88 protein-coding genes and 3 pseudogenes are annotated in these 93,688 nt (G+C 66.7%); 40 read left to right on the plus strand and 51 right to left on the minus strand.

Going from position 1 to position 93,688, the window contains the following annotated elements; genetic code table 11:
- Positions 1–176: 176 nt before the first annotated feature.
- The 10 genes from ABD301_RS40045 to ABD301_RS40090 form a co-directional block, all read right to left on the minus strand.
- Positions 177–1,451 carry a methyltransferase domain-containing protein gene (locus tag ABD301_RS40045; protein WP_344315247.1) on the minus strand — a complete coding sequence of 425 codons (1,275 nt, stop codon included), beginning with the start codon at positions 1,449–1,451 and terminating at the stop codon, positions 177–179.
- Positions 1,448–2,500: an MvdC/MvdD family ATP grasp protein gene (locus tag ABD301_RS40050; RefSeq protein WP_344315248.1), complete on the minus strand. Its 1,053-nt coding sequence runs from the start codon at positions 2,498–2,500 to the stop codon at positions 1,448–1,450. The genes ABD301_RS40045 and ABD301_RS40050 overlap by 4 nt, the downstream gene beginning before the upstream one ends.
- A gap of 1 nt (position 2,501) precedes the next feature.
- Positions 2,502–2,723: a hypothetical protein gene (locus tag ABD301_RS40055; RefSeq protein WP_344315249.1), complete on the minus strand. Its 222-nt coding sequence runs from the start codon at positions 2,721–2,723 to the stop codon at positions 2,502–2,504.
- 263 nt (positions 2,724–2,986) lie between these two features.
- The gene (locus tag ABD301_RS40060) at positions 2,987–3,223 is read right to left on the minus strand and encodes a hypothetical protein (protein WP_163568719.1); all 237 of its coding nucleotides are present in this window, start codon (positions 3,221–3,223) and stop codon (positions 2,987–2,989) included.
- An 88-nt stretch (positions 3,224–3,311) separates the two neighbouring features.
- Positions 3,312–3,770: a hypothetical protein gene (locus ABD301_RS40065; RefSeq protein ID WP_344315251.1), complete on the minus strand. Its 459-nt coding sequence runs from the start codon at positions 3,768–3,770 to the stop codon at positions 3,312–3,314.
- A gap of 279 nt (positions 3,771–4,049) precedes the next feature.
- The gene (locus ABD301_RS40070) at positions 4,050–4,346 is read right to left on the minus strand and encodes a hypothetical protein (protein ID WP_163568721.1); all 297 of its coding nucleotides are present in this window, start codon (positions 4,344–4,346) and stop codon (positions 4,050–4,052) included.
- A complete protein-coding gene (locus ABD301_RS40075; protein ID WP_344315252.1) occupies positions 4,337–4,744 on the minus strand; it encodes a hypothetical protein in 408 nt (135 codons plus the stop codon). Before ABD301_RS40075 ends, ABD301_RS40070 begins: the two co-directional genes overlap by 10 nt.
- Positions 4,741–4,947 (minus strand): hypothetical protein, encoded by a 207-nt coding sequence (locus tag ABD301_RS40080; protein WP_344315253.1) that lies wholly within the window; start codon positions 4,945–4,947, stop codon positions 4,741–4,743. The genes ABD301_RS40075 and ABD301_RS40080 overlap by 4 nt, the downstream gene beginning before the upstream one ends.
- Entirely contained in the window at positions 4,944–5,426 is a 483-nt protein-coding gene (locus ABD301_RS40085; RefSeq protein WP_344315254.1) for a hypothetical protein, read from the minus strand. The genes ABD301_RS40080 and ABD301_RS40085 overlap by 4 nt, the downstream gene beginning before the upstream one ends.
- A gap of 146 nt (positions 5,427–5,572) precedes the next feature.
- Complete coding sequence (locus tag ABD301_RS40090) at positions 5,573–6,826, minus strand: hypothetical protein (RefSeq protein WP_344315255.1); 1,254 nt, start codon at positions 6,824–6,826, stop codon at positions 5,573–5,575.
- A 73-nt stretch (positions 6,827–6,899) separates the two neighbouring features.
- On the opposite strand from ABD301_RS40090, the gene ABD301_RS40095 reads away from it, so the two are divergent.
- Together ABD301_RS40095 and ABD301_RS40100 are read left to right on the plus strand one after the other, a co-directional pair.
- On the plus strand, positions 6,900–8,276 hold the full coding sequence (locus tag ABD301_RS40095) for a helix-turn-helix domain-containing protein (RefSeq protein WP_344315256.1): 1,377 nt from the start codon (positions 6,900–6,902) through the stop codon (positions 8,274–8,276).
- Positions 8,273–8,824: a GNAT family N-acetyltransferase gene (locus ABD301_RS40100; protein ID WP_344315257.1), complete on the plus strand. Its 552-nt coding sequence runs from the start codon at positions 8,273–8,275 to the stop codon at positions 8,822–8,824. The genes ABD301_RS40095 and ABD301_RS40100 overlap by 4 nt, the downstream gene beginning before the upstream one ends.
- Positions 8,825–9,195: 371 nt before the next feature.
- Here ABD301_RS40100 and ABD301_RS40105 read toward each other — a convergent pair whose 3' ends face one another.
- The 9 genes from ABD301_RS40105 to ABD301_RS40145 form a co-directional block, all read right to left on the minus strand.
- On the minus strand, positions 9,196–9,915 hold the full coding sequence (locus tag ABD301_RS40105) for a cation diffusion facilitator family transporter (RefSeq protein WP_344315258.1): 720 nt from the start codon (positions 9,913–9,915) through the stop codon (positions 9,196–9,198).
- A 1-nt stretch (position 9,916) separates the two neighbouring features.
- Positions 9,917–10,249: an ArsR/SmtB family transcription factor gene (locus tag ABD301_RS40110; protein WP_279580542.1), complete on the minus strand. Its 333-nt coding sequence runs from the start codon at positions 10,247–10,249 to the stop codon at positions 9,917–9,919.
- 44 nt (positions 10,250–10,293) lie between these two features.
- Positions 10,294–10,917 (minus strand): class I SAM-dependent methyltransferase, encoded by a 624-nt coding sequence (locus ABD301_RS40115; RefSeq protein ID WP_344315259.1) that lies wholly within the window; start codon positions 10,915–10,917, stop codon positions 10,294–10,296.
- Positions 10,918–10,961: 44 nt separating this feature from the next.
- Positions 10,962–11,480: a DUF2752 domain-containing protein gene (locus ABD301_RS40120; RefSeq protein ID WP_344315260.1), complete on the minus strand. Its 519-nt coding sequence runs from the start codon at positions 11,478–11,480 to the stop codon at positions 10,962–10,964.
- Positions 11,481–11,483: 3 nt separating this feature from the next.
- Positions 11,484–12,191 (minus strand): hypothetical protein, encoded by a 708-nt coding sequence (locus tag ABD301_RS40125; RefSeq protein ID WP_344315261.1) that lies wholly within the window; start codon positions 12,189–12,191, stop codon positions 11,484–11,486.
- A 40-nt stretch (positions 12,192–12,231) separates the two neighbouring features.
- Complete coding sequence (locus ABD301_RS40130) at positions 12,232–12,453, minus strand: heavy-metal-associated domain-containing protein (RefSeq protein ID WP_344315263.1); 222 nt, start codon at positions 12,451–12,453, stop codon at positions 12,232–12,234.
- Between the two features lie 35 nt (positions 12,454–12,488).
- Positions 12,489–13,529 carry a sulfite exporter TauE/SafE family protein gene (locus ABD301_RS40135; RefSeq protein ID WP_344315264.1) on the minus strand — a complete coding sequence of 347 codons (1,041 nt, stop codon included), beginning with the start codon at positions 13,527–13,529 and terminating at the stop codon, positions 12,489–12,491.
- Between the two features lie 65 nt (positions 13,530–13,594).
- Complete coding sequence (locus tag ABD301_RS40140) at positions 13,595–14,431, minus strand: cytochrome c biogenesis CcdA family protein (RefSeq protein WP_344315265.1); 837 nt, start codon at positions 14,429–14,431, stop codon at positions 13,595–13,597.
- A gap of 5 nt (positions 14,432–14,436) precedes the next feature.
- Positions 14,437–15,078, minus strand: a complete 642-nt coding sequence (locus ABD301_RS40145) for a TlpA family protein disulfide reductase (RefSeq protein WP_344315267.1) — start codon at positions 15,076–15,078, stop codon at positions 14,437–14,439.
- A 79-nt stretch (positions 15,079–15,157) separates the two neighbouring features.
- Between ABD301_RS40145 and ABD301_RS40150 the strand changes: the two are divergent.
- Positions 15,158–17,335 (plus strand): annotated as a pseudogene (locus tag ABD301_RS40150) (heavy metal translocating P-type ATPase); the annotation flags it as partial.
- A 93-nt stretch (positions 17,336–17,428) separates the two neighbouring features.
- Positions 17,429–18,040: pseudogene (locus ABD301_RS40155) on the plus strand (DivIVA domain-containing protein); the annotation flags it as partial.
- Position 18,041: 1 nt separating this feature from the next.
- Here ABD301_RS40155 and ABD301_RS40160 read toward each other — a convergent pair.
- Entirely contained in the window at positions 18,042–18,497 is a 456-nt protein-coding gene (locus ABD301_RS40160) for a TlpA family protein disulfide reductase (protein ID WP_344315268.1), read from the minus strand.
- 215 nt (positions 18,498–18,712) lie between these two features.
- Here ABD301_RS40160 and ABD301_RS40165 point away from each other — a divergent pair, with 215 nt between their 5' ends.
- The 4 genes from ABD301_RS40165 (at position 18,713) to ABD301_RS40180 (ending at position 20,842) form a co-directional block, all read left to right on the plus strand.
- Positions 18,713–19,660 (plus strand): cytochrome c biogenesis CcdA family protein, encoded by a 948-nt coding sequence (locus ABD301_RS40165; protein ID WP_344315269.1) that lies wholly within the window; start codon positions 18,713–18,715, stop codon positions 19,658–19,660.
- Positions 19,661–19,763: 103 nt separating this feature from the next.
- Positions 19,764–20,348: a peroxiredoxin family protein gene (locus ABD301_RS40170; protein ID WP_344315270.1), complete on the plus strand. Its 585-nt coding sequence runs from the start codon at positions 19,764–19,766 to the stop codon at positions 20,346–20,348.
- Positions 20,345–20,626: a glutaredoxin family protein gene (locus ABD301_RS40175; protein WP_163568734.1), complete on the plus strand. Its 282-nt coding sequence runs from the start codon at positions 20,345–20,347 to the stop codon at positions 20,624–20,626. Before ABD301_RS40170 ends, ABD301_RS40175 begins: the two co-directional genes overlap by 4 nt.
- 3 nt (positions 20,627–20,629) lie before the next feature.
- Entirely contained in the window at positions 20,630–20,842 is a 213-nt protein-coding gene (locus ABD301_RS40180; protein WP_344315271.1) for a hypothetical protein, read from the plus strand.
- Here the strand turns inward: ABD301_RS40180 and ABD301_RS40185 are convergent.
- The 8 genes and pseudogenes from ABD301_RS40185 to arsB all read right to left on the minus strand — a co-directional run bounded on the left by ABD301_RS40185 (position 20,832) and on the right by arsB (position 26,376).
- Complete coding sequence (locus tag ABD301_RS40185; protein WP_344315272.1) at positions 20,832–21,788, minus strand: M56 family metallopeptidase; 957 nt, start codon at positions 21,786–21,788, stop codon at positions 20,832–20,834. The two genes, ABD301_RS40180 and ABD301_RS40185, sit on opposite strands and share 11 nt — an antisense overlap.
- Positions 21,785–22,147: a BlaI/MecI/CopY family transcriptional regulator gene (locus ABD301_RS40190; RefSeq protein WP_344315273.1), complete on the minus strand. Its 363-nt coding sequence runs from the start codon at positions 22,145–22,147 to the stop codon at positions 21,785–21,787. Before ABD301_RS40190 ends, ABD301_RS40185 begins: the two co-directional genes overlap by 4 nt.
- A gap of 131 nt (positions 22,148–22,278) precedes the next feature.
- Positions 22,279–22,422, minus strand: coding sequence for a hypothetical protein (locus tag ABD301_RS40195; RefSeq protein ID WP_344315274.1), 144 nt, complete (start codon positions 22,420–22,422; stop codon positions 22,279–22,281).
- A 304-nt stretch (positions 22,423–22,726) separates the two neighbouring features.
- Positions 22,727–23,191 carry an RCC1 domain-containing protein gene (locus ABD301_RS40200; protein ID WP_344315276.1) on the minus strand — a complete coding sequence of 155 codons (465 nt, stop codon included), beginning with the start codon at positions 23,189–23,191 and terminating at the stop codon, positions 22,727–22,729.
- Positions 23,192–23,238: 47 nt separating this feature from the next.
- Positions 23,239–23,505, minus strand: a pseudogene (locus tag ABD301_RS42685) (hypothetical protein); the annotation flags it as partial.
- A 257-nt stretch (positions 23,506–23,762) separates the two neighbouring features.
- Positions 23,763–24,176, minus strand: coding sequence for an arsenate reductase ArsC (locus ABD301_RS40205; protein ID WP_344315278.1), 414 nt, complete (start codon positions 24,174–24,176; stop codon positions 23,763–23,765).
- Entirely contained in the window at positions 24,173–25,246 is a 1,074-nt protein-coding gene (locus tag ABD301_RS40210; protein ID WP_344315279.1) for a metalloregulator ArsR/SmtB family transcription factor, read from the minus strand. Before ABD301_RS40210 ends, ABD301_RS40205 begins: the two co-directional genes overlap by 4 nt.
- The gene (gene arsB, locus ABD301_RS40215; RefSeq protein WP_344315280.1) at positions 25,243–26,376 is read right to left on the minus strand and encodes an ACR3 family arsenite efflux transporter; all 1,134 of its coding nucleotides are present in this window, start codon (positions 26,374–26,376) and stop codon (positions 25,243–25,245) included. The genes ABD301_RS40210 and arsB overlap by 4 nt, the downstream gene beginning before the upstream one ends.
- Before the next feature lie 103 nt (positions 26,377–26,479).
- Here arsB and ABD301_RS40220 point away from each other — a divergent pair, with 103 nt between their 5' ends.
- Positions 26,480–26,839 (plus strand): ArsR/SmtB family transcription factor, encoded by a 360-nt coding sequence (locus ABD301_RS40220; RefSeq protein WP_163568741.1) that lies wholly within the window; start codon positions 26,480–26,482, stop codon positions 26,837–26,839.
- Here the strand turns inward: ABD301_RS40220 and ABD301_RS40225 are convergent.
- Entirely contained in the window at positions 26,819–27,310 is a 492-nt protein-coding gene (locus ABD301_RS40225; RefSeq protein ID WP_344315281.1) for a hypothetical protein, read from the minus strand. The two genes, ABD301_RS40220 and ABD301_RS40225, sit on opposite strands and share 21 nt — an antisense overlap.
- A gap of 400 nt (positions 27,311–27,710) precedes the next feature.
- Between ABD301_RS40225 and pstS the strand changes: the two genes are divergently transcribed.
- From pstS to ABD301_RS40255, 6 genes are all read left to right on the plus strand, one after another.
- Entirely contained in the window at positions 27,711–28,901 is a 1,191-nt protein-coding gene (gene pstS, locus ABD301_RS40230; protein ID WP_344315282.1) for a phosphate ABC transporter substrate-binding protein PstS, read from the plus strand.
- Between the two features lie 78 nt (positions 28,902–28,979).
- A complete protein-coding gene (gene pstC / locus ABD301_RS40235; RefSeq protein ID WP_344315283.1) occupies positions 28,980–29,993 on the plus strand; it encodes a phosphate ABC transporter permease subunit PstC in 1,014 nt (337 codons plus the stop codon).
- The gene (pstA, locus tag ABD301_RS40240; RefSeq protein WP_163568746.1) at positions 29,993–30,898 is read left to right on the plus strand and encodes a phosphate ABC transporter permease PstA; all 906 of its coding nucleotides are present in this window, start codon (positions 29,993–29,995) and stop codon (positions 30,896–30,898) included. The genes pstC and pstA overlap by 1 nt, the downstream gene beginning before the upstream one ends.
- A 1-nt stretch (position 30,899) precedes the next feature.
- Positions 30,900–31,799: a phosphate ABC transporter ATP-binding protein gene (locus ABD301_RS40245; protein ID WP_163568747.1), complete on the plus strand. Its 900-nt coding sequence runs from the start codon at positions 30,900–30,902 to the stop codon at positions 31,797–31,799.
- Positions 31,796–32,215 carry a winged helix-turn-helix domain-containing protein gene (locus tag ABD301_RS40250; protein ID WP_344315284.1) on the plus strand — a complete coding sequence of 140 codons (420 nt, stop codon included), beginning with the start codon at positions 31,796–31,798 and terminating at the stop codon, positions 32,213–32,215. Before ABD301_RS40245 ends, ABD301_RS40250 begins: the two co-directional genes overlap by 4 nt.
- A gap of 119 nt (positions 32,216–32,334) precedes the next feature.
- The gene (locus ABD301_RS40255) at positions 32,335–33,570 is read left to right on the plus strand and encodes an MFS transporter (protein ID WP_344315285.1); all 1,236 of its coding nucleotides are present in this window, start codon (positions 32,335–32,337) and stop codon (positions 33,568–33,570) included.
- A 29-nt stretch (positions 33,571–33,599) separates the two neighbouring features.
- Here the strand turns inward: ABD301_RS40255 and ABD301_RS40260 are convergent, their stop codons facing one another.
- Genes ABD301_RS40260 through ABD301_RS40270 form a run of 3 tightly spaced genes read right to left on the minus strand, consistent with a single transcriptional unit; the run spans position 33,600 to position 37,273 of the window.
- The gene (locus ABD301_RS40260; RefSeq protein ID WP_344315287.1) at positions 33,600–34,661 is read right to left on the minus strand and encodes a flavin-containing monooxygenase; all 1,062 of its coding nucleotides are present in this window, start codon (positions 34,659–34,661) and stop codon (positions 33,600–33,602) included.
- Between the two features lie 18 nt (positions 34,662–34,679).
- On the minus strand, positions 34,680–35,921 hold the full coding sequence (locus ABD301_RS40265) for an MFS transporter (protein ID WP_344315289.1): 1,242 nt from the start codon (positions 35,919–35,921) through the stop codon (positions 34,680–34,682).
- Positions 35,922–35,941: 20 nt separating this feature from the next.
- On the minus strand, positions 35,942–37,273 hold the full coding sequence (locus ABD301_RS40270) for an NAD(P)-binding domain-containing protein (RefSeq protein WP_344315290.1): 1,332 nt from the start codon (positions 37,271–37,273) through the stop codon (positions 35,942–35,944).
- A 107-nt stretch (positions 37,274–37,380) separates the two neighbouring features.
- Here ABD301_RS40270 and ABD301_RS40275 point away from each other — a divergent pair, with 107 nt between their 5' ends.
- Positions 37,381–38,208, plus strand: a complete 828-nt coding sequence (locus tag ABD301_RS40275; RefSeq protein WP_344315291.1) for a helix-turn-helix domain-containing GNAT family N-acetyltransferase — start codon at positions 37,381–37,383, stop codon at positions 38,206–38,208.
- On the opposite strand, the gene ABD301_RS40280 is transcribed toward ABD301_RS40275, so the two are convergent.
- The gene (locus ABD301_RS40280; RefSeq protein WP_344315292.1) at positions 38,186–39,301 is read right to left on the minus strand and encodes a M28 family metallopeptidase; all 1,116 of its coding nucleotides are present in this window, start codon (positions 39,299–39,301) and stop codon (positions 38,186–38,188) included. The genes ABD301_RS40275 and ABD301_RS40280 overlap by 23 nt on opposite strands.
- 350 nt (positions 39,302–39,651) lie before the next feature.
- On the opposite strand from ABD301_RS40280, the gene ABD301_RS40285 reads away from it, so the two are divergent.
- From ABD301_RS40285 to ABD301_RS40295, 3 genes are all read left to right on the plus strand, one after another.
- Positions 39,652–40,017 (plus strand): ArsR/SmtB family transcription factor, encoded by a 366-nt coding sequence (locus ABD301_RS40285; protein WP_344315293.1) that lies wholly within the window; start codon positions 39,652–39,654, stop codon positions 40,015–40,017.
- 2,679 nt (positions 40,018–42,696) lie between these two features.
- On the plus strand, positions 42,697–43,386 hold the full coding sequence (locus tag ABD301_RS40290) for a DUF2637 domain-containing protein (protein ID WP_344315294.1): 690 nt from the start codon (positions 42,697–42,699) through the stop codon (positions 43,384–43,386).
- Between the two features lie 611 nt (positions 43,387–43,997).
- Positions 43,998–44,921 carry a replication-relaxation family protein gene (locus tag ABD301_RS40295; protein WP_344315295.1) on the plus strand — a complete coding sequence of 308 codons (924 nt, stop codon included), beginning with the start codon at positions 43,998–44,000 and terminating at the stop codon, positions 44,919–44,921.
- Positions 44,922–45,466: 545 nt separating this feature from the next.
- Here ABD301_RS40295 and ABD301_RS40300 read toward each other — a convergent pair.
- The 3 genes from ABD301_RS40300 to ABD301_RS40310 form a co-directional block, all read right to left on the minus strand.
- Complete coding sequence (locus tag ABD301_RS40300; RefSeq protein WP_344315296.1) at positions 45,467–46,438, minus strand: hypothetical protein; 972 nt, start codon at positions 46,436–46,438, stop codon at positions 45,467–45,469.
- 979 nt (positions 46,439–47,417) lie between these two features.
- On the minus strand, positions 47,418–48,302 hold the full coding sequence (locus tag ABD301_RS40305) for a hypothetical protein (protein WP_344315297.1): 885 nt from the start codon (positions 48,300–48,302) through the stop codon (positions 47,418–47,420).
- A gap of 82 nt (positions 48,303–48,384) precedes the next feature.
- Positions 48,385–49,980: a recombinase family protein gene (locus ABD301_RS40310; RefSeq protein ID WP_344315298.1), complete on the minus strand. Its 1,596-nt coding sequence runs from the start codon at positions 49,978–49,980 to the stop codon at positions 48,385–48,387.
- A 159-nt stretch (positions 49,981–50,139) separates the two neighbouring features.
- On the opposite strand from ABD301_RS40310, the gene ilvA reads away from it, so the two are divergent.
- Entirely contained in the window at positions 50,140–51,360 is a 1,221-nt protein-coding gene (gene ilvA, locus ABD301_RS40315; protein WP_344315299.1) for a threonine ammonia-lyase, read from the plus strand.
- A 42-nt stretch (positions 51,361–51,402) separates the two neighbouring features.
- Here ilvA and ABD301_RS40320 read toward each other — a convergent pair whose 3' ends face one another.
- Complete coding sequence (locus tag ABD301_RS40320; RefSeq protein WP_344315300.1) at positions 51,403–51,582, minus strand: hypothetical protein; 180 nt, start codon at positions 51,580–51,582, stop codon at positions 51,403–51,405.
- Between the two features lie 113 nt (positions 51,583–51,695).
- Between ABD301_RS40320 and ABD301_RS40325 the strand changes: the two genes are divergently transcribed.
- On the plus strand, positions 51,696–52,856 hold the full coding sequence (locus tag ABD301_RS40325; protein WP_344315301.1) for a sensor histidine kinase: 1,161 nt from the start codon (positions 51,696–51,698) through the stop codon (positions 52,854–52,856).
- Positions 52,853–53,476 carry a response regulator gene (locus ABD301_RS40330; RefSeq protein WP_344315302.1) on the plus strand — a complete coding sequence of 208 codons (624 nt, stop codon included), beginning with the start codon at positions 52,853–52,855 and terminating at the stop codon, positions 53,474–53,476. The genes ABD301_RS40325 and ABD301_RS40330 overlap by 4 nt, the downstream gene beginning before the upstream one ends.
- Here ABD301_RS40330 and ABD301_RS40335 read toward each other — a convergent pair.
- The gene (locus ABD301_RS40335; RefSeq protein WP_344315303.1) at positions 53,473–57,633 is read right to left on the minus strand and encodes a beta-galactosidase; all 4,161 of its coding nucleotides are present in this window, start codon (positions 57,631–57,633) and stop codon (positions 53,473–53,475) included. The two genes, ABD301_RS40330 and ABD301_RS40335, sit on opposite strands and share 4 nt — an antisense overlap.
- A gap of 258 nt (positions 57,634–57,891) precedes the next feature.
- Here ABD301_RS40335 and ABD301_RS40340 point away from each other — a divergent pair, with 258 nt between their 5' ends.
- Positions 57,892–58,845, plus strand: coding sequence for an alpha/beta fold hydrolase (locus tag ABD301_RS40340; protein ID WP_163573089.1), 954 nt, complete (start codon positions 57,892–57,894; stop codon positions 58,843–58,845).
- On the opposite strand, the gene ABD301_RS40345 is transcribed toward ABD301_RS40340, so the two are convergent.
- Entirely contained in the window at positions 58,793–59,161 is a 369-nt protein-coding gene (locus tag ABD301_RS40345) for a DNA polymerase ligase N-terminal domain-containing protein (RefSeq protein WP_163573090.1), read from the minus strand. The genes ABD301_RS40340 and ABD301_RS40345 overlap by 53 nt on opposite strands.
- A gap of 340 nt (positions 59,162–59,501) precedes the next feature.
- Between ABD301_RS40345 and ABD301_RS40350 the strand changes: the two genes are divergently transcribed.
- Complete coding sequence (locus ABD301_RS40350) at positions 59,502–60,401, plus strand: alpha/beta hydrolase (protein ID WP_344315304.1); 900 nt, start codon at positions 59,502–59,504, stop codon at positions 60,399–60,401.
- 82 nt (positions 60,402–60,483) lie between these two features.
- Here the strand turns inward: ABD301_RS40350 and ABD301_RS40355 are convergent, their stop codons facing one another.
- The 3 genes from ABD301_RS40355 to greA form a co-directional block, all read right to left on the minus strand.
- Complete coding sequence (locus ABD301_RS40355; protein WP_344315305.1) at positions 60,484–62,352, minus strand: penicillin-binding transpeptidase domain-containing protein; 1,869 nt, start codon at positions 62,350–62,352, stop codon at positions 60,484–60,486.
- Positions 62,353–62,419: 67 nt separating this feature from the next.
- Positions 62,420–62,914, minus strand: coding sequence for a beta-class carbonic anhydrase (locus ABD301_RS40360; RefSeq protein ID WP_344315306.1), 495 nt, complete (start codon positions 62,912–62,914; stop codon positions 62,420–62,422).
- 73 nt (positions 62,915–62,987) lie between these two features.
- Complete coding sequence (gene greA / locus ABD301_RS40365; protein ID WP_279582896.1) at positions 62,988–63,491, minus strand: transcription elongation factor GreA; 504 nt, start codon at positions 63,489–63,491, stop codon at positions 62,988–62,990.
- Between the two features lie 321 nt (positions 63,492–63,812).
- Here greA and mca point away from each other — a divergent pair, with 321 nt between their 5' ends.
- The 3 genes from mca to ABD301_RS40380 all read left to right on the plus strand — a co-directional run bounded on the left by mca (position 63,813) and on the right by ABD301_RS40380 (position 67,821).
- Positions 63,813–64,679, plus strand: coding sequence for a mycothiol conjugate amidase Mca (gene mca / locus ABD301_RS40370; RefSeq protein WP_344315334.1), 867 nt, complete (start codon positions 63,813–63,815; stop codon positions 64,677–64,679).
- An 84-nt stretch (positions 64,680–64,763) separates the two neighbouring features.
- Entirely contained in the window at positions 64,764–65,066 is a 303-nt protein-coding gene (locus ABD301_RS40375) for a hypothetical protein (RefSeq protein ID WP_344315308.1), read from the plus strand.
- 292 nt (positions 65,067–65,358) lie between these two features.
- Positions 65,359–67,821, plus strand: coding sequence for a putative bifunctional diguanylate cyclase/phosphodiesterase (locus ABD301_RS40380; RefSeq protein WP_344315310.1), 2,463 nt, complete (start codon positions 65,359–65,361; stop codon positions 67,819–67,821).
- A 1,109-nt stretch (positions 67,822–68,930) separates the two neighbouring features.
- Here the strand turns inward: ABD301_RS40380 and ABD301_RS40385 are convergent.
- Positions 68,931–70,913 (minus strand): glycogen debranching N-terminal domain-containing protein, encoded by a 1,983-nt coding sequence (locus ABD301_RS40385; protein WP_344315312.1) that lies wholly within the window; start codon positions 70,911–70,913, stop codon positions 68,931–68,933.
- Positions 70,914–70,986: 73 nt separating this feature from the next.
- Between ABD301_RS40385 and ABD301_RS40390 the strand changes: the two genes are divergently transcribed.
- The gene (locus tag ABD301_RS40390) at positions 70,987–72,207 is read left to right on the plus strand and encodes an MFS transporter (RefSeq protein ID WP_344315313.1); all 1,221 of its coding nucleotides are present in this window, start codon (positions 70,987–70,989) and stop codon (positions 72,205–72,207) included.
- On the opposite strand, the gene ABD301_RS40395 is transcribed toward ABD301_RS40390, so the two are convergent.
- The 3 genes from ABD301_RS40395 to ABD301_RS40405 form a co-directional block, all read right to left on the minus strand.
- Positions 72,195–73,007: an alpha/beta fold hydrolase gene (locus ABD301_RS40395; RefSeq protein ID WP_344315314.1), complete on the minus strand. Its 813-nt coding sequence runs from the start codon at positions 73,005–73,007 to the stop codon at positions 72,195–72,197. The genes ABD301_RS40390 and ABD301_RS40395 overlap by 13 nt on opposite strands.
- A gap of 11 nt (positions 73,008–73,018) precedes the next feature.
- Positions 73,019–73,411 (minus strand): VOC family protein, encoded by a 393-nt coding sequence (locus tag ABD301_RS40400; RefSeq protein ID WP_344315315.1) that lies wholly within the window; start codon positions 73,409–73,411, stop codon positions 73,019–73,021.
- A gap of 79 nt (positions 73,412–73,490) precedes the next feature.
- Positions 73,491–74,474 (minus strand): AraC-like ligand-binding domain-containing protein, encoded by a 984-nt coding sequence (locus ABD301_RS40405; RefSeq protein WP_344315316.1) that lies wholly within the window; start codon positions 74,472–74,474, stop codon positions 73,491–73,493.
- A gap of 101 nt (positions 74,475–74,575) precedes the next feature.
- On the opposite strand from ABD301_RS40405, the gene ABD301_RS40410 reads away from it, so the two are divergent.
- Together ABD301_RS40410 and ABD301_RS40415 are read left to right on the plus strand one after the other, a co-directional pair.
- On the plus strand, positions 74,576–74,710 hold the full coding sequence (locus ABD301_RS40410) for a hypothetical protein (RefSeq protein ID WP_279582900.1): 135 nt from the start codon (positions 74,576–74,578) through the stop codon (positions 74,708–74,710).
- Positions 74,711–74,830: 120 nt separating this feature from the next.
- On the plus strand, positions 74,831–76,264 hold the full coding sequence (locus ABD301_RS40415) for a PI-PLC domain-containing protein (RefSeq protein WP_344315317.1): 1,434 nt from the start codon (positions 74,831–74,833) through the stop codon (positions 76,262–76,264).
- A gap of 30 nt (positions 76,265–76,294) precedes the next feature.
- Here the strand turns inward: ABD301_RS40415 and ABD301_RS40420 are convergent, their stop codons facing one another.
- Positions 76,295–76,810: a putative immunity protein gene (locus ABD301_RS40420; protein ID WP_344315319.1), complete on the minus strand. Its 516-nt coding sequence runs from the start codon at positions 76,808–76,810 to the stop codon at positions 76,295–76,297.
- A 128-nt stretch (positions 76,811–76,938) separates the two neighbouring features.
- Positions 76,939–78,180: an HNH endonuclease gene (locus ABD301_RS40425; protein WP_344315321.1), complete on the minus strand. Its 1,242-nt coding sequence runs from the start codon at positions 78,178–78,180 to the stop codon at positions 76,939–76,941.
- A 432-nt stretch (positions 78,181–78,612) separates the two neighbouring features.
- Here ABD301_RS40425 and ABD301_RS40430 point away from each other — a divergent pair, with 432 nt between their 5' ends.
- Entirely contained in the window at positions 78,613–80,664 is a 2,052-nt protein-coding gene (locus ABD301_RS40430) for a thioredoxin domain-containing protein (RefSeq protein WP_425552024.1), read from the plus strand.
- 69 nt (positions 80,665–80,733) lie between these two features.
- On the opposite strand, the gene ABD301_RS40435 is transcribed toward ABD301_RS40430, so the two are convergent.
- Positions 80,734–82,299: a solute symporter family protein gene (locus tag ABD301_RS40435; RefSeq protein ID WP_344315324.1), complete on the minus strand. Its 1,566-nt coding sequence runs from the start codon at positions 82,297–82,299 to the stop codon at positions 80,734–80,736.
- Positions 82,296–82,628, minus strand: coding sequence for a DUF485 domain-containing protein (locus ABD301_RS40440; protein ID WP_279582903.1), 333 nt, complete (start codon positions 82,626–82,628; stop codon positions 82,296–82,298). The genes ABD301_RS40435 and ABD301_RS40440 overlap by 4 nt, the downstream gene beginning before the upstream one ends.
- 608 nt (positions 82,629–83,236) lie before the next feature.
- On the opposite strand from ABD301_RS40440, the gene ABD301_RS40445 reads away from it, so the two are divergent.
- From ABD301_RS40445 to ABD301_RS40485, 9 genes are all read left to right on the plus strand, one after another.
- Entirely contained in the window at positions 83,237–85,855 is a 2,619-nt protein-coding gene (locus ABD301_RS40445) for a sensor histidine kinase (protein WP_344315325.1), read from the plus strand.
- The gene (locus ABD301_RS40450; RefSeq protein WP_163573104.1) at positions 85,852–86,304 is read left to right on the plus strand and encodes a roadblock/LC7 domain-containing protein; all 453 of its coding nucleotides are present in this window, start codon (positions 85,852–85,854) and stop codon (positions 86,302–86,304) included. Before ABD301_RS40445 ends, ABD301_RS40450 begins: the two co-directional genes overlap by 4 nt.
- Positions 86,305–86,307: 3 nt before the next feature.
- Positions 86,308–87,033, plus strand: a complete 726-nt coding sequence (locus tag ABD301_RS40455; RefSeq protein ID WP_344315327.1) for a DUF742 domain-containing protein — start codon at positions 86,308–86,310, stop codon at positions 87,031–87,033.
- Complete coding sequence (locus tag ABD301_RS40460) at positions 87,014–87,592, plus strand: GTP-binding protein (protein WP_279582902.1); 579 nt, start codon at positions 87,014–87,016, stop codon at positions 87,590–87,592. The genes ABD301_RS40455 and ABD301_RS40460 overlap by 20 nt, the downstream gene beginning before the upstream one ends.
- 768 nt (positions 87,593–88,360) lie before the next feature.
- Positions 88,361–88,900 carry a hypothetical protein gene (locus tag ABD301_RS40465; RefSeq protein ID WP_344315328.1) on the plus strand — a complete coding sequence of 180 codons (540 nt, stop codon included), beginning with the start codon at positions 88,361–88,363 and terminating at the stop codon, positions 88,898–88,900.
- A gap of 89 nt (positions 88,901–88,989) precedes the next feature.
- Positions 88,990–91,260, plus strand: coding sequence for a hypothetical protein (locus ABD301_RS40470; protein ID WP_344315329.1), 2,271 nt, complete (start codon positions 88,990–88,992; stop codon positions 91,258–91,260).
- Between the two features lie 222 nt (positions 91,261–91,482).
- Positions 91,483–92,175, plus strand: coding sequence for a hypothetical protein (locus tag ABD301_RS40475; protein WP_344315330.1), 693 nt, complete (start codon positions 91,483–91,485; stop codon positions 92,173–92,175).
- A gap of 172 nt (positions 92,176–92,347) precedes the next feature.
- A complete protein-coding gene (locus tag ABD301_RS40480) occupies positions 92,348–92,899 on the plus strand; it encodes a hypothetical protein (protein ID WP_344315332.1) in 552 nt (183 codons plus the stop codon).
- An 11-nt stretch (positions 92,900–92,910) separates the two neighbouring features.
- Positions 92,911–93,102, plus strand: coding sequence for a hypothetical protein (locus tag ABD301_RS40485; protein WP_163573884.1), 192 nt, complete (start codon positions 92,911–92,913; stop codon positions 93,100–93,102).
- Here ABD301_RS40485 and ABD301_RS40490 read toward each other — a convergent pair whose 3' ends face one another.
- A complete protein-coding gene (locus ABD301_RS40490) occupies positions 93,103–93,591 on the minus strand; it encodes a TMEM175 family protein (protein ID WP_279583401.1) in 489 nt (162 codons plus the stop codon).
- Positions 93,592–93,688 lie beyond the last annotated feature (97 nt).

Below are 93,688 nucleotides of genomic sequence, written 5' to 3' on the forward strand. Positions count from 1 at the left end.
CACCAACCCACCTGGGGAAAATGATCTAGCACCCGTGGGGATTTTCTTTTAGCGCGGACATCACCCATCATCGTCGCTATCTTCCCTTCTCAGACCATGCTTTTGCGCTGCGACTGGGAGGTGGCCGTTTCGTGCCCCCTCTTTCTGAGCTGTGAGAACCACGCCGCCCTAGGTGCTCACGAACCGTCACTGGTTCGGCCCGCCAGTAGGCCGAAGAGGTGTCGGCTGTTGGGGTCGTCCAGCCAGATTTCTTGTGTGTTGGGGTCGGTTCCGGCGGTCAGCCCGAACCGGGTACGCGCCGGGCGGCCGAGCCTGTCGTACGTCTCGGTGGCGTGCTCGATGGTGTCCCAGAGTCGCCGCGTGCCGCGTTGGACGACATCCCAGGTGCCATCAGTCTCGTGTGTCATTGCCGCCTCGGCCATCGCGTCGGCGGTGTACACGACCACGCTCCCGTGGTCGACACTGCCCACGATGCGCATCCCGGGAGCGTGCAGCCAGCAGAACCACGAATAGTCGCGGTCACCGGCCAGCACGGTACGGGGGTCAAGAGAAGTGGTGCCGTACTGTGCCGGAGCGCCGCCAGCAAAGCCCATGCTCTGGCCTGGTCCGAGTGGGCTATCCACGGCGCCGCGTAGCGGCATGAAGGTGGCCGGGTACTCGTCCACGCGTCCGAACAGGTCCCCGTCTTGGCCGTCGTTGTCGGTGTCGCTGTCGGGGTGTTCGGCGGGTTTGTCTGCTACGAGCAGCGGTCCGGCGTCCGCGTCCAGCGGTGCCACGATCCGTCCGCCGGGTGTCAGCTGCTCGATCCAGGCGGGCGGTATGTGCGTGATGGCGCAGGTGGCCAAAATGCGGTCGAACGGGCCGTGGTCCTGCCAGCCCAGCGCACCGTCTCCCGCCCTTAACGCCGGGTGCAGACCAAGACCGGCGAGCCGGGCGCGTGCGGCTTCGACCAGCGCCGGGTCGATGTCGACGGATACGACGTTCGCGTCGCCAAGGCGGTGCGCCAACAACGCGGTGTTGTATCCGGTGCCGGTACCGATCTCCAACACCCGGCACCCCTGGTGTCCGGTCGCGGTGTCGGGGGCGGCGGCGCTGATGTTGAGGCGGTCCAGCATGACCGCCATGACCGATGGCTGGCTGGACGAGGAGGTCGGCAGGTCCTGCCGCGCGGTCCCGGCACCGGTTGACGCGGTTTGGGTCAGCAGCGCGTTGTCGGAGTACACCTCCGCCCACCAGCTCGGGGTGCCGGTCGGCAACTCGATGAATCCCGAACTGTCTCCGGTCAACACGTGCGGGGTGAACAGGTGCCGGGGAATGCTGGCGAATGCGTGTTTCCAGCTGGGGTCTGGCACCACGCCCTCAGCCTCCAACACGGCCGCCAAGGCCGCAGCGTGCTTCTTCCACGCGCCATTGTCGCCGCCGGCTGTGGTGTCGTTTTCTGATGTGCTCATGTTTTGCTGTCACCATTCAGATTTGTTGCGGTGAGGCAGTCGGCGATCGCGTCTGCGATGGGGAGGTCGCATTCTTCGGCCAGCCAGCCCCAGACCCCGTTGGCGTTGGCTTCAAGGGTGATCCATTGCCCGTCCGGCCGGATAACGAAATCAAATGCCGAGTACGCCAATCCCGCGGACCGCAGGTACGCGGCGATACCGGCACGGACCTGCACAGGGACCTCGATCGGTTCGTACCGCAAATTGTCATAGTCGGACCGCCAGTCCACCAACGCCGCCGAGCTGTCGGCGTGGATTGCCACCGCGAACAGCTTGTCCCCGACCGCGGTTACCCGGCACTCGCACTTTTTGTCTTGCCAGACTTGGAAAAGGTGCGCCGTAGCGGCGACGCTGGCCAACTCCTCACCCGCACGCTCGATGTCGCCACGGGACAATCGGCGGGTATAGACGATGGACTCGCCACCGTCTTCCCACACGATCGGCTCAGCCAGCGGCTTGACCACCAGATCTCCGTACGCGGCAGCGAAATCGCGGACGTCGGCTGGATTGTTCGTGATAAGGGTCGGCGCGACAGCCAGGCCGGCGTGCTTGAGCTGGGCGAGTTGCCGGGGCTTGTATTCGGCGTCGGCGATAGCGCCCGGGTGCGACACCCACCGGGCCGCCAGGCTGGCCAATACGCCGCCCACGCCGGTCCGTGCCTGGGCGTTGCAGAACCGCCGCTCCGGCTCGGACAACCCCGCCGGTAGGTCGAACGCGCCCGGTTTGCGGTAGTACACCGCTGCCACATCGCGCAGCCGCAACACCTGACCAGCCACCTCCACCTCACCACCCCAGCCACCGGACCCGGCCCGCTCTCCGGCCTCGGGCTCAGCGGACAACTGGGCGGACAGGGCCATACGCTGCGGGAAATCGGCGGTGTCCAGCACCATCCACCGCACACCCCGCGCATCCAGGCTCGCGCCGACCTGCTCCACCGCCCAATCGTCGGCCTGACCCAGCACGAGCACCATCGGACCCTCACCGGCCGCCGCAGAACCCAGCGCGGTCATATCAGCTGTCCGGGACGGTGTAGGAGTCGTCAACCTCCCGGTTATCCAACCGGGTCCGCTGCGGAATCGTCCGCTGACTCGCGGGCGTGCGGTGCTTGGCCAGCAACAGCTCCGGCAGGCCATCCAGCCCACCGTTCCGGCGGACAGGCCGCACCGCGCGAAGGACAAACGGCCGCGCCGCGCTGGGCGGCTCATTATTGGCTGGCCGCGACCCCAGATCCACCGGAAAACGGTACGACGCCGGCATCACCGGATCGTGCCCCGCCGAGTCCCTGACCAACCTGCCTCGTGATTGGTCAATCCCTGCTTCCGCTGACCGCTCCATGACCGGTTCTCCTTCCGCTGCATTCATAGGATGGTGTTGGTCCTGCTGGAATCGCGCCGTCGATGCCGTCGTCCCCACGGCTTGGCTGGTAGGTTGCCCAGCGCCAACATCGCGCCGCGTGATCGTGCGTTCATAGATGCCGGAAGGTTCGCGCGCTGTGGTCAGGGCTCATCGTCGTCCTGCCTGAGGCACGCCATGGGGAACGTGACCAATTCAAGGATGTCGACCTTGTCCAGCAGCGAGGCGTAACTTTCCTCAAGGTTGTCCGTGCGCTTGAGCAGGTATTCGATGACTTCCTGCTGAGTCTCGATGGTGTTGATCAGAAGTTGCATGGCCTGCTGGTTTGGTCGCAGCCGTGCTGGGCGCGGGATATGCCTGGTCGTGGGTCGCGGAATCATTGACGAATGACCTTTCCTCTATATGGCAGCGAACTATTGGTTGTTCGAACAGATTTCTCTCTATTGGGTCCACGGACCGGCCCGGTGATTATGCGGCCCACCAATTCGGTCTCCCGCCGGCCGAGGATCCGCCGCCGGATGGGCCATCACCTGCCTCGCCACTGGCCTCTCTTGCTGTGCGGTGCTCACCCGCGCGGTGACCACCGTTGCCGTTTGTGTGGTGGGCGCTGGCGGGTTGGTGGATGCGTAGCCCTAATTCCCGGCTAATCACCGCGACCACCTGTCGAGCGCGCCAGCCGGTCACCTGCGCCCGTACCACGGGACTGCCGTCCTCAGTCAGCGCCGGCACGATTTCCACCTCGTCGACCAACCCAGCCAGCAGGGTGGCTGTGCGCAGCTCATTGGCCAGCACTTTGGCGCGCCGCCAGGCATCGAGCACGCCAGGAACACCAGCGGCAGCGGTCGCCTCGTAGATCGTTTCGGTCCAGTCCTGCTCACGCCGCCCACAGCCCGGCGGCCGTGTCGGTTCCTCCGCGTTGTCGTTCATCTCCTAGTCCCACCTTCCCCGCACGTCGGCCGAAGGTGCCCCCACTCACGCGCTCGCCACACTGCGGGCACGCCACGGAAACCTCCGGTACGGTCAATACCGGAGGTTTCCGGACCTCCAACCGGACCACCCTGCCCCGAGCAAGGATCGGGGTGGTCCGGCCTTCTGTTCCTGCATGTCCCGGCCAACCCCAGCCACATGGATTACGGCTGAGCTGAGCGGGGCTTCTTGCGCCGGTCGTTCGCTACGCGCCCTCGCAGCAACGAACGTCCGGAGTCACTATTTAGGCGCCCACCCGCCTTTGCGGTCGGCGAGGTCCTTCGCGTCCCGATCCGTTGCGCCCTTCACGCCTGCATCTGGTGGCGTGATTTCCAGTTCGATGATCTGAAGGATCATGCTGAACGCTTGAACTTTCCCTATATTGTGTGCAATACCGAGCTTGTTGCCGGCTTTTTGCTCCCGTTCAACGGCATCTCGCGCGTCCTTCATCGCCTGCGCCGCCTGCCGGCGAATCTCCAGCAAAGTCCGGGCGCCATCTATCGCGCCGCCTGGCGTGCGCTGCCCGCTCACAGCCATGACTGGCCCCGCATTCCCGGCAACCGGGTCGCCGATGACACCAGCAACGCGTTCACCAGCACCCCGTGCACGACCTCCGCGGTCGCCGGTTCCCACCGCACGACCTGCGGTTCCACCAGCCAATACGTAGGACCGGACGGCCACGACGTAGGCGGCAGCGCCACCCATTCACCCGGCCCGTGCCGCAACACCCCGGCGTCGGCAAGCCTCTCCGGCAACGGCACACCGGGCGCGACCACGAACAGCCACCTGTCCGCCGCCGTGGTCGCCGTCGCCGTTGACCGCAGCAGCACCCGGTGAGCCGCCGCGCCCAGCGCAGCCGGGGCGCTGATCACCTCCGCCATGTCGCCGCAGCCAAGGCCGATCCGGTACGGAATGCGGTCCCACCACCGACTCACCGTCGCGGTGTCGCTGGTCGGGTACCGACCGGCGCACACCACACTCCAGCGCCTGCGCCCGGCTCCAACTCGGTTGAGTCGTCGTCTTGCACGGGCAGCACCGGCCAGCCGTTTCCGGCGTATCGCAACGCCGCCGCGCGCAACCGCGCCGCCCGATGCCGGGTCCGCGCTCGCCGCAGCCCCGCGACCGACAGCACGCTCATCGGCCCTCACCACCCGGGCAGCGAAGCGCCGTCACTGGAGCGGTGGCCGCGGCGCAGTAGGTGCGGGCAGCGTCCACCACCGTGGCCACCCTCGCCGCACGGATACGGGCGTTCGGTGCCGCTGCGATCCACAGCACCGCGTGCCGGCGTTGACCCGCCATCGACACCGACCCAAGATCTGCCCCAGCCGCGGACAGCGCCGCCGCCAGATCGGCCGGAACCCGTGGGCTACGCGGGTCAAACGTGGTCAACACCGCCGGCCACCACAAAAAACTGCCCGGGTCAGCGTTGACCGGGACGGTGCCGGCAGCGGCTGTGTCGCTGTGCGGCAAGGTGTCGGCGGCCGTGTCTAGCGGTACGGCAAGGGTCAGGTCATCGAACCCGAACAGCCGAACCCGGCCCCGCGCACCGCCCGGGTAGGCCAGCACCGCCGGGCGCCGCATCGGCACGTCCACCAGCCGGTCCCGGAACACCAGCACCGGACGACCCCTCACACACCCGGTACCCACCTCCCGCGCGGCTCCCTCGGCTTGGTCACCGCGATACGTGGCTCGCAGCCACACAGCTTGTCCAACGCCGCCGGCCAACGCTGGTCCAGCGGTCTCAGCGGTGTCTGTCGCCGGGCTCATCGGGTCGGTCCCGCCAGGGAGCGGCCGGCGTACTCGGTAGCCCACAGGGACCGGTAACACCGCCACAACTCCGGCGTGAGCGAGCTGTCCAGGTCGGTCATGATGTTCTCCACGACCCGCCGCGCATTGAAGTAGTACCCCAAGCATTCCGCTTCGGGGGTAAGCAAGCGGTCCATGATTCGGTTGTGGGGCTGGAAAATCTGGATACTCGGGAACAAGGTGACCTGCGGCAGCATGACAGTCATGAACTTTTCCAGCTGTGCAGTGGTGTCCAACCCTGCGATGTAGGTAAACGAGGTGTCCAGACCAGCCGCGCGAGCGTCGGCCAGAAGGGCCGGCATCATCTCCGGCAACAGGTCCGCTTTGGTGTTCTTCAACAGAAAATCCCGCCGCGACACGCACTCAGCGGTCAGGAACAACCCAAACGGGGCGACATGTTCAGCCAGGAAACGGAACGCCTCCCGGGTCCGCAGCACCGATGACAACAACACGATGCGGGCGTTGATCCGCCGCGACCGCAACACCTTGCGCAGCATCACCATCGCCTCAAGCGCGGCATCCTCGGTCCGATAACACGCCGTGGACACCGCGACTTCGCGCAGGGACTGCAAGGTGCCGCCGGGCGGCAACTGCAACTCCAAACCGTCTAGCAGCGCGTGCAACTCGTGCTCCAACGTCAGCACCGGGTCAGCGGGCGGTTCCAGGGAGGTCGGGCAGAACGCGCAACCGGTGCACCGCGACCGGCCGGCCGGGTTGATCGTGGCGGCCCACCACGTGCCGTTCTCCCAGCAGCGCAGATACCCCGACACCGCGTCATCAGCATCAGTACGCACCGCCCGACCAATCGGGACACCGGCCGCATACAACCAACCGTCATCACTCAACGTGAACGGCGAATCCGACCGCCCCGCCGCCACCACCACCGTCCGCACATCCGGGCAGGCAATCAGAGACAGCTGCAACCGCACCCGCGGACCCAGCGGCGTGCACAGGCCGTACAGGTTCAACGCCAGCAACAACGCGTCAGTATCCGGAACGCCGTACTGCTGTGCGTCTGTCTGCCACAGCTTTGCCGGGTTGTCCGGGTGCAGGTCGAATGCTGTCCCTGCTGTGGACGTTGCTTGCGCCGGAACTCCTGAATGGATGGTCAGCACGTGCTGCTCGTGGGCTAGCACAGCGGCCGGCTCCTCTCGCTTGGTGTGGGTGCCAATGGAGAGGAACAGGATGGACTCGAGAACAGGCAAAGACATACGCACAGATGAGAGACTTATGGCGGGCATCTATGCATGCATGCATAGGCAGCGCGGGTGGAACGGATGCAAGATGGGCGACGTGCGACGTTGCAACGACTGCAAACAGCCGCTGAGCAGGTATAACCGCTCCGCGCGGTGTTACGCGTGCGCAAGCCTTGCGCAGAACCGGCTCAACGACTCTGTCGCGTTGCCAACAGACTTCATCTGGGATCCTGCTATCAGGACAGCGCTTGGCAGCGGTGACTGGGCAACAGTTCTCCAAGCAATCACAGACCCAGGCCGAGACGAGCCGAAGATCAGCCAGAACGCGATTGCCCGCGCGACGGGCCTCTCGCAGTCGTACGTTTCCCGTCTTGCAAAGGGAACGAGCGAACCGAGTCTTCACAGCATCCGCGCGTTATGCGATGGCTTGCGAATACCTCGCTCACTGGCGGGGATCTCCGCAGCCGTCCCTTCTCCCGAGGAGGCAGATACGGACCGCCGAGATTTCTTAACAGGCGTGTTTGGAGCGGCCTCACTCGCAATGCTTCCAACACGATCAAACCCGAAAATCGGCATCGAGCAGGCACAGGAAGCCAGAGGCTTGGTCGGCGAAATCATTCGGCTTGACAACGAACAAGGTGGTGACACGCTGTGCGAAGCAGCTGCCGCCACCGTCGACCGCGTTGACCAATGGTTGCAATTCGGAGAATATTCCGAGCGCGTGGGCCGAGAACTCCAGCTTGCTCTTGCCGAGCTACAAGAAGCCACTGGCTGGGTACACTACGACGCCGGCCGTCAACAGACCGCGCGCTATTGGTACCAACAGGCACTCTGCCAAGCTCAGATCACGGGCAACCTGCCGCTCGAGGTCGGTGTGTTGGGATGCTTGAGTATGCAGGCCGCTCATCTGGGACGTGCGCGAGAGGCCATCCAGCTCGCCGTACGCGCTCAAGAGCAGAGCGCCGGCTGGGCACCACCCCGGGTCAAAACCTACGCATTGCTTCGTGAAGCCCTGGGCTGGGCCGAGATGGGCGACCTCGGAGAAGCGCACCGCGTCATGGCCCGAGCGCACCACACGTACCGAGCCGCTCGCCACGATGACGACCCGCCATGGGTGTGGTTCCTGGACCCGGCGGAAATGACGGCGATCGACGGGTACGTCCTGGCTGCGGCGGGCAAGCATGACGCTGCCACAAAGAAGCTCGGCGATGCCATAGAAATAGGCGGTCCCTTTCCGCGGAACCAGACCTTCAGGCGGCTCCGTCAGGGAGAGGCCATCCTTCGCGCGGGAAACGTCGCCGAGGCCAGAGACCGCATCGGTGCCCTACTACCGGAAATCTCGTCAGTGTCATCTGGGCGAATTCGTCAGCGAACGCTGGCAATTTGCGAAAGGGCTAAGTTGTCCAACACATCGGCCGGTCGCGAACTTGTAGAGAAAGCCGCTTCTATGGGAGTCGTCGCGTGAGTGTCGAATTCGCGCGACTCAACGGCCCGTCCGCGCGTGACATATTCTCCGATATACGTCCGGTCTACGCAGAGGTATACGCGGAGCCCCCTTATCGGCAAACCGAAGCGGACGTTGAGGAATTCGGGAGCCGCTTCGACCAACAATCCCACAACGATGGATTCCGCTTCATCTCGGCACGCAAAGACGGCACGCTGATCGGATTCAGCTACACGATTGCGTTGCTACCTGGCCGCTGGTGGAGGGGCGCGCAGGTCGAACCCCCGGCAGAGGTCGTGAATGCGCCTAAGGTCGCTCTCGTTGAGCTGATCTTGCAAGCTCCACACCGTGGGCAGGGCATCGGCAAGCGACTCATGGTCGAGGCCCTGTCGGACCGCGAGGAACCTATAGCGACGCTGCTTGCGCACAGTGATGCGCCGGCAATTCACATGTACCGCCATTGGGGATGGCAACCGGCCGGGACGGTCCAATCCCAGCCGCACTGGCCAGCAAACGATGCCCTCGTGCTTGATCTGAGGGTGGGGCTCCCCGCTTTGATGGATTCCTAACCCTGGTGGGACGGACCTGAGCCGGTTTCCTCGTCTTTGCCAGACCTAGCACTTTGTTGCGGGCGGTTGATCGTGACGCCGTCGCCGAATTGCCCTGCGGAGCCGGAGCCGTTGGCCCTGCCTCGACCTGGCCGTCGATGCGTAGCGCTACCGCGGTTCCGATCCCCGCTGGCGACGGCGGTGGCCGCGGTGAGATCGGGTTCGGCGATGGGCACTGGGGTTGTCGGGTTTTGGTGCCGGCGTGCAGTCGGACGCGCGTGTCGCGGAGCCGCGGTCTGCAATGAGTGCAGCGATGACGGGGCGGCGAACAACTTGGTTCATCTGGCGATGATCATCGCCGTACCTTGAATGCGGTCAAGACCGAACGCCGGTTAGGTGCAGCAGTCGCAGCCGGGTGCGCAGGAGCGTTGGTCCGGGCCGGACGTGTTGGGGTTCGGTGCGATGAGGGCGGTGGTTGGTAGGGCGCAGCAGTTCTTGCCGCGCCAGGCGTCGCGGCCTTCTTTGACTGCGACCGCGGCGATGACTAATGCGGTGATCGGGTCCGCCCACGACCAGCCCAGGGTGGCGTTGAGGATCAATCCGCCGAGCAGGATCGCCGACAGGTAGGTACACAGGAGTGTCTGTTTGGAGTCGGCGATCGCTGACGCCGAACCCAGCGCCCGTCCGGCACGGCGCTGTGCTGTCGACAGCACCGGCATGATGAGCAGCGACAGCGCCGCCAGGACGATTCCGGGGATCGAGTGTCGGGCCGCCTCGGCGCCGAGCAGTGCGCGGACAGCGTCGACGGTGATGTAGGCGGCCAGGGCGAAGAACGACAGCGCAATGACGCGTAGCGCCGCGTTCTCTCGTCGTTGCCGGACGGCCGCGTCGCGGGCGGAGAACTGCCATGCGACGGCGGCGGCGGACGACACTTCGATCACCGAATCCAGGCCGAAGCCGATCAACGCGGTCGAGGATGCGATGGTGCCGGCGGTCAGGGCGACGGCCGCTTCGACGACGTTGTACGTGATGGTGGTCGCCACCAGCAGCCGGATGCGGCGAGTGAGAACGGCACGGCGGGCCGGCGACGGGCCGAGCGACAGGATCGCCATCTCAGCAGCAGTCCTTCTCGTCGGCGTCGGGACACGACCGGTCGGTGGCGACGGCGACGACGGCCAAGCGGAGGTCGTCCAGGGCATGGGCGAGGCGCCGATCGGCCAGCTCGTACCTGCTGCGCCGGCCGACCGGGGTGGCGACCACCAGCCCACAGTCGCGCAGGCAGGCCAGGTGGTTCGACAGTCGCGTACGGGAGATCCCGAGCCGGTCGGCCAGGTCCGCCGGATGGGCGGGCGCCTCCCGTAAGGCCAGCAGTATGCGGCAGCGGATCGGGTCGGCCAAGGCCCGGCCGAACCGGGCCAGCACGTCGATATCAGCGGCGAGTGTCAGCACGCACCGACAGTACAGGATCTCCTGAATTCAGGAAATGATGATCAATGGACCGGCTTGCGGGCGGCGAGGCGTTCGATGATGCCGAGGTTGAAGCGTTCGTGGTGTTCGATGACCAGGCCGCCGGCTTGGACGTGGCGGATGGGGCGGCGGCGAAAGTGTTCCTCGCCGAGCGGAATGGTGATCCGTTCGATCGACCACTGCGCGGCGCGGGTTGGCCAGTGGGCGCCGGCGACGTGGTCGGCGAGCAGGAGCAGGCCGCCGGGGCGCAGGACGCGGATCATTTCCCGTACGGCTCGGTGGTCGTCGGGAATCGCGCAGAGCGAGAACGTACACACCACGGTGTCGAGACTGGCGTCAGGGAAATTGAGGGCCTGCGCGTCACCGATTCTCAAGTCGACGGCCATACCCAGTTTTTCGGCTCGTTGCTGGCCGATCGCGAGCATCTCCGGGCTCTGTTCGACGGCGGCCAGCCGGACATCCTCGGCGTAATGGGGCAGGTTGAGACCGGTGCCGATGGCGACCTCCAGGATGTCGCCGGTGGCTTGCCGGCAGATCCATTCGCGGGTGTCGCGAAAGAGGTGCCGTTCCATGAATCCCATCGAGCGGTCGTACGACGGCGCCTGTTTGTTCCAGTACCGCCGCAGCTTCTCGTTCCGCTCAACCATCTGCCGCTCCCGTCCGGTACCAAAATGCCATCGTTGTGCCCGTCCTACCAGATCCGCGCGGTCGTACTGGGAATGTCGAACCAGGCCATCGGTCCGAGCGGAATATTACGCAGGACAGTGGTGAAAACAACCGAGCTGACGATGAAAACGGCCACGGTGAGGGCGGACGGTTTCAGGCGGGGCAGGCGGATGCCAAAGAATGTGTTGGTGAGCCAGGCGATCCACCAGTAGAGCAGGAACGGGGCGGCGATGGTGAATGGCAGGTGGTTGCGGGCGGCGTCGATCAGGTCGCCGTGAACGAGGTAGTAGAAGGCGCGGGTGCCGCCGCAACCGGGTCCGTTGATCCCGGTCAGGGCGTGCCACGGGCACGGCCCGGTCGGGTCGGCGACGTTGTCGGTGGGGTTGAACCGCAGCACCCACCAGACCGCGGCGGCCAGCGGTAGGGCGGGAGCGACCGCGAGTGTACGCATCCACCACGATCGCCGGCGCGCGATGACCCGGTCGGCCGAGACGGGCGACCGGCGCCAGCCCGGGCGGAGGTCGTGGATGTGTTGGGGAAACATGGCTTACTCGCCGGCGGTGAAGGCGTAGCTGGCTGGCGGTTTTTGTTGCTGGGCGGCGGTGCCGTAGACGAGGGCGATTTCGTCGTGGGCGTTCAGGATGATCGCGGCCGGGTTGCCGGACACTGGTTTTCCGTTCACGTACGCGTGGAACTGTTTGTCGCCACCGATTTTCAAGGCGCCGAGGTGGTCGGCGGCCATGGACACCTGCCATTCGCTGAACAGCTGCCCGAGGCTGAACGGCACCTTGGCCGGTGACTCGATGTGGATCACGCCGGTGGTGTCGTGTACGTGCAGCGGACTGATTCCGCCGGCACTGGAGATGCCGATGTTCGCCGGCACGGGCACTGATGTGCCGTCCACGATCACGTCCACATGGGCGTGGATGTGTTCGACGCTGCCTTCGCTGCCCAGCATCGGCAGCCCGGCCGCGGTGACGGCGGTGGCCGTGTCGGCGGGTGCGGGCCAGGGCGGGCTGGTGGTGGCGCCGACCGCGGTGAGCCGCGGCGTACGTGGCACCCCGTCCACCGTCGCCGACGGTTTGGGCAGGTTGACCGCGACGGCAACGCCGACCGCGGCGATGACGGCCACCACAGCGGCGGCGAGGGTGCCCGTGATCATCCACTGCTGGCGGCGCTGTTTGCGTCTGGCGGCCGCTTTCGCCGCGGCGATCCGTGCCTGCCGCGCGTCCGGCCTGCCGGTCTTCTTGGCCATCACAGGTTCCTGTCTGCCCGTTGGGTACGCCTTGTTGTGGTCATGCCGATGGGATCTGCCGGGCGGTGTACCCGGCCGTACCGATCGCGGCGATCACGTCGGACGGCTCGCATCGGGCAGCGTCGACCTCGACGGTGGCGCGGTTGGCGCGGAAAGTCGTGGTGGACCGTACGACCCCGTCGAGGTCCTCGAGAGTCTCGTCGATAAGCATTCCGCAACTGCCGCAGTGCATGCCCTCGACGGTGAACGTATATGTCGCCACGTGACACCTTCTTTCGTTGTGGTTGAAGGAAACCGTTAGATGATGGTGAGTTGGCCGGTGTACATGCCCATCCCGCACCGGTAGTCGAGCCGGCCCGGCGTGAGGGTGCCCAGGTCGATACGGGTGTCGCCGTTCTCCGGGAGAATGAACTGCCGGTCGCTGATGACGAACGCTCGTATGCAGCCGGCGGCGTTGTCGGACCGCACGATCAGCGTCGTCGGCACGCCGGCCTTGAGCTGGATGTTGCCCGGGGTGTACGCGTCTGCGGTGGCCGTCACGACGACGGTCTGCTGACCGGCGGTCGTGGTGACGGTTTCCGCGGTCGCCGCCGGCGGTGCCAGGCCGAGGGTCTGCGGCAGGTTGGCGGCGGCCAGCGGCGAGTCGAGCAGGGTGAGCCCGCCGTTGACGCTGTACAGCCCGACCGCGACCACCAACAGGCCGGTGGCGATCGCGAGCCGGCCACGCCAGACGGTGGCCGCCTTTCGCGCCAGGTAACCGAGGGCGGCGAACAGCGGGCTGGTGCCGATCACGAACACCGCCATCGTCACCGCACCCGCCCACCACGATCCGGAGGTCAGCGCCAGTGCCTCGACCGACAAGGTCACCCCGCACGGGATCAGTACGGTGGCGAGGCCGAGCAGCGCGGGTGCCAGCGCGGACCGCGAGCGGGCCCGGCCGCGTACGAACCGGGCCAGCGCCGCCGGCGGCTGCAGGGTCACCCGGCGAAAGCCTGGCACGCCAAGCTGCGCCAACCCGAACGTGATGATCAACGCCCCGGCCGCGAGCTGCAGCACCGCGCGGACGCTCGGGGCGACCTGGACGGCGGCGCCGACCGTACCCAGCAGCGCGCCGAGGATCGTGTGAGAGACGAGCTTGCCAGCCAGGAACCCGCCGATTGGAACCAGGTCGTCGGCCAGCCGCGCGGTCCACGGCAGCGGCACCGGACGCCGGGCGGAGCCGTCGGGGCCGTCACCGCGTTGACGAGTGACCAGGCCCGCCAGCAATCCGCCCTGGACGGCGGCACAGGACACGCCACCGGCCAGCAAGCCGGTCAACAGGACTGCGATCAGATTCACCGCTCGCCCTCCCCGTCGTTCTGCACGCTTCTCCTCTTTTCTGTTTGTCCGATACCTCGTACGGTTCAGATGCCGATCTGGCCTGGGCCGACGGTGGCGCGCAGCCAGTTGACGAACTCGGTCCAGCTTCCGGTGACCAGCGCGATACCGACGGCGACCAACAGCAGCCCGCCGAGCCGGGTGACCCAGCCGCCGTGCCGGCGGATCACGGCGATGGCGCGGGTCAGCCAGCCCAGGCCGGCGGCGAACGCGATGAACGGCAACCCCATCCCCAGCGCGTACGCCACCGCCAGCGTCACCCCGCGACCCGCCGAGCCCTGGACGGCCGCCAGGCCGAGTACGACGGTCAGTGTTGGCGACAGGCACGGCGTCCAGGACAACGCGAACGTGGCTCCCAGCAGTGGCGCCGCCGCCAGGCCCGCTCTGGGCAACCGGGTCACCCGCCAGGTGCGCCACAGGCCCGGAACCAGTCCGGCGAACGTCAGGCCCAGCACGATCGTCAGCAGTCCAGCGACGATCTCCACCGGCCGCGCGTACTCCAGCAGGCCTCGCCCCAGCTCTCCGGCCGCGTAGCTCAGGAGCGCGAACACTGCTGTGAACCCGGCCACGAACAACACCGACCCGGCAACAGCACGCATCCGTACCCGCCGGCGCGCAACCGTCTGCGCTGCGCCATCCGCCGTACGGGCAAGCGTGACCGGCCCGGCGACGGCGTCATGAACGACCGGCGTTTTGTTGAGACTGTCGAGATCGGCGCCGGTTAGGCCGGTGACGTAGGACAGGTAGCCGGGCAGCAGCGGCAGCATGCAGGGAGCGAAAAAGCTGACCAGCCCGGCCAGCGCCGCAACACCAAGAGCGGCGAGCAGCGGACCGTTGGCGGCCACCTCGGCGAAGGCACCCATCAGCGTCAGGCACCCGCCGCCACGGCCCGTACGGTGGCTTCCAGCTCCGCGCGCTGGATGACCCGCCGGTACACCGCGGCGATCCGGTACGACCGGTCGATCACCACTGTCGCCGGCACGACGCTGGGCGGCACGTCCCGGAACGCCAACGCGGTCCGGCCGGCCGGGTCGAACAGGCTTGGATAGCTGATCCGGTAGCTGCCTGCGAAAGCACGCGCCTTGTCCCGAGTGTCGCGCAGGTCCACCCCGAGAAACACCACGCCCAGCTGCTTGGTCGCCAGCCAGGCCGCTTCCAGGTCCGGGGCTTCCTTACGGCACGGCGCGCACCACGAGCCCCAGAAGTTGACCACTACAACCTCGCCCGTCAGAGCGGCTGGATCGAACCTGGACCCGTCCAGCAGGTCTCCGGACAGCGCACCGGCCAGCTTGCGTCGGCCGACCGCGAAGGTCTGCAGGGTGCCTGCTCCCAAGCTCCGTGCGCCCAGCCCGCCACGACTGGCTCCGTCACCCGAGGCGCCACCAGCGCACCCAGCCAGCCCAGCCGCCGCGACGGACACGGCGCCGGCGGCGATCAGTTGGCGGCGAGTGATCACCCGGTCCTCCCGGTGCTGTGGGGGTGGCTTGCTGAACGAACGCCACTGTATCAACTAAGCTCCTACGGATATTAGGAGGTGGCTGGTGGTGAGGGAAACTGTGATCTCGCCCGACGCTGCGGACGGGCGCGCCCTGGAGTTCGCCGTACGCGGCATGACCTGCGGGTCCTGCGCGGCGCGGGTGCAGCGGGTGCTCGGCAGGCAGCCCGGTGTCGAGGCCGCGGAGGTCAACTACGCGACCGGTACGGCGCACGTGGTGCTTGGCGCGCAGCCGGTGGAGCCAGCCGTGTTGTCCGCGGCGGTCCGCAAGATCGGGTACGAGCTGGCGCCGGTTCAGCCCGAGTCCTCAGCTGGAAGCGAAGACGACGCGGCTGAGGGTGACGAGACCTGCGCGCAGCGGGCGTGGCTGCGTCGGGTGCTGATCGCGTGGCCGCTGGGTCTGGCGACGATGGCGGTCGCCTTTGCGCCGGGCCTGATGCGCCAGTGGTGGGCGCCGTGGCTCGAGCTGGTGTTGGCCACTCCGGTGCAGTTCTACGTCGGGTGGCCGTTTCTGTGGGAGGCCGCGAGGCGTGCGCGGCGGTTGACGGCGAGCATGGACACCTTGATCGCGTTGGGAACGCTGGCCGCGTACGGGTTCTCGGTGACCCAGTTGCTGGGTGGCCGCCCGGAGCTGTATTTCGAGACGGCCGCGCTGCTTATCGCGTTCCTGGTGCTGGGCCGGTATTTCGAGGTACGCGCCCGGCGCCGCGCCGGCCGTGCGATCCGGGCCCTGCTGGAGTTGGGTGCCAAGCAGGCGCGGCTGATCCGCGACGGCGTCGAGGTGACGGTCCCGATGGACCAGGTGCGGGTCGGGGACCTGATGCGGGTGCGGCCCGGCGAGAAGATCCCGACCGACGGCGAGGTGGTCGACGGCCTGAGCGCGGTCGACGAGTCGATGCTGACGGGCGAATCGGTACCGGTGGACAAGGCGCCGGGCCAGCCGGTGGCGGGTGCGAGCGTGAACACCGACGGCGTGCTCACCGTACGGGCGACCGCGGTTGGCGCCGACACCGCGCTGTCGCAGATCGTCGCGTTGGTGCAGGCAGCGCAAGCCGGCAAGGGACAGGCGCAGCGACTCGCCGACCGGATTTCGGCGATTTTCGTACCAGCGGTGCTCGGCATCGCCGCGGTCACCTTCGCCGCCTGGTGGCTGCTCGCGCACGACCCGGCCGCCGGGTTGATCGCTGCCGTCGCGGTGCTGATCGTGGCCTGCCCATGTGCGCTGGGTCTGGCCACCCCGGTTGCGATTTTGGTCGGCACCGGCCGCGGCGCCGCCCTGGGCATCCTGATCAAAGGCGTCGACGTGCTCGAACGTACCCGCACGATCAGCACCGTCGTGTTCGACAAGACCGGCACCCTGACCACCGGGCAGATGGCAGTCACCCAGACCGCCGTCGACCAGACCAGCGAGAACGAACTGCTGCGGCTGGCCGGCGCGGTCGAGGCCGACAGCGAGCACCCGATCGGCCGCGCGATCGCCACCGCGGCGACCGAAAGGTTCGGTCGGCTGCCGGCTGTCACAGCTTTCGCATCGGTTGCCGGGCACGGCGTACGCGCCGAGGTCGACGGCCGCGCAGTGTGGGTGGGGCGGCGCAAGCTCATCGCCGACGCTGGCCTCACCCTGCCCGAGGATGTGTCCCAGGCGGCCCAAGGCATGGAGGCCGACGGTCGTACGGCCGTGTTCGCCGGCTGGGACGGCGCGGTACGCGGGGTCGTGGCGGTGGCGGACACACTCAAACCTGGCGCCGCCGACGTGGTCGCCGAGCTGCACCGGATGGGGTTGCGGGTCGCGATGATCACCGGCGACAACGCCCGTACCGCGCACGCGATCGCCGCCCAAGTGGGCATCGACACCGTCCTTGCCGAGGTGCTGCCCGCCGACAAACAGGCCGAGGTCACCCGCCTGCAAGCCGGCGGCGAGGTGGTCGCGATGGTCGGAGACGGTGTCAACGACGCGCCCGCGCTGGTCGCCGCCGACCTCGGCATCGCGATCGGTACCGGCACCGACGTGGCGATCCAGGCCAGCGACCTCACCCTGCTGCGCGGCGACCTGCCCGGCGTGCCCACCGCGATCCGGCTCTCGCGACGTACCTACCGCACCATCTGGCAGAACCTCGGGTGGGCATTCGTCTACAACACAGCGTTGATCCCGCTGGCCGCCCTTGGGCTGCTCAACCCGATCTTCGCGGGCGCCGCGATGGGATTCTCCTCGGTCAGCGTTGTCACCAACTCGCTGCGCCTGCTGCGCTTCCGGGACGATCGCCGAAGCGGGCCGGCCAAGGTCCGGCGACCAGCTCCTGGACAGGTCGTCGACTTACCGCGTCCGAACGCCACGCCTACGGTGGCGGGCCCGACGTTTCGCCGAGCCTGGCGCGGTTACCAGCGGCGCGAGGTCGACACCTTCGTACGGCAGATACTCGCCGCGTACAACGCGGCCACCGACCAGATCACCGCCCTCGCCGACAAAACGTCCCAGTCACTACGCGAATATGACCAGCGGTTGGCAAAGGTGGCCGCGATCACCGAACAAGCCGTGCGCGCCGCGCGGCTGCTGCGCCAAGAAGCCGAACAGGACGCCACCTCGATACGCGACCGCGCCGACCAGGCGGCCGACACCCTTCTCGCGCGGGCGGAGCACGCCGCCCAGGCGATCACCCGCCAGGCCGACCAGCTCCGAGCCGCCGCCGAACGCGACACCGACACCGCCCGCCGCCGCGTCACCGACGCCGAACGCCACGCAGAGGAGCTCCAAGCGGCCGCATGGCAGCGATGCGCGGCAAAGGAAGCGGCCGTGGCGGCCGGAACCGAGCGCGACCGGCAACACGTACGGGCCGCTCAACAGGCCCTCACCGAACACCTCGCCGCGACCGAACACGCCATCGCCGTCCTGCGCGTACGCGTCGACCCAGCCGGACAACAGGCCGCCACCAGCCGCGCCACCTCGGCGACAGATCCGATACCGGCCGGGACTGACTGATTCAGAAGCGTTCGGCCACGACCGCGCGTACGGCCGGGACCAGCTCGCCATCGCGCAGCGCCCGGCCGACCGCGATGGCGACGCGGTGCCGGCGATCCAGCACCACCGTCACCGGCACCGCACGCGGCGGGATCACCAAAAACCGCGGCGCGATGTCGCCGGCCGGATCGAACAGGCTCGGATAACTGATGCCGAAGTCGGCGACAAACGACCGGGCCGCGTCCCGGGTGTCGCTGACATCCACACCCAGAAACGCCACACCCAGCTCGCGAGTGGCCCTGTACCCAGCCTCCAGCAGTGGCGCCTCGGCCCGGCACGGCGCGCACCAGGAACCCCAGAAGTTGATCACCACTACCCGGCCTCGCCACCCGGCCACGTCGAACTCGGGCCCGTCGAGCAGCGGTCCACGTACTGCCGGCGCGGATCGCCGATCAGCGAGCCCGAACGTCCGTACCACCCCCGCTCCCGGCCCGGCTGACGCAGCGCTCGGAGCGGCAGTTGGGCGGCTCGGGCCGGTACCCCCGGCGCAACCGGTCAACCCGGCTGATGCCGCGAACAGCCCGCTCAGCAGCACCCGGCGTCGCATCATCTGGCCCTCACTTCACCTCGATCGAACAATCTCCTAATCTCCGTAGTAGATTAGGAGAGAGTCCAAGCGGGCGAGGAGGCAGGATGGGTGCGGTACTCACAGGCCCGGTGCTGGTGACGTCGCTGCTGGCCGGCATGGTGGCGTTGCTGGCGCCGTGCTGCGTGTCGGTGATGCTGCCGGCCTACCTGGCCACGGTGTTCCGCCGCCCGGCTCGGGTGCTGGCCGGCACGGTGGTCTTCGGGCTCGGGGTGGCGACGGTGATCGTGCCGATCGGGCTCGGCGCCTCGGCGCTGTCAGCGGCTTTCCAGCGCTGGCACCTGTACGTCTTCGGCGCCGGCGGTCTGGCGATGCTGGCCGGCGGGATCGCCGTACTCGCCGGCTGGTCACCCAAGCTCCCGATGCCCGGCATGCGAACCAGCTCCGGCGGCGGGTTCGGCGCCGTGTACGGACTGGGCCTGTTCTCCGGGATCGCCTCGGCATGCTGCGCACCGGTGCTGGTCGGCGTCACGGTGCTGGCCGGCGCGACCGGGTCGTTTCCGGCGGCACTGGCGGTGGCCGGCGCGTACGTGACCGGGATGGTCGCGCCGCTGCTGGTGATGGCCGTCGGATTCGACCGGTACGGGCGCCGCGCCGTGACCGCCCTGCAGGCCCGCCGGGTGCGGCTCTGGCCTGCCCACCGTCAGGTCGCCCTGGGCGGACTGCTGACCAGTGTCCTGCTCAGCGCCATGGGCGCGCTGACGATCGTACTGGCGTTGACCGGCCCGGACATGCCCACTTCCGGATGGCGGCTGAACTTCGCCGCCTGGCTCCAGCACACCGCCGCGGTCGCCAGCGGCTCGTTGGGCTGGCTGCCTGGCTGGGCGCTGGTGGTGCTGATCGCGGCGGTCATCGCGGTCATCGCGTACGCCCGGCGCCGGCCAGGCCGCGCTCAGGTTGACGAGCCGCGTACCCACCAGCTTGACGACTCAGTGAATACCGAACCTGCCGGTCGCGTACCGGCCGTGACTGAAGGGGACCCCGGTGACCAATAGAACCGCGCAGAAACGCGCTCAAGGCGGCCGAACGCCGTCGACCGGTGCGCGACCACGCAAGCGCCGACGGAGCCGGCGGCGGCCGCGAGCGTGGGTTGCGGCCGTGGTCGTACTCGCCCTGGTGACGGTCGTCGCCGGCCTTTACGGGGTGTACCGCGCGGCCAGTGGTGGCGGTGATCCAGTCGCGCAATTTCCGTACACGGTCGGCAAACCCGGCGTTGGTTCGCTAGCGCCGGCTTTCAGCCTGGCCTCCACCACCGGCGCCACCCAGACGCTGGCAGCACTGCGCGGCAAGACGGTGTTGCTCTATTTCCAGGAAGGCCTGTCCTGCCAGCCCTGCTTCGACCAGCTGACGGACCTGGAACGCAACATCACCCAAGTCCACGCCGCCGGCATCGACCAGGTCGTATCCATCACCACCGACCCAGTCGACCTGCTCACCCAGAAGACCCGCGACATGCACCTGACCACACCCGTACTGTCCGACTCGAACCTGACTGCTTCCCAGGCGTACCAAGCAAACCAGTACGGGATGATGGGCGCCTCGCGGTACGGGCACAGTTTCGTTCTGATCAGCCCGGACGGCACCATCCGATGGCGCGCGGACTACGGCGGCGCACCGAAATACACCATGTTCGTCCCCACCGCGAACCTGCTCGCCGACCTGCGCGCCGGAACCAGGAAATGACCCACAGCAAGGAAAACACGTACGCGTCGATCACGCTACTCACCCAGCCGGACTGCGGATGGTGTGAGCACGCCAAAAAAGTCCTCACCATCGTCAGCGCCGACCACCCGCTCACCATCACCGAAATCGACCTGCACAGCCAGGACGGGCAACGCCTCACCGCGAACAACCCCGTCCCGTACGCGCCCGGAATCCTGCTCGACGGTCACCTCATCGCCTTCGGCCGGCCTTCCGAACGCGCCCTGCGCCGCGCCCTCACCAACCGAAAGGAACACTAAGCAATGCCTCAGTACCTGCTCTTGCTGCCGATCCTGGCCTGCCCGATCGGCATGAGCCTCATGATGTGGTTCATGATGCGCGGCAACAAAAACACCGCACAGACTCAGAACAACGGCGCCGAAAAACAGGACGACCTCGCCGCACTGCGCGCCGAGGTGGCACTGCTCAAACAGGCTGTCGTCGACAACGGGCCGCGGCGGTCTATCAGCAGCTGATTCCCAGACACGCACGCAGCACCGGCAGCACCGCGCTGGACGCCACGATCAGCACCGGCATCGCCACCACCAGCAGCAGGCCCGCGCTCCCAGTCACCACCATCGGCCGGGAGAGCGGCCGCGGCGGCGTCAGCAGACGATTCAGCCGCTCCAGCGCATCTCCGCCGGTCGCCGCCAGGACGCCGACCAACCGTGGTTCGGGACGGCCGGCCTCGGCGCACGCCACCAGCGCCCGGGCCAGTTCCAGGCGCCCGTACTCGGCGGCGGCCACCTCATCCGCGCGGATCTCCACCAACCGGCTCACCTGCTTGCCAGCACGCGCCAACACCACCGCCGACGGCGCGAGAAGGGCCAGCAGCCGTACCGCGTCGACCAGCACCTGGTGCCGGCCAGCGGCATGGGCGCGCTCGTGCGCGATCACCGCGGCCAGCTGCGCGGGTGGCAACTGCTCGACGGCGGCACTGGTCACCACGACACGGTCCGCGCGACCGCCCACGACGTACGCGGCAGGGCGATCGTGCTCCACCACGAACACACCCAGCTCGGGACGGTAGCGGCAGGCGACCGCCAACAAAGCCCGGTGCCCGCGGCGTCGCGAAGCCGTCGCCCGGACGGTGCGTACGACCGACCAGCCGACACGGCCGAGCAGCACTGCCAGCAGGACAAGCAGGACCGCAGCGGCAACCCGGGCGGCCAGGCCGAAGTCACCCAGCAAGACCCGCGCGCCCCAGGTCCACCACGTACACGCCGCCGCCCAGGTCTGCGGCCACCGCACCACCATCACCAGCACGGCCGCCACGACCGCGCCAGCCATCGCCGACAACGCCGCGTACCAGGCGGCCAGTCCCAACCGCGGCGACCGATAGACCCATCCGGCCGACGGCAGGACCCGGGAGGAGACGACCGCGACCAGAGCAGCGAATCCCAGCAACAGCAACGATGTCACCGCTGAGTGCCCTTCTCGTACGCGGCCAGCGCGGCCCGCAGTGTGTCCGCCTCAGCCGCCGACATCTCGCCGACGAACCGCAGCATCGCCTGCGCGGGATCACCGGACTCCGCCAGCGCCTCCCGCATCAACCGCGCTCCGTACTCCCCGCGCGACGCGGTCGGGGTATACCGGTGCGCACGCCCGGCCGGCTCCCGCCGCAGCCAGCCCTTCTTGAACAGGTTGTCCACCACGGTCAGGACCGTCGTGTACGCCAGCTCCCGCTCCAGGTCCGTCAGGATCTCCCGCACCGTCGCCGGCTCGCCCCGCACCCACAACCGATCCATGATCGCCGCTTCCAGATCACCGAAGCCACGCACGTACCCACCTCCAAACTCCTAGCCATCATAGTAGTCCGATGGGCGACATACGCCGGCCAGGTCCAGCCCAGCAGATCAACGACTGCCAGGAAAGGCGGCAGGCGTGGTCAAGTATGTGAATGCCGCCGTTCCTAGCCGGCCGCCAACGCGAACATCTGGTGGGCGTACCCACCGGTGCTGAGCAGGGATAGCGCCGAGAGGCCGGACACTGCGGCCGGTGCAGTGACGCGCGGGTCGGTGCTGCCGAGTCCGAGTTGGCCCTGTTCGTTCCCCACGTTTTCACCGTGCCGTCTTGGACAACAGCGGCGCTGAATCGCTGAACGCGCGTACGGCGGTGATACCGGTCAGGCCGGGTATCGCCTTTGGGGCGTTGACGACGCTGCCAGAGGTACCGTCGTCGGGTTGGCCGTCGAGGTTGACGCATCATGACCAGACCGCTCCGTCACGGGTCAGCGTGTGGCTGAAGCCCTGAGAAATCTCGGCCATCGCTGGGATGCCGGTGATCTGGGTGGGGATCGTGTTCGAAGACGCCGCCGAACGTTTCGGGGCTGCCCCAGGCGTACACGGCGCCGGTCGCGGTCAGGGCACCGGTTTTGGATATAGGCCAGCTGTGATGTCGGTGGCATTCGTGAGGCCGGTCGCGGCGGCCGGTGTCGGGTTGCAGACGCAGCCGGACGGGTCGCCGGTCTTGCCGCGGCCGAGTTCGCCGTACACGTCAGATCCCCAGGTCCACACGGCGCCGTCGGTACGTAGGGCGGCCTGGTGCCGGCCGCCGGCGGCGATCGCCGTCACGCTCGACAATCCCGGGACCTGCTGCGGGCGGTTGACGGCAACGCCGTCACCGAACCGGCCGTCGCCGAGCTTCCCGGCGGAACCGTCGCCCCAAGCCCAGACAGTGCCGTCGGTGCGTAGTGCCATCGCGGTGCCGGCGCTGGCGGCGGCTGCGGTGACCGAGGTGAGACCGGGCACGGGGACCGGCACTGGGCTGTCGCTTTCGTTGCCGGTGCCCAATCGGCCGTAAGCGTTGGAGCCGGCGGCCTGCACCGTGCCGTCGCTACTGAGGAAGATCGAGTAGCTTCGCTGGCGGCGATGTCGCTGATGTTCGACAGGCGAGTGATGGCGACGGGTGAACGGTGGTCGGCGGTGGTGTTGTCGCCGAGTTCGCCATACGAGTTCTCGCCCCATCCCCACACCGTCAAGGCGTCCGCGGCGAAGGCCCGCAGCGCGATTCCCGGACAGACGAGCGCACCATGAGTGCGACGATAGTAGGACGGCGAACAAAGTGAATCATCTGGCGATGACCATTGCCGTACCTTGAGCCAGTCAAGGCAGAACGCAACTAACGGGGATTTCGACACCGATAAACCACGATGCCACCGTCAGCCGGACCGTGCCTGGGTAGCCCCGCGCGGGTCATTCGTGGCGTCGTAGGCCTTCTGACAGATGTGGCAGCGGATTCGCCGTGCGGCGGGTTCGACGGTGACCTGTCTGTTCAGAGGGACTGTGATGGTGAGGTGCTCGGTTGTCGCGACGAGGTGGTCGTGGCAGGCGGCTGCGCCGCAGTGGGTGCAGGTGGCCACTGCTGGCGCGCCGCAGTCGAGGCAGCTCATGGTGTTCAGTGTGCCGCTCGCTGTGGGGCGAGTTCGTTGATGAGGTCCTGGATGCGTTGGTGGATGTCGTCGCGTACGAGTCGTACGGTTTCGATGGGTTGCCCGGCGGGGTCGGTGAGGGTCCAGTCTTCGTAGCGTTTGCCGGGAAAGATGGGGCATGCGTCGCCGCAGCCCATGGTGATGACAACGTCGGAGGCTTGGACGGCGTCGGTGGTGAGGATTTTCGGTGTCTGGTGGGTGATGTCGATGCCGACCTCGTGCATGGCTTGTACGGCCATGGGGTTGATTTGGTCGCCGGGGATGGATCCGGCGGAGCGGACGTCGATGGTGTCGCTGGCCAGGTGGGTCAGCCAGCCGGCGGCCATTTGGGAGCGGCCGGCGTTGTGGACGCAGACGAAAAGGACGGCGGGCTTGCTCATGCGGGCTCCTTGACGGGCGTGATGTCGGTGATCAGTTGTTGGATGTGCTGGTTGATTTCGTCTCGGATGGTGCGTACAAGGTCGAGGGAGGCGTCGTCGGGGTCGGCGATGTCCCAGTCGTAGTACCGCTTGCCGGGCAGGATCGCGCAGGCGTCGCCGCAGCCCATGGTGACGATGATGTCGGCGTCCTGGACGACTTCGTCGGTGAGCGGTTTGGGGAACGCGGTGTCGACGCTGACGCCGATTTCGGCGAGCACGGTCAGGATTGCGGGGTCCATCGCCGCGGCGGGGTCAGAGCCGGCGGAATGGACGGTGACGCGGCCACCGGAGTGGTGTGTCAGCAGTGCCGCGGCGAGTTGGGAGCGGCCGGCGTTGTGGGTGCAGACGAAAAGTACGTCGGGTACGGCTTTGGCGGCGGCGTCGCGGGTGTGCGCGAGGGCGGTGAGTCGTTCGGCGGTGAAGTGTTCGGCGACGGTGAGGAGATGGGTGCGTACGGTCGCCGGCTGTTGGAGCAGTTCGTACGACTCGTGCAGATACCGCAGCACGGTGGTGCGGCTGAAGACGCCGTGGAAGCGCAGCGCGAGCCGGTCGGCGATGCGGTCGAGCATGCGGTCGGTGTTCGCGAGCGGTAGGTCGGCCAGGGAGCGTGCCATGGTGGCCTCCGGTGCGGGGTCGGCAGTTCGGTGGCGGCTGCCAGTGGTCGGATCTGCGGGTGGCGGGTCGGCGAACCAGTCCAGTACGGCGGACAACGCATTGAGGGTGTGCGGGGCGACGTGGTAGTGCACGAAGGATGCGTGCCGTTCGGCCGTGAGGAGTTCGCTGTCGCGCAGCATTTTCAAGTGATGGCTGATGGTGGGCTGCGAGACCGTCAGCGCAGCAGCGAGATCGGCGGGGCAGGCTTCGCCGCCGCCGTGCGCGGCGATGATGGACAGCAGCCGTACGCGCACTGGGTCGGCGAGCGCTTTGAAGCGGCGTGCGGCGGCGATGGCGTCCGCGTCGGTCAGAGCGTTGCGCAGTTGGGGCGGGCAGCACGGCTGGTGCTCGGATGGCGTGCTTTCCGGGCCGTTCATGAGACAGGCTTTCCAGTCGGTGCTGGTGGAGTGCGGCGGTGAGGGACTGTCGGGTCGCCGGGGAAGAACCGCCGTCCGGCCCACAAGGACACGTACACGAGAGCCACCAAGACCGGGACTTCGATGAGTGGTCCGACGACGCCGGCGAGTGCTTGTCCTGAGGTGACACCGAAAACGGCGATCGCGACGGCGATGGCGAGTTCGAAGTTGTTGCCGGCGGCGGTGAACGCGAGGGTCGCGGTGCGGTTGTACGGCAGGCCGATGGTTTTTCCGAGGAGGAAGGAAAGTCCCCACATCAGCGCGAAGTATGCCAGCAGCGGCAAGGCGATCCGGACCACGTTGAGCGGTTCGGAGGTGATGGTGTGCCCCTGCAGGGCGAACAGGATCACGATGGTGAACAGCAGGCCGTACAGAGCGACCGGCCCGATCTTGGGCAGGAATCGGTTTTCGTACCAGTCGGTGCCTTTGCGGCGCTCACCGATCAGCCGGGTGAGGAATCCGGCGACCAGGGGAATGCCGAGGAAAATCAGGACGCTGCCAGCGATAACGCCGATAGAGACGTGCAGGTCGGTCTGCGGCAGTCCGAGCCAGCCGGGTAGCAGGTTGAGGTAGAACCAGCCGAGCGCAGCGAACGCGACGATCTGGAACACCGAGTTGATGGCCACCAGGACGGCGGCGGCTTCTCGGTCGCCGCAGGACAGGTCGTTCCAGATGAGCACCATTGCGATGCACCGAGCCAGGCCGACGATGATCAACCCGGTCCGGTACGCCGGTTGGTCGGGCAGCAGCAGCCAGGCCAGCGCGAACATCACGGCCGGGCCGACGATCCAGTTCAACGCCAGCGACGAGAGCAGCATCCGGCGATCGCCCGTGACGGTGTTCAGGTGGCCGTACCGGACCTTGGCCAGCACCGGATACATCATCAGCAGCAGCCCGAGCGCGATCGGCAGGGACACCGACCCGATCTTCACCGCGTCCAGGACGCCGCTGAGGCTGGGAATGATCCGGCCGAGCAGCAGGCCCAGGCCCATGGCGGCGAGGATCCAGACCGGCAGGAACCGGTCGAGCACCGACAGTCGGCCGACCACGGCAGTGCCGGTGGTGGTCGCTGAACTGGTTTCCGTGGCCACGCGAACCCCGCTTCCGATTCATAGATGTTCGTCTATGATGAGTACGGTAGCAGGCTTCATAGATGTCCATCAATGAGCTGTTCGGTGTAGGGGGTACGGGCGAATGACCGCGAGCGGTACGACCACGCATGTGGTCGTCGAGCCAGCAGTCAGGTCGTGCGCGAGTTCGGCGCCGACCGAGGCGCCACTGGACCGCGCGGCCGCTGAGGACCTGGCGAAGACGCTAAAGGCGGTCGCCGATCCGACCCGGTTGCAGTTGTTGAGTCTGATCCGCGCCGCGCCCGCTGGCGAGGCGTGCGTGTGTGATTTGACCGAGCCGGTCGGGTTGAGTCAGCCAACGGTCAGCCACCACCTCAAGGTGCTGGTGAATGCGGGCCTGCTGCGACGGGAGCCACGTGGCACGTGGACCTGGTATTCGTTGGTGGCCGAGCAGTGGGAAGGACTACGGAATTTGCTCGCGTGAGTCAAGGATGGTGCCAGTTTTCCCGGCATATTTGCGGAGTGCGCGTACGAGCAACGGCACGGCGACAGCCGTGGGCAGGAACCAGAATGTCACGGCGGGGAGCAGATTCCAGACCGGCAGGCGTGGCCCGTTGTCGACATAAAAAGCGGTCAACATCGCCGTGTACGAGCCTGTCATCGCCGGAATATGCGTCCACAACCAACCTCGCCACTGGATGCGATGTGCGAGATAGCCGGTCGTCGCGCAGGCAACCGCCACCAGCCCGGTGGTCGCAAGATGCCACAGATGTGCCCAGTTCGTGGTGGCGATGGCTGTGCCGGTGACGAAAACCGCGCCGAGCGCCACAAGATAACGACGACCTCTCCGGGGGTGCCGTCCCGGTGCCTTGCGGGCGAACATCGTCATGGCGCCCAGAATGACCGCCGCCAGGCCGGCAAGAATATGGCAACCGATAAGGATTTGTAGGGCCATAACGTCACCTCTGGAACGTCCCGATAGGTGCAACGCTACGCGTCGAGGTGACCGCTGACTGTCGGCCAAACGGCTCGCTGGGTTCTCTCCGTGGATCATGTGCCGGCACCTGGATCACCGCATCCCGTAGGCCTGATACCCGCGGGTTCCCTGCGGAATTTTTGGTGCCAGGGATCGGTGCAGCAGTCGCCGCGGATGGCGGCGGATTCGACAGCCGTCGATATCGACGGTCGTCGAAGTCAAGTGTCGGTGTGTGCGTAACCGCGCGGGTTTGACTCTGATGTTGGCCGTTGTTAACCACGCGTTCACCCGGGTGTCCGGGGACTGATGCGAATGATTCCGATGGTGTGCCGCGGAGATGACGCGTCGGGCGTCGTCGGCAACGGTAGTGAGGGGTTTGATGTCTGGACGGATGCTTGCGGCGGTCACTGCAGTGGTGGGTGCCGGGACGTGCTTCGTCGTGGTGCTGGCCGGGTGCGGAAGCACCAGCAACGTTGGTTCGACTACCTCTAGCGGGGACGCGACGGGATTCGGCAAACAGATCTGCTCCAGTGCGGGCGCGGACAAACCCGGCTACACCAACGGTGTCGCGAAGATTCCTGGTGTCGCAAGCAAACTGTCCGGCGCCGGCTCGACATTTGTGGCCCCCATTTTGTCGGTGTGGACGAAGAACTACGCGAGTGTGGGCAACGTTCAGGTCGCCTATCAGTCGATCGGGTCCGGGGGTGGGGTGAAGCAGATTTCCGCCGGTACGGTGGACTTCGGAGCGAGTGACACTCCCATGAAGGATTCCGAGCTGGCGGCGGCGAAAGGTGGCCCGATTCTGCACATTCCGTTGACGTTGGGCGCGGTGGTGCCGACGTACAAGGTGAACGGTGTCAAGAGCGGGTTGAAGTTCGGCGGGGACACGCTCGGGAAGATTTTCGCGGGTGAGATCACAAAGTGGAACGATCCAGCGTTGACGGCGCTGAATCCGGGCATCAAGCTGCCGGACGAACCGATCGCCGTCGCGCACCGCTCGGATGGTTCGGGTACGACCGCGGTGTGGACCGACTACCTGACCAAGGAATCGCCATCCTGGGTGAGCAAACTGGGCGGGAAGGACCGCTCGGTCGGCAAGGAGGTCGCGTGGCCGGTGGGTATCGGCGGTAAGGGCAACGAGGGTGTGTCTGGTGTGGTGAACCAGACCGAGGGTGCGATCGGGTACGTGGAGTTGGCGTACGCGCTGGCGCAGGACCTCACCTACGGACAGGTGAAAAACAAGGCCGGCAACTTCATCCAGCCGTGCATCGCCACCGTCACCAAGGACGTGGAGGGCCTGCAGTTCCCGGCCGACTTGCGTACGAGCTTGACCGATGGCAGTGACGCCAACGCCTACCCGATCACGGGCACGACGTACGCGCTGGTGTACCAGAGGCAGACGGACAAGGCGAAGGCCGCCGCGTTGGCGAACTTCTTCTCGTGGGTGCTGACCACCGGCCAAGACCAGGCCAGTCAGGTCCACTACGCGCCGCTGGGCAAAGACCTGCAGCAATTGGCCATCGGCCAGGTCAAGAAGATGACGCTCAACGGCACGCCGCTGGCGGCGTAACAGATTGCGCGTACCAAAGGAGATTGGCCTCGGTGGCGCGCCTGCCGCGCCATCGAGGCTGTGCCGGTGAGGAGAACAATGCTGGATACGAACCACAGCCCACCGCGGGAATCGGTGAGTCAGCTGCTGGTCGCGCGACGGTCCCGGTGGCGGTCCGCGGACACCTTGTTCGCGGTGTTCATGCGAGCCGTCGGAGTGTTGGTCATCGCCGTTTTGGTCGGTACGGCGGTGTTTCTGATCGTCGACTCGTGGCCGGCCATCATGCATTACGGCCCGCTGAGTTATCTGATGTCGGACCGGTGGGCGCCGTCGGAGGCGACTTCGGCCAGTAGCAACCCGAATCCGTACGGGATCCTGCAGTTCGTCTACGGCAGCATCGTCACCTCGGTGATCGGGATGCTGATCGCCGTCCCGGTGTCGATCGCGGTCGCCCTGTACATCACTGATGTCGCACCGAAATGGTTGCAACGGCCGTTGAGCTACCTGGTCGACCTGCTGGCGGCGATTCCGAGTGTCGTGTACGGATTCTGGGGCATTTTCGCGCTCGTCCCGGCATTGCAACCGATCGGCGCGGCCGTGGGCAACACGCTCGGCCACATTCCGGTGGTCGGGATCGCTTTCGCCGGACCGTTTTTCGGTGTCTCGTACCTGACTGCTGGCGTGATTTTGGCGATCATGGTGCTGCCGATCATCACCGCCATCGTCCGCGAAGTGTTCAGCCTTGCACCGGTCGCGGAGAAAGAAGCGGCATCGGCGCTGGGCGCGACCCGCTGGGAAATGCTGCGCATGGCCGTACTTCCGCGGTCGCGGTCGGGGATCATCGGCGCGTCGATTTTGGGACTGGGCCGCGCGTTGGGTGAGACGATCGCCGTCACGATGGTGATCGGCAACAACGTACTGGCGATCACCGCCAGCATTCTCGGCCAGGGCGCCACCATGCCGTCGGTGATCGCGAACGAGTTCACCGAAGCCAACCAGCCGTTCCACCTGCAGTCGTTGTTTGTGGTCGCGCTGTGGCTGATGGCCTTCGCGCTGGTGGTCAACGTGATCGGCAAACTGATCGTTCGCCGCTCCGGAGAGGATATCGCCTGATGACCGACACGATTGTCGCTGCGCCGATCACACGCCGGCAGCAGATTGTCCAGGCACCGATCCGGCACCGCGGTCGGCGCCGTGTCGTGGACGCCACGATGACCGGCATATTGGCTGCGGTCATGATCGCATGCGTCGCGGTTTTGTTGTGGGTGCTGGGATACGTGGCATCGATCGGACTGCAGTTCCTCGGTCCCGAATTCCTCACGCAGACCCCGCCGGGCAATCCGGCCGATGCCGGTGGCGGGTTCGTGAACGGCATCATCGGAAGCGTGGAGATCGTCGGCATCGCCACCGCGATCGCGGTCCCGCTGGGCATGTCCGCGGCGGTGCTCATCGTCGAGTACGGCGGCCGGCTGGCCCGCTGGGTCAGCTTCCTCACCGACGTACTCGTCGGGGTACCGACCATCGTCACAGGCGCGTTCGTGTACGCGATCTGGGTCACCCAGTTCGGGTTCTCCGGGCTTGCCGGCGCGGTGGCTCTCGCCTTGGTGATGCTGCCGCTGGTGATCCGTTCCACCGCCGAAATGCTGCGCCTGGTGCCCGCTGAGCTCCGGGAAGCCAGTCTCGCGCTCGGGGTCACGAAAGCCCGTACGATCACCTCCATCGTGCTGCCAACCGCGCGCACCGGGGTGATCACCGGGGTGATGCTGGCGGTCGCCCGCGCGATGGGGGAAACCGCGCCGCTTTTGTTGACAGCGCTGGGGAACGACCTGTTCACCGAAGTGAACCCGACGCATCGGATGTCGACGCTGTCGTTGCAGATCTTCGGCTCCGCCATCACCGGCTACAAAGCAGCCCAAGCCCGCGCCTGGGCCGGCGCGCTCACCTTGATCGCGATCGTCCTGATCGCCACCATCGTGGCCCGCCTCGCGAGCCGCCGGACCTTCACCTCGGGACGCTGACATGACCACACCAGAGCCCACCAACGTGCCGGTGAAGATCCGCACCGTCGTCACCGAGCGCGCGCCCAGCGATATTTCCGGGCTGGAAAACGAAACCATCGACGCGGCATTACCCGGCCGTACCGGAAGCCGGGTCGAGATCCGCGACCTGAGCGCTTTCTACGGCAGCCACCTGGCCGTGACCGGCGTCAACCTCATTGTGGAGCCCACCGAGGTGACCGCCTTAATCGGGCCGTCTGGCTGCGGCAAATCCACCGTGCTGCGCTGCGTCAACGGCATGCACCTGAACACCCCGACCGGCAGGGTCCAGGGCCAGGTGCTGATCGATGACATCAACATCCTCGGCAAAGGCGTCGACCCGGTGCTGGTACGCCGCAACGTCGGCATGGTTTTCCAGCGCCCCAACCCGTTTCCGACGATGAGCATCTACGACAATGTCGTCGCCGGGCTGCGGCTGGGTCGCCGCGGCCGGCGCACCAGCGAGTACGACGACATCGTCGAAGTGTCCCTGACCCGCGCGGGTCTGTGGCCGGAAGTCAAGGACCGTCTCAAAGCCGCCGGCTCCAGCCTGTCCGGCGGGCAACAGCAGCGACTGTGCATCGCCCGCGCTCTCGCGGTGGAGCCGAGGGTGCTGCTGATGGATGAGCCCTGCTCGGCGCTCGACCCGATCTCGACCCTGGTCATCGAAGACCTGATCGCGGAACTGAAAGCCAGCTACACGATCATCATCGTCACCCACAACATGCAGCAAGCCGCGCGCGTCTCGGACACCACCGCGTTTCTCACCGTACCGGGCCTCGGGCAGGCCGGCGCCCTGGTCGAGATCGGCCCGACCTCGCGGATCTTCAGCAACCCCAACGAAAAAGCCACCGAAGACTACATCACCGGGAAGGTCGGGTGAGACTCCTGATGAACGCCGAACCCGCGCCATCGATGAACCAGTCATCGAAGGACGCTGCCTCGGCGTACGCGAGGGTCACGCCTGTTTCGATCGGGCAGCTACGGGTGTTGCGGATCGGCGCGATCGAACTTCACCTGGACGGCTTCCAACTCAAGGTCCACGGGAAACTGGTGCATCTTCCGATGAAGGAACACCAACTTCTGGTCCTGCTGATGGACAACGCCGGCCGCGCGCTGACCCGCCGCTACCTGCTGGACACCGTCTGGGGCAAAGGCTACGGCGACAGCAACAAAACCCTCGACGTGCACATCAAACGGCTCCGCACCCGGCTACGCAGCGGACCCGACGACGATCCAGGGCCAATCCGGACCGTGCGCGGAGTCGGCTACATCTTCGACTACACACCCGAGGACTGATTTCTCTACCCGCGGGCGGCGGTACGCCAGCAGACGTCGACCCTAGCCCGGCTACCTGAGCGGACAGGCATCTTGTGCGACAGTCGCAACGGCGGTGAGATCACCGGCAGAATGCGATCATGGCGCCCACGACCGATCCGGCCGAATCCGAAGCAGAGCAGGCACGATGGCTGTCCCGACCAGTCGCCGGCATCGGCACCGCCAGCTTTCTGGCCGATGTGGGGCATGAGATCCCCACCGCGTTGTTGCCGAGCCTGCTCACTTCGACGTTGGGCGCGCCGGCGGTGGTGCTCGGGTTGATTGAGGGAATCTCCGATGCGCTGGCCGGCGGCGCGAGGTTCGTCGGTGGCGCGCTGGCCGATGATCCGCGCCGCCGTCGCCGGATCGCGGTCGGTGGGTACGCGAGCACGGCGGTGTTGGCCGCGTTGACCGGCGCCGCCGGTGCGGCGTGGCAGGTCGGGGTGCTGCGTGCTGGGGCGTGGGCGGCCCGCGGGTTGCGGGTGCCGGCCCGCAACGCGTTGCTTGCCGATGTGGTGCCGGCCAGCGCGTACGGGCGCGCGTACGGGTTCGAGCGGATGATGGACAACCTCGGGGCGATCGTCGGCCCGCTGCTCGCGCTCGTGCTGGTCGCGACGCTGGGCGTACGCGCCGCCATCGGGCTGTCGGTGATTCCCGGCCTGCTCGCGGCGGTCGCGATCATCTACGCCATCCGGCACACCGCGCGCTCACGCGAACGCGACCGCGTACCACTGCGGCTGCGGATCAGGCCGGTCATGCAGGGAAAACTGGGCCGGCTGATCGCGGCGGCGGCCGTGTTCGAGGTCGGCAACGTGGCCGCGACCCTGCTGATCCTGCGCGCCACCGACCTGCTCCGGCCCGGCTACGGCGCGACCGCCGCCACCACGCTTGCGTTGGCGCTCTACACCCTCTACAACGTCGCCGCCACGGTCGCGTCACTGCCCGCGGGCCGTACGGCGGACCGGCTCGGCAGCCGCGGACCGGTGTTGGTGTTTCTGGCCGGCGCGTTGGTTTTCGCCGCAGCGTATGTCGGTTTCGCCTTCCCCATCACGAATCTTGTCCTGCTGGGGATCCCGTTCCTCGCGGCTGGGCTGGCGATCGGATGCGTGGAGACCGCCCAGCATTCGGCGGTCGCCGCTCTCGCGCCGGCCGGCATACGCGGCGCGGCATTCGGGTTGTTGGCCACCGTCCAAGCCATCGGCAACTTCGCTGCCAGCGCTGGCGCCGGACTGTTGTGGACCACAGTGTCAGCCACCGCGGCGTTCAGCTACCTCGCCGGCTGGATGGCCGTCGCGTCCGTACTTCTGTTGTTCCTCAAGCCATTCCGGCGTACCTGAGGGGTGACGTAGGAAAGAAGCGTCGTGTCTCAGGCGCGGGCGCCACGGATCACCTGCTGCCCGAACCGCGCGGCTATATGTTTCGCGTCCCGGCCGACGCCGCGTAGAGACGCGGAAGCTGGAGTGCGTTGCCATTCCACGCCGACGTACGCCAGGCTTGGATGAGTCGTGGACAATCCAGCACGGTGGCGAGGGTTTCCGTCCGAGTCCAGCGCTCCGAGGTCGGCGAGATAGCCCAGATCGGGCCGGTACCCGGTCGCCAGCAACAAAACATCGACGTGCTCCCGACTCCCGTCCGGCCAGATCACCGACGAGCCGTCGATGCGCGTGAACATCTCCCGCCGATCCGGCTTGCCGGCAACAACGGCGGCTCGGTAATGGCGGTCGTCGATGACCGGTTGGGTCGGCGCCTCAACCCATCGACCCAGTGGGGCGAAATCGAATCCCGTGACGGTGAACCAATAATGCAGATCTCGCCCGAACGGCCGTTGCGGTAGGAACGTCACCGGCGCTCGGCTGGCCAGGGTGACGGTCGCGGTGTCGGCGAGTTCGACGGCGATCTGGACGGCGGAGTTTCCCGCACCCACCACGACAATCCGCCGGCCTGCGTACGGTTGCGGGTTGCGGTATTGGCTGGCATGCAGAACCGTACCGCTGAACGATTCCAAACCGGGAAGCGTCGGGCGGTACGGGTGACCGAACCCACCGGTCGCCGCGACCACCGACGGCGCGGTGAGCACAGTGCCATTTTCTAGGTGTACAAGGAATTCCGGCCCGTCAGTGGTGACGCGTTCGACGCGGCTATCTGTTCGGATGTCCACATCCAGTGCCTCGGCGTAGGCCGACAGGTACGCGGTGACCTCGTCGCGGTGCGGATACCGGTCCGGATCGCCGTCAAATACCCGTCCCGGTAGAGCGCTGTATCGAGCCGGCGAGAACAGCCGCAGACTGTCGTAGTAATGCGGCCAGGAGCCGACCGCCGCCGGGCCGGCTTCCAGGATCAGCGGGCGCAGTCCCGCTTCGCGCAGCCGGTAGGCGGTCGCCAGCCCGGACTGCCCGCCGCCGATCACGACCGTGTCGAAGGCACACATATGCAACACACACTTTCGTTAAGGGGAAAGAAAAGAGCCGTTCTCTTCGGCAGCGCGGCGAGTGGATCTCATCGGGGCGGTCCAGAGGGCGATGACAGTGCCAGCGAGGCAGATCAGGGCCAACAACGCGAACAACGCGGGATATCCGCCTATCGCGGCGGCGATACTGGTGCCGGCCCAGGGCGCGATTGCGGTCGCGATCGTGATGGGCGTGGTCAGGACCGCGCTGAGCGTGCCGTAGGCTGCCGCGCCCCATCGGTCGCTGACCGCGGTGGCCTGCACCAGCGTGTACAGGCCGCGCGCCACCCCGGCGAGTATCGCCGCAGCCACCAGGGCGACTGCCGGCCCGGACAGCACCGCGAGCAGCGCTGTCGTTGCCGCGCCGGCCGCGAAAATCCCGACCGTACGAGCGACGACCGGCAGTTTCGCCAGCACTGGCGCGTAAAACAGTCGCCCCAGCACCTGACCGGCGCCACCGAGCCCGAGCGCCCACGCCGCCAGCGTCGGCGACACACCGCGACCGATCAGCAGCGGAACCTGGTTCACCACGACGGCGTAAATGGCGAATCCACCAAGCCCGACGGACACCAGCAGTGCAAGGAAACCGCGACTGGCAACGATTCTACGAACGGGTGCGGTCGATCCGTGCTGCCGGTGGTGTTCGATCGGCGGCCATGGCAACCGCAGCCCGAAGACGTGGATGGGGATGGTGACCGCGGCCAGCACCACGGCCAGGACCAGGTACGCGCCCCGCCAGCCCAGCCAGGCGTCCAGCGCTGCGGCCAGCGGAGCGAACACCGTACTGGCGAACCCGGCCACCAATGTCAGCGCTGTCAACGCTTTCACCCGGTCCGGGCCGTACCAGCGGGTGACGGCCGCGAACGCGGGTGGGTAGAAGGTCGCGGCCATCGCTGGCCCGGCCAGCACCCAGCCTGCCACGAACAGCGGCAGGTTGGGTGCGGTCGCGATGCACAGCACCGCGACCACGCCGAGCACCGAACCGGCGCTCATCAGAGCGCGTGGGCCGTGCCGGTCCAGCCAGCGGCCCAGCGGGATGCCGCCGAGCGCGGAGATGACGAGTCCGAGGGAGAACGCCGCGGTGACCACGGTGGCTGGCCAACGCGTGGTCGTGGTGATGGTCGGCGCGAGCACCGGGAAGGCGTAGAACAACACGCCCCAGCTGGTGATCTCGGTGACGCACAATCCCCACAACGCGCGCCGCCGCGCGACCTGGGCGGCGAGCTGGCTCGGACTTGTCATCGGCCCTGTACGTGGAACCGTTAGTCGCGCGGTGGCGCGGTCAGCGTCAACTCCACCGCGGCCGGTACGCAGCAGCCGCCAGCGCCAGCATCGGCGCCGGGTTCGTCGAACAGTCCGGCGCCGCCGCACACGCCCGTGTCGGGCAGGGTCAGCTCGATTCGCTCAGCGGCGGCCTGGTCGCCGGCGATGCCTGCGACGACGCTGCGTACCTGTTCGTATCCGGTCATGGCCAGGAATGTTGGCGCTCGGCCGTAACTTTTCATTCCCACCAGGTACAGGTTCGGTTCCGGGTGGGCAAGTTCCTTGGCGCCATGCGGATAAACCGTGCCGCAGGAGTGGACGTTCGGGTCGATCAACGGCGCCAGCGCCACCGGCGCCTGCAGCCGCGCGTCCAGATCCAGGCGTACCTCCGACAGCCAGGACAGGTCTGGCCGGAACCCGGTCACCGCCACGACCTCATCCACCGGGTCGAGCGTGCGCCCGTCGTCACCCACGAGCACCAGACGGTTGTCGACCTGGTCGATGTCAGTGGTTCGGAATCCGGTCACGACGTCCACGTGCCCGGCATCGACCGCCGCCTTTGCCCGTTGCCCCAACGCGCCACGGGCCACCAGCTGGTCGGATTCGCCCCCACCAAAGGCATTGCCGACCCCGCGGCGCAGCACCCACACCAGCTCGGTGCCCGGATTTTCCGGGGCGAACTGGGTGAAGGTGACCAGCGCGGTGAGCGCGGAATGCCCGCTGCCGACCACCGCGACCCGCTTTCCGGCATACCGTGCGGCCTCGGTCGGATCGGCCAGATCCGGTACCCGGTAGGAAATCCGCTTCGCTGCGGCGATTTCGCCGAGCGCCGGCAGGCCGTCGCCACCGACCGGGTTAGGCAAGGACCAGGTCCCGGACGCATCGATCACCGCGCGAGCCAGCATCCGCTGCTCAGCACCGGTCTCGTCGACGAACCGTACGGTCAACGGCTCCTCGTCCCGCCCGGCGTCGACCACCCGATCCCGGCCACGGCGGGTGACACCCACCACCCGGCTGTTCAGTCGCACCCGCGAACCCAGCGCCGCCGCCAACGGCTGCAGGTACGCGGTCGCCCACTCCAGGCCAGTCGGGTACCCGTCAGCCGCGGGCGGCTGCCATCCCGTACCACCCAGCAGCCGCGCGGCGGCCGGGTCGATCAGCCCACCCCAGCGGGAGAACAAGCGGACGTGATGCCACTCGCGCACGGCCGCGCCCGGCGCCGCGCCGGCTTCAAGCACAATCGGCTCGAGGCCGCGCTCCACTAGTTGCGCGGCCGTGGCCAGCCCGATGGGGCCAGCGCCGACCACCACTACCGGCAGGTTTTCGTTCATATCGACACCTCATTCATCGATCGCATTCGATTAATAGGTTGTTGGCTCGGGACTATATCGATGGCCGTCGATTGACGCAACCATCGATGTACATCGATAATCTGTTCATGACCAGCACCCTGGCTCCGGCGATCAGCCCGAATGACGCGGCCACCTACGCGGAGTGGTTCGCCACGTTGGCCGACCCCACCCGCGTACGGCTGCTGCAGGCGATCGCCAGCGCCACCGGCGAAACCACCGTCGGCGCGCTCACCGACCTGCTCGGCATCAGCCAGTCCACCTGCTCCCACCACCTGCGCAAACTCGCCGAGGTCGGGTTCATTCACCTGCGCAAGGACGGCACCAGTACGCGGGTGTCGGTGAACCAGGCGTGCTGCTCCGGCTTCCCGCAGGCCGCCGACGTGGTCATGGGACTGCTCGCGCCCCGGCCGTGCTGCCCGACCGACCTGCCCGAAGACGTCACCGTGCGCCCGTTGACCAGCCGGGACTGGCCGGCTGTACGGCGGATCTACGCCGAAGGCATGGCCACCGGCGTAGCCACCTTCGAGACCGCGGTCCCCAGCCGTACCGTCCTGGACGCGAAATGGCTGCCCGACCACCGGTGGGTCGCCGAAATCGACGGCGTCGTCGTGGGCTGGGCGGCGATCACGCCGGCATCGACGCGGCCCTGTTATGCCGGCGTCGGTGAGACCTCGTTGTATGTCGCCGACGGGATGCGCGGTCGCGGTGTCGGCAAAGCGCTCATTCACCGGCAGGTCACCGCCGCCGACACCGCGGGCCTGTGGACGCTGCAATCCGCGATATTCTCAGAAAACAAGGCCAGCCTCGCACTGCACCACTCGGCTGGATTCCGCACGGTCGGCGTACGCGAACGCATCGCCCAACGCGACGGCCGGTGGCACGACACGATCTTCATCGAACGCCGGATTCCTTGATTCCGACCAAAACACGGACCGTCTCCACCACCAGCCGGGTCGCTGCCAACAGAGTGTCGTCATTCACCCGATCCGGTGTCTCGGCCGGTGTTTGGTAACCCGGCATGCCCATACCGATGCCGACCGCGGGCAGACCGGCCGCGGCGTAGCGCCGGTTGTCCGAGGCCATCGACCCGGCCCGCAGCGGTACGCCGACGTGACGGCCGGCTTGATCCAGAGCGGCCAACAAAGGCTCGGCCGGCCCGCCGGCTTCGATCGCGGCGGCTTCGCTCAGGTGAGCTGCGCCGTCGACGTTGATCACGTACGTACCCGGCCGCACGCTCGGTGCGTGATGCGCCGAACCCCACGTGCCGACTTCTTCGCCGTCCAGCAATGCCACCGCCAGACCAACGTCGGGCGGCAGCACGGGCACCAGCAGGCGAACCGCCTCCACGACCACGGCCACCCCCGAGGCATTGTCCGCAGCCGCGGGAAAACGCAGATCCGGGTCGTCGCCCACACCGTCCCGGTGCGCTGTCAACAAAATCGACATCCCACCGGCCCGCGGAGCGCGAAACTCGCCGAAGACGTTCACTCCCGTCACGACCGAAGACCGCATCGGCACTGACGCCTGGAGGCGTGCAGGATGTTTCGTCATCGCCGCATGCAGATCGGTGCGTACCGAGATCACCGGCACCGCGACCACCGGCGGACCGGCGATCATCTTCGGCATCCACCCGGCCTCGTCGACGGCCCGAGGTACGAGCAAACCCGCCGCACCTTCCGCCACCGCACGCCGGACATGCTCCGGGTTTGCCGAAGGGGCGAGGATCCAGAGGCCCGACCAATCCGGCTCGTCCACGGTGGCCAGTGCAGCCGACCGCAGATCGGGGGCCTCGGCCGAGGCCAGATGCTCGGCGAAATCGCGACGATGCACCAACTTCTGCCCGCCCCACTCCAGCACTGGCGTGGCATAGACATCGCGTACGGACGCCTCAAACTCCACCGCGCTCACCGCCGTGCCCGCGTCACGAAGGATGTTCTCCAACCACCGCCCAGAAGCACGGCCGCCACTCGTACCAATTCTTCGACCAGTAAACTCATCAGTCGCCAAGCGCTCCACCACATCGCGCAACCGCCGCGATATTCCAGCTTCGGCCTCAGCCGTAGGCGTACTCATTCCGGGCTCATCCGCAGCAATTGCCGCAGTCCGAAACAACCTCCTGCGTCTCCGGCTCAGAAGCCACCGACCCGCAGCAGCCGCTCGCCGTTTGCGTTGCCGGCACAGGGCTACCGCAACACCCGCCAGCAGCCGCGGGCTGGAACGCCTCCGCCGGATCACCGGCGAAACCGCCAGCAGACAACTCAACGTCGCTCACACGCTCTCCTTCTGCATAGACAACCATCAAAACAGTTGGCTCGTCGAAGCTTGCCTCCTGATTCGAGAGATGTCAAGATAGACGTATGTCAAAACAGAGTGCGCAGCTGGACGTGATCACGACAGTCGGTGGCGGCTGCTGCGCGCCGCTCATCACGGCCCCGTTGGCACCAGATGACGCCATCGACCTCGCCAAGGCATTCAAGGCACTCGGCGACCCGGTACGACTGCGACTGTTGTCCCTGATCACCTCGGCCGGCGGGGAAAGCTGTGTCTGCGACCTGACCGAGGCATTCGACCTCACCGGCCCGACGATCTCCCACCATCTCAAAGTGCTCCGCGAGGCCGGCCTGGTCGACTGCCAACGCCGCGGAACCTGGGTCTACTACTGGCCCATCCAAGAAAAACTCGCACAGCTCTCCGGCCTGATTGCGACTCCCGGCCTCAAATAGCCAAAGCTGGCGACCTGATCAATCCAGACAACGCACGCGAACAGATCCGCGACCACTACACCCTGCGGCAGCACGAGTGGTCATCGCTCGTGGTTCGACAAACTGCTGCACTCCAGTCCATGAATCCTGCTGGGTCGGTGCCGGCCGCCACACCGTCGACGACTGCGACCAACCCCAGGAAAGATAGCCCGCAGAGCTGACCGACGCGGCCCCGCAAGCGCAGACCCGCGCTTGCGGGGCCACTGTCGCATGAGTGCCGCCGCTGCGAGCGCACGCATAGCGGGCCTGTTTGGCGATGGTCCACTACCGCCGGCTCCGACGCCGGCCCGTCCCAGTCTCACAACGTCTGGCTGGTCCCGGACCAGTCTGACTGTGCCGGGATCGGTCCGGGACCAGTCTCACGCGGTCCGCAATGTGTCTTCAGCGGTCCTGGACTGGTCCGGCGTTGCGGCACAGTCACCTCCGTCGCCACTGTGCCGGGCTCGGCGACCAGCCGCAGCCGGGACGGCCGGAGCACGTCTAACGGGCAAGCGGATCAGCATGCGGCCTGGCCAGCTCGTGAGCGGGGCAACCGGAAGCAGTTTCCGGAGATGAATGTTCGGTTTTCCGAATTTTTGAGGCATTTGTATAAGTGGAGGCCGCACACGGGTCGCTGACGCGGCGTTCGTCGCGCAGAACGCCGCCCGCTCGTGAATGCCGGCGTGTCGCCCAATACCGTCGCTTCGTTCAAGGCTCAGAACCCAGACGTCAAGCGGTTACGGACGTGGGACGGGAGCGATGAGGGCCGCTACGGGCCGCTGTAGGCCCTTCAGAACGCACATCACAGCAGGGCTGAGCGGGTAAGTGAAATCCCATGGAAAGGCGGTCGCCTTAGCGCTCTGCGCGGCCTGTGTCCGCCAGAGAAGGTGACCAGTAGGGTTTTCGGTCTGTACGCCGCCGTCGGCGGTTGTGTTCGCGCAGCTCATGGCCATGCCGGGGGGCAGCGGTCTCCCCGGCGTTCTAGTCGCTGGGTGATCGCGGGGCACACCGCTGGGCAGAGCGCTGATCTGATTGCCGTTCCCCGGTTTGTGGCGTTGACGCGAGAAGCGGTGAAGACAGCTCTGGCCAGCTGAATCAGCCCGTACCGGAGTCGCTCACCGGCAGGCTCCGTGACTGGCTCAACGGGTGGCTTGTGGGGTGGGTCCAGACAGAGCCCCGTGGGCCATGGCGTTGCCGCAGGTCAGATGGGTCGCATAGTCCGGATGGGCGTGGCTGACTGATCTACGACCACGCTGGCCAGAGAAACTTGCTGCCGGCTGCGAACGTGGTTCCAAGGAGCTGGTCATCCATCGCAACGGTGGAGTGCACCTGTGTCGCACTCTGCATCGTCGCGCCGGCCGCGACCTGCGGTGTTGCCGATATGTCGCCGATTGCGTCGCGCGGTCGTGGATCCGTAGCGGGTCGCCCGTGGCGCGGTGACCAGGGGAGCTACCCGCTGCCTATGCCCTGGCTACCCGCGTCCTTACCGCCATTGACCTCGCGCGACGGTCACCAGATCTCCTCCACAGGCAACCTGTGACGCGAGTGTCTGAATTGGCCACGAACGCCGCTATTAGATAACGAGCGGAACCCCGTTTGCGGCAACGTGGCCAGCACCAGATCCTGACACCCGGTTGCCCCCGCGCGAAAAGGTGACCATCTCGAAAGGAGTACACGAACAGTCCAACCCGTGACCCGCGAAAACAGCGAAAACGGCTTCCTGCAGCAGCGTGCGGCATTGCGGCTCTCTCCCGCCGACTGCGCAGCGACTATTTCGTCAACCTATTAGCCCAAGGTTGCCCAGCCGGTTTATCGGCTCGCGTTCGGTAGCGGTCGCCGGAGAGAAAATTAATGTGTCGGTCGGGCCGTTCGGATGACCGCTTTCCATGCCTCCGAAACGGTAACCCAAACGGTGACGGTCGCGAGAGGTCGCGAATGAGAGAAACCGCAGGTCAGACCCTGAACACATCATGGACGTCCAGGTGTTCGTCGAATGCGGGTATTTGCCGCCGCGAACGGGGTGTTCGCGTGCGTGTTCATGATGTGTTCAAGCGAAAATTCATGCGTTCGGGTCCTTGCCAATGACTGTTTTCTGGTTCACCGTTGACGCCAATCCACCCCTTTGTGTTCCCCGTCGCCGCGCGGGGAATTCCGTGCACGGTGGAGACCACGAACACCGCACTACGCCATCGGCGGACGCGCTGAGGGAATTCCTCTCGAAGCGCGTCCACCACACATGTGACCTCGGCCGCGTCCGGGCGGCCTTGGCATGTCGTACCACCACAAGGAGGAGCGCCATGAACAGCCCTGCAACAAGCACCACGGGTCACCACAACCGCATCGCGATCGACCGGCCCGCGCCGGTCGGTGGACGCGCGCCGCACCGCAGCACCCTCGCCGGGTTTCTCGCGGGACCCCGGCGCGCCAGGAGGGCGGTGAGCAGTCCTGTCGACCGACCCTAGCCATGACCCGCCCAAGGTCCCCGCCCCGCGCCGACCCGTCTCCCCGAACGCGCAAGCGCCGCAGTCCCCGCTGCGTACCAGGTCCGTTGCGCGAACGGCCGCGCCGACCCACACGGCAGCCCTATCGGTCTCGCCACGGCACCAACCAGGACCACTCCCGCCAGGTCCGGGACGGTGGGCTGCGTTCCTCGCGGCGTGCTTGTCACTTCGTGGGGTCGTAGCGTTGCTGCTGTCCGGTACGGCCACTGCCACGTTCGCGGTGACATACGAGCACATCGTCACGTTCGCCGTCCAGCACGGCCAGAGTGACTGGACGGCGCTGGTGTACCCGTTTTTCATCGACGGCTTCGAAGTCATCGTCACGCTGTACTTGTTCTACTGCAAACGCGACGGGCAGGCCACGAACGTGCTGGCCTGGACGTTCCTGGTCGTGATCGTCCTCGTCAGCGTCGCAGTGAACTGGCTGTCCAGCCCGAAAGCCGACGACACGCTCTCACACCTGTTCGCCGCACTGCCCGCGATCGCCCTGCTGGGCGAAATCAAAATCATGGCCACCCTGCTCGGCCACAAACCCACCACCGCCACCAGCGGAACGGCCACGCGGGCCGATAGTGAGCCCGATCCCGCCGTACGCGCGCTGCTGCCGGCCGCGCGGGCCGCCCGGGACCAGCTCGCCACCGCCGGTCACAAACTCACCCGGCAAAACCTGGCAGACCAGATTCGCCGCAACGGGCAACCCGTGTCCAACGAACGGGCCTGCGAGCTCCTCAAAATCCTCACCCAACCCACCCACGCATGGGCGAACCCGCTCACCCACCTACCCGGCCTCCACAAGCTCCGCCACCGCGGACAGACCGGCAGCCAAGACAGCGGCGGGAGGCGGTCGTAATGTTGATGCCCGGCACCTCCAGCGGCGGTCTGCGACCAGCCGCACACCCCGCCATCCTCGGACTCTTCGGCCCGGTGCCCGCTGCCGCTCGTCCGTCAGTCACCCACATGTCCCCGATGGGGACATCTGCCGTTGGGCCGATCACGGTCGGCGCGGCTGGCCCGGCGGGTGGATCGGCGGGTGGCCCGGCGACCAGCCGGCGGCCAGGACCCGCCGCCCCACCCGCCGACGGAAACACCTTGATACGCCCAGGTCAGAGCCATGATGGGCCGGCCGTGAGTAGTGCCCGACAGAATCCAATAGATTCTCTCTCCAAGGAAGTACACAACAAAACAAACAACACCACCGCTGCTCAACAGCCTCAACAGCCAGCTCCTGCTCCCACACCACAGTCAGCTCCACGACGTGACAGTGACGGTGCCAGCGGGCAGCAGCCCGTCGGACAGCCTCTGCGCTCGTCACTGTCGGCGCGATCGCAGCCGACAGGACGGCGCAGCGACGGAGGAAGACGCAACCGGCAGCGCGATGATGGGCACAGATCGGCGCGACGAGGGAGCCGTGAGCGGGCCGATCGTGATCCTGAGGCGTTCGGTGCGCTGTGGGCGCGGCTGATGCCGCGCGATCACCGCATCCTGGGTCTGCTGGCTCTGCACCGAGTGCTCACGATCGACCAGCTGGCCCGGCTGGAATTCACCTCCGCTCGGCGTGCGCAAGCGCGGCTGCTGGAACTGGTCAAGCTGGAACTGGTCTGGCGGGCACGTCCGCCGCTCTCTGGCGGCGGCACGTATCCCACCCGATTCACCCTCGGATACCGCGGCGCGTGCCTCATGACCGCGCAACTGGGCGACAAGCCACCCCGGCGAGCCGCGTACAAACACCGCAACGACGGCATGCTGCTCTCACCCAAGCTGCGTCACCTGCTGGGCATCAACGATTTCTTCACCGACCTAGCCGGCTACCACCGGGACCACCCCGACCTGACTGGCCCCGGCGGGCAACCCGGCGGCCTAACGCTGTGGATGCCCGAACGTACTGCCATCGGACAGGTCCAGGCTCTGACGAGCGAGATGTACGCCCGGATCAAACCCGACGCCTACGGCTGCTTCGAAGCCGAGGGCCGCGCGGTGCGGTTCATGCTGGAGCACGACACCGGCACCGAACCCATCGCCACCCTCGTGGACAAAGTTCTCACCTACGACCACGTCAACGCCTCCCGCGCGGGCATCGTGCTGTTCTGGCTGCCCAGCACCACCCGGGAAACCCACCTCAGAGCCGCACTGGATCGTCAACGGCACCACATCGAGGTCGCCACAGCCGCCCGCGACCACGGCCATCCAGACGGCCCCGCAGGACCGATCTGGGCCGTCCACCAATCCACCGGCACTGAATACGACGGCAGCCTCTTTCGGGCGCGCCTGCACCAGCTCCCCGAGCACGGACCCGACGCGCACCATCACCCCGACCTCGGCCTTCCGTTCCACCAAGCCGCCGTCACCAACACCGCCGTGATGCTGTCTCCGTGGGGTGAGCCATGACCAACCCCCACGCCACACCAGCAGAAACACCCAACGACCCGCCGCAGGCCGGCAACAGCGACGCTGACTGCCCACGATCGCAGGACCCGTGCGCGACCAAGCCGCCGCACATACCTCGACCGAGAAACCCGATTCCCCGCAGGGCCAACAAGTCCCAGGCAGCAACACCCAGAAAGCCGATCCCGAGCCCAGAGGAATGGGCGCGCGAACAGGTAAAAAACGCCCCGCCTCGGTCGCTGGAATGGGCACGAGGGGTCGCGCGCATCTACGGCCTCACCCTCGACAACGACATGGAGACCGAATCCGGCACCGACTCGGACACCTGACCAGCCCGGAAAGAAGCCCGGGGCCGAGATTGTTTTGAAGGCAAGCTCACACGTTCAAGGAAGCGCTAGCGTACCGCATCCGGCGCGCGCTGCAATATAACGCCTCTGTCACGGATGAACGACCCTGCCAGTCCGCTGCGGCGCGGATGAGTCAAGGAAGGAGGTTGTCTCTTCCTTATCTTGTTGCTGGTGCCGAGTTGGATCACGTCGGCGACCGTGTCAGCTCTCAGCAGGACCGGGACCCCGTGGAAAAGACTCGCCATTGAATCTCTCCAGCGTGCTCGAAATGGCCCCGATCGGAGGATCCCAAACGGGCTTGTTGGTGGGCGTCACAGGCTCTTTGAGGTACTCGCGGCGGGCACATTCGTTCTTGTAGTCTTCTGCAAGAAGGTCGGCTCGGCGACTCGCGCCGGTACAATCGTATTCGAATGCGGCAACCACACTCTCCACGAAACTCTGCGCCATCATAAGGCGATCAGTAAGTCTGATGGTCTTCCAAAATGGAAGGTTCGGCCACTCTGCCACCTCAGGATCAATGCCGACCCTCGGATTGATCTCGGCGGCAAATCCGTCTCGCCACGGAGAAATAGTAATCCTCGCCAGATCGGCTCTTCCATTAATGAGCAGACGTTGCCCCCATTGCAGTTTCACCTCACAGCCCTGCGGCACCGAGACAACTGGCTCCATCTCGGCTAAATATGTCGTGCTGATCGTCAACCGCCGATGCCGATCAATACGCGCCAGCTCATTTATCACGGCAATGACACTAGCTCCTGAAGTGTTGTTGAATGGCTGCATCTTCAAGAGCATGTCCCGGTGCGGCTCATCCAAATGCTTCAGACGGTGGATGTTGTTGTTCCATGCCTTCGGTGTGTCGTATGCGGGGAACTGAAGTATGCCCTCATCTGGAGGCGGCAAGCGGCCCGTGACGTGTGCACAGGCCGCCCACACTGTGTAGTCAAGGCATGCACGCAAGTTGTATAGCCATTCACCCAGCTCGAGAGCGAAAGCGACCGGAATAGGGCGGCTCTGGCAAGCTTGCAGGATATGCACACCGTCACCTTGGTGTTCGAATGTGAAATCGAATGGACTGGTGTCGATGTACTCATTCCAGACTTCGACTAAGCTGTAGCGATGTTTGTCGGCACGATCGAGCCGATCCCAACATGCCGCAAACGGAACGTTCCCCATCCCATAATCATCGCCAATGTGCTCGCCGGATAGAAGGGCCAAAGGGCACCTGCGCCTCAACCGAGCGGCCGATCTATGGCTGGGCATAGTGACAAATCGCGGACGCGGACGCGGACACCTGCCTCACCAGTGAAGAGGTACCTGGCTTACGTGGCTGACAACACCCTCGACCATGTGGGCAGGAGGCGCCAGGCGAGGGTGATGCTGTGGGGCATATTGAGTTTCACCCTTTGCTAGGACGCCTGGTGCAGCGATGACACTTAGCAGCCCGACTGGAATTGATCTGAAATCGCCGCAGATCTGGGGTACGAGTTCCCCCCAGGTTGGGATCAGATGTGGGTACAAACCGAGGGCTGTACCCAATCATGCAGCAACAACGCGCTCCTGGCCGATATATTCGCAGGTCAGCGTAGACTCTCCGTGGGAGCGAAGAGTCCGACGAATATATCTTCTTTCTCCTTATCTTGGAGGTGTGTTTTCTACGGCTGCTCGCGACGTACTTCGTTCTACTCCGTCGATCACCTTTCGTGACCGGTCATCATGAGTGGCTGTACGATCACCAGATCCTGACCACATCAATGTCCATCTTGATGATCGTGTGTCCGGGTCTCGAGCCGCCTCTTTGTTTGCGCGTCCTCCTGTGCGGTTCGCGCGTCGCCGCTGGTTTCGTTTCGTCGCCTCTGCCGCCCGTTAACGAGGGTGGTTTGCTTCTGACATGGAACATCTGCTGCCGTCTAGTGCTCGGTGTTTTGGAAACTTCCCGTTTTTGTTCAACGTGAGGGGTCTGCGATGGCAGCAGGTGCAGGTTTGCTTGCTCAGTGGCCTTCTGCACTTCCACCTGCGATCGCGGTCAGGCGTGTATCGGGTTGTGCCGGAGCCGGGACAGGCCGTTTGAGGGCCGCCCCAAATGCTTCTGGAGTCTGTGTAGTGCTTGGGCAGCGTTTTGTCCTTGTTCAGGGACAACCGCAGGCAGCACACGTCACAATGCGCCATCGAGCCGCACGCTCCTTTCGTCCGACGTACCGGTTGTGGTGGACCGCATGTGCGCGCAGGCCGCCGTTGAGCCCGACCTGAAGGGCGTTCGGTGGCGGCGGGCCATCGTGCGCCAGAATCCGCGTGCGTCGGCGTACTGCCCGGTCGTGTACCAACTGAAGCCGTCGCTGGGTCGACCACCCGCAGCCAAAGCAGCATCGACGAGCAAGCCACCGATTCCGTACCCGTCGTACGGCGGGTAGGTCTCTACCTTGCAGACCAGCCCGCGCTGACAGATAGCGCAGGACTCGAAACCGATCTTGCCGATGGCGTCCCCGTGCAGGTTGGCGACAACGATCAGCATGTCGTCAGCACGACGTGCGTGCTCGAACGTGAGGGCGCGTCGGAGCTGGTGGCGTCGCCACCACCAGACTGGATTGAGGCGGCGCCGTTTGCGCAGCCACCGCCAGTTACGAGCCCACTGCCGCGGTCGATCCCAGAGGGTCGACGACGCCGCCGGGGTCGAGCGTTGGTGTATCTGCCGAAGCAGACGCTCGCGCTTGCGGGAGCTGGTATCCGCCCCGGCTGTCCGCACTCGCGCGGCGCCCAGCTCGGCAAGGTAGGCGCCCCAGACATCGCCATGATGTGGTGGACAACCGGCGGCCGTGTCCTGGTCAGCTCGCTCTCGACACTGGGCAGCTGCGGCGGCGAGCCGATCAGGATCTGCCTCCAGCTCCTCCACGATCAAATCGACATAGTCGTTGATCAACGCCTGCTGGTCGGCACCGGCCTGCTCGGGCGGATGCTCGTCATCCAGGCAACAGTTCAGGGCGTACGTCCACACCCGAAAGGCGTCATCGCCGCCCGCGTTACTCCCACCTGGTTCGCCCACAATCCTGACGTTACGTCAGCAGTACGACACTTTCCGCGCATTCTGGAGGTTGCGGAAACGCACGATCGACATCCGGCTTGGGTTAGGAGCCGCCGTCGGTTTGGTGCCAGATCAATTGGATCTGGTCAGGATGGAACGCGACGCCCTTGTTGGCGGGCAGCAGGATGACGGCGGTGAGGCTCTTGGCGACGGCGGCTTGTTTCTCCTCCATGGTGAATTCGGGCGTATCCCATCGGGCCTCCAGATCGGCCACAATGCTGCGGCGCGCGTCCTGTTCCCGGGAGTAGGCGCGCAGTTCGGCTTTCAGCTCCGCTTCATCGATTTCCATCCGATCCAGAGACGAGAAGTAACGAGACGCGTCGCGGTATTCACCGGCCTCGTACCGGCGGGTGGCTTCCTTGATCCGGCCCTGCAACGCCTTCAACTCGGCCGTGCGGGGCCACGGCGGCAGGTCCTGCACCCGTCGCATCGCGTTCCGGCGGTGGTCGGCGATCACGGCCGCTTTCACGAACATGTCGATGTCCTCGGCCTTCCGGGACACCCCACCGCAGCCACCCTGACCACTGGACGGGCACCGATAAATCGCCACCAGCGACCCATCGGCACGGCGCCGGGTCGAACCGATGACCCGCGCCTGACACTTCCCACACCGAATAAACGGCGACAGCAAGTAGATAGTGCGGTACCCGCGCCCTTTGGCGCGCAACCGGGATCGCGTGGCCGGGCGTCGAACGGCGGTGGCGGGTTGGCCGTCGTCGCCCGTATCGTCGTCGGCGTCTTTGTCGGTGGCGGTCTCCGGACGCCACAGGCGCACGATCTCGTCGTAGTCCTCATCGCTCATCATGGGCTGCCACTCGCCACGGACATAGCTGCCATCCTCGTTGCGCAGCACCGCGCCGCGGTACTTCACCCGTCCACACATCCGGGGCGCCAGATACATCGCCGCCACCGTGGACGCGCGCCACTGTTTCCCCGTCGCGGTCAGGATCTGCTTGGCGTTCCATTCCTTGGCCAACGTCAACGCGGTCACCCCAGCCTTGATCCGAGGCAACTCCTCCTGGAGGATTTTCGCCTCGCGTTTGCGGAGCCGGATCTGATCCTTGCGCCAGCCGAACGGTCGGGTGCCCCCGTGTTTGCCGCCCTTCCAGGCCGCGTGCCGCTTGCCGTCCGTGACCCGCCGGGAAGTGTTCCGGGACTCGGTGTTGCGCTGGTCCACCAGCCGCCGCGCCGCCGAGATACCGACATCGGTGGTCAGATCCATGTTCCCGGTCATCGACGCCACGTGCACGCCGTAGTACTCCACAACGTCGACCAGATCCTCGAGCATCCGAGGATCACGAAACGCCCTGTCACCATCGGTCACCGCCAACGCGTTCGCCTCGCCGCGCCGCAGATCCGTCAAAATCGCGTCCCACTTCGGACGCTTGACCTCCCACCCGTACGTGCCATCCGGGAGCAACTTGCGGGTCTTCTTCGTCGCCGAGACCGCGTTCTCCGGCACCTCACGAAAAATCGTCCCGCCGATGTCTTTCACGAATTTCCGCAGGTCAGTAAGCTGGTTGACCACCTGCTCCTCACGGTCAGTGGACTCCCGAGCGGACAAGATCCACCGCAACTGCGACGGATCAACCGTCAGCTCTGTCCGACCACCTGACCGCATCAATCTCGATGTCGTCATACATCCATAGTGCACTAAAACCGCAGTCGCTACAGCGCGAAAATGTCGTACCCCCTGTATGAATTGGCCGCCACCAAGGTTCAGCGCACGCATCGCGTCGATGCGGACAAACGCCGGGGGCGGGCGGGCGGTGGTCGTTCGTTCTGAGACGATCGGCGGATGGGTGCTGAAGAGCTGGTCACGCTGGCGGATATCCAGGCGGCGCAGAAGCTGCTGTCCGGGATCGTGCGGGTGACTCCGCTGGACGAGTCGCCACCGCTGGCCGCGCGGCTCGGCGGGCCGGTTTACCTCAAATGCGAGAACAAACAGCGCACCGGTTCGTTCAAGATCCGCGGTGCGTACACGCGGATAGCGCGCCTCAGCGAGGCCGACCGGGCCCGGGGCGTGGTCGCCGCGAGCGCTGGCAACCATGCGCAGGGAGTGGCGCTGGCCGCGCAGCTGCTGGGCATCAAGTCGACGGTCTTCATGCCAACCACCGCGGCGTTGCCGAAGATCGCCGCGACCAAGGGCTACGGCGCGTCCGTACGGCTGCGTGGCCTGACCGTCGACGACGCGCTGGTGGCTGCGTCCCGGTTCGCCGCCGACACCGGCGCGATCCTCGTTCACCCGTTCAACCACCCGGACATCGTCGCTGGTCAGGGCACCACTGGGTTGGAGATCCTGGAGGCCTGCCCGGAGGTCGCGACCATCGTGGTGGCCACTGGCGGCGGCGGTTTGCTGTCCGGCATCGCCGCCGCGGTCAAGGCCATCAGCCCGCACGTACGTGTCGTGGGCGTGCAGGCCGAGGGCGCGGCGGCCTTCCCCGACTCGCTGGCCGCCGGCCAGCCGGTCGCGCTGGCCGCCATGACCACCATCGCGGACGGGATCGCCGTCGGCCGTCCTGGCGAGGTGACGTTGGCGCACGTACGCGACCTCGTCGATGACGTCGTGACGGTCTCCGACGAGGACATCACACGCGCGCTTTTGTTGCTGCTTGAGCGGTCCAAGCAGGTTGTCGAGCCGGCCGGCGCGGCGGCGGTGGCAGCGCTGATGGCCGAGCCGCACCGTTTCACCCCACCGGTGGTCGCGGTGCTCTCCGGCGGCAACATCGACCCGTTGTTGCTGCTTCGGGTCATCGAGCACGGCATGGCCGCGGCCGGTCGCTACCTCTCCTTCACGGTCCAGTTCGACGACCGGCCCGGCTCGCTCGCCGCGCTGCTCACGCTGGTCGGCGAAGAAGGCGCGAACGTCCTCGACGTCTCACACCTGCGTGCTGACCCACACCTGCACCTTGGCGAGGTGGACGTGGAGCTCCGGGTCGAGACGAAGGGCACCGACCACTCCGCCCAGCTGCTCACCGCGCTCAGCGCCGGCGGCTACCGCGTACAGCTGCCGTCATAGTGGTCTGCCTGTGATTTGGCCGGCCAAATCACAGGCAGACCACTAGCTTCGGTGCTGGGTCCAGATGAGGCCGCGCAGGATCCAGCCGCCGCCGACGACCAGGGCGCCGATGAGGCTGACCAGGCCGAGGTTAGGCCCGTGCAGGAGGGCGTAAATGGCGACGAGAATTCCGTAGAGAACGGTGACGCCGGTCATTATCCGTGTGAACAGTTGTGAGGTCATGGCTCATTAGCGTGGGCCGCTCGGCGGTTGGCCGGCAGTCGCCGACCGGTGGGACGGTTTCTCCAACGACAGTTGGATAGCCAACCGGCCGTTGGGTCGGTCATGCTGTGGTGGTGAATGCGCCGGCCGGGGAACGGCACGAGTGGAAACGGGTGGCGCGCGGATGGTATCTCGCGTACGGGGTGCTCGCGGCGATCACCGGCGCGCTGTTTTTCGTTGACGACACTGTGAGTCCGGCGCAACGGTGGGGTGGTCTCGTCGTCCTTGTGGCGCTCTGTTGTTGGTACGCCGCGATAGGCACCAAGTTGATGCACGGTGGCGGGCACGGCCGTGGGCTGCTCTATGTTTCGCTGGCGCTTCCGCTCACCGTTGGTTTGTACGCCATAGTGCCTTTCGGTGCGGTGATGTTATGCATGCTCTACCCGCACATCTGGTCCATGCTCCGGCTGCGGCAGGCGCTTGCCGCCACTGTCGTCGGCGTGATCGCCACTGCCCTCGCGATGGTGCGCTGGACCGGGTTTTCGGTCGATGTCCTGGTCGTCGCGATCGCCGGAATGCTGGTGGCGCCGGTTCTGGGATTCTGGATCGGCCGGATTATCGAGCAAAGCAAGCGCAGGGCCGAGTTGATCGCCGAGCTCGCGGCGACCCGCGCGGAGCTCGCCGAGCTGAGCCGGCGGGCCGGCGCGATGGCTGAGCGGGAGCGGCTGGCCCGGGAGATCCACGACACGCTCGCGCAGGGATTTACCAGTGTCCTGCTGCTTTTGGAGGCTCTCGAGACCGAACTTGGCAAGGACGATAGGGCAGCTTTGGGGCATCTGCACAATGCCCGCAAGACGGCCCAGGAAAACCTGGCCGAAGCGCGGGCAATGGTGGCCGCGAGCGGCCCACCGCATTTGCGCGACGCGTCGCTGCCGGACGCATTGCGTCAGCTGGTGGACCGCATTGGTCCGGAGTTGGCGGTCGAGTCACGGCTGGTCGTCACCGGCGAACCCCGCCCGCTCGCGACCAGCGGGGAAGTGGTGCTCTTGCGGGCAACTCAGGAGGCGCTGGCCAACGTTCGCAAGCACGCCAAGGCAAAACACGTCGACGTGGTGTTGGCGTACGAATCAGCGGAGGTGGTCCTGCGGATCGCCGACGATGGCTGTGGTTTTGATCCAGTCCGAGCTACCGGTTTCGGGCTCGTGAGCATGCGGGAAAGAGTGGCCCAGGTGGGCGGAGAAATGCACGTTGACGCTGTCGCCGGCACCGTCGTACGAGTGGCGCTTCCACTATGACCGTGCGGGTGATTCTCGTCGATGACCATCCGATCGTACGGGCCGGACTGCGGGCGGTGCTGTCCAGCGAACCCGACATCGAGGTGCTCGCCGAATGCGGCTCGGGCGAGGAGGCGGTCTGGTCCGCGGCCCAGTGCCGGCCGGATGTGGTGCTGATGGATTTACGGTTGCCGGGCCTGGATGGGGTGGCCGCGACCGAGCAAATTGTGGCCGCTGGCCACGGATCCGTGCTCGTCCTGACCACTTACGACACGGACGGCGACATCGCCCGCGCGGTCGCCGCCGGTGCCACTGGCTATCTCCTCAAGGACGCGCCACGGCAGGATTTGGCCGCGGCGGTGAGAGCGACCGCCCGCGGTGAGACCGTGCTGGCCGCGCCGGTGGCGGCGAAACTGGTCAACCACGTCCGCGGTGGCATACAGCTGACACCTCGGGAGACCGAGGTGTTGCGCTGCATCGCCCGTGGCTTGTCCAATCCGGAGACCGGCCGGGAGCTTTTCATCAGCGAGGCAACGGTGAAAAGCCATGTCATGCGAATTTTCGAGAAGCTGTCGGTGAAAGACCGGACGGCCGCGGTGACGGTCGCGATCGCTCGCGGGATTCTCCCGGAGCCTCGTTAGGCAACTCCCATCGCGAAGATGTGCATGGCGGTGGAATGGCCGGCCGAGCCCGCACTGATCCCGGGCAGCGCCACCGCCTCGACCCGTTTGGCCGGGTTGATCGGGACGGTGGTGGCGAAAATCCGTACGGTGTGGTCATAACGGCCGGTGGGGCTGTTGACATAAGGCATCGCGGCCACCGAGGTGTTCTCGGCGCCCGGATCGAACCAGAAATCATCAAGCCCGGCACTGAAAGTGTCTGTCGTGCCGTCGGTGTAGAAAACTGTGCCGGTGCCGCTCGGGCTGCCGGAGTTGCTGGCGCCGAGGAACCCCAGTGTCGATCCCTGTCCGCTGACCGCGATCAACTGTCCGTTGGAAGGGGCGTTGTCGGGCTGCCCTGGCGTGGCCGTCGGCCAGGTGAAATCGACTCCAGCGGCTCGTACGATCGCGCCCGGAGTCAGGCCAGCGGCGGCCAGCGCCTGCGCGGAGAAACTGTAGCCGGCGCCGTCGAAATCGCCGGTCGTGGGCTGGGCGTCATCGGAGATTCCCTTGTTGCTGAAGGCATCCGCGATCTTTGGGTACGGCACGGCGAAAGTCGCGGTGCCGGCGGTGCCGCCACCCAGGTCGGTAGCGGCGACTTGGTAGCTGCCCGCGGTGAGACCGGCCGGGACGTGCACTGTCCACTGTAGATCGGCGTGCCCGCCGGGCGGCAGCGCACTGACCGCGATCGGATCGGCCGGGCTGACCGTCCAGCCGTCTGGGGCGGCCAGCCTGACCTGGGTCGCCGCGGTCGAGGTGGCACCGGAGTTGGTGAGTTTTCCGTTCACCGTAAGGGTGTCGTTTCCGTGCAGCAGCTGCGTGGGGCTGGACAGCGCGAGATTGACCTGCGACGGCTGGGCGGGCGAGCCGTACGTGTGCTGGCTCCAGGACGGTGCTGGCACCTGCTTCACTGGTACGCCACCGGAATACGTGCCGTAGGGGACGAGTTTGACGGTGCCGAGGCCACCGCCGGCCGCGTCCGAGCCGGTGACGGCGATGGCGACTGTGTTGTGGCCGTTGGGGTTCAGGATGCCGGTCGGCAGGCTGAACATGTGCTGCGGGCCAAGGTCGTTGGCGTAGAGCCCGAGAAGCCAGCCATTGACGTAGATTTCGGCGCGGTAGCGATAGGTTGGTTGGTCGCTGATCTGCAGGCCGATCGGAACATCGGTGCCATGCGGCAGATTCAGGTCGAAGCTGGTGCGATACCAGCCGACCCCGGCCGGCAGCCCACGGCTCGACCAGCGATCGGGCAGGGTGGTGTTCTGCCAGCTGCTGTCCGGATAGCCGGGCAGGAACCAGCCGTGCCGGGCACCGTACAGACCGCCCGTGTTGAGCGGTCCACGGGCCGGGTCGACCGGGGTCTCGCCGCCGAGGTTGCCCTGGATTTTCCAGGTGACCGCGGTGGTCGCGCCGGTGAGCTGGCCGGTCCGCAGACCCCTTGGGTTTTGGAAAGACCCGCACGGCGCGCCGCATTCCTCGTGGCCGGCATTGTGGACGAGCACGGCTACCACGTTGCCCGCGCCGGTACGGGCAACCCCGGCCGGGAAAGTGAAAGTGTGGGAGCCGCTGGTCTGAGTGCCGAGTAGGGCGCCATTTAGCCACGCCGACCAACTGCCGGCCGGCGAGCCGCCCTGACCGTCCAGCGTGATGCCGGTTTCCTTGCCCGTACCGGTGAAATGGCCGCGATACCAGACATCACCGGAGTGGAATCCGTAGTCGTCCTGGTAAAGCACCGGCAGGCTGCCCGGTGCGTTCGGGTTGCCGGTGCTGGTGTGGTCGGCGGTGATCCAGCCGGAGTCGTCGAAACCCGGCTGCCGCTCGGCCGATTCGTAGCCGAACTTCCAGTTGGTCAACGCTGGCAACGAAAGGGGCGGGGGACCGGTGAGCCGGAAGGTGAGGCTGCCATCCTGGTGCCGGCTGGACCATACCGGACGCCCGTTCCAGGTCACTTGAGACACGTTTGCCGGCGCGAAAACCTGGGCATCGGTGGTCGCGCTGGTGTCGCCGGTCAGGGCCAGCACCGAGCCGTACGTCCGCGCCGATCGCACCAAATAGGGCGCCTGGGTGAGGACCAGCCCGGCCGTGGTCTGGTCCGGCCAGAAATTCAGCGCGGTGGTGGTGTCCGCCAGCAGCAGTTTTACCGGCCGCCGACCGCCGCCGCTGACCTGCACTTCGGTCAGCCCCCGGTGGTGGTAGTTCAGCCGCAGGTCGCCGCGGGACGGATCCCAGCTGGCGGTGGCCTGTCCGGCCAGCACCTGGACCTGCGGCCGGCTCGGGTAGCGCAGCACGGTCTCGCCGTCCGAGCCCGGAACGCCATACAGCAACGCGATCCCCTCGCTGGCGGTGACGAGTTGTGAGGTGGAGTAGACCATCCGCTGATCGCCAAACGGATAGTTGGCTACCAACAGCTGTGAATCGCGGCCGCCGACCGTGATGCTCGTGCCAGGTTGTTGCGGCACGGTGGGGTAGAAGTCATTCGCGGTCGCATCGTACGCGTCGATGCCATCCACCGGCACGAAAGTGCCGGAAGAGGCGGAGTTTTTCGTACCGGTGGCGACAACCTTGACGGTATGCGGCCCGGAAGAAAGCCCGCTCGCCCGGTAGAGCACCTGCTCATATTGTTTGTTTCCAGGGGCGTACGTGTCGATGGTCGCGGCTTTGGTGCCGTCCAGGTAGATTTCGGCGATGCCGCCGTTGCCGCTCTTGGCGCCTACCAATCGGATGGCGTTGGTCGTGAACGTCATCGACGCGCTGGCGCCGGCCGCGCTGGCGAAAGTCTCGGTGTCACCGAAATCGCCGGCCGTGTAGTCGACCGCCTTCGCGTGCGTCCACTCACCGGAGTACGTGATCGCCGGGCTCGGGTCGTCGTTGCTGATGGCGGTACGGCCGGCCAGATCCAGGGCGAGATGCGTCTTGCTGGTCGCCGTCGAGGTGGTGTCCGCATGCCGCAGGGTGAGGAGTTCGAAGGCGTTGTCGGGATTCGCCCGCCCGAGCACGGTGAGGTCGTTGGCGTCCGGCGGCGCGACCGCGAGCTGATCGGTTTTCGTCAGTGGGGTAGCTGCCCGCAAGAACTGCGCGATCAGCTTCTGCTGGTTGAATTTGGTGCCGATCTGCCGCGACTCGGTGATCGCCGATCCGTAGTCGTACGAGGAATAGACGCAGGTGCAGGGCAGGAAACCCCAACTGGTGCCGCCATACGTCATGTAGAAGTTCATCATCGTCGACCCGGCTGCGATGTTGTTGTCGTAGTAGACCTTTTCGAACTGGTCATTGGTCAGTTGCTGGCATTTGTCGTAGTCAGCGCCGCCCCAGGGATCGAAGGCGCCGCCCTGAAACTCAGGAAAGAACAGGGGACTGTTCGGGGTCACCCGATGGGTGCCCATTTCGTCTGGGACCTGGTTGGGCCAGACAGTGGGATTCGAGCAGTCGAAGCCGAGCGGATAGCGGTCGAAGCCGGGCAGTTGGGTCGCGCCCGTGCCGCTGACGTAGGCCGAATTATTGTTCCCAGTCAACGGAACGGTGATGCCGTCAGCGCGCATTTGGGCGGCCAGTGCGGCCATGTAGTTCTGCCCGTCGGCGGTGTCCGAGTCGTAGATCTCGTTTTCCACCTGCGTCGCGATCACCGAACCGGTGCCATTGGTGAGCTGGTGCCGAGCGATGATCGGATCGATATGGTTCAGCCACTCCTTGCCATACTGGAGATAGCGTGGATCAGATGTTCGGGGCGTGCCGGCCATCCGGGCCAGCCAGCCTGGGAACCCGCCGCCGTCGACTTCGGCGTTGATGTAGGGCCCTGGTCGCGCGATCACGTAAAGACCGGCGGCCGCCGCGTCGGCGAGAAATTCGTCGACGTTGCGTACGCCGGAAAAGTCGTAGACGCCCGGTGCGGGCGAGGCATAGCCCCAGTCGAAATACGCGGTGACAGCGGTGAAACCGGCCGCCTTCATCTTCTCCAGCACGTCCGGCCAGAGGCTGGGGCTGGGGAGCCGGAAGGGATGCACCTCGCCGCTGTAGAGAAACATCCGGCGGCCGTCGACGGACAGCGAATAATGATCCCAGGTGACCGAATGCGTTTTTGGTGCCGGCGCGGCGCTGGCCGGAATTTCCGCTCGTACGGCCGGTAAGAGAGCGAGTAACACCGCCAACACCACAGTGGCCACCAACGGCCGACGTCCGGATCTGGCCGTATGCTTGCCAGTGACGGGAGCAAAAAACGACAACATTGCGTACCTCCGAGACCATAGAGTCCCGCGACGCCGTCGTTGGGCCGCGCCGAAATCGACCGGACAAGCCACGAAGAGGCTATAGGAACAACCCGCAGCTGGGAACATCCTCAGGCAGCAAAACCTACTGAGGAGTAACCTCGTGGATGTCACCCCAATCGAAAGGCCTAACCGATGACCGTGAGTGTACGTACGGTTACTCTACACGGCCACGATGTTGGCTATCGCGAGCTGGAACCCGCGCCTGACAGCGAAAACACCGAAGTCGTGGTGCTGCTGCACGGGCTCGCTGGGAGTGCCGAGACCTGGTTGCCGGTCCTGGAGCGGCTGAGCCCGAGCCGCCGCCGGTTCATCGCCCCCGACCTGTTGGGCCACGGATCCTCGGCGAAACCGCGGGGAGATTATTCTCTTGGCGCGTACGCGAGCGGGGTTCGCGACCTGCTCGCGGCGCTCGGGCACGAGCACGCCACCATCGTCGGGCACTCGCTCGGTGGCGGGATAGCGATGCAGTTCGCCTACCAGTTCCCGCAAAGTTGCGACCGACTGGTGCTGGTCAGCAGTGGCGGTCTCGGCCGTACGGTAAGCCCCGTGTTGCGCTCAGCGGTGCTTCCGGGAGCCGGCCTGGTGTTGCCGGTGATCGCCCATCGCCGGGTGATCTCGGCGGCCAGCCGGATGGGCCGGACGATGCAGCGGTGGAAAATCGGGACCACGCCGACGCTGCGTGAATACGCCCGGCATTTCGCGTCGCTGTCGGACCCGGAAGGCCGGAAAGCCTTTCTGCACACCGCCCGCAGTGTGCTGGATATCGGCGGCCAGCGGGTGAGCGGCACGGATCGGCTCTACCTGGCCGAAAATGTGCCGACCATGGTGATGTGGGGGAGCATCGACCCGGTGATTCCCATGCGGCACGGCGAGCGGGCGGCGTCGGTGATTCCCGACTGCCGGCTGGAGATCTTCGAGCGAGCTGGCCATTTCCCGCACTGTGATCAGCCGGGGCGGTTCAGTCGTACCCTGCTGGATTTCCTGGACAACACTGAACCCGCCCGGCTGGAGATCTCCGAAGTGGCCGCCCGGCTCACGGCTGTTCGACCGTACGATGGACAAGCCAGTCACGGGAAGTCTGAATAAGCGCATAGCGAACGGTCTCGGCTCGTCCGTGCAAGGTGAAAAGAATCCGTTTGTCCGTACGGTTGTGTTCTTCCCACCAGCCAGTGTCGGCGATGCTCTTGTTCGCGTCGTGGTAGTCGAGATGGTCGAGGTCATGGTCGGGAACGGCGACCGCGAGCCGGTTCTCGCCGGGTTCGCGAGGCATTCCGCGAGGCACCGCCCAGGACCGTAGAACGCCGTTTTCCTCCAGCCGAAGGTCGAAATGGTGCCGCGGCTTGTGGTGTTCGTGCAGCACGAAGGCCGGCCGGACGGCCGGTGGGTTGTCATTGGACGGCATCTGCACCTCCCCACTTGCGAGAGTAGATCAGCACGTACCGCGGGCTGCATGCGTGGGCGCCGTCACGCGCACTTGACAGCGGACGAAACTCCGGGGGAAGGTAGCCAACGTGTTGCGCGACGTTGGCCAGGACGGCGGCGGTCGGGTGGCACCTGACTTTATGAGGATGATGCCGATGACTACGGTCGCCAGCGACGCCGGGTAGTTCTTTCCGGCTCCTTCCCTCATCTCGACCGCCTGGGTTCTGACCAGCCGTCGAGATCCTTGCTTTTTCACCGTTGGTGGGCCCGTTTACGCTGCCCTCTTTCGGTTCCCGTACGTCTACAGAAAGGACTTTTCTATGCCTGTTAACCATGTTCCGTTCACTCCCGCCGAGGTGGCCGCCGTACGCGCGCAACTGCCGACAGTCTTTCGTGATCCACCCGTGCTTACCGGGAAGGCGGACCGGTCCGAGGTACTGCCGAGCACCGGCGGCGTGCCGGGCCAGTGGATCACCGCCACCGATCGAGTACCGACGCCCGAGGACGGGGTGACGATTTACGTCCACGGCGGCGGTTTCAGCATCAGCAACCCGCCGCTGGAGCTGGTCATGGCGCAGCGGCTGTCCGAGGCCACCGGTCGCCCCGCTTTCGCGGTCGACTACCGACTCGCGCCGGCTCATCCGTTTCCGGCGGCCATCGACGACGTGGTGGCCGTCTATCGGAGCCTGTGTGATCAGGGCGTGCCCGCGGAGCGGATTCTGCTGGTCGGCGAGTCCGCCGGCGGAACGCTGGTTTTGTCGATCCTGCTGGTTCTCGCGGCGGCCGGCGACGCGTTGCCGGGTGGGGTGATTTCGGTGTCACCAGTGACCGATTTCGTTGGCGACAGCCCGTCCATCAAGGCCAACGAAGGCCGCGACGTGATCAACCCGGCGATGCTGGGGCCGATCGCCACCCAGTACCTGGCCGGGGCGCGTCCGGACGTGGCACCACAGTCGCCGATTTACGGCGAACTCGGTGGACTGTCGCCGATCCTGCTCGCGGTCGGCGCGGACGAACTTCTGCTGGACGACTCCCGGCGCTTCGCCGCGGCCGCGGAGGCTGCCGGAACGCCAGTGACGCTCGATATTTACCAGGGCCTTCCGCATGTCTTCCATGCGGCGGTTCTCGTTCCCGCCGCTGACCAACTCACGGTGGCCACGACGTACCTGCGCCGAGTAGCCGACTGGATCAGCGCATTACCTGCCCGCGGCCGCATCTAGCAATCGGCCGGTTCGTACGGCCGTCGCCCAGGTCAAGCCCCCGCCGTCGTTACAATCGGATTCCGATTGTCACGACCGGGGGTCAGCCGAGGGCGGCGATGAACTTGCCGGCGAGCGGCACCGCGGCCTGTTGGGAGTTGGTCGCGCCGTCGTAGACGAACACCGCGAACGCGAGGTCACCGTGATAGCCGGCGAACCAGGAATGCGTACGCGGCGGGGTGTCCGTGCCGTATTCCGCCGTGCCGGTTTTCCCGCCCAGTCCGGAAACATCACGCAGCGCCTTCGCGGTGCCGTCGGTGACCACCGCGCGGGTCATGTCGCGCAGCGGGCCGATGATGTTCGCCGGGATGGCGGGCGGGGCGGTTTTCGGGGTGCCGGGCTGGCCGACGATCAGGGACGGCGTCGGCAGGCTGCCGCGCTGGATCGCGCCGGCGACCAGCGCCATGGTGAGCGGACTGACCTGCACCTTGCCCTGGCCGATCGCGTCGGCGCCCTGCTCGGTGGTGTTCGCCGGGGTGGGCAGCGAGCCGGAGAAGGTGGAGCCCGGCAGGTCCCAGCCGGCCCCGATGCCGAACTGCTTGGCGGCGGTTGTGAACGCGGTGGTCGGCAGTTTTGAGCCGAGGCCACCGAAAGTCGTGTTACACGACTGCGCGAACGCGGTTCGCAGGGGAACTTGGCCGAGGTCGAAGGAGTTCTCGTTGATGAACTTCTTGCCGCCGATGGACAGCGAGCCCGGGCAGGCCACGCTGGAGTTCTCGGTGACGCCACCGGCCTCCAGTAGCGCACCCGCGGTGATCATCTTGAAGGTCGAGCCGGCCGGGTACGCGCCGTTCAGCCCGATGTCGTACGACAGCGCGCTGGTCTGCGCGACGGCGAGGATCTCGCCGGTGGACGGCCGCAGCGCGACGATGCTGGCCGCGAGCGTGACGCCGCCCAGCGCCGACTGAGCCGCTTTCTGGACCTTCGGGTCGAGGGTGAGCTTGACCGGGCTGCCGGGCTTGCCGCCGAAGGAAGTCAGGGTCTGCGCGTTGCCGCTGCTGTCAATGCGGGCGACGGTGGTGCTGGGAGTGCCGGTGAGCTGGCCGTTGAGTGCACGCTGCAGCCCGGAGATGCCGATGTCGCCGGTGGTCTTGCCGAGGTGGTTCTCGGTGAGTACCTCGGCGGTCGGCGCGCCGACCTTGCCCAGCAGCGCCGGCGCGAAGGTCTTGTCCACCGCGAGCGTTCGCTGCGCGGTGTGGAACACCGCGCCCGGCAGGTCGTAGATCTGCGACTTCACCTGGTTGTAGCGGTCCTGCCGGAGGGTGATCACCGGCACGAAGTCGGTCGGCTTGGCCTTCTGTACGTCCTTGACAATGTCGGCGGCCACCACTCCCTCCGGCTGCAGCGCGGAGGCCAGCGTGTTCGCCTCGCCGGTCACATCCGTCACGTGCTGCGGCTCCAGGCCGACCTCCACCACCGGGAGTTCGGCGAACAGCGGGCTGCCGGTTCGGTCGGACAGCGCAGACCGCGGCGGCAGGGTCGTGTTCACCTGCAGCCGCTGCTGGGCGCCGAGGGTGGGCTGGACGACCGCGGGTGTCCAGTGCACCCGGTCGTTGTCGCCGGACTTGGCGGTGTGCAGGGTGTTCGCGTACGACCACGGGTGCGCGCCGCCGACCAGCGGCCACGTCACGGTGTACTGCGCGGTGGCCACGCCGTCCTTTTCGGTGACCGAGCCGATCTTGATCGACGCGCGGGCGCCGAGCCCGGTGGCCGCGGCGGTGAGTACGTCCTCGGCGCCGGACCCGCCGTCGGTCTGGGCGGCCGCGTCGTCGTACTTCCCGGCGCCCCAGGCGGTCAGGAACGCCTTCGCCGCCGCGACCGGCGCGGAGTCGCCGAACAGCGAGCATCCCGGGAGTGTCGCGAGCAACACCAACGCGAGCAGGACCGCCGCGGGGCGGGGATTCGTCTTCACGAAGGTTGAGTGTGCCCGGCCGGGCACAGTTACACAGGCCTTTATGGCCGGCGACACGAACCGGCAGTTATCGGGTTACCTCGCGAAGCTTGCCGGTTTCGACCTCGTAGACGAAGCCGCGGACCGCGTCCTTGTGCGGCAGGAAGGGGTCGTCCATGACTCGGGCGATCGACTCTCGTACGTCCGCGTCCAGGTCGCTGAAGGCATTGGCTGACCAGCGTGGACGCCGTCCGGTAGCGGCCTCCAGCGAGCGCGCGAAACCGTCGTCGGTGATCGACAGCATGCCGCAGCCGGTGTGGTGGATCAGCATCACCTCGGTGGTGCCGAGCAGCCGTTGGCTGATCGCGAGCGTACGCAGCACGTCGTCGGTCACCACCCCGCCGCCGTTTCGGATGGCGTTCGCCTCGCCCTCGGCCAGGCCGAGCAGCGAGTAGAGGTTGATGCGGGCGTCCATGCAGGTGACCACCGCGACACCCAGTGACGGGTGGCGCGGCAGGTCACCCTTGTCGAAAGTGTCCGCGTAGCGGGCGGCGTTGACGAGCAGGTCATCGATCTTGGACACGACGGCTCCCACGGCAGTAGAGAATGTCGGTGGGGACGAACTCGACGCTGAGCCCGGCAAACTTTCGCAGACGCTACCCCGTGAAGGGCGCGATCTTGTCGATCGTGACCTTGATCTCAGCCCCGGTGGGAGTGGTGTATTTGACCGTGTCGCCGGTCCGGTGGCCGGTGATCGCGGAACCCAGGGCCGACTCCGGAGAGTAAACGGTCAGCGTCGTCGTCTTGGCGATCTCGCGGGACCCGAGCAGGAAGGTCTCGGTGTCGTCCTTGTCGCCGTCGAAGTGGATGCTCACCACGACGCCGAGCTCGACCTTGTCGACCTTGTCCGGAGCCCGGTGCACTTCGGCGGTCCGCAGCAGCTCGTTGAGCTCGCGGATCCGGCCTTCCTGCTTGCCCTGTTCCTCGCGGGCCGCGTGGTAGCCGCCGTTCTCCTTCAGGTCGCCCTCTTCGCGCCGCTCGTTGATCTCGGCGGCCACCGCGGTGCGGTTCGCTATCAGTCCGTCGAGCTCGGCCTTCAGGCGGTCGAACGCCTCCTGGGTGAGCCAGGTTGCATGGGCCTTGGGGTCGGTCGTGGACACGGCTAGCTCCTCGATGGGCGGATAAGACGAATCACCGACGTTACCATCGGTGGCGGTCGCACTGCCGGGCGTCAGAACCTCGCGGGCCATGCTGATGGCTCGTTGGTTGGCGCCGGTTTGCAGGCATAACACGCTACCGTGCGGCGGGCGTGTGCGGGGCGTTACTTTCCGGTTGGTCTCGGACCATCGGGCCTGCGCGCTCTGGCACTGGGCGAGCGAGGGACAATTGAGTCCGCCCCGCTGCCATGTGGTACGCCCGCATGGCTCCTTCGTCCGGTAGAAACCGAGGAGCACGACCGCGTGTCCGAACAGTTGCGTCTGATGGCCGTACACGCCCATCCCGACGACGAGTCCAGCAAGGGCGCGGCCACCATGGCCAGGTACGTCCGCGAAGGGGTGCGCGTCATGGTCGCCACCTGCACCGGCGGTGAGCGCGGCAGCGTACTGAACCCGGCGATGGATCGGCCCGAGGTGTGGGAGCACTTGAGCGAGATCCGCCGCAAGGAGATGGAGGCGGCCCGGGAGATCCTCGGCGTCGAGCAGGCCTGGCTGGGGTTCGTGGACTCCGGGCTGCCCGAGGGCGACCCGCTGCCGCCGCTGCCGGAGGACTGCTTCGCGCTGCAGCCGCTGGAGGTGGCCACCGCCCCGCTGGTACGGCTGATCCGCGAGTTCCGTCCGCACGTGGTCACCACGTACGACGAGAACGGCGGCTATCCGCACCCCGATCACATCATGTGCCACCAGGTCTCGGTGGAGGCTTTCGAAGCGGCCGGTGACCCCGAGCGTTACCAGGAGTTCGGTGAGCCGTGGCAGCCGCTGAAGCTCTATTACCAGATGGGTTTCAGCCGGAAGCGGATCGAGGCGTTGCACGCCGAGACGGTCGCCGCCGGCCTTGAGTCGCCTTATGAAGAGTGGCTTCAAAAGTGGTCGGAGAACCACGAGGAAGACAAGGCCGCACTGCGGGTGACCACCCAGGTGCCCTGCGCTGACTATTTCGGCATTCGCGACGACGCGCTGCGCGCGCACGCCACTCAGGTCGACCCGACCGGCCGGTGGTTCCAGACCCCCCTGGACGTACAGCGAAAAGCCTGGCCGACCGAGGACTATGAGTTGGCCCGTTCGCTGGTGGACACTGGGATTCCGGAGGACGACCTGTTCGCTGGAATTACGGAGAGTGTGCACGTCTAAACAATTTGTGAGTCAAAAGGCCGTCGAACGTAAGCAAATCGCGTACGTTAGAGTTGCCGCGGTCTCCAGGGATTGGCTGAGTTCATGGCAGTTGTGGTAAGTGTCCTCGCGAGTAGTGCCGTCACCTTCACTCAAGACGTGTTGGCCGCCAACAATTTCGGTGACGACGTGCCCGGCGGAGTGGCGGGCCCGCTCGGGCTGTTCATCATTCTTCTGCTGCTTATTGCCACTGTTCTGCTGATTCGGAACATGAATATGCGGATTAAGCGACTGCCCACCAGTTTTGATGAACAATCCGTCAAAGAGTCGAAAGACGCCGAGAGTTCCACGAAAAAACCGGACAGTTCGGACATTAATTCCGACGAAGAGGACTCCAGGGCGCATTGAGCCCCCGATGCTCTGCGTGCTGGCACTAGAAAACTCCCCCTGATTCGCGAAAGGGGGTGATTTCGATGGAGCGCGGAGACAACTGGGGCTAGGCATTTAGTTATGTCAATGACTAGTTTCTCGTCGCTGTGTCTGACATCCTCGACGGACGTCAGGCGGACACGTCGTGCCCGCGACCTTAGTGGCGCTGGGGTCGTATGGCAGTGGCGTTTAGCCCAATGGAAGGGCTAGACGAGATCGTCGTGACCTGCTTTCGACCTGCACGGGGATCGGCAGGCTGGGGGGTGGCAGGGTGGGTGCTGCGGCTGGGGTGACCGGCGCGCAGCCACTGCGGCTTTATGTCGCTGGTGTTGCTGTGCTGGCCGGAGGGCTGCTTGCCCTCGCGGCCAGCCAAGCTGCCGCTGACCCCGTACAGGAGTGGCCAAAAGTCGCGGTGGCTTTCGGTCTTTTCCTCGGGTGTCACTGGATCAACGTGCCGCTCCGGTTCGGCAGCCACCGGCTGATCTCGGACTGGAGTGAGGCCGCTCTCATCATCGCGCTGGCCCTGGTCGGCGGCGGCTGGGTGGTGCTGGCGGCCGGGCTCGGGATGGGCCTGGCCGACCTGGCCCGGCGTCGGCCGCCGATCAAGGCCATCGTCAACGCGTCTGTCCTGATCATCGCGACCACCGCTGGCGTGTCGGTTTTCCGGTTGGCCGGCGGGGTGCCGGGAGGGCCGGTCGAGGTCGGCGTGCTGCCGTTGTTGGCCGCCGCGGCCGCGGTCAGCTGGCTGGTCAACGCGGTCCTTATAGCCGTCGCTATCGGTCTCGCGCAGCAGATCCCGCCGCTGAAGGTGTTCGCGACCGGCCGGCCCATCTCGCTGGTGGTGCTGCTGGGCAACGCGGCCGTCTCGATCGGCGTGTTGGAGATCGGCAAGCTGCAACCGTGGTGCCTGCTGGCCATCCCGCCGGTGCTCTGGCTCGTCCACCAGGGCCATCTCGGCCGCACCCGGACGCGGGTGGAACGCCGTACGTGGCATCAGCTCGCCGCCGCGACCAGGGCGCTCAACCAGCTGGACCAGGACCAGGTCATCGACGCGGCCATCTCCGGCGCGGCCGAGATGTTCGCCGCCGACGTGGTCGAGATCGATTCCGCGTACGCGCCGCCGCAGTGGCGGCTGACCCGCGGCGACCGGCGCGGCTCCCGGTGGCGCGGCGCGCCCGGCGCGCTGCTGCGGTCCGAGCCGCTGGTGGTGCCGTCCACGCTGGCCCACGACGGCGAGGTGGTCGGCGAGTTGCGGCTGTGTTTCCGCAGCCAGGTGGACCTCGGCGAGCGGGACCGGCTGGCGCTGTCGACCTTCGCCGACGCGGTGGCCGCCGCGCTGGCGAACGCGAGTGCGCACCAGCAGATCCGCGAGCTCGCGGACCGTACCCGCTATGAGGCTTCGCACGACACGCTCACCGGCCTGATCAACCGGAGCCGGCTGCTGGATCTGATCGACCTCCGGCGTACGCACCCGGTGAACGACAGTCCGGAAGCGGCCTTCGCGCTGCTGCTGTTCGACCTCTCGCACTTCAAGGAGGTCAACGACACGCTCGGGCACTCTGCCGGCGACGCCCTGCTCGTACGGGTAGCCGAGCGGATGAGCGACGGGCTGGCACTCGGCGAGCAGCTGGGCCGCCTGGACAGCGACAAGTTCGCGCTGCTGATGGCCCCCGAGGTCGACCCGGAGGTGGCCGCGCACGCGGCCATCGAGCGCGCTGGCGCGCTGCAGGGCGCGCTGGCCGAACCGATCGTGGTCGAGGGCGTCACGCTGACCGTCGAGGTCCGGGTCGGGCTCGCCGTCACCGAGGTGGCCGACGGCTGCCCACACACCGAGCTGCTGCGGCGCGCCGACATCGCCATGTACGAGGCGAAGAGCAGCGGCCGCAACCTCGTCACGTACTCACCGGAACGGGACGGCGGCCGGCTCGACCGGCTGTCGTTGGCCGCCGAGCTGCGCTACGCACTGACCCAGGACGACCAGCTGTTCCTAGAGCTGCAGCCGCTGATCGACCTGGCCACCGATCTGCCGATCGGCGCCGAGGCGCTGGTCCGCTGGCGGCACCCGCGGCGCGGGCTGCTCGGGCCGAGCGAGTTCATCCCGATCATCGAGCGCAGCGAGCTGATCCACCCGTTCACCCAGTGGGTGCTGGACGAGGCGCTTTCGGTCATTGGCAGCTGGCACACCGGCGACTTGGACGTACCGATCGCGGTCAACCTGTCGGCCCGCAGCCTGTTGGACCGTACGCTGCCCGGCGACATCGACCGGATGCTGCGCAAATACCGGATCCCGGCGAGCAAGCTGGTGCTGGAGATCACCGAGACGGTGATCATGAGCGAGCTGGAAGTGGTCGAGGAGGTCCTGGACGGCCTGCGCTCGATCGGCGTACAGATCGCTGTCGACGACTTCGGCACCGGCTATTCGTCGCTGACGTTCCTGGCGCGCGTACGCGTGGATGAAGTCAAGATCGACCAGTCGTTCGTGAAGGCGATGCACCACTCCGTCGAGGCGTCCGCGATCGTGAACAGCACCATCGCGCTCGCGTCCAGCCTGGGCCTGCGGGTCATCGCCGAGGGCATCGAGACGCCCGAGCAGCGCGCCGAGCTGGAGGCGCTGGGCTGCACCGGCGGCCAGGGCTACGGCCTTTATCCGCCGATGTCCATCGACGCCGCCACCGCGCTCGTCGAAGAAGCCGCCGACGGCCTCTCCGGCGCCTCCGCGGCCTCCGGCCACTGATTCTCGGCCAGCGAGGTCGAAGCTCGAGGTCGAAGGTCAAGGTCGAGATCGCAGGTCAGGGGCGAGATCGCAGGTCAGGGGCGAGATCGCAGGTCAGGGGCGACGGCCAGGGCGAAGGTCAAGGGCGAAGGTCAGGGGCGAAGGTCAGGGGCGAAGGTCAAGGTCAAGAGCGGCGGTTGCCTCGGGGGAGGGTGGATCCCGGGTTGGCTTGTTTGGCTGCGTGGCGTGGCGTGGCGTTTGGGTGCGGGGTTGCGGTGGTCCGTTCTCCCCGTCGGCGCCCAAGGGCAGCACATTTCCTGGCCCGGCGGCGGAGCTTGGGTGCCGTGCCCCGGCCTGGGTGCCCCGCCGCCGGGCCAGGAAATGTGCAGGGCTGCGCCCGCCGACGGGGAGACCGGACACCTCGCGCTGCTGGTGATGACGTTGGTTAGTTCTGTGCCCTATTTGTCCGGTTTCCCGAGTCGTTTGCCGGGGTGCTTGTCGTCGAGTGCGGGACTTTATCCACCACTCGACGTCGAGTGCAGGCTTTTGTACCGCACTCGACCCCCAACCTGTGACAGCTGGGACTGATGGGGTCCCTGCGGCGTGCCCGTCCCACTCTTCGGGACGAGAGTTGTTGATCTTGGTTAGTTGGCCTACCCAAAACGGACATCGGACTGAAATGTCTGGTTTGGGTAGGCAAACTAACCAAGATCAACAAAGGATGTCGCGGAGAGTAGCCAAATCCGGCACGATGGTGGCGTGGAGTAGCGAAGTCGACGGATGAGTGGGGGTCGCGTGAGGGTCGATGAAGTGGGGTGAGGGGATGTGCTTTTCGCGAGTGTGGGCTGCTTGTTCTCCCCGTCGGCGGGCGCAGCCCTGCACATTTCCTGACCCGGCGGCGGCGAACCAAACGCAACCACCCACCCAAGCTCCGCCGCCGGGCCAGGAAATGTGCTGCCCTTGGGCGCCGACGGGGAGAACAAGCAGCCCAACCACCCACCCAACGCACCGCCCGCACCCAAACTCCGTTCTTCCTAGAGGCGCCGCCCGCAGGGCAGACCTTGACCTTCGCCCTAGACCCAGATCCCAGATCCCAGACCTAACCCCCGTACGGAACCGCAGTTCAGCGGCTAGCTGGAAGGAGAGCCGGACGCGTCGATGGCGGCGCCGAACGTACGACCGGCTACCCGTAGACCGGTGGCGGTGACGGCGCCGACCGGGCTGGGCCGCATCGGCCGCAGCTCCACCCGCTTCGCCGGCACGTGCACGCGCAGCCCCAGGACCGCGGTCAGCACCGCCACCGCGGAGGCCGCCGACCAGGCCTGCGGCCGGCAGGCCGTCGCGTACGGGACAGCGGCCGGCAGGTCGCCCGCCTGGTCGCCGGCGTGCAGCTCGGGCATCCGGTAACCGAAGTTGGCGGCGGCCGCCAGCAGGCCGTCGATGAGCGACGCGGCGACTTCGAAATGCCCGTCGGCGACCAGGCCGCTGATCGCGATCGCGGTGTCGTGCGCCCACACCGACCCGCGGTGGTAGCTGTCCGGCGCGTACGCGACCGAGTCGGCGGCGAGCGTACGTAGGCCATAGCCGGAGTTCATCGCCGGTCCGCCCAGCCGGGCGGCCACCAGCGCCGACTCGGCCTCGGTCAGCAGCCCCGTGCCGAGCAGGTGGCCGATGTTGCTGGTCACCGTGTCGACCGGTCGATCGGTGCCGTCCAGCGCGACCGCCGGGAACGGCCCGTACGCGTCGGTCACCCAGAACTTCTCCCGGAACGCGGTGCGAAGCTCGCCGGCCCACCGCTGCCAGCGGTCGCCGCCGGGCTGACCGAAGGCGTCCAGCAACTCGGCGCCTCGGATCGCCGCGTCGTACGCGTACGCCTGCACCTCGCACAACGCCATCGGCCCGGTGGCGAAACTGCCGTCGGCGAACCGGATCGCGTCGCCGGAGTCCTTCCACCCCTGGTTCGCGAGACCGTGCCCGGAAGTGTCCTGGTAGCGCAGGAATCCAGCGTGCCCGCCGATCCACTCCAGCGCCGCGACCGCGGCCGGCAACAGGTCGGCGACCTGCTCGGCCGGCATGCCCCACCGCCAGGCGTCGTTGAGCAGCGTCACCCAGAGGCAGGTGGCGTCGACTGTGCCGTAGTAGACCGCCGGCAGCACCAACCCAGTGCTGTAGGCCACCGGTTCGCGCCGCAGTTCGTGCAGGATCTTGCCGGGCTCCTCAGCCGAGTCCGGGTCGACCCGGCGGCCCTGGCGGGCAGCCAGCGCGCGCAGGGTGCCGGCCGCCACCTCGGTGCCCAGCGGCAGCAGCATCCGGGCGGTGATCAGGCTGTCCCGGCCGAAAAGAGTGAAGAACCAGGGCGCGCCGGCGGCGATGAACACGTCGTCCGCCGACGTCATCCGCAGCTCGTCCAGGTCGCGCAGCGCACCCGCGACCCAGGCCGCCAACCGCCGGTCGTCGGCGGTGACCACGGGCACCGACCAGGACGGCCGCTCCGGTGCCGCCGCCACCACCGCGCCGCGGTCCGCGCACCGCAGCTCCCAACTCATCTCGCGGCTCTGCCCGGCTGGTACGGCGACCGTCCACGCCAGCACTCCCGGCGCCTGCACCCGCGCCCCGCCTTCGGCGGTCGCCCGTACGTCGACCCCGCTGTCCGTACGCCACCGGAACGCCACTCCGTCGACCGCCATGCCCAACAGGGGCCCGCGGCGGCCCGCCCGGATGGTCGATATCGGCACCCCGTCGGCGGCAAGGTGCAGTCGTACGGTCGCGGTCACCGTCGCGGCACCATGGTTGACCAGCGCGAACCGCTCCCGCATCCCGGTCGCGGTGACCTCCCGCCGACGCTCCAGCCGGACGCCGTCGCCGAGGTGTCGCAGCAGCCCGACGAACGCAGCGGTGCCGGTCCCGGTGGCACCTCCGGCCAACGACTCGGCGGCGACGCCGTCGACGGTGACGGACGCACCGGACAGGACGCGTACGTCCGCGTGTAGGACGCCGTGCCCATTCTCCACGTCGTCGGGCGGCCCGATCTGGCCGTCCAGAGCGGAAAGTGTCACGGTCGGCGCGCGTACGCACACCGACAGCTCGTGCATCAACGGCTGACGGCCGCTCATCGGTTCTCCTCGGTGTCGACTGCACTCCCATCATTGCCCGGGGATTGGCGTGACACCGAAGTAGCGTCGGGGAATGACTTTCTGGCGGCTGTCGGTGCTGGCGCGCTATCCGGACTTTCGCCGGCTGTTCGTCGGGAATTCCGTCTCGCTGCTGGGATCCAGCGTGACCGCGGTGGCCCTTCCGCTGACCGCCGTTGTCTACCTGCACGCGGCACCGGCTCAGCTGGGCGTTCTCGGCGCGCTCGCATTTGCCCCGCAGCTCGTGCTGGGACTGCCGGCGGGCGTGTGGGTGGACCGACTTCCGTACCGGCGCGTCCTGGTGCTGGCGGACTTGGCGCAGGCGCTGCTGGTCGGCTCGATTCCGGTGCTCGCCCTGTTCGGCGCGCTGCGCCTTTGGCATCTCTATATCGTCGTTTTGCTTACTGGCGCTGCTAATCTCTTCGAGACAGTGACTGCTCAGTCCTTCACCCCAGCGCTGGTTTCCCGTGACGATCTGCTGCCGGCCAACAGTGCTTTGATGGTCAGCAACGCGAGCGTCAACACGGCCGGTTCGGCCGTCGGCGGGTTGCTGGTGGTGTTGTTGACCGCACCGATCGCGATCGCGGTGGACGCGGTCTCTTTCCTGGTGGCCGGTCTGACCAAAGCGCGCATTCAAGTGGCGGGCGGTGCTTCGAGCGTACGGCCCAAAAATCTGTGGGTGGGCGTCTTCGAAGGACTGCGGGCGGTCTTCGGGCACCGGACCATTCGCGCGGTGACCATCGCCGCCACGGTCGGCGCGCTGGCTGGTCAGATGCAGAATGTGGTGTTGGTGTTTTATCTCGTACGAACTCTCGATTTTCCGCCGGGGCTTGTAGGCGTGGTCATCGCGATCGCCGGTGGTGCCGGGATTTTGGGCGCCCTGCTGGCAACGCCGATCACCCGACGGATCGGCCCCGGCCGGGCTTTCATCACCGGGCTGGGCGTCGCGGCCGCGGCTGGCTTGTTGGTGGCGGGGCCTTTCGTTGTTCTTGTCTTGGCCTCACAGCTTTTCCGCGGTGCCGGCCCGTCACTTTACGGGGTCAACCAGCAAACTTTCCGGCAGGCGTTGATCGCCCCGGAACTGCTCTCGCGCGCGAATGCCACCTGGCGATTTCTGGTCTACGGCACCCAAACGCTCGGTGCGCTGCTCGGCGGTGTGCTCGGCTCGGTCGCCAGTGCCCGGGTCACTTTGTTGGTCAGCGGTGGCGCAATGGCGCTGGCTACCGCGATCGCGCTGTTTTCGCCACTGCGCCACCGAACAGTTCAGGCCGGCTGACCGTTTTCCGCGGTGACAAAGAATTCGAGCAGCTCTGGTACGAGTGCGGCCGGGTCGACATTGTGCGTCTGGTGCTCCAGCACTCGGTGCGCCGCGCCGGGAATCGTTGCGGCTACTGCCTTTCCGGCATTGACCATCCATGCCGGGCTGGCGCCGCCGGTGAGGACCAGCGTCGGCTGGGTCACCGTCGCGAGCCGCTCGGCCGGCAGGGCGTTGCCCGGTCCCATCACGGCGGCCTCGTACGCCAGCGTGTGCGCGATGGTTTCGCTGGCCAGCCACGACGGGTCGGCCCGCATGATGGCGACCAGCTCGGTGGGGACCTGCGCCGCTTCGGTCATGAACATCGCCACCGCGTCCCCTGCCCGGCCGCTGTCGACCAGCTTTCCCAGCCGATCCGCGAAATCGGGCGACAGGGGCGGCGCGGTTTCGTCGACGTGATAGGGCGGCTCCCAGAGCGCCAGCCGGGTGATCGGGAGGCCACCGAAAGCCGCCTGGAGCACCAGACCGGATCCGCTGGACCCGCCGAACACCATCGCCGACCCGCCGGCCGCCGCGATGACGGCAGCGAGGTCCTCGACTTCGCGTTCGACCGCGTACGGGCGAGTGTCGCCGCTTTCGCCGCGACCGCGCCGGTCGTAGTTGAACACCCTGAACCAGGGCGCCAGCGCGGCCGCCACGGTCGCCAGGGTGGGATGCGTTTTGTCAGTGAAGGCACCATGAACCAGCACGATCGCCGGACCGTCGCCGGTCCGGTCGTACCCGATCCTGGTGCCGTCCGCTGAGGTCACCATGGCTGTCATCGGCATTCTTTTCAGTCGGTGGGACGAACCAGGCAGAGGGCTTCCCAGTGGTGGCCGTCCAGATCCCGGAAGGCACGCTGATAACGGCCACCTTCGTCCCGGGCCTCGCCGATCGGGGTGGCGCCGGCCGCGAGCGCCTTGTCGACCAGCCCGTCCACCTGTGCGCGGTCCTCGAGGCCCAGCGCGAGCATTACCTGCGTGCTCTTGGCCGGGTCGGCGATGTCATTTGCGATGAACGAGCTGAAAAGTGGCTTCTTCAGCAGCATCACCTGGGTGCGCTCGCTGATGATGACCGATGCCATGTCCTCGGTCGCGCCGAAGAAATCGAAGCTGAGGGCGGTGAAAAAGGCCTTGGACCGGTCCAGATCCTCGACCGGGAGGTTGACGAACAGTGTCGCGGCCATCGCGGACTCCTTTCGTTGTTGGCGACAGTCTGCGCGGCGCGTACCCGTCCGGTCTTGGTTTCCGGTGCCAGCCTCTTGACTATCCGTGCACGCCCACCGAGGCCGTCGGCAGGAGGCAGCGGTGCCGGTATTCGACCGGTGGCAATCCGTACGTACGATGGAAAAGCCGGCTGAAATGCGCTGGATCCGGCAGCCCCCAGCGGGCCGCGATCGCACTGACAGGCAGGGTGTGCAAAGCCGGGTCCGCCAGGTCGTGGCGACATTTCTCCAGCCGCCGATGTCGAATCCAAGCCGCCACAGTGGTGTGCTGGGGCTCGAAAAGTCGGTGCAGGTAACGTAAAGACACGTGATGGGCGGCCGCGATCAGACCGGGCGTGAGATCGGTTTCGGCCAGATGTTCTTCGATGAAGGCGTTGACGCGTACGAACATCGTCCGCTGTTGCGTTTGCGCCGACACCGCGTCGATGCGGTCGATCCGCTCGGCGACAGCGGTGGTGATCAGGTCCATCACCACCGTCGACAGTCGGGCCGCGCTGGCGGGCTGGTAGGTCTCCACGTCGGCGGCGACCCGGCGCAGCAGGGGCGCCACCAGCGCGCCGGTCCCTTCGGCGGTGATCGGCACCGCGGTGAGCTCGCGAACCGAACCCGCCGGCAGCGCCAGCATTTCCCGCGGAAAGCTGAAAACCGCGAGTCGTACGGTTGAGTCGTAGGCCAGCTCGTACGGCCGGGCGAAGTCGTAAATCGCGAAATCGCCGCTGCGCAGTTGCGAGGCGCGTCCGTCCTGCCGGAGCCGGGGGCTGCCGGAAATCGCCAGCACCGCCCGGTAAAGCTCGCGGCTGTCCCGGCCGACCTGACCGGCGGTCCGTCTGACGCCGTGTGGCGTGGTGGTCTGGATGCGGCCGACCCGCAGCGGACCGAGCGTGTCCGCGTGGATCTCGCCGCGCAGTGGCACGTCCGGGTCGACGTACACGTCCAACGGGCCAAGCATGTCCGCGGCCACGCTCCGCCAGGCGTCGTGGCGTTGCCGGGCCGGCACGTCACGTGCACGGATCAAGATTGTCATCGCACTGTCCCTCCGTCGCCCATAATAGGGACGTGGGGCCGTCGGCGGATGCCGATAGAGAAGGCGCTCTGGCCAGGCTAAAGATGCACTACTCTGCTGGTATGACCTCTCGCGACCGGGTTCTGCCGCCCTGGCTGGAAGACCTCGCCGCGTTCGGCCGCGGCGAGAGCCGGGTGCACACGCTCGTACGCAAGTTGCTCGCCCGCCTGCGCGAGCGCGACCACTCGAACCGATAGGCCGGATTCGGACGTCCCCGCAGGGTTGACCGATCCCGCGATGTCTGATTTTGCCGTCACAAAACAGGTTGTGTGAGACAGTGTCGGGGATTCGATCGACATCGAGCCTGGGGATCGGCGATGACGTTTTCGAGTGTTCGCAAGTCTGCCGCACTGGGTCTTGCGCTGGCGGTGTCCCTCGTGGTTGGCGGCATGCCAGGGCCAGCGGCGGCCGCCAGCCAGCCCTTCACCTCCGCGGTGTTTCTAGCGACCCACAACAGTTATTCCGGGAATGTGGACGGCGCCAAGAATTCCATCGTTTACCAGTTGGATCATGGCGTACGATTTGTCGAATTCGACATCCAGGACAACGACTACGCCACCGACCACGACTATTCCATCGGGCACAACAGTGCCGGCGACGCGGTCGACCATGCTGGCAATCCGGCGTCGAATCTTTTGCGGGACTGGCTGAATGTGGTGGCCGGTTGGTCGAACGCACATCCGACACACGCGCCGCTGGTGGTCATGCTCGATCTCAAGGACGACCTGACCGACAACGTGTCGTACGCGGCCGGCAACCTGACCGCGCTCAACCAGGAGCTCGAAACGGCGTTCGGTTCAAGTTTGCTTAAAGCCAAGGACTATCCGGCCGGCCAACCGACGGTCGACGCTTTGCGCGGTCGCGTACTGACGTTGTTGTCCGGTGATCCGACCAGCCGCAGCGAATACCATCGCGACCTCGGCTATCACCCGGCCGTCGCGCTGAACGGTCACGGCCAAATCGTTGAGGTGCACGATTCCGGCGGTGGCGGCCTTTGGTACTGGACCGGCACGTACGGTGCCGACGGGACCGTCACGTGGTTGCGGCATGGACACTACGACAGTGGGACGACACCTGCGGTTGCGCTTAACGACAACGGTTGGCTCGTCGAAGTCCATCAGTCGGAGACCGCGAGCACACTTTGGTACCACGTCGGCCATTTGGGCGCCGACGGCGAGATTACCTGGTCCGCCAGCCACAAGTACGACAGTGGCGTACTGCCCACCGTCGCCTTTACCAACCCCGCCGGCACCACGGTGCGGGAAATTCATCGCAGCCAGTCCAACAGCCAGAACTGGGACTGGAACGGCGTGCTGGACACCGGCTCGGGAACAGTCGCCTGGACCGGAAACGCGAAGACATCCGATGCCGCCTTCGACAAGTCCACCTCGATCCGTGGCACAGCCCACATCACTGTCTCCACCGGCGCCGACGGCGCCGCTCCCGTACAAACCCTGCGGTACGCGACAGACCGCCAGCCGTCGACCCGGATTCGTTACCAGCAAACGGCTTTTGACGAATTCCAGAAAGGCGACAGTGCACTTCTGCAAGAAGGCGCACTCTTCTACGCGGCCCCTGCCACCGAGTCCGCCTTCATCATCGCCGCCCGCCAGTCCGGCCACATCGTCCGCGGCTGGGACTTCGATTCAGCCACCCTCGCCACCAACCCGATCGCCAACTACCCAGCCACCAACAACCCCTGGAGCGACTGGTATCAAACCCTGCTCACCCAATCGGGCGCAGTTCAGTAGCCTCATGCCGAAACACGGAGAATCTGCGGCTCAGCAGTCGAAGACTGACCAACAGATGCTGTTTCGCAACCGCTGGTCGTCGATGACGAGCTCGCGAATCGCCTCCGGAAGCTGGTCACGCTGCCATTGGCATTCGAGTCGACCCGCAGCCCCGGCCTCGTCTTTCGGCGCAGCAGCCCGTGCGGCCTTGATCGCATAGGCGGCCGCACCGAGTTCGTGGGCGGCGACATGCGCCACGGCGCCAGCCTGACCAGCAGCGTACGCGGCGTACCGTGCCGCTCCTCGCTTGTCCCGCGCTGCCCCCATGGCATGACCGCCGGCCGCGCGAGACTCCATCATCTTGACCTCGCCACGCACCCAGGCGCGGGCATGCTCAATGGCCTGGCGCGGCCGTGGATCCCCAGGGTGAGGGGACTCGAATAGTTCCAGGACGTGCTCAGCGCATGAGGTCGCCCAAAGGGCGAGTAGATGGTGATCCGAATCCGTCAAGGTCCCACCGCGGCGGACCGTCACGAAGCGCGGGTCTCGAACTGGCGGCAGGATCATGGTTGGCGCTCTCTTCCGTACGTTCGCCAACATCCTACTCATCAGGCAGGTGGCATTTTTTTGGCAAGCGGTAGGGCAGGGTTGTGGGCCGCCGGGTGTGGTGGTGCCCGGCGGCCGGGTGGATTTTCCTATGCGGCGAGCTGGTTAATCCCGCGGATGGGTCTTCGTTCGCGGTCAACGTACGCGGGCGGAAGGAATTCAACAATTCCGTCAACAATGCGTACGTCCCAGCCGCCGTGGTGGACGAGCCGATGGCAGCGATCGCACAGGAGCACGCAGTTTTCAAGGAAAGTAGCCCCACCGTCCGCCCAGTGCTGCACGTGGTGCCCCCTCGTCCAGCGGGGTGGTCGGCCGCACCTGGCGCAGCCTTTGTCTCGCGCTATCAGGGCTTTGCGTAGGGCTGGTGTGATGAGTCGTTCGTTGCGCCCGACATCCAGGGGCACGCTGTCGCTGCCCAGCACCATCGGGATAATGTCCGCGTCACACGCCAGCCGGCGGACGCCTTCTGGGGAAATCGGTGCACCACTGTACGGATAAGCGACACCGAGCCGCTCGCGCAGCATGTCCCAGCTTATGGTGATGGTGAGATGCGGCCGCTCGGCGCCCTGGATGGGGAGTTTCCCGGAGTCCGCGATCAGATTCAGGGCTTCCGCGAGCGCGTCCCCGTTGCGCTCAGACACTGACCGCTGATCAGGGGTGCCGTTCTCAGCGGGGCGAGGTTTGGCCAGTGGACTGAGGATTTCACTGAAGAGCGTGCCGGTTTCGCCGTCGAAGGAGCCGGTGAAGTTCAGGCGTCCGTCTGTGCCGGTGTGGAGGGATAGTTCGCGGCGTGGTGTCTCGTTTTCGTGTTCGGAGGGCGCTGGTCCGTCGGGGTCCAGGTGGTCGTGGATGCGTCGCCCTACTTTGGCTAGGCCTGGTGCGGTGTACCGTTTCGCGTGTTCCACCAGGGAAGCTTCGGCTTCTTCACGGTCTTTGATGTTTACCCTGGCCGGGAGCCTGGTCACGACCCCAACAATCGTGTCGATTTGGGAGTCCGCGAGCTCACCACGGCGCATCGCCTCACTCGCGATACTGAGTGTGGGCGCGAGCGTTTCACCGGTCAGGGCTTGACTGGGGCACAGGTTCAGGGCCCGCTTGTAGCGCCGGGACGCCTCCGTGGGAGACAGCCGCAGGAGATCCTGCAGCATCCCCAGGGTGTTGCGGTGCCCGAGCGTCTTGCCGACATTTCCCCGGTGGATCGCCGCGACAATGTCCAACACCTCGACCTGCAGCAGCCGGACCGCTTTTTCTTTCTCCTGCAGCAGCTCACCGAGCTCGTCCGGGTCACACCTCCAGAGTTCTGGAGTGGTGGTGTCGTCGCCGGCGGCCATGCTGTTAATTCTACCGCTGGCACCGACAGTTTGATCACGTACGGGCAATCAGGAAATGCATACTTTCACAATAACCTCAACGAAACATAGAGCGCGCGCGTTCAAGTCTTTGCGGGCGAGAACGTTGGGCCTCAGAACGCAAATCGCGACGCGGTTAGGCCAAGGGACGACAAGTTACCCAAGAGGTGATGCTGGCTGCTGGAATCACAGATCGGGCTCCAGTCTGGTGTTTTCAACTATGCCCCAGCGGGAATCGGCGCGTCCGGGTCGTATGCCTCCCGGGTCAAGCAAGGTGGTCGCACGACGACCTGAATAGTCGGCCAGGCTGGAGCGCAGTACTGAGCCGGTGGCTCACCTGAGCGGAGCTCAGTGCATCGAGCGACGCTTGCGACGGCTAGGAGTTCGTGGAAGCGCAGTAGCCGTGGGTCGGAGATGAGTCACAGCGGCAGATGGCGGGTACGGCACTGCTGGGGGCACGTTGCGTGTGACGATGGTGGGGTGAATCGGTTAGGGAGTGCGACGTCGCCCTATCTGCTCCAGCATGCGGACAACCCGGTGGAGTGGTGGGAGTGGTCAGATGCGGCTTTTGAGGAGGCCCGCCGGCGCGACGTGCCGGTGTTGGTCTCGGTCGGGTACGCGGCCTGTCATTGGTGTCATGTGATGGCGCATGAGTCGTTTGAGAACGCGGAGATCGCCGCGTTGGTCAACGAGAACTGTGTGCCGATCAAGGTTGACCGGGAGGAGCGACCGGACGTCGACGCGGTCTACATGGAGGCCACGCAGGCGATGACCGGGCAGGGTGGGTGGCCGATGACGGTGTTCGCCACTCCGGACGGTCAGCCCTTCTTCTGCGGGACGTATTTTCCGCCCGCCAACTTCGCGCGGCTCGTGTCCGCGGTCGCGGACGCCTGGCAGAACAGGCGGGACGCGGTGCTGAAGCAGAGCGCGGAGGTTGTCCAGGCGTTGGGGAGCCGGCTGCCGGCCGGTGGGCCGCTCAGTGCGGAGCTGGTGGACGGCTGCATTGCCGTTCTGCACAAGGATTACGATGCGGCGCGCGGTGGTTTTGGTGGGGCGCCCAAGTTTCCGCCGTCGTCGGTGTTGGAGTTCCTGCTTCGGCACCATCATCGGACTGGCTCCGCGGTCGCACTGTCCATGGTGGAGGGTACGGCCGAGGCGATGGCCCGGGGCGGTATGTACGACCAGTTGGCCGGCGGTTTCGCTCGCTACTCGGTGGATGCCACCTGGACTGTGCCGCATTTCGAGAAGATGTTGTACGACAACGCTTTGCTGCTCCGCGCGTACACGCACCTCTGGCAGCGGACCGGGTCGCCGTTGGCGCAGCGGGTCGCGGACGAGACGGTTGCCTTCCTGCTGACGGATGTGAAGACGGCAGAGGGCGCGTTCGCGGCGTCGCTGGACGCTGACACCGACGGTGTCGAGGGCTTGACGTACGCCTGGACACCCGATCAGCTCGTCGAGGTTCTTGGCCCTGACAACGGAAAGTGGGCCGCGGATCTGCTCTCGGTGACGAAGGAAGGAACGTTCGAACACGGCTCCAGTGTGCTGCAGTTGCGGACGGATCCGGACGATGTGGACCGTTGGGCGGAAATCCAGCAGCAGCTGTGGGCGGCACGGGCAGTACGGCCGCAGCCGGCGATGGACGACAAGGTGGTGGCGTCCTGGAACGGGTTGGCTATCACCGCTTTGGTCGAGTACGGCGTGCTTCGCGGCAGTCCGTCCACTGTGGACTTGGCGGCCTCGGCCGGCGACCTGATCTGGCACCTGCATTTCGTTGACGGCCGGCTGCGGCGGGCGTCGCGGCATGGCGTGGTGGGGGCGCCGGCCGGAGTGCTGGAGGACTACGCGGCATTGGCTGAGGCGTTTTTGTTGCTGCATCAAGCAACTGGGTCGCTGCACTGGTTGTCCCGCGCCGAACAGCTGCTGGGCATCGTGCTGGATCATTTCGCGGACGGCGAGGGTGGCTTCTTTGACACCGCCGACGATGCGGAGGCGTTGGTCGTACGGCCGGCGGAGATGACCGATGGCGCGACGCCGTCCGGGATGTCGCTGGCCTGCGAGGCCCTGCTCACGTACGCGGCGCTGACGGGGTCGTCCCGGCATCGGGAGGCCGCCGAGGCCGGGCTCAACCGGCTGTCGACCGTGATGGCGCGGGCGCCCCGGTTCGCCGGCTGGGCGCTCGCGGTGGCCGAGGCCGCGTTGGCGGGGCCGTATCAGGTTGCCGTCGCGGGGGATCCGGACGGTACGAGCGAGCTGCGTCGAGCCGCGTGGGCGGCGGGTTCGCCGGGCGCGGTGGTGGTTTTTGGCGAGCCGGACGCGCCGGGAGTGCCGCTGCTGGCTGACCGGCCGCTCGTCGGGGGCCAGCCGGCCGCCTACCCGTGCCGGGGTTTTGTCTGCGACCTTCCGCTCACCGAGCCGGGTGCGCTGCGCGAGCTGCTCTCGCCGGCGAGCCAGCCGGAGCTCTGAGCGCGGGACAAAGTCCCACTTTCGGCGCCGAGCGTGGGACAAAGTCCCGCACTCGGCGCCGAAAGAGTGCTACGAGCCGATGCCGGTGAGGGAGCGGACTTCCATTTCGGCCTGTCGGCGGGGTTCGGAGTGGCCGCGCGAAATGACGGTGCCCAGGAAAGCGAAAAGGAACGACACTGGAATGGAGACAATGCCGGGGTTTGTCAGCGGGAAGTATGCGAAATGCAGGTGCGGGAAAATGGACATGGGGGAGCCGGAAACGGTCGGGGAGAGCACGACGAGCGCGAAGCACGAGATCAGTCCACTGTAGATTCCCCAGAGCGTGCCGCTGGTGTTGAAACGTTTCCAGAACAGCGTGTAGAGGATCGTCGACAGGTTCGCGGACGCGGCGAAGGCGAAGGCCAGTGCCACCAGGAAGGCGACGTTCTGGCCGTTCGCGAGGATGCCGCCGGCGATGGACAGCAGGCCGAAAACCACCGCGGAGATGCGGGCTACCCGGATTTCGGCGCCGGGGCGGGCCCGGCCTCGGGCGATGATGTTTGCGTATACATCGTGGGCAAAAGACGCCGACGCGGCCAGCGTGAGGCCGGCGACAACAGCCAGGATGGTGGCGAAGGCGACGGCCGCGACGACGGCCAGCAGCACGGTGCCGCCAATGTGTAATGCGAGCAGTGGCGCGGCCGAGTTCTGTCCGCCGGGGGCGGCGAGGATCGCGTCGGTGCCGACCAAAGCGGCCGCACCGAAGCCGACTATCAGCGTGGCCAGGTAGAAAATGGACATCGTCCAGGTCGCCCACACCACCGATCGGCGGGCTTCGCGGGCGTTGGGCACGGTGTAGAACCGCATCAGAATGTGCGGGAGACCGGCCACGCCGAGGACCAAAGCCAGTGAAAGCGACACGAAATCCAGTTTGCTCAGGTCGGTTTTGCCGTATTCCACCCCAGGGCTGAGGATCGCCGTGCCTTTCGGGTTGTGCGCGGCCGCCTGTTCCATGATCGCCGAGATGCTGAAACCGAACTTTCCCAACAGGAAGACGGTGATCAGGGTGATCGTCAGCATCAGCAACGCGGCTTTGATGATCTGTACGAAAGTGGTCCCGCGCATCCCGCCGACCAGTACGTAGAAGATCATCACCAGCCCGACGCCGATGATCACCAGCGCCTGGCCCCATCTGGTGTGTACGTTGAGCAGCAATGCCACCAAACCGCCGGCGCCGGCCATTTGCGCGACCATATAGAAAAACGAGATAGCCAGCGTGGAAGTGGCCGCGGCGGCTCGGACCGGGCGTTGGCGCATCCGGAAGCTCAGCACGTCACCCATCGTGAACCGGCCGGTGTTGCGCAGCAGTTCCCCGACCAACAGCAGGTTGACCAGCCACGCCACCAGGAAGCCGATGGAATAGAGGAAACCGTCGTAGCCGTTGATGGCGATCGCGCCGGCGATGCCCAGGAACGAGGCCGCGGACAGGTAGTCGCCGGCCATCGCCAGCCCGTTCTGTGGGCCGCTCAGGCCGCGGCCGGCCGCGTAGTAGTCGACCGTGGTGCTGTTCCGGTTGCCGGCCCGGTAAACGACGAAAAGCGTGACAAGCAGGAATGCCACGAAAACCGCCGTATTGATGAGGGGATTTCCTGTCACTCCGCCTCCAAACCGGCCTGCCGGCGGATCTCGGTGACCCGCGGGTCGATCCGCCGGCGGGCGAACCGGACGTACCAGGTGGTGATCACCAGCGTCGACACGAACTGCAGAGCGCCGAGCACCAAGCCGACCGTGATGGTGCCATAGAGCCGGTAGCTCATGAAGCTGTGCGCGTACGCGGCGAGCAGCACGAAGGCGAGATACCAGCCGAGGAACACCACGGTCATCGGGAACACGAACCGGCGCAGCCGGCGGCGCAGGTCGGCGAACTCCGGGCTGGCCTGGATGGCCAGATAATCTGGCTGTTGATCCAGCGGCAGCCCGGACAGCGCGCCAGTGTGTTCAGAGAGACCGTGTTCAGAGAGATGGTGGTCAGAAAGGCTGTGTTCGGAAAGAGCCTGTCCGAAGGCGCCGGCTGGGGAATTATGCAACGGCATCGTCGGCGGCTGCCCGTACGGTGGCTGTGACATTCGTCCCTCCCGGCCGGTGGTTCGACACCCTGTTGTCAAGGTCCATCAAGCGGTGCCGTTTATGCGCGCCACTCATGAAAGGGACGCGTATAGTTCATTTCCGGGTCGTTGGCCATCGTCGCCACCGACTATTAATTCCTCGCTGTTCGCAGGGTGCGGAACAACTGTGCCGGTGGTGTAAAGTTGCCTCCACTCGCGGGGATCCTAGCAGGGTGTATTCCCCAAAAGATTGTCCCGGTGTTCGGCGTTTGGCAAGAAAAGTTACGGCAGTAAACGGTAAGCGGTGAACGTGATTGGTCTGGGTGTGGCCAACGCTGAGCCCGGCGGGTTTGTGCACCGCGCCCATCGGGCGGTGAACCGCCCAGGATTTCGGCCCGCCACCACGGATTCCCGCGGGGGAGTGACCGCGAAGGGGGTCGGGATGGCTGGACGAGCGGGCTGCACCCGACCGGACGGGCAATAGGTCGATGGACGACAGCGCGTACGAGCGTCCCCGCCGCGCCGGGTTGACCCGCTGGCGGGACTGGCGGCTGACCACCAAGCTGGTCGCCGTTATCGGCGTGCCGCTGCTCTTCCTGTTCACGCTCGGCGGGGTGCAGATCCAGGGCGCGGTCGCGAAGACGAGTGAGTACGCCCGAACGCAGAAACTCGTCGCCGTCACCGCCGCGCTGGGCGATGTCGTTGCTGGCCTGCAACAGGAGCGTACGGCCGCGGCCACCGAGATCGCGGCTGGCACTCGCGGCGCTGGCATGGAGCCGTACTACCGCGTCACCGACAGTGCCAACAAGGCCCTCTCCCAGCGGTTATCCGCCGCCGGGCCACTGCCGGCCGGGCTGCGTCCGACGGCCATTTCGGCGTTGTCCGGGCTGTCGTCCCTACGTACGTCCGCCGAGCCGGCGGCGCAGGTCGTCGACGGATATTCGCGGCTCATCGGGCCGCTGCGGCTTTTTGACCAGGAGTTGGCCGCTGGGTTGGCCGACCCGCGGCTCAGCGCGGCCGCGCTGGCGCTTTTCGACCTGCGGGCGGTGCAGGAGGAAGTCGCGGTGCAGCGGGCCGTGCTGGCCGGTACGAGCGGGACGATCACCGCCGCCCAACGGGACCTGGTGCGCGCCTCGGATGCCCGGATGGCCGTACGGGCCGCCGATTTCCTGGCCAGCGCGAGCCCGGCCGACGCGGCTCTCTATCAGAACGCGATGGGTGCGTCGGCGGCCCGCAGTCGTGAGCAGCTAAAAGTAGAGGTGCTTGGCGCTGAGCCGACTGTGCCGGCCGGGTGGAACGGCGCTTCCGATCAGACCGCGATGGCGCTCAACGGGCTCGCGATCACGTTGACCCGGCAGCTGCAAGCCCAAGTCGCGCAGCTACGCGAAAACGCCAGCAACGCGGCCGGGCTCGCGTCGGTGATCCTCTTCGTGGCGTTGCTGATAGCGGCCAGCGTGATGATCGCGATCGCTCGCCAGCTGGTCCGCTCGCTGGGCGCGTTGCGCCGGCGGGCCGACGATGTGGCCGCCCGCCGGTTGCCGGCCGCGGTGGCCGACCTGCGGGCCGGCCGCCGGGTGGACACCATGGTCGCGTTGGTCGCCGGGCCGGACGAGATCGGCCAGCTCGGCGCCGCTTTCGACGCGGTGCACGCGCAGGCGTTGCGGCTGGCGGTCGAGCAGACCCGGCTGCGGGGCAACTACGCGGAGATCTTCGTCAACCTGTCCCGCCGCAGTGAGACGCTCGTACAGCGCCAGCTGGCCCTGATCGAGCAGCTGGAGCAGGACGAGGACGACCCGGACCAGCTGTCGATCCTGTTCCAGCTGGACCACCTGGCCACCCGGATGCGGCGCAACAACGAGAACCTGATGGTGCTCTCCGGTACGGACGTGACCAGGCAGTTCACCCGTCCGGTCGGGCTACAGGACGTGTTGCGCGCGGCGGTCTCGGAGATCGAGCACTACCAGCGGGTGGTGGTCGGGCCGCCGGCCGCGCTGGCCGTCGCCGGCTATGCGGTCGGTGATGTCGTACGCCTGGTCGCCGAGCTGCTGGACAACGCCACCGCGTTCTCCCCGCCGAGCACCCAGGTCACCGTCAGCTGCTATCCGGCCCGCGCTGGCGGGGTGTCGCTGGACATCCTCGACCACGGCATTGGCATGCCGCAGGAACAGGTCGAGGCTTCCAACGCGCAGCTGTCGTCGACCGCCGAGATGGAGCCGAGCACGTCCCGCCGGATGGGCTTGTTCGTGGTCGGCCGGCTTGCCCGCCGGCACGGCGTGCGGGTGCTGCTGCACTCCGGCGAGGAGCTCGGCGGCGTACGAGCGACCATCACGCTGCCGGCGGCGCTGCTGCAGCCGGAGAGCGAAGCCCAGCACGCCGGCCCGGCGGACGAGTGGCGGCCGTCGCCGCGGCAGAAGGTGCTCAACGGCGGCCACCGCGCCGATTTGCTGGCCAGCCTGCCCAAACGGCGGCCGCGGCGGCTCGCCAAGGCACCTCGGACGGTGCCGCCGCCGGTCGGCCCCGAGCAGGTCTCGCCGGCCCCGGTCAACGGCTCGGCGATCTCGGCGATCTCGCCGGCCATCGCGGCCGCGGCGGCCGCGGTCGAGGAGGTCGCCGGCCTCGCGCCGGAGTGGGCGACCAACGCCGAGCACACCGGCGAGATCCTGATCGCCCCGCCGCCGGCCGCCGACCAGGTCGCCGGGCCGCCGGAGGGCACCCCGATCTTCAACCAGATGCAGACCGGCTGGTTCGCCGAAGAAGACGAGAAAACTCCGCAGAAGGCCACCCAGTCGTGGACCACGGCCGCGGACGCCGACATCGCCGCGGTCACCCGGGCGCTGGCCGGCAAACCCACCAAGGTGACCGCCGCTGGGCTGCCCAAACGGGTGCCGCGAGCGATGCTCGTACCAGGCACCGCGTCCTCCCCGGCACCGGCCGCGGTGGTCCCCGCCGAGCCTCCCGCGAAGGTCGCGCCGATCGCCCGGCAGAGCGCCGAGCGGGTACGTGACCAATTCGCCAGCTACCAACGCGGCGTGCGGCAGGCCCGGTCGGTGGGCGCGGCTGGTAGTACTGACACCACAGTGGACGGGGCAGGACGGGAGAGTGGATGACCGGGAGTGATTCGCCCATCGCCCAGTTCGGCTGGTTGGTCACCACCTTCACCGAGCGGGTGCCGGGTGCCGCGCACGCGGTCGTCGTCTCCACCGACGGGTTGCTGCTGACCGCGTCGGCGCGGCTACCGCAGGACCGCGCCGACCAGTTGGCGGCGGCCGCCGCCGGGCTGCTCAGCCTGGCCCAGGGCGCGGCTCGGTGTTTCGACGCCGGCGGGGTCCGGGAAACGGTCGTCCAGATGGACCGCGGCCTGCTCATGTTGATGGCGATTGGCGAGGGGTCCTGCCTCGCGGTGCTGGCCACGCCGAACTGCGACATCGGCCAGGTCGCGTACGAGATGGCCCTGCTGGTGGAGCAGGTCGGCCAGATCCTCACCCCGCGGCTGCGGGCCGAGCTGCAGGGCACGTCGTATTTGCCGACCGAACCCGTTTCGCCAACCAGAGCCTGAGCGATGACCAGCCGCGGTGAGCCGCCGATCTGGGCTGGCCGGCACGAGCCCGGCCACACCGGCGAGTTCACCGCACTGCCCGCTCCGGCCGAGGACCTGGCCGAGCCGCCGCCGGTCGTGGTGCCGACTACCGACCAGCGGCCGGTCGGCGGCCGGATCGTGATCGAGCCGGAGGCCGGCCATGTGGCCGCGCACGCGGAGGCGACCTTCGGGGACGTGGTCAACGCCTTCAGCCTCGGCAGCCGGCGCCGGCAGCGGCGCCAGCGTGCCCAGGAGCCGCCCCCGATCGTTGCCGTACGAGCCGAAGTCGCTGGTCAGGACCTGTTCCAGTCGCCCCCGCCGGCACCGCCGGAGGATGTCGAGGCACCCGCGCAGGCGATCACCGTGGACACAGCCGCTACCGTCGTACGCCCGTACACATGGACGAGCGGGCGCACCAAGTCGTCCATCGACCTGGAGATTGAGACGCTGGTATCGACGACCGAGCAGGCTACGGAAACGGCGGCGCCGCGGGTGGAGCACCGCTCGATTGTCCGGCTCTGCGCGCAGCCGCGGTCGGTGGCCGAGGTGGCGTCGGCGCTGTCGGTGCCGCTGGGGGTGGCCAAGGTGTTGCTCGGCGACCTGGCCGACGCCGGCCTGATCGCCGTCCACCGGAACGCGCCGGCCAACGACCGGGACGCGCATCTGGCGCTGATGGAAAGGGTGTTGAGTGGACTCCGTCGCATCTAGCCGGATCACTTCGGCGAAGATCGTGGTGGCCGGCGGTTTCGGGGTCGGCAAGACGACCTTCGTCGGCGCGGTGTCGGAGATCCCGCCGCTGACCACCGAAGCCCAGATCACCACCGCCAGTCTCGGCGTTGACGACCTGGCCGCCACCCCGGACAAGGTCGCCACCACCGTCGCGATGGACTTCGGCCGTCGTACGCTCGCCGAGGACCTGATCCTCTACCTGTTCGGTACGCCTGGGCAGCACCGCTTCTGGTTCATGTGGGACGACCTGGTCCGCGGCGCCATCGGCGCGGTCGTGTTGGTCGACACCCGTCGCCTCGCCGACTCGTTCTCCGCGGTCGACTTCTTCGAAGAGCGCGGTCTGCCGTACGTAGTGGCCGTGAACCGCTTCGACGGCCAACTCCGCCACACCCTCGCCGACGTACGCGAAGCCATGACCATCGACCCCGCCGTCCCCGTCATGTCCTGCGACGCCCGCGACCGCGAATCCACCAAACAAACCCTGATCCGCCTAGTCGAATACGCCATGATCCGCTGGATGACCCCCGCCCGCACGTAGCTCACCCCGCGCGAGCGCACCTTTCACCCACAGTCGGCCAACTCCGACGGCACCCAGGCCCTGTCCCCACCCCGTGCGGACCCGGCACCTTCACACCCAAGTCGGTCAACTTAGACGGGACCCAGCCCCGCTGTCCCCACCCCGTGCGGACCCTTCACCTTCACACCCAAGTTGGTCAACTTAGACGGGACCCAGCCCCGTCCGGCGCCATCGGCCGCCAGGCCGATGTTGTCGCCCCTCCGGCAGGAGCGTCCGCCTTTGTAGGCCCGCGGTCTTTGCGGGCCTACAAAGGCGGACTCTCGTAGCCGTAGTCGACGGCGCCCGCGCCGAAGGCGCCAGAAACACAGGGCGGCATCGGCAGTAACCATCGGAAAAGCCCGCCCCGCCACCGGTCTTTGGTGGCGGGGCGGGATTTTCCGATGGCTGGTAGACGGGACGCCGCACCCTCACAGAAAACGCTCTTAACCAAGGAGCCGTCCCGTACCGTCCGCCGCTTCTAACCAGGGCGCCGTCCCGTACCGTCCGCCGCTCCTAACCAACACCCGTCGCGTACCGTCCGTCGCTTAATCAGGCGTTGGTACGAGCGACACCCTGACCAGGGCCGTCACCGGCCCTTTGGTAGCACCTGACCCGACAGACTGGCCTGCGGGCCCGTCGTGCGGCCGCTGTCCCGTACCGCCCCATCTCACCAACCATCCAACCCGTTTCGGCCCGCGGTGAAAGGAAGGCGGGCATACTGACCTGCAGCCAAATACGGGGAGGTTTCTGGTGCTCAGTGGCGAAGACTATTTGTCCGCGGTGGCGATTCGGGCGAGTCGCAACAAAGGGAAGCTTTACACCGCGCCGATCGGGCCGATCAACGCGATGGTCGCGAATATGTACGCCGGTGCTGGCGCGGCCCTTGGGCAGATCCATTTCTGCCTGGTCGCGGCGACGGTGCCGGAGATCAACGCCTTTGTCGTGAAAGATTTCAGCAGTCACGCGGCGCAGCACGCGAGGCAGGCGACCAATGGCGTGAAGGGCATGGGGACGCTGATCGTGACGCTGGCCGGGCTGGTTTCCCCGGTCGTCCAGCCGGACGCGATCCCGGCCGCCACGGCCAAGCCGGAGTTGGACTTCGGCGCCGAGAAACGGCCGGTGGTGGTGGACCTTTCCACTGGTCAGGTGCACATGTTCACCGGTACGAAGTTCGTCGGCCTGGTGATGCAACGGGCGATCCGCAAGCGCGCGCAAATGTTGTTCCCGCCGCCCGCGGAGGCCGAGGCGGACCTGCGCGACAACCCTCGCCCGGTGATTCCGCCCGCCTGACTCGGACGGGGCGGAGCCGGTGGCGGGAGTGGGGCTGGCTACCATCCGGAGAGTCTTTGCTGGCGACCAGATCCGGAGATCCCCGACCGATGAGTGGCGACCCGACCGGCGACTCCCGTCTCGACAGTGCACTGACCAGCGCGTCCGGCATCGCCGGCGCGCACGGCGGCGAGTCCGCCCTGGCGGCGGTCATCGCCGCCGAGCAGGGACACCGGCCGGCGGCCCTTTTCGCGGCTGCCGGCGAGGTGTCGCTCGCGTTCGACGGGGAACTGGCGGACCCGGACGCGGTCCGCAAGGCGGTCGACGCGCCGGCCGAGGCGACCGACGCCGAGCTGGTCCTCGCCGCGTACCAGGCCTCCGGGACGGACGCGTTCGGGCAACTGCCCGGGCGGTGGGCGGTGGCCGTCAACGACCGGCGGGACGGTCGTACGCACCTCGCCGTGGACGCCAGTGGCGCTGGCGCGCTCTACTACGCGCGTGTTGGTGAGTCCTACGCGTACGCGTCTGAGCCGACCGCGCTGCTCGCCGCGCCGGAGCTGACCGCCGCACCCGACGACGAGGTGGTCCGCGGCTACCTGTTGACCGGCGCCTGCGACCAGGGCGAACGGACGTTTTTTGCCGGTATCTCCCGGGTTCCGGCCGGTCATGTGACCACCTTGCAAAGCGGCGCGGCGACGGCCGCGTACAAGGTGCCGGAGTCGACCGGCACCGACTTGGTTGAGGCCATTGACACCGTGCTCGCGCCTTCGCATGACCGCGCGAGCGGCGTACGGCTGAGCCACGGCGCGCCTGGTGCGTATTTGGCCGCCCGGCTGGCCGAAGCACCTGTCTACGTCTTGTCCGCCGGCCCGACCTCCACCGCCGACACCGGCCAGACAGTGGCGACCGCGCTTGGTCGTACGCCGGTCACCGTGCAGGCCTCCGGGGACCAGTTGGGCACCGATCTGGCCGATCTGGTCCGGCTGCTCGGCGAACCGGTGCCGGACCTCGCCGCCTACGCGCTCTACGCCACGGCGCGGGCCGCCAAGGGATCGTTGGTCGACCCAGCCGGCGCTGACACAGCGCTGCGTTTGTCTGTGGAGACACCAAAAGCCAAGCGTACGGTCGAAGTTGCCAGCCTGCTGTCCACTGTGGACGGCGGGTCCGCTGAGCCCGGCAGCGCAGCAGAGGTGGCCTTGCGGGTGGCCGACCGGATTGGCGCGCACACCGGCGTCCCGGTCCGGTTGCCCTTCTGTGACCGCGAAGTTCGCCGGGTCGCGGCCGCCGCGGCCGACCCGGGGGAGCTGGTCGCCGCGCTGTTGACTCCGCGCGTACGGGCCGCCGCCGGTCCACTGCGCCCGGCCGCTCCGGTGACCGAATGGTTGCTGCGGCTGAAAAACCGTGTCTACGGCACTTTCCTGTCAGAGTCGTTCACGACCCGGCCGTGGTTCGCGCAGCAGGAGATTTTGGTCGCCTTCGAGGATTTCATCAAGGGCCGTAATGCCGACGCCGCGGTTTTCTGGCGGTTGCTCAACGTCGAGCTCTGGATGGCCGAGTTCGTCGACCCGAAGCCGGACGAGGTCGCGCCGGTCGCGATCAAGGGTCCGCTGGAAGCCAACAACGGCAAGAAACTGCTGATCGACGTCGACGGTGAGCAGTGGCTGCGGTTCCCGGTCCGGACCGACCTGTTCGCCCGCGGCGACGACTTCGAGAAGCTGATTTCCGGCTATATCAACGACTTCTTCACCTCGATGGAGTCCGACGGCGGCTACGCCGACCGTTTCGAGCATGAGTGGTATTTGCTGGTCAGCGAGAAGGTCATCGCGATCTCGCAGGGCCGGTCGTATTTTATTTGGGACATCCAGCCAAACTGGTGGGCTCGTACGCTCAGCAAGTTCGTCGTGAAGACGCCGTACGGCATCGGGCTCGGCAGCCCGTGGACGATGCAACTGGCGCTGCAGGAGGCCGGCCTGCCGCGCATCCTGGTCGCGTCGGCGGCCGGCGCGGCCGGCAAGGTGATCGGTCGCCGCGGGCTCTTCTACCAGGTCGCCGGTCATTCCGTACGAGCGATTGACGGCCCGACCGAGTATTCGGCGTACCCGTCGAACGTCTCCGCGAAACTGGCGCCGGCCAAGCCCAAGCAGGTGGCGACCAAGCTGGTCGCCGCGTTGCGGGACGCGCTCGTGGAGCGCGGTCATGAGAGCGTCGCGGCGAAGCTCGCCGGCGTGGTGGTCATCGATGCCAACGACATCGGCCGCAACATCCTCGGCGCCAACGCCAACCGGCCGGACGTGTTCTTCGAGAAGCTCTTCGCCGACAATCCGCTGGGGCAGGGCTCCGAGCAGACCCCGTTGGCGGTGGCGGTCCCAGCCGCCAGCTGAGGTGTAATCATCGCCGCACGGTGCCCTCGTTGAGCTTGCCCAAGGGGTTCGCCGCCGCCCGGTTATCGGGCAGTTGACCTGCGCGAACGGGCCGGATCGGACACTTCGCCGACACCTGTCGTTAAAGTCGTACCAGTGATGTACTGACGTAAGCGCTGTAACGGTGTAATCATGTAGGTAGCCAGAGCGGAGGCGCCTGGGCGAGCGCAGGAGGAGCAAGAGATGTCGGGACAGCGCAGGCACCCCGGATTGGGCCGGCAGGGTGGATGGCAGCAGGCGGACCTTCCGGTCGCCGACGACGCGTCGGCGTGGATCCGTGGCCGGATGCCGGACGGGTGGTTCACCGAGCCGGTCGAGGTGACCGTCGACCGGGAAGAGATCGTGATCGTGGGCCGGGTCGCCGAGCCGGACGCTTCGGCGGCCGCACGTCCCAGCGACGGGGCAGCCGTTGACCTCGGAAAATCAGAAGAAACCGACGACCAGACCGTGCAATTGTCCGAGGCGGTGTCCAGCGGCCCTAGTAATGGGGCGGCCACTGACACGCAGTCGCGGGCCGAGCGGGCCGCGGCGGAGAACGGCCGGATCACCCGGTTCCGCGAGGACACCCGCAACGCGCGGATCTACATCAGCCAGCAGGTCGAGCACCGTTACGGTCGGAAGGTCTCGTGGGGCGCCGCGTGCGGCGGCACCCGCCAGCTGTTCACCAACCTCTCGGTGCCGGTGATGACCCGGCTCCGGCAGGGCGACCGTCAGGTCCTGGACACGCTGGTCGACGCCGGCGTTGCCCGGTCCCGCTCGGAGGCGCTGGCGTGGTGCGTGAAGCTGGTCGGCCAGCACACTGACGACTGGCTGCAGGGCCTGCGGGACGCGATGTCCGAGGTGGACCGGCTGCGGGCCGAGGGTCCCAGCGTCTGATCGGGTACGAACAAGGGCCGGCGACTTCTCTCGCCGGCCTTTTCGTTTGGCTGAGAGGGGCCGCCAGCGTGGCGAAAAGTCAGGTTGTGGAAAACCCGGGAACGGCTCTTGCAGGCCATACGCTTTTCTGGTGACGTCAATTTCCCTACGCAAATGGCATACCGACCGGGCGGTGAAGCTCGATCGGTTGATGCAAACCCATGTCATCGTCGCCGGCTCGGGCTCCGGCCGGCGCTGGGCCGCCGAAGAACTCAACCACGCGATCGTCTTACGCCTCGCCAGCGAATTCCAGGGCTTCTGCCGCGAACTGCACACCGAAGCGGTGGACTTTGTCGCTGACGTGTTGTCGCGTGGTGACCATGGATTGAAGGTGATGGTGCGGTTCCCTTACGAACATGGCCGCCGACTGGACCGTGGCAATGCGGATCCCTCGGCGCTGGGCAGCGATTTCGGGCTGCTGGGAATGCGGATCTGGGATGCGCTTCGAAGCACCTATCCGGCGAAAGGGGAGCTCTGGCGGCGCAAACTCGAGTTGCTGAACGCGGCGAGGAATGGAATTGCGCACGACGACCAGACCAAGCTCGGCGTCGTCCGAGCAGCCGGATGGCCGCTGACTCTCGCGTCGGCGCGAAGCTGGCGCGCCGGGCTGGACGGATTGGTGGTGGGGATGGATCATGTGGTGAAACGGCATGTCCAGGACACGTTAAAGGTGTCGCCGTGGTGAGGGGTGCGGAGATGAGTAGGCGTCTTAAGCCCGGTGACCGGGTGCGGGTGTCGTTCGCGTCCACCCTGGTCGAGGGCATGGTGATCCGCGCCGACGGGGTGACCAAGGCTTCGGTGACGGTCGCTGTGGAGATCGATGACACGGACGAGCCCATCATGATCCGCTACGAGCCGGAGCAGGTCGAGGTCATCCCGGCGGCTTAGTTAGGTGGTCTTGGCCGTTTTGTTGGTGCGGCGCGTGAAGAACGAGACGGTCTGCGGGATGATCAAGAGCAGCAGCAGGCCGTAGTACGACGTGCCCAACGGGATCAGGACGAACGCTCCCAGCAGGCCCGCCGTGGCGCCGAACGATCCGATCAGGAAGTGCTGGTCGACCGAGCCGCTGCCGGGATTTCGCTGCTGTTGTTTGTAAAGAATCCACGCCATCACGCTCTGGCAGATACTGCTGGCCAGGGTCGTACCGATGTAGAAATAGACGACGAACGGATACTGGTGGCTGTCGAACTCGCCGACGATCTCGGTGGGGTACGGCAGGAAGACGATTGTCAGAAGCCACGCCAGATTCAAGAAGACCAGTGGTCTGGTCAGTTTCGCGACTTCGGTGAACAGTTCGTGGTGAGCGGTCCAGAACCGTGCGATGACCAGGAAGCTGAGCACGAAACTGAAGATCGAGCTGCGGTTGGCCACCACCATGTCCAACGGGTTGATCTTGTCGTGCGCAGCGGCGACGATGATGGCGCTAGCTGAAATTCCCCACTTTTGCTAGATCATTTTCCCCAGTTGGGTGTCG

This window comes from Fodinicola feengrottensis (assembly GCF_039530045.1).
Lineage (GTDB): Bacteria > Actinomycetota > Actinomycetes > Mycobacteriales > HKI-0501 > Fodinicola > Fodinicola feengrottensis.

Bases quoted from the DNA above. Each gene is read 5' to 3' on its own strand.
- ABD301_RS40175 (WP_163568734.1), top strand. From the start codon at position 20,345: ATGACCCACAGCAAGGAAAACACGTACGCGTCGATCACGCTACTCACC.
- ABD301_RS40125 (WP_344315261.1), bottom strand. From the start codon at position 12,191: ATGGCCAAGAAGACCGGCAGGCCGGACGCGCGGCAGGCACGGATCGCC.
- ABD301_RS40475 (WP_344315330.1), top strand. From the start codon at position 91,483: ATGTCGGGACAGCGCAGGCACCCCGGATTGGGCCGGCAGGGTGGATGG.
- ABD301_RS40220 (WP_163568741.1), top strand. From the start codon at position 26,480: ATGACCGCGAGCGGTACGACCACGCATGTGGTCGTCGAGCCAGCAGTC.
- ABD301_RS40265 (WP_344315289.1), bottom strand. From the start codon at position 35,921: ATGACAAGTCCGAGCCAGCTCGCCGCCCAGGTCGCGCGGCGGCGCGCG.
- ABD301_RS40410 (WP_279582900.1), top strand. From the start codon at position 74,576: ATGACCTCTCGCGACCGGGTTCTGCCGCCCTGGCTGGAAGACCTCGCC.
- ABD301_RS40210 (WP_344315279.1), bottom strand. From the start codon at position 25,246: ATGAACGGCCCGGAAAGCACGCCATCCGAGCACCAGCCGTGCTGCCCG.
- ilvA (WP_344315299.1), top strand. From the start codon at position 50,140: ATGGGTGCTGAAGAGCTGGTCACGCTGGCGGATATCCAGGCGGCGCAG.
- ABD301_RS40340 (WP_163573089.1), top strand. From the start codon at position 57,892: ATGACCGTGAGTGTACGTACGGTTACTCTACACGGCCACGATGTTGGC.
- ABD301_RS40485 (WP_163573884.1), top strand. From the start codon at position 92,911: ATGAGTAGGCGTCTTAAGCCCGGTGACCGGGTGCGGGTGTCGTTCGCG.
- mca (WP_344315334.1), top strand. From the start codon at position 63,813: ATGGCCGTACACGCCCATCCCGACGACGAGTCCAGCAAGGGCGCGGCC.
- ABD301_RS40445 (WP_344315325.1), top strand. From the start codon at position 83,237: ATGGACGACAGCGCGTACGAGCGTCCCCGCCGCGCCGGGTTGACCCGC.
- ABD301_RS40270 (WP_344315290.1), bottom strand. From the start codon at position 37,273: ATGAACGAAAACCTGCCGGTAGTGGTGGTCGGCGCTGGCCCCATCGGG.
- ABD301_RS40385 (WP_344315312.1), bottom strand. From the start codon at position 70,913: ATGAGCGGCCGTCAGCCGTTGATGCACGAGCTGTCGGTGTGCGTACGC.
- ABD301_RS40320 (WP_344315300.1), bottom strand. From the start codon at position 51,582: ATGACCTCACAACTGTTCACACGGATAATGACCGGCGTCACCGTTCTC.
- pstC (WP_344315283.1), top strand. From the start codon at position 28,980: ATGCTGGATACGAACCACAGCCCACCGCGGGAATCGGTGAGTCAGCTG.
- ABD301_RS40275 (WP_344315291.1), top strand. From the start codon at position 37,381: ATGACCAGCACCCTGGCTCCGGCGATCAGCCCGAATGACGCGGCCACC.
- ABD301_RS40245 (WP_163568747.1), top strand. From the start codon at position 30,900: ATGACCACACCAGAGCCCACCAACGTGCCGGTGAAGATCCGCACCGTC.
- ABD301_RS40080 (WP_344315253.1), bottom strand. From the start codon at position 4,947: ATGAGCGTGCTGTCGGTCGCGGGGCTGCGGCGAGCGCGGACCCGGCAT.
- ABD301_RS40430 (WP_425552024.1), top strand. From the start codon at position 78,613: ATGAGTCACAGCGGCAGATGGCGGGTACGGCACTGCTGGGGGCACGTT.
- ABD301_RS40045 (WP_344315247.1), bottom strand. From the start codon at position 1,451: ATGAGCACATCAGAAAACGACACCACAGCCGGCGGCGACAATGGCGCG.
- ABD301_RS40090 (WP_344315255.1), bottom strand. From the start codon at position 6,826: ATGTCTTTGCCTGTTCTCGAGTCCATCCTGTTCCTCTCCATTGGCACC.
- ABD301_RS40425 (WP_344315321.1), bottom strand. From the start codon at position 78,180: ATGGCCGCCGGCGACGACACCACCACTCCAGAACTCTGGAGGTGTGAC.
- ABD301_RS40415 (WP_344315317.1), top strand. From the start codon at position 74,831: ATGACGTTTTCGAGTGTTCGCAAGTCTGCCGCACTGGGTCTTGCGCTG.
- ABD301_RS40205 (WP_344315278.1), bottom strand. From the start codon at position 24,176: ATGAGCAAGCCCGCCGTCCTTTTCGTCTGCGTCCACAACGCCGGCCGC.
- ABD301_RS40300 (WP_344315296.1), bottom strand. From the start codon at position 46,438: ATGGGGAACGTTCCGTTTGCGGCATGTTGGGATCGGCTCGATCGTGCC.
- ABD301_RS40310 (WP_344315298.1), bottom strand. From the start codon at position 49,980: ATGACGACATCGAGATTGATGCGGTCAGGTGGTCGGACAGAGCTGACG.
- ABD301_RS40105 (WP_344315258.1), bottom strand. From the start codon at position 9,915: ATGGCGATCCTGTCGCTCGGCCCGTCGCCGGCCCGCCGTGCCGTTCTC.
- ABD301_RS40405 (WP_344315316.1), bottom strand. From the start codon at position 74,474: ATGACAATCTTGATCCGTGCACGTGACGTGCCGGCCCGGCAACGCCAC.
- ABD301_RS40295 (WP_344315295.1), top strand. From the start codon at position 43,998: ATGCCGCGCGATCACCGCATCCTGGGTCTGCTGGCTCTGCACCGAGTG.
- pstS (WP_344315282.1), top strand. From the start codon at position 27,711: ATGTCTGGACGGATGCTTGCGGCGGTCACTGCAGTGGTGGGTGCCGGG.
- ABD301_RS40345 (WP_163573090.1), bottom strand. From the start codon at position 59,161: ATGCCGTCCAATGACAACCCACCGGCCGTCCGGCCGGCCTTCGTGCTG.
- ABD301_RS40375 (WP_344315308.1), top strand. From the start codon at position 64,764: ATGGCAGTTGTGGTAAGTGTCCTCGCGAGTAGTGCCGTCACCTTCACT.
- ABD301_RS40455 (WP_344315327.1), top strand. From the start codon at position 86,308: ATGACCAGCCGCGGTGAGCCGCCGATCTGGGCTGGCCGGCACGAGCCC.
- ABD301_RS40050 (WP_344315248.1), bottom strand. From the start codon at position 2,500: ATGACCGCGCTGGGTTCTGCGGCGGCCGGTGAGGGTCCGATGGTGCTC.
- ABD301_RS40225 (WP_344315281.1), bottom strand. From the start codon at position 27,310: ATGGCCCTACAAATCCTTATCGGTTGCCATATTCTTGCCGGCCTGGCG.
- ABD301_RS40060 (WP_163568719.1), bottom strand. From the start codon at position 3,223: ATGATTCCGCGACCCACGACCAGGCATATCCCGCGCCCAGCACGGCTG.
- ABD301_RS40420 (WP_344315319.1), bottom strand. From the start codon at position 76,810: ATGATCCTGCCGCCAGTTCGAGACCCGCGCTTCGTGACGGTCCGCCGC.
- ABD301_RS40255 (WP_344315285.1), top strand. From the start codon at position 32,335: ATGGCGCCCACGACCGATCCGGCCGAATCCGAAGCAGAGCAGGCACGA.
- ABD301_RS40390 (WP_344315313.1), top strand. From the start codon at position 70,987: ATGACTTTCTGGCGGCTGTCGGTGCTGGCGCGCTATCCGGACTTTCGC.
- ABD301_RS40260 (WP_344315287.1), bottom strand. From the start codon at position 34,661: ATGTGTGCCTTCGACACGGTCGTGATCGGCGGCGGGCAGTCCGGGCTG.
- ABD301_RS40400 (WP_344315315.1), bottom strand. From the start codon at position 73,411: ATGGCCGCGACACTGTTCGTCAACCTCCCGGTCGAGGATCTGGACCGG.
- ABD301_RS40165 (WP_344315269.1), top strand. From the start codon at position 18,713: ATGGGTGCGGTACTCACAGGCCCGGTGCTGGTGACGTCGCTGCTGGCC.
- ABD301_RS40140 (WP_344315265.1), bottom strand. From the start codon at position 14,431: ATGGGTGCCTTCGCCGAGGTGGCCGCCAACGGTCCGCTGCTCGCCGCT.
- ABD301_RS40095 (WP_344315256.1), top strand. From the start codon at position 6,900: ATGGGCGACGTGCGACGTTGCAACGACTGCAAACAGCCGCTGAGCAGG.
- ABD301_RS40070 (WP_163568721.1), bottom strand. From the start codon at position 4,346: ATGGCTGTGAGCGGGCAGCGCACGCCAGGCGGCGCGATAGATGGCGCC.
- ABD301_RS40065 (WP_344315251.1), bottom strand. From the start codon at position 3,770: ATGAACGACAACGCGGAGGAACCGACACGGCCGCCGGGCTGTGGGCGG.
- ABD301_RS40285 (WP_344315293.1), top strand. From the start codon at position 39,652: ATGTCAAAACAGAGTGCGCAGCTGGACGTGATCACGACAGTCGGTGGC.
- ABD301_RS40450 (WP_163573104.1), top strand. From the start codon at position 85,852: ATGACCGGGAGTGATTCGCCCATCGCCCAGTTCGGCTGGTTGGTCACC.
- ABD301_RS40120 (WP_344315260.1), bottom strand. From the start codon at position 11,480: ATGTTTCCCCAACACATCCACGACCTCCGCCCGGGCTGGCGCCGGTCG.
- ABD301_RS40115 (WP_344315259.1), bottom strand. From the start codon at position 10,917: ATGGTTGAGCGGAACGAGAAGCTGCGGCGGTACTGGAACAAACAGGCG.
- ABD301_RS40180 (WP_344315271.1), top strand. From the start codon at position 20,630: ATGCCTCAGTACCTGCTCTTGCTGCCGATCCTGGCCTGCCCGATCGGC.
- pstA (WP_163568746.1), top strand. From the start codon at position 29,993: ATGACCGACACGATTGTCGCTGCGCCGATCACACGCCGGCAGCAGATT.
- ABD301_RS40470 (WP_344315329.1), top strand. From the start codon at position 88,990: ATGAGTGGCGACCCGACCGGCGACTCCCGTCTCGACAGTGCACTGACC.
- ABD301_RS40395 (WP_344315314.1), bottom strand. From the start codon at position 73,007: ATGACAGCCATGGTGACCTCAGCGGACGGCACCAGGATCGGGTACGAC.
- ABD301_RS40350 (WP_344315304.1), top strand. From the start codon at position 59,502: ATGCCTGTTAACCATGTTCCGTTCACTCCCGCCGAGGTGGCCGCCGTA.
- ABD301_RS40490 (WP_279583401.1), bottom strand. From the start codon at position 93,591: ATGGTGGTGGCCAACCGCAGCTCGATCTTCAGTTTCGTGCTCAGCTTC.
- ABD301_RS40330 (WP_344315302.1), top strand. From the start codon at position 52,853: ATGACCGTGCGGGTGATTCTCGTCGATGACCATCCGATCGTACGGGCC.